Annotated in this window: 106 protein-coding genes and 1 tRNA gene (1 of these 107 only partly in view); 67 read left to right on the top strand and 40 right to left on the bottom strand. The window is 64.0% G+C overall.

Annotated features, from left to right (window positions below; all coding sequences use genetic code 11):
- A protein-coding gene (locus IC234_RS19640) for a hypothetical protein (RefSeq protein ID WP_190928007.1) crosses the window boundary here: on the top strand, positions 1-1,418 show its 3' portion. 76 nt of this gene lie to the left of the window's left edge; 1,418 of the gene's 1,494 nt are visible here — the last part of the coding sequence; the start codon falls outside the window, past its left edge; its stop codon occupies positions 1,416-1,418.
- Positions 1,419-1,548: 130 nt separating this feature from the next.
- On the top strand, positions 1,549-2,208 hold the full coding sequence (locus IC234_RS19635; RefSeq protein WP_190928005.1) for an OmpA family protein: 660 nt from the start codon (positions 1,549-1,551) through the stop codon (positions 2,206-2,208).
- 111 nt (positions 2,209-2,319) lie between these two features.
- Here IC234_RS19635 and mgrA read toward each other — a convergent pair whose 3' ends face one another.
- From mgrA to IC234_RS19575, 12 genes are all read right to left on the bottom strand, one after another.
- Complete coding sequence (mgrA, locus tag IC234_RS19630) at positions 2,320-3,312, bottom strand: L-glyceraldehyde 3-phosphate reductase (protein WP_190928003.1); 993 nt, start codon at positions 3,310-3,312, stop codon at positions 2,320-2,322.
- A gap of 98 nt (positions 3,313-3,410) precedes the next feature.
- Positions 3,411-4,496, bottom strand: coding sequence for a class II fructose-bisphosphate aldolase (gene fbaA / locus IC234_RS19625; RefSeq protein ID WP_190928000.1), 1,086 nt, complete (start codon positions 4,494-4,496; stop codon positions 3,411-3,413).
- A 243-nt stretch (positions 4,497-4,739) separates the two neighbouring features.
- Positions 4,740-5,147: a T9SS type A sorting domain-containing protein gene (locus IC234_RS19620; protein ID WP_190927998.1), complete on the bottom strand. Its 408-nt coding sequence runs from the start codon at positions 5,145-5,147 to the stop codon at positions 4,740-4,742.
- A 214-nt stretch (positions 5,148-5,361) separates the two neighbouring features.
- Positions 5,362-5,970, bottom strand: coding sequence for a tetratricopeptide repeat protein (locus tag IC234_RS19615; protein WP_190927997.1), 609 nt, complete (start codon positions 5,968-5,970; stop codon positions 5,362-5,364).
- Positions 5,958-7,172 carry a bacterial transcriptional activator domain-containing protein gene (locus IC234_RS19610; protein ID WP_190927995.1) on the bottom strand — a complete coding sequence of 405 codons (1,215 nt, stop codon included), beginning with the start codon at positions 7,170-7,172 and terminating at the stop codon, positions 5,958-5,960. Before IC234_RS19610 ends, IC234_RS19615 begins: the two co-directional genes overlap by 13 nt.
- A gap of 29 nt (positions 7,173-7,201) precedes the next feature.
- Positions 7,202-9,547 carry an urea transporter gene (locus IC234_RS19605; RefSeq protein WP_190927993.1) on the bottom strand — a complete coding sequence of 782 codons (2,346 nt, stop codon included), beginning with the start codon at positions 9,545-9,547 and terminating at the stop codon, positions 7,202-7,204.
- Positions 9,544-10,887 (bottom strand): type III PLP-dependent enzyme domain-containing protein, encoded by a 1,344-nt coding sequence (locus tag IC234_RS19600; RefSeq protein WP_190927991.1) that lies wholly within the window; start codon positions 10,885-10,887, stop codon positions 9,544-9,546. Before IC234_RS19600 ends, IC234_RS19605 begins: the two co-directional genes overlap by 4 nt.
- A 161-nt stretch (positions 10,888-11,048) precedes the next feature.
- Entirely contained in the window at positions 11,049-12,107 is a 1,059-nt protein-coding gene (locus tag IC234_RS19595; RefSeq protein ID WP_190927989.1) for an ATP-grasp domain-containing protein, read from the bottom strand.
- Between the two features lie 11 nt (positions 12,108-12,118).
- Positions 12,119-12,358, bottom strand: a complete 240-nt coding sequence (locus tag IC234_RS19590) for a PqqD family protein (RefSeq protein WP_190927987.1) — start codon at positions 12,356-12,358, stop codon at positions 12,119-12,121.
- A 145-nt stretch (positions 12,359-12,503) separates the two neighbouring features.
- Positions 12,504-14,435 carry a T9SS type B sorting domain-containing protein gene (locus tag IC234_RS19585; protein WP_190927985.1) on the bottom strand — a complete coding sequence of 644 codons (1,932 nt, stop codon included), beginning with the start codon at positions 14,433-14,435 and terminating at the stop codon, positions 12,504-12,506.
- A 115-nt stretch (positions 14,436-14,550) separates the two neighbouring features.
- Entirely contained in the window at positions 14,551-14,721 is a 171-nt protein-coding gene (locus IC234_RS19580; RefSeq protein ID WP_190927983.1) for a hypothetical protein, read from the bottom strand.
- 96 nt (positions 14,722-14,817) lie between these two features.
- Positions 14,818-15,996, bottom strand: a complete 1,179-nt coding sequence (locus IC234_RS19575; RefSeq protein WP_190927981.1) for a cytochrome-c peroxidase — start codon at positions 15,994-15,996, stop codon at positions 14,818-14,820.
- 288 nt (positions 15,997-16,284) lie between these two features.
- On the opposite strand from IC234_RS19575, the gene IC234_RS19570 reads away from it, so the two are divergent.
- The 14 genes from IC234_RS19570 (at position 16,285) to rpiA (ending at position 29,377) form a co-directional block, all read left to right on the top strand.
- On the top strand, positions 16,285-17,400 hold the full coding sequence (locus IC234_RS19570; protein WP_190927979.1) for a sensor histidine kinase: 1,116 nt from the start codon (positions 16,285-16,287) through the stop codon (positions 17,398-17,400).
- On the top strand, positions 17,379-18,158 hold the full coding sequence (locus IC234_RS19565; protein ID WP_190927977.1) for a LytR/AlgR family response regulator transcription factor: 780 nt from the start codon (positions 17,379-17,381) through the stop codon (positions 18,156-18,158). Before IC234_RS19570 ends, IC234_RS19565 begins: the two co-directional genes overlap by 22 nt.
- A 73-nt stretch (positions 18,159-18,231) precedes the next feature.
- Positions 18,232-18,444: a hypothetical protein gene (locus tag IC234_RS19560; protein ID WP_190927975.1), complete on the top strand. Its 213-nt coding sequence runs from the start codon at positions 18,232-18,234 to the stop codon at positions 18,442-18,444.
- Between the two features lie 132 nt (positions 18,445-18,576).
- Entirely contained in the window at positions 18,577-20,319 is a 1,743-nt protein-coding gene (gene kaiC, locus IC234_RS19555) for a circadian clock protein KaiC (RefSeq protein ID WP_190927973.1), read from the top strand.
- A 47-nt stretch (positions 20,320-20,366) separates the two neighbouring features.
- Positions 20,367-20,678 (top strand): circadian clock protein KaiB, encoded by a 312-nt coding sequence (kaiB, locus tag IC234_RS19550; RefSeq protein WP_190927971.1) that lies wholly within the window; start codon positions 20,367-20,369, stop codon positions 20,676-20,678.
- A 9-nt stretch (positions 20,679-20,687) separates the two neighbouring features.
- Positions 20,688-21,035 carry a circadian clock KaiB family protein gene (locus tag IC234_RS19545; protein ID WP_190927969.1) on the top strand — a complete coding sequence of 116 codons (348 nt, stop codon included), beginning with the start codon at positions 20,688-20,690 and terminating at the stop codon, positions 21,033-21,035.
- Positions 21,028-22,740 carry a sensor histidine kinase gene (locus IC234_RS19540; protein WP_190927967.1) on the top strand — a complete coding sequence of 571 codons (1,713 nt, stop codon included), beginning with the start codon at positions 21,028-21,030 and terminating at the stop codon, positions 22,738-22,740. Before IC234_RS19545 ends, IC234_RS19540 begins: the two co-directional genes overlap by 8 nt.
- A 50-nt stretch (positions 22,741-22,790) precedes the next feature.
- Entirely contained in the window at positions 22,791-23,210 is a 420-nt protein-coding gene (locus IC234_RS19535) for a response regulator (protein WP_190927965.1), read from the top strand.
- A gap of 30 nt (positions 23,211-23,240) precedes the next feature.
- A complete protein-coding gene (locus IC234_RS19530; protein ID WP_190927963.1) occupies positions 23,241-23,693 on the top strand; it encodes a GNAT family N-acetyltransferase in 453 nt (150 codons plus the stop codon).
- A 76-nt stretch (positions 23,694-23,769) separates the two neighbouring features.
- On the top strand, positions 23,770-24,681 hold the full coding sequence (locus tag IC234_RS19525; RefSeq protein ID WP_190927961.1) for a LysR substrate-binding domain-containing protein: 912 nt from the start codon (positions 23,770-23,772) through the stop codon (positions 24,679-24,681).
- A gap of 84 nt (positions 24,682-24,765) precedes the next feature.
- Positions 24,766-25,785: a YeiH family protein gene (locus IC234_RS19520; protein ID WP_190927959.1), complete on the top strand. Its 1,020-nt coding sequence runs from the start codon at positions 24,766-24,768 to the stop codon at positions 25,783-25,785.
- Positions 25,786-25,923: 138 nt separating this feature from the next.
- Positions 25,924-28,203 carry a heavy metal translocating P-type ATPase gene (locus IC234_RS19515; protein WP_190927957.1) on the top strand — a complete coding sequence of 760 codons (2,280 nt, stop codon included), beginning with the start codon at positions 25,924-25,926 and terminating at the stop codon, positions 28,201-28,203.
- Positions 28,204-28,237: 34 nt separating this feature from the next.
- Entirely contained in the window at positions 28,238-28,615 is a 378-nt protein-coding gene (locus IC234_RS19510) for a cupredoxin domain-containing protein (protein ID WP_190927955.1), read from the top strand.
- Positions 28,616-28,633: 18 nt separating this feature from the next.
- Positions 28,634-29,377, top strand: a complete 744-nt coding sequence (gene rpiA, locus IC234_RS19505; RefSeq protein WP_190927953.1) for a ribose-5-phosphate isomerase RpiA — start codon at positions 28,634-28,636, stop codon at positions 29,375-29,377.
- Between the two features lie 60 nt (positions 29,378-29,437).
- On the opposite strand, the gene pgl is transcribed toward rpiA, so the two are convergent.
- The 5 genes from pgl to IC234_RS19480 form a co-directional block, all read right to left on the bottom strand.
- Positions 29,438-30,163 (bottom strand): 6-phosphogluconolactonase, encoded by a 726-nt coding sequence (gene pgl, locus IC234_RS19500; protein WP_190927951.1) that lies wholly within the window; start codon positions 30,161-30,163, stop codon positions 29,438-29,440.
- Between the two features lie 2 nt (positions 30,164-30,165).
- Positions 30,166-31,686, bottom strand: coding sequence for a glucose-6-phosphate dehydrogenase (zwf, locus tag IC234_RS19495; protein WP_190927949.1), 1,521 nt, complete (start codon positions 31,684-31,686; stop codon positions 30,166-30,168).
- A 64-nt stretch (positions 31,687-31,750) separates the two neighbouring features.
- Positions 31,751-33,250 carry an NADP-dependent phosphogluconate dehydrogenase gene (gndA, locus tag IC234_RS19490; protein ID WP_190927947.1) on the bottom strand — a complete coding sequence of 500 codons (1,500 nt, stop codon included), beginning with the start codon at positions 33,248-33,250 and terminating at the stop codon, positions 31,751-31,753.
- 300 nt (positions 33,251-33,550) lie between these two features.
- Positions 33,551-33,624 (bottom strand) — tRNA-Arg (locus IC234_RS19485).
- A 108-nt stretch (positions 33,625-33,732) separates the two neighbouring features.
- Positions 33,733-34,455 (bottom strand): TVP38/TMEM64 family protein, encoded by a 723-nt coding sequence (locus IC234_RS19480; protein WP_190927945.1) that lies wholly within the window; start codon positions 34,453-34,455, stop codon positions 33,733-33,735.
- A 226-nt stretch (positions 34,456-34,681) separates the two neighbouring features.
- On the opposite strand from IC234_RS19480, the gene IC234_RS19475 reads away from it, so the two are divergent.
- The 13 genes from IC234_RS19475 to IC234_RS19415 all read left to right on the top strand — a co-directional run bounded on the left by IC234_RS19475 (position 34,682) and on the right by IC234_RS19415 (position 48,780).
- The gene (locus IC234_RS19475; RefSeq protein WP_190927943.1) at positions 34,682-35,821 is read left to right on the top strand and encodes a cystathionine gamma-synthase; all 1,140 of its coding nucleotides are present in this window, start codon (positions 34,682-34,684) and stop codon (positions 35,819-35,821) included.
- The gene (locus IC234_RS19470) at positions 35,821-36,309 is read left to right on the top strand and encodes a hypothetical protein (protein ID WP_190927941.1); all 489 of its coding nucleotides are present in this window, start codon (positions 35,821-35,823) and stop codon (positions 36,307-36,309) included. Before IC234_RS19475 ends, IC234_RS19470 begins: the two co-directional genes overlap by 1 nt.
- Before the next feature lie 195 nt (positions 36,310-36,504).
- Positions 36,505-37,449 (top strand): alpha/beta fold hydrolase, encoded by a 945-nt coding sequence (locus IC234_RS19465; protein WP_190927939.1) that lies wholly within the window; start codon positions 36,505-36,507, stop codon positions 37,447-37,449.
- Between the two features lie 39 nt (positions 37,450-37,488).
- Positions 37,489-38,094 (top strand): DUF7010 family protein, encoded by a 606-nt coding sequence (locus tag IC234_RS19460; RefSeq protein ID WP_190927937.1) that lies wholly within the window; start codon positions 37,489-37,491, stop codon positions 38,092-38,094.
- Positions 38,081-39,232, top strand: coding sequence for a sensor histidine kinase (locus tag IC234_RS19455; RefSeq protein ID WP_190927935.1), 1,152 nt, complete (start codon positions 38,081-38,083; stop codon positions 39,230-39,232). Before IC234_RS19460 ends, IC234_RS19455 begins: the two co-directional genes overlap by 14 nt.
- Positions 39,232-39,975: a LytR/AlgR family response regulator transcription factor gene (locus IC234_RS19450; RefSeq protein ID WP_190927932.1), complete on the top strand. Its 744-nt coding sequence runs from the start codon at positions 39,232-39,234 to the stop codon at positions 39,973-39,975. Before IC234_RS19455 ends, IC234_RS19450 begins: the two co-directional genes overlap by 1 nt.
- A gap of 72 nt (positions 39,976-40,047) precedes the next feature.
- Complete coding sequence (locus IC234_RS19445; RefSeq protein ID WP_190927930.1) at positions 40,048-40,905, top strand: maleylpyruvate isomerase N-terminal domain-containing protein; 858 nt, start codon at positions 40,048-40,050, stop codon at positions 40,903-40,905.
- Between the two features lie 214 nt (positions 40,906-41,119).
- Entirely contained in the window at positions 41,120-41,950 is an 831-nt protein-coding gene (locus IC234_RS19440) for a metallophosphoesterase family protein (protein WP_190927928.1), read from the top strand.
- 5 nt (positions 41,951-41,955) lie between these two features.
- The gene (locus IC234_RS19435; RefSeq protein ID WP_190927926.1) at positions 41,956-42,588 is read left to right on the top strand and encodes a hypothetical protein; all 633 of its coding nucleotides are present in this window, start codon (positions 41,956-41,958) and stop codon (positions 42,586-42,588) included.
- Between the two features lie 127 nt (positions 42,589-42,715).
- The gene (locus IC234_RS19430) at positions 42,716-43,441 is read left to right on the top strand and encodes an SGNH/GDSL hydrolase family protein (protein WP_190927924.1); all 726 of its coding nucleotides are present in this window, start codon (positions 42,716-42,718) and stop codon (positions 43,439-43,441) included.
- Positions 43,442-43,560: 119 nt separating this feature from the next.
- Positions 43,561-44,289: a hypothetical protein gene (locus IC234_RS19425; RefSeq protein ID WP_190927922.1), complete on the top strand. Its 729-nt coding sequence runs from the start codon at positions 43,561-43,563 to the stop codon at positions 44,287-44,289.
- Positions 44,290-44,332: 43 nt separating this feature from the next.
- Entirely contained in the window at positions 44,333-45,346 is a 1,014-nt protein-coding gene (locus IC234_RS19420; protein ID WP_190927920.1) for an MBL fold metallo-hydrolase, read from the top strand.
- 662 nt (positions 45,347-46,008) lie between these two features.
- Positions 46,009-48,780 carry a TonB-dependent receptor gene (locus IC234_RS19415; RefSeq protein ID WP_190927918.1) on the top strand — a complete coding sequence of 924 codons (2,772 nt, stop codon included), beginning with the start codon at positions 46,009-46,011 and terminating at the stop codon, positions 48,778-48,780.
- A gap of 78 nt (positions 48,781-48,858) precedes the next feature.
- Here the strand turns inward: IC234_RS19415 and IC234_RS19410 are convergent, their stop codons facing one another.
- A complete protein-coding gene (locus IC234_RS19410) occupies positions 48,859-50,298 on the bottom strand; it encodes a hypothetical protein (RefSeq protein ID WP_190927916.1) in 1,440 nt (479 codons plus the stop codon).
- Positions 50,299-50,394: 96 nt separating this feature from the next.
- Positions 50,395-51,417 (bottom strand): OmpA family protein, encoded by a 1,023-nt coding sequence (locus IC234_RS19405; RefSeq protein WP_317173414.1) that lies wholly within the window; start codon positions 51,415-51,417, stop codon positions 50,395-50,397.
- Between the two features lie 360 nt (positions 51,418-51,777).
- On the opposite strand from IC234_RS19405, the gene accD reads away from it, so the two are divergent.
- The 6 genes from accD (at position 51,778) to IC234_RS19375 (ending at position 56,926) form a co-directional block, all read left to right on the top strand.
- The gene (accD, locus tag IC234_RS19400; RefSeq protein WP_190927914.1) at positions 51,778-52,683 is read left to right on the top strand and encodes an acetyl-CoA carboxylase, carboxyltransferase subunit beta; all 906 of its coding nucleotides are present in this window, start codon (positions 51,778-51,780) and stop codon (positions 52,681-52,683) included.
- A 111-nt stretch (positions 52,684-52,794) separates the two neighbouring features.
- On the top strand, positions 52,795-53,544 hold the full coding sequence (locus IC234_RS19395) for an OmpA family protein (protein ID WP_223827788.1): 750 nt from the start codon (positions 52,795-52,797) through the stop codon (positions 53,542-53,544).
- A gap of 170 nt (positions 53,545-53,714) precedes the next feature.
- Positions 53,715-53,990 carry a YMGG-like glycine zipper-containing protein gene (locus tag IC234_RS19390; protein WP_223827787.1) on the top strand — a complete coding sequence of 92 codons (276 nt, stop codon included), beginning with the start codon at positions 53,715-53,717 and terminating at the stop codon, positions 53,988-53,990.
- A 223-nt stretch (positions 53,991-54,213) separates the two neighbouring features.
- Positions 54,214-54,930 (top strand): OmpA family protein, encoded by a 717-nt coding sequence (locus tag IC234_RS19385; RefSeq protein WP_190927911.1) that lies wholly within the window; start codon positions 54,214-54,216, stop codon positions 54,928-54,930.
- Between the two features lie 132 nt (positions 54,931-55,062).
- Positions 55,063-55,836: an endonuclease III domain-containing protein gene (locus IC234_RS19380; RefSeq protein WP_190927909.1), complete on the top strand. Its 774-nt coding sequence runs from the start codon at positions 55,063-55,065 to the stop codon at positions 55,834-55,836.
- Between the two features lie 106 nt (positions 55,837-55,942).
- The gene (locus tag IC234_RS19375) at positions 55,943-56,926 is read left to right on the top strand and encodes a radical SAM protein (protein ID WP_190927907.1); all 984 of its coding nucleotides are present in this window, start codon (positions 55,943-55,945) and stop codon (positions 56,924-56,926) included.
- On the opposite strand, the gene IC234_RS19370 is transcribed toward IC234_RS19375, so the two are convergent.
- Positions 56,923-57,426 (bottom strand): hypothetical protein, encoded by a 504-nt coding sequence (locus IC234_RS19370; protein ID WP_190927905.1) that lies wholly within the window; start codon positions 57,424-57,426, stop codon positions 56,923-56,925. The genes IC234_RS19375 and IC234_RS19370 overlap by 4 nt on opposite strands.
- A 71-nt stretch (positions 57,427-57,497) precedes the next feature.
- On the opposite strand from IC234_RS19370, the gene IC234_RS19365 reads away from it, so the two are divergent.
- Together IC234_RS19365 and IC234_RS21950 are read left to right on the top strand one after the other, a co-directional pair.
- Positions 57,498-58,010, top strand: coding sequence for a gamma carbonic anhydrase family protein (locus IC234_RS19365; protein WP_190927903.1), 513 nt, complete (start codon positions 57,498-57,500; stop codon positions 58,008-58,010).
- Between the two features lie 476 nt (positions 58,011-58,486).
- Positions 58,487-58,903 carry a TM2 domain-containing protein gene (locus tag IC234_RS21950; protein WP_223827786.1) on the top strand — a complete coding sequence of 139 codons (417 nt, stop codon included), beginning with the start codon at positions 58,487-58,489 and terminating at the stop codon, positions 58,901-58,903.
- A 27-nt stretch (positions 58,904-58,930) separates the two neighbouring features.
- On the opposite strand, the gene IC234_RS19355 is transcribed toward IC234_RS21950, so the two are convergent.
- Positions 58,931-60,262, bottom strand: coding sequence for a hemolysin family protein (locus IC234_RS19355; protein WP_190928170.1), 1,332 nt, complete (start codon positions 60,260-60,262; stop codon positions 58,931-58,933).
- A 268-nt stretch (positions 60,263-60,530) separates the two neighbouring features.
- Between IC234_RS19355 and IC234_RS19350 the strand changes: the two genes are divergently transcribed.
- The 9 genes from IC234_RS19350 to dnaE all read left to right on the top strand — a co-directional run bounded on the left by IC234_RS19350 (position 60,531) and on the right by dnaE (position 76,701).
- Positions 60,531-62,747 (top strand): protein-disulfide reductase DsbD family protein, encoded by a 2,217-nt coding sequence (locus tag IC234_RS19350; RefSeq protein ID WP_190927899.1) that lies wholly within the window; start codon positions 60,531-60,533, stop codon positions 62,745-62,747.
- Positions 62,748-63,163: 416 nt separating this feature from the next.
- Positions 63,164-63,628: an Lrp/AsnC ligand binding domain-containing protein gene (locus IC234_RS19345; RefSeq protein ID WP_046244611.1), complete on the top strand. Its 465-nt coding sequence runs from the start codon at positions 63,164-63,166 to the stop codon at positions 63,626-63,628.
- Between the two features lie 148 nt (positions 63,629-63,776).
- Positions 63,777-64,790, top strand: coding sequence for a glycosyltransferase family 9 protein (locus IC234_RS19340; RefSeq protein WP_190927897.1), 1,014 nt, complete (start codon positions 63,777-63,779; stop codon positions 64,788-64,790).
- 123 nt (positions 64,791-64,913) lie between these two features.
- The gene (locus IC234_RS19335; protein ID WP_190927895.1) at positions 64,914-66,152 is read left to right on the top strand and encodes a M16 family metallopeptidase; all 1,239 of its coding nucleotides are present in this window, start codon (positions 64,914-64,916) and stop codon (positions 66,150-66,152) included.
- Positions 66,149-66,604 (top strand): YDG/SRA domain-containing protein, encoded by a 456-nt coding sequence (locus tag IC234_RS19330; RefSeq protein WP_190927892.1) that lies wholly within the window; start codon positions 66,149-66,151, stop codon positions 66,602-66,604. The genes IC234_RS19335 and IC234_RS19330 overlap by 4 nt, the downstream gene beginning before the upstream one ends.
- Positions 66,605-66,722: 118 nt before the next feature.
- Positions 66,723-67,367 carry an O-methyltransferase gene (locus IC234_RS19325; RefSeq protein ID WP_190927890.1) on the top strand — a complete coding sequence of 215 codons (645 nt, stop codon included), beginning with the start codon at positions 66,723-66,725 and terminating at the stop codon, positions 67,365-67,367.
- A 93-nt stretch (positions 67,368-67,460) separates the two neighbouring features.
- A complete protein-coding gene (locus IC234_RS19320) occupies positions 67,461-70,346 on the top strand; it encodes a TonB-dependent receptor (RefSeq protein ID WP_190927888.1) in 2,886 nt (961 codons plus the stop codon).
- Between the two features lie 114 nt (positions 70,347-70,460).
- Complete coding sequence (locus IC234_RS22085; protein WP_190927886.1) at positions 70,461-72,758, top strand: LysM peptidoglycan-binding domain-containing protein; 2,298 nt, start codon at positions 70,461-70,463, stop codon at positions 72,756-72,758.
- Between the two features lie 229 nt (positions 72,759-72,987).
- Positions 72,988-76,701, top strand: coding sequence for a DNA polymerase III subunit alpha (dnaE, locus tag IC234_RS19310; RefSeq protein WP_190927884.1), 3,714 nt, complete (start codon positions 72,988-72,990; stop codon positions 76,699-76,701).
- A 68-nt stretch (positions 76,702-76,769) separates the two neighbouring features.
- Here the strand turns inward: dnaE and IC234_RS19305 are convergent, their stop codons facing one another.
- Positions 76,770-77,546, bottom strand: a complete 777-nt coding sequence (locus IC234_RS19305) for a T9SS type A sorting domain-containing protein (RefSeq protein WP_190927882.1) — start codon at positions 77,544-77,546, stop codon at positions 76,770-76,772.
- Between the two features lie 274 nt (positions 77,547-77,820).
- On the opposite strand from IC234_RS19305, the gene trxA reads away from it, so the two are divergent.
- Entirely contained in the window at positions 77,821-78,150 is a 330-nt protein-coding gene (gene trxA, locus IC234_RS19300) for a thioredoxin (protein ID WP_046244603.1), read from the top strand.
- Positions 78,151-78,230: 80 nt separating this feature from the next.
- Here the strand turns inward: trxA and IC234_RS19295 are convergent, their stop codons facing one another.
- Positions 78,231-78,611: a hypothetical protein gene (locus tag IC234_RS19295; protein ID WP_190927879.1), complete on the bottom strand. Its 381-nt coding sequence runs from the start codon at positions 78,609-78,611 to the stop codon at positions 78,231-78,233.
- 301 nt (positions 78,612-78,912) lie between these two features.
- Here IC234_RS19295 and IC234_RS19290 point away from each other — a divergent pair, with 301 nt between their 5' ends.
- Both IC234_RS19290 and IC234_RS19285 read left to right on the top strand, forming a co-directional pair.
- Positions 78,913-79,365 carry a hypothetical protein gene (locus tag IC234_RS19290; RefSeq protein ID WP_190927877.1) on the top strand — a complete coding sequence of 151 codons (453 nt, stop codon included), beginning with the start codon at positions 78,913-78,915 and terminating at the stop codon, positions 79,363-79,365.
- A 134-nt stretch (positions 79,366-79,499) separates the two neighbouring features.
- Positions 79,500-80,795 carry an aminopeptidase P N-terminal domain-containing protein gene (locus IC234_RS19285; protein WP_190927875.1) on the top strand — a complete coding sequence of 432 codons (1,296 nt, stop codon included), beginning with the start codon at positions 79,500-79,502 and terminating at the stop codon, positions 80,793-80,795.
- Between the two features lie 75 nt (positions 80,796-80,870).
- Here the strand turns inward: IC234_RS19285 and IC234_RS19280 are convergent, their stop codons facing one another.
- From IC234_RS19280 to IC234_RS19245, 8 genes are all read right to left on the bottom strand, one after another.
- Positions 80,871-81,425: a DUF4252 domain-containing protein gene (locus IC234_RS19280; protein WP_190927873.1), complete on the bottom strand. Its 555-nt coding sequence runs from the start codon at positions 81,423-81,425 to the stop codon at positions 80,871-80,873.
- A gap of 179 nt (positions 81,426-81,604) precedes the next feature.
- A complete protein-coding gene (locus IC234_RS19275; protein ID WP_190927871.1) occupies positions 81,605-83,203 on the bottom strand; it encodes a hypothetical protein in 1,599 nt (532 codons plus the stop codon).
- Positions 83,204-83,306: 103 nt separating this feature from the next.
- On the bottom strand, positions 83,307-83,717 hold the full coding sequence (locus tag IC234_RS19270; RefSeq protein ID WP_190927869.1) for an EVE domain-containing protein: 411 nt from the start codon (positions 83,715-83,717) through the stop codon (positions 83,307-83,309).
- A gap of 115 nt (positions 83,718-83,832) precedes the next feature.
- Positions 83,833-85,197, bottom strand: a complete 1,365-nt coding sequence (locus tag IC234_RS19265) for a DUF3570 domain-containing protein (RefSeq protein WP_190927867.1) — start codon at positions 85,195-85,197, stop codon at positions 83,833-83,835.
- Positions 85,198-85,217: 20 nt separating this feature from the next.
- Positions 85,218-85,415, bottom strand: a complete 198-nt coding sequence (locus IC234_RS19260) for a DUF4266 domain-containing protein (protein ID WP_394354896.1) — start codon at positions 85,413-85,415, stop codon at positions 85,218-85,220.
- A 63-nt stretch (positions 85,416-85,478) separates the two neighbouring features.
- Complete coding sequence (locus tag IC234_RS19255) at positions 85,479-86,513, bottom strand: FAD:protein FMN transferase (protein ID WP_190927865.1); 1,035 nt, start codon at positions 86,511-86,513, stop codon at positions 85,479-85,481.
- 103 nt (positions 86,514-86,616) lie between these two features.
- Entirely contained in the window at positions 86,617-87,267 is a 651-nt protein-coding gene (locus IC234_RS19250) for a thioredoxin family protein (RefSeq protein WP_190927863.1), read from the bottom strand.
- Between the two features lie 234 nt (positions 87,268-87,501).
- Complete coding sequence (locus IC234_RS19245; RefSeq protein WP_190927861.1) at positions 87,502-87,924, bottom strand: hypothetical protein; 423 nt, start codon at positions 87,922-87,924, stop codon at positions 87,502-87,504.
- Between the two features lie 139 nt (positions 87,925-88,063).
- On the opposite strand from IC234_RS19245, the gene IC234_RS19240 reads away from it, so the two are divergent.
- Complete coding sequence (locus IC234_RS19240) at positions 88,064-89,815, top strand: helix-hairpin-helix domain-containing protein (RefSeq protein ID WP_190927859.1); 1,752 nt, start codon at positions 88,064-88,066, stop codon at positions 89,813-89,815.
- Between the two features lies 1 nt (position 89,816).
- Positions 89,817-90,878 carry a glycosyltransferase family 9 protein gene (locus IC234_RS19235; protein ID WP_190927857.1) on the top strand — a complete coding sequence of 354 codons (1,062 nt, stop codon included), beginning with the start codon at positions 89,817-89,819 and terminating at the stop codon, positions 90,876-90,878.
- On the opposite strand, the gene IC234_RS19230 is transcribed toward IC234_RS19235, so the two are convergent.
- The 3 genes from IC234_RS19230 to IC234_RS19220 are packed head-to-tail and all read right to left on the bottom strand — an operon-like array spanning position 90,875 to position 92,857.
- Positions 90,875-91,591 (bottom strand): pirin family protein, encoded by a 717-nt coding sequence (locus IC234_RS19230; protein ID WP_190927854.1) that lies wholly within the window; start codon positions 91,589-91,591, stop codon positions 90,875-90,877. The two genes, IC234_RS19235 and IC234_RS19230, sit on opposite strands and share 4 nt — an antisense overlap.
- A complete protein-coding gene (locus tag IC234_RS19225; protein WP_190927852.1) occupies positions 91,569-92,102 on the bottom strand; it encodes a hypothetical protein in 534 nt (177 codons plus the stop codon). The genes IC234_RS19230 and IC234_RS19225 overlap by 23 nt, the downstream gene beginning before the upstream one ends.
- Positions 92,103-92,122: 20 nt before the next feature.
- On the bottom strand, positions 92,123-92,857 hold the full coding sequence (locus tag IC234_RS19220; RefSeq protein ID WP_190927850.1) for a dioxygenase family protein: 735 nt from the start codon (positions 92,855-92,857) through the stop codon (positions 92,123-92,125).
- Between the two features lie 218 nt (positions 92,858-93,075).
- On the opposite strand from IC234_RS19220, the gene IC234_RS19215 reads away from it, so the two are divergent.
- Both IC234_RS19215 and IC234_RS19210 read left to right on the top strand, forming a co-directional pair.
- Positions 93,076-93,342, top strand: a complete 267-nt coding sequence (locus IC234_RS19215) for a UBP-type zinc finger domain-containing protein (protein ID WP_190927848.1) — start codon at positions 93,076-93,078, stop codon at positions 93,340-93,342.
- 77 nt (positions 93,343-93,419) lie between these two features.
- A complete protein-coding gene (locus IC234_RS19210; protein ID WP_223827784.1) occupies positions 93,420-93,899 on the top strand; it encodes a GNAT family N-acetyltransferase in 480 nt (159 codons plus the stop codon).
- 119 nt (positions 93,900-94,018) lie between these two features.
- On the opposite strand, the gene serS is transcribed toward IC234_RS19210, so the two are convergent.
- The gene (gene serS / locus IC234_RS19205) at positions 94,019-95,293 is read right to left on the bottom strand and encodes a serine--tRNA ligase (protein WP_190927846.1); all 1,275 of its coding nucleotides are present in this window, start codon (positions 95,291-95,293) and stop codon (positions 94,019-94,021) included.
- A 430-nt stretch (positions 95,294-95,723) separates the two neighbouring features.
- On the opposite strand from serS, the gene rho reads away from it, so the two are divergent.
- Together rho and IC234_RS19195 are read left to right on the top strand one after the other, a co-directional pair.
- On the top strand, positions 95,724-97,946 hold the full coding sequence (rho, locus tag IC234_RS19200) for a transcription termination factor Rho (RefSeq protein ID WP_190927843.1): 2,223 nt from the start codon (positions 95,724-95,726) through the stop codon (positions 97,944-97,946).
- Positions 97,947-98,374: 428 nt separating this feature from the next.
- Positions 98,375-99,046: a DsbA family protein gene (locus IC234_RS19195; protein ID WP_190927841.1), complete on the top strand. Its 672-nt coding sequence runs from the start codon at positions 98,375-98,377 to the stop codon at positions 99,044-99,046.
- 61 nt (positions 99,047-99,107) lie between these two features.
- On the opposite strand, the gene IC234_RS19190 is transcribed toward IC234_RS19195, so the two are convergent.
- From IC234_RS19190 to IC234_RS19175, 4 genes are all read right to left on the bottom strand, one after another.
- Positions 99,108-99,746: a hypothetical protein gene (locus tag IC234_RS19190; RefSeq protein ID WP_190927839.1), complete on the bottom strand. Its 639-nt coding sequence runs from the start codon at positions 99,744-99,746 to the stop codon at positions 99,108-99,110.
- Positions 99,747-99,825: 79 nt separating this feature from the next.
- Positions 99,826-100,698: a UbiA family prenyltransferase gene (locus IC234_RS19185; RefSeq protein ID WP_223827783.1), complete on the bottom strand. Its 873-nt coding sequence runs from the start codon at positions 100,696-100,698 to the stop codon at positions 99,826-99,828.
- A 72-nt stretch (positions 100,699-100,770) separates the two neighbouring features.
- On the bottom strand, positions 100,771-101,568 hold the full coding sequence (locus IC234_RS19180) for a class I SAM-dependent methyltransferase (RefSeq protein WP_190927837.1): 798 nt from the start codon (positions 101,566-101,568) through the stop codon (positions 100,771-100,773).
- Between the two features lie 75 nt (positions 101,569-101,643).
- Positions 101,644-102,153 (bottom strand): hypothetical protein, encoded by a 510-nt coding sequence (locus IC234_RS19175; protein ID WP_190927835.1) that lies wholly within the window; start codon positions 102,151-102,153, stop codon positions 101,644-101,646.
- Between the two features lie 457 nt (positions 102,154-102,610).
- On the opposite strand from IC234_RS19175, the gene IC234_RS19170 reads away from it, so the two are divergent.
- From IC234_RS19170 to IC234_RS19115, 12 genes are all read left to right on the top strand, one after another.
- A complete protein-coding gene (locus IC234_RS19170) occupies positions 102,611-103,294 on the top strand; it encodes a hypothetical protein (RefSeq protein ID WP_190927833.1) in 684 nt (227 codons plus the stop codon).
- Positions 103,291-103,584 carry a winged helix-turn-helix domain-containing protein gene (locus IC234_RS19165; RefSeq protein WP_190927830.1) on the top strand — a complete coding sequence of 98 codons (294 nt, stop codon included), beginning with the start codon at positions 103,291-103,293 and terminating at the stop codon, positions 103,582-103,584. The genes IC234_RS19170 and IC234_RS19165 overlap by 4 nt, the downstream gene beginning before the upstream one ends.
- Before the next feature lie 162 nt (positions 103,585-103,746).
- A complete protein-coding gene (locus IC234_RS19160; RefSeq protein WP_190927828.1) occupies positions 103,747-105,219 on the top strand; it encodes a B12-binding domain-containing radical SAM protein in 1,473 nt (490 codons plus the stop codon).
- A gap of 15 nt (positions 105,220-105,234) precedes the next feature.
- Positions 105,235-105,597 (top strand): hypothetical protein, encoded by a 363-nt coding sequence (locus tag IC234_RS19155; RefSeq protein ID WP_190927826.1) that lies wholly within the window; start codon positions 105,235-105,237, stop codon positions 105,595-105,597.
- Between the two features lie 27 nt (positions 105,598-105,624).
- Positions 105,625-106,425 (top strand): ferritin-like domain-containing protein, encoded by an 801-nt coding sequence (locus tag IC234_RS19150; protein ID WP_190927824.1) that lies wholly within the window; start codon positions 105,625-105,627, stop codon positions 106,423-106,425.
- An 87-nt stretch (positions 106,426-106,512) separates the two neighbouring features.
- The gene (locus IC234_RS19145; RefSeq protein ID WP_190927821.1) at positions 106,513-108,141 is read left to right on the top strand and encodes a DUF4153 domain-containing protein; all 1,629 of its coding nucleotides are present in this window, start codon (positions 106,513-106,515) and stop codon (positions 108,139-108,141) included.
- Between the two features lie 54 nt (positions 108,142-108,195).
- On the top strand, positions 108,196-108,417 hold the full coding sequence (locus IC234_RS19140; RefSeq protein WP_190927818.1) for a hypothetical protein: 222 nt from the start codon (positions 108,196-108,198) through the stop codon (positions 108,415-108,417).
- Entirely contained in the window at positions 108,402-108,755 is a 354-nt protein-coding gene (locus IC234_RS19135) for a hypothetical protein (RefSeq protein ID WP_190927816.1), read from the top strand. Before IC234_RS19140 ends, IC234_RS19135 begins: the two co-directional genes overlap by 16 nt.
- Before the next feature lie 18 nt (positions 108,756-108,773).
- Positions 108,774-109,133, top strand: coding sequence for a hypothetical protein (locus IC234_RS19130; protein WP_190927814.1), 360 nt, complete (start codon positions 108,774-108,776; stop codon positions 109,131-109,133).
- A 279-nt stretch (positions 109,134-109,412) separates the two neighbouring features.
- Complete coding sequence (locus IC234_RS19125) at positions 109,413-109,805, top strand: hypothetical protein (RefSeq protein ID WP_190927812.1); 393 nt, start codon at positions 109,413-109,415, stop codon at positions 109,803-109,805.
- A gap of 48 nt (positions 109,806-109,853) precedes the next feature.
- Positions 109,854-110,315, top strand: a complete 462-nt coding sequence (locus tag IC234_RS19120; RefSeq protein ID WP_190927810.1) for a hypothetical protein — start codon at positions 109,854-109,856, stop codon at positions 110,313-110,315.
- A gap of 117 nt (positions 110,316-110,432) precedes the next feature.
- Positions 110,433-112,835: a transglycosylase domain-containing protein gene (locus tag IC234_RS19115; protein WP_190927808.1), complete on the top strand. Its 2,403-nt coding sequence runs from the start codon at positions 110,433-110,435 to the stop codon at positions 112,833-112,835.
- Here IC234_RS19115 and IC234_RS19110 read toward each other — a convergent pair.
- Positions 112,832-113,557, bottom strand: coding sequence for a DUF2625 domain-containing protein (locus IC234_RS19110; protein WP_223827782.1), 726 nt, complete (start codon positions 113,555-113,557; stop codon positions 112,832-112,834). The genes IC234_RS19115 and IC234_RS19110 overlap by 4 nt on opposite strands.
- Positions 113,558-113,747 lie beyond the last annotated feature (190 nt).

Raw genomic sequence — 113,747 nt, 5'->3', positions numbered from 1 at the left:
TCACCGGCCGGGTGGGGGGCATGTACCCGGTGCCGGGCTCGGTGGCGGTGCAGCCCATCCCGTTTACGGCCGCCGACCCGGACCGGAACTTCGACGTGCAATACGACGCGCTGATGACGCGCGACGCCTCGCCGGAATTCGGCCAAATCATCACCGACACCAACGAGTACCTGCTCAATAACCGTGGCGCGGCGGCCGACTTCGGCATCCTCAAGGACATCTCCGAGCGCCACGCCGAAGCGCTGGACGAGGAAATTCAGGCCCAGATTTCGACGCCGCTGTACTTGGGGCTGCTGGGCACCTTCACGGGCGCTATCCTGGGCTTGGTGTCGCTAGTAGGCAATCCCTTTGCGGAAGCCGTGGCCGACCCGGCCAAGGATACTTCCTTCAGCAACGGCGACGTGCAGCACTTCCTGGGCGGTGTGCTCATTGCCATGATTGGCAGCTTGTTTGGCCTGGCCTTCACGCTGGCCGGCAACCAGCTGCTGAAGCAGGCCCGAGCCCGGCGCGACCGCAATAAAAACGCTTACTACACCTTTCTGCAGAAGGCCTTGCTGCCCAAGCTGAACTCCGACATGCAGGCCGGCATGGCCAACCTGAAGTCGGTACTTGACACGTTCAATGCCGAGTTTTTCAGCCAAATTCAGAACGACTTCTTCAGTAAGATTCACGAGTTTACGCCGCTCATTGCCAGCATTACCGAGAACGTGAGCGTGCAGAAGCGGTTTCTGGAGCAGCTGGAGAAAATTGGCTATTCGGAGCTGGCCAATGCCACGATTCGGGTATTCGACCGGGTGGATGAAAGCGCCCAAACGTTCGAGAAATTCTTAGGTTATCAGCAGGCCCTCAACAACACCGTGACGCACGGCGCCGAAGTGGCGCAAGTCATCACGGCGCTGCTCAACCGCCTCACGGCCCTGGAGCAGGGCCTGGCCAGCGTGCCGCAGTACCTGCAGCAGCACGACGACGCCCTGCGCCAGCAGGTGGCTTTTTTCAGCCAGCACGGCAAGCTGCTGGCCGACCTGGGCGCCCAGATTCGGCAAGGTGTGAGCGAAGGCGTGCACCGCATGGACGTGGAACTCGACGGCCGCCTGCAGGAGCTGCAAAAAGAAGCCACCGAGGCTCACGAGCAATGGCAGCGCCATTTCCGCGAGCTAAACCAGAACAACGTCTACCAAAAAATCACGGAGTATCTCAACCCCTTCACCCAGCTCCCGGCCCAGCAGAAGGACCTCAACGTGCTGCAGGAGCGCCAGGCCAACCTGGCCGCGCAAGTTATGCAGCGCATGGAAGCCCGCCTGCTGGCCGACTCGCAGCTGCAGCAACAGCTCCTGCAGCAAGTAGACCGCACGAACAAGGTGCTGGAGGAAATCACCAAGCCGAACTGGTTTCAGCGGAATTTTCTGGGTAAGAAGTAACTACCCCGTCATGCAGAGCGCAGCGAAGCATCTCGCTTGGAGCGAGCATGATTACTACCCCACGCGAGATGCTTCGCTGCGCTCTGCATGACGTTCCATCGCCTCCAGTAATACCAGTAATAAACTTCTTATGAAAGAAAGCAAGGACTTCTTCTGGCCCAGCTACGTGGACCTCATGACGGCCTTGTTCCTCACCATGCTGGTGCTGTTCGTGCTCAGCTACAAGCTGTTCAAAGACAAGCAGCGTGATAACGACAAGCTCATCTACGACCTCAAAGTGCAGGTGCAGGAGAAGCGCAAGCTCGACGAGATAAAGGCGGCCCTGAAGCGGCTGGAAAGCAATTATTTTATCTACAACGAGCGCTACAAGCGCTACGAGCTCAACTTTCCTGTCACCTTCTCGCCGCAGAGCGCCGTGCTGCCGGCGGAGGCGCAGGCGCCGCTGGTGAAAGCCGGCCGCTTCCTGCTCAGCCAGATGCAGGCCATCAAAAACGACGACAACGTGCAATACCTCATTGTGGTGGAGGGCCGCGCCGCCAAAGACCTGCGCTACCCCGCCAACGACCCGCACAACCTCGACGGGCCCGCCGTGCGCCAGCTCAGCTACAGCCGCGCCCTGGCCGTGATTCGGCTCTGGGAGCAGGCCGGCCTGCGCTTCCCCGCCAACCTGGAAGTGGTGGCGGCCGGCAGCGGCTTCCGCGGCGCCGGCCGCTACACGGGCAGCCAGGAAGCGCTCAACAAGCGCTTCATCATCCAGGTGCAGCCCAAGATTGGGTCGATTGGGAAGTAGGTGCTGAACGGTGCGGAGACGCGACACCTCGCGTCTCGGCGACTGTGCCGTTACCGTCCGGTGCCGCGTCGTTCAACGAGGAGGCGCGAAGTGTCGCGTCTCTACATTGCCTTAGCCGCGTAAAATTTCATCAATTGCCGCCAGTTCCTCCGCGCTAAAGACCGGGTTTTCCAAGCAGCGTAGCGAATCATCGAGCTGCTCGGGCTTGCTGGCGCCGATGAGGACAGACGTCACCCGCTCGTCCTTCAGCAGCCAGGCCAGGGCCATTTGGGCGAGGCTTTGCTGACGGGTGCGGGCCAGGTCGTTGAGGCGGCGCACCTGGTCGAGGCGGTCGGGCGTGAGGTTTTTCTCCGTCAGGAAACCCACGCCTTTGGCCACGCGCGAGTCGTCGGGGATGCCGCGCAGATACTTGTCGGTGAGCAGGCCTTGGGCCAGGGGCGAGAAGGGAATGCAGCCCACGCCCTCCTCGCCCAGCAGGTCGAGCAGGCCGTTTTCGACCCAGCGCTCCACCATCGAATACTTGGGCTGGTGAATGAGGCAGGGCGTGCCCAGTTCCCGCAGCAGCCGGAACGCCTCGGCCGCCTGCGCGGGCTGGTAGTTGCTGATGCCCACGTAGAGCGCCTTGCCTTGGCGCACCACCAGGTCGAGCGCGGCCATGGTTTCGGCCAGGGGCGTGTCGGGGTCGGGGCGGTGGTGGTAGAAAATGTCGACGTACGCCAGCCCCATGCGCTTGAGGCTTTGGTCGAGGCTGGACACGAGCTGTTTTTTCGAGCCCCATTCGCCGTAGGGGCCCTCCCACATGTGGTAGCCGGCCTTGGTGGAAATGATGAGCTCGTCGCGGTGGGCGCGGAAATCTTCGCGCAGCACCCGGCCAAAGTTCTCTTCGGCCGAGCCGGGCGGCGGGCCGTAGTTGTTGGCCAGGTCGAAGTGCGTGATGCCGCGGTCGAAGGCCCGGTGCAGGATGGCGCGGGAGTTGGCCAGCACGTCCACGTCGCCGAAGTTGTGCCACAGGCCCAGCGAGAGGGCCGGCAGTTTCAGGCCGCTACGGCCGCAGCGGCGGTAGGTCATGTGTTGGTAGCGGGTGGGGGCGGGTTGGTACGGCATGGGGCTAAGGTGGCGGGGCGGTGGCCGGTAGGTGCAGTAATAATAAGCCCCGGCGCCTTCTGGGCGCCGGGGCTTATCGGCTTTTTAGCAACTGGCCGTTAGTAGCGGCGGTTGATGCAGTTCAGGTCTTCGAAGGCTTCTTTGAGGCGCGCCACGAAGGTTTCTTCGCCTTTGCGCAGCCACACGCGCGGGTCGTAGTACTTCTTGTTGGGCGAGTCGGCGCCGGTGGGGTTGCCGATTTGGCCCTGCAGGAAGCCTTCGTTCTTCACGTAGTTGTCCTTGATGCCCTGCCAGAAGGCCCACTGCAGGTCGGTGTCGAGGTTCATCTTGATGGCGCCGTAGCTGATGGCCTCGCGGATTTCCTCGCGGCTCGAGCCCGAGCCGCCGTGGAACACGAAGCTGATGGGCAGCGCCTCCGCAATGTTGTGCTTCTGGCGCAGAAACTCCTGCGAGTTGTGCAGAATCTTGGGCTGCAGCTTCACGTTGCCGGGCTTGTACACGCCGTGCACGTTGCCAAACGCCGCCGCGATGGTGAAGCGCGGGCTGATGGCGCTCAGCTGCTCGTAGGCGTAGGCCACTTCCTCGGGCTGGGTGTAGAGCTTGCTGGAGTCCACGTCGGAGTTGTCGACGCCGTCTTCCTCGCCGCCGGTCACGCCGAGCTCAATCTCCAGCGTCATGCCGATTTTGGCCATGCGCTCGAGGTAACGCTTGCAGATTTCGATGTTTTCCTCAATCGGCTCCTCCGACAGGTCGAGCATGTGCGAGCTGTAGAGGGGCTGGCCGTGCTGCTGGTAGTACTTCTCGCCGGCGTCGAGCAGGCCGTCAATCCAGGGCAGGAGCTTTTTGGCGGCGTGGTCGGTGTGCAGCACCACGGGCACGTCGTAGAGGCCGGCCATCAGGTGCACGTGGTGGGCGCCCGAAATGGCGCCGGCGATGCTGGCCTGCTGCTTGTCGTTGGGCAAGGACTTGCCGGCGTAGAACTGCGCGCCGCCGTTCGAGAACTGAATCATCACGGGCGAGTTCACCACCTTGGCGGTTTCCAGCACGCCGTTCACGGTGTTGGTGCCGGTCACGTTCACGGCGGGCAGGGCGTAGGCGTGGGCCTTGGCGTGTTCGAAAAGTGCCTGCACTTCGTCGCCGTGCAGCACGCCGGCGCGCAGGCCGGTAAGGGTTTGGTCAGCCATAAAAAGGAGTTGATGCGGCGGGGCCGCGGTGGGAAGAGCAAGTGGAAAGAACGGGGCCGCCCCGGCGGCGGCCCGCGCAGCAAAGTACGCTCGGGGCGGCGGAACCTAAAAGCGGCGCGCCATGCGCCGGGCGGTCATGGCGCGCCCCGGCCGCCGTGGGAGGGCCGGCGGGGCAAAAAAAGAGGCCGGCCGTTGCAGCGGCCGGCCTCAGGGGCATCACTCACACTCCCCCCACACAACGGGTTATTCGGCGGTCATCAGCTTGCGCAGGCGGTACACGCCGTGGCGGTTCGTGACTTCCAGCTGGTATTCGTAGTCGCCAGGGGCCAGGCCCAGGCCTTCCAGGTTCAATTTAATGCTTTGGGTGCCCGCGCTACGGCCCTTGCGCACCACGCCGGCCACCTTGCGGCCCAGCAGGTCGAAGAGGTCGAGGCGCACGTCGGCGGCGGTGGCCAGGGTGAAGGGCACAGTGGTTTCGCCCACGAAGGGGTTGGGGTAATTCTGTTCGAGGATGAACTGGCCGCCGGTTTCGCGCTCGGAGCTGCGCAGGGCCAGCCGCTCGGTTTCGCTGATGGCGGGGTCGGGCGAAACCGCGCAGCCGCTGCTCATCGTGGCCGTGTCAAAGTACGTGTCGTGGGGGAAATCGGTCATGGGCCGAACAACGGAGAAGAAGGTAAGCGGGAGCCAGCAGCAATTTCGCAGCGTAATTTAACCACGTCTTGGCCGACAAACAAATATTCAGCAATTGCAATAGCCAATCAGACCCCAACTCGATGATTGGGTTTAAAACGTCGCCGAGCTGGCCAATAATCGCCGCCAGTGCCAGAGGCCCTGCCATGCCCGCCGCCACGCCCCCAAAACGGCCCTACAGCCGTTTCAGGCCGGCTGTGGCGGCCGCGTCGCCGGGCCGGATGAGCAGGGCCTTGGTGTAGAGGGCGCGGGCTTCGGCTTTCTTGCCGAGGTTGAGGTAGGCCCAAGCCAGCGAGATGTTGGAATCGTAATCGAAGGGGTAGAGGTTCACCACGCGCTCGAAGTAGCGGGCGGCCTGCCCGTAGGCCTTGCGGTTGAGGTAGATGACGCCGGTCCAGTAATTGGCTTGGGTGTTTTGGGGGTCCACTTTCAGGATGTCGGTGTACAGCCCCAGCATCTTCTCGACCTGTCCCAGCGCATTCAGCGGCTTGATGAGGCCGAACTTGGGCTCGATGGCGTAGGGGCGCTGCTCCACGGCTTTCTGGTAGTGAGCAGCTGCGGCGGTGTAGTTTTTGGCCAGAAAATACAGCCAGCCCAGGCGCAGGTTTTGCTCGTAGGTGCCCGTGTAGAGGGCCTTGATGGGCGCAATGGCGTCGGCGTAGTCGGCCTTGGCTTCGGCGGCGTAGCTGCTGGCAAAGGCGGCCGACTGGTCCTGGGCGCGGGCCGCGGCCGGGGCCACGCATGCCAGCGCAGCGGCAGAAAAGGTCAGCTTTACCAGGTCCATGTGATGGCAGTGCTTAGGGAGTTCAGGGAATAGTAGCGGCCGTCAACGCTGTCGCGGCGGTGCTCGGCGCCGTAGCTCAGGCGCAGGGCAAGCGGGCGCGACAGCAAAATAAGCAAGTTGGCGCCGCCGCGCTCCCGCACGGGGTCGAGCAGGTTGTACACGTAGGTGCCGTCGAGTTCGGCCAGCACGGGCGTCAGGCCCAGGCCCGCGTAGGCTTCCAGCCACACGTGGCGGTGCAGCCGGCCGCCCCCGCCCAGCACCCCGTGCGGGTAGCTGCGGCCGTTGGAGCGCAGCACGCTGGCCCGCCCGTAGGCGTAGAGGCGCAGGTTGCCGAACGGGTACACGGCCAGGCGCAGGTCGGTTTGCACGCGGGCCGTATCGGTGAGGGTGCCGGCGTACACGCCCACTTGGGCCGTCCAGTAGGGCCGGGCGTAGGCCACGGAAGCATAGCCCAGGTTGTCGGCGCGGTTCACGAGAAGGCCCAAGTCGCTGTTGAGGTGGTTGTAGCCCAGCAGCACCCGCCAGCGCGGGGCCAGCTGCCCGGCCAGCAGGGCGTGGTACTGCACCTGGCGCAGCGGGTAGAGCATGCCGCCGGGCCGGCGGCGGTCGGGCAGCTCCACGGTCTGGCCGAAGTAGCTCACGTTCTGATTCAAGCTGAGGCAAGAGCCCAGCCGGCTGCTGACGTCGAGCCGAAAAAAACCGGCATCGCCCCGGTGTACGGTGCGGCTGTATTGGCCTCCCGCTTCCGCTTCAACCTGCGTCACGGCCTGAAACGGCATCAGGTGCAGGGGGCGGCGCAGCGAATCGGGCAGGCGCCCGGCCAGCCGCGCCGCCGCGCCGGACTGGTTGAGGTCGAGATAGGCCAGGGCCAGGCCGTAGCGGGCGGTGGTGTCGAGCGGGTTTTCGCGAAGGGCGCGGCCGTAGTGGCGCAGGGCCAGGGCAGGCTTTTCGCGGGCCAGCGCGGCCTGGCCCAGGCGGCGGCGCAGGGCAGGGTAGTCGGCACCGGCCCGCAGGGCGGCAGTGCCCACCGAGTCGAGCGCGGCCCAGCGGTATTGGGCGGCCAGGGCTTGGGTAAGGCTGTCGAGGCGGTTGAAATCGGGCAATTGCTGGGCTTGCGCGCTCAGCAGGCTGCCGCCCCAGTAGCTTAGCAGCAACAGCGCCAAGCGCTGCCATCCGCGCCCATTCCCGTGGCGGCGCGGCATTTTTGCTTGTGGTTGGTTGCGCTCGTTTTTCATGCGCCCGCTTCTGAAATGACCAGGTTGATGACGTGGCCGTCCCGCTCCGCGCGCAGCTCGGCCAGAGCACCGCCGCGCACGAGTAGGGAATATGCCCGGGTGGCGCGCTCGCGGCCAAACCACGCCACCACCACCCGGCTGCGCAGTCGAAGGGCCCGGTCGGCCCAGTCGTTGGCTTCGGTGGGGGCTTCCGCCAGCGAGAACGTGGGTTTCACAAACCGGTAAAAGGGCGCCACAACGTCCTGCACCCACGTCAGGGCGGCATTGCCGACGATGGTTAGCGGAAACTCATCGGAGGTGTGCTGGCCAGACAAGCTCACCAGCGGCACCCGATAGGCGGCCTGGTACAGCAGGTACAGCCACGACGCCTCCGACCCGTAATAAGCCGTGAAATAAAACACCGACTCATCGCCGCCAAAGTAGGCCACCGCGCCCGTGGCCTCGCAGCGCAGGTAGGGCAGGTTGTAGGCGTCGGTGAACACCTCCCAGCGCTGGGCCGGCTGCTCGGGCGCGTCGGCGTTGCGCACCTCAAGGGCGTAGCCCGGCGGGAAACGCAGGGTCTGGCTGAGCAGCTTGTTGAAAGCGGGCGGGCGCACGGTTTCGCCCACCGTCGGCACCGCAAAATGGCGCAGCTGCCTTGGCTGCGTAAGCGCAGCTACCGGCGCAATGCCCTCCGAGGTCATCGTAGGCAGCAATTTTTCCGGGTGCCCTTTCGAAGCGCCGGTTATTTTCTGCAGCGTTTCTGCCAGCCGTGGCGTCGCGGTGTGGGCTGGTGCGAGGCTTTCGGCGGCCGGCTCGGCCACGTAATACGCCAGCGGATAAGCCAGCGTGCGCGAACCCACATACGGCGTGGCCTGCACCTGGAAATGCAGGTGCGGCTCGGGCGAGCGACCCGAGTTGCCGCAGGTGCCCACAATGTCGCCGCGGCGCACGTAGTCGCCCATTTTCACCGGCACGGAGTGGGCGCGCAGGTGCGAGAGCTGGGTATAAAGGCCCGGCGCGTGGCGCAGCACCACGGTGTTGCCCCAGTTCTGGGCGGTGTTCACTTCGCCAATGGCGTTGTCCTCGATGTGCTGAACGACTTCCTCCACCACGCCGTCGGCGGGGGCCAGCACGGGCTTGTTGTAGGCGTAGAAGTCGGAGGGCGAGAGGCCGGCGCCGTGGTAGGTGCGCCCGTCGGCGTCGGCAATGGCGAAGTCCAGGGCCGCGCCCCAGTCGCCGAGGTGGGTGGGGCCGCCGTCGCGGTAGCCCTGCGTGCAGCGCCACGCGCCCAGAAAGGGCAGCGTGAGGGCCACCGCGCCCTGGTGGGCCAGGCGCACGCGGTCGGTGGCGTGGGCGTAGAGGTTGTGCTCGGGCGAGTAGCGCTGCACCGGCGTGAGCACCAGCCCCGCGCCCGGCCGTTCGCGCAGCAGCAGCACGTACAAAAACAGCAGCGCCGTGGCGCAATAGGGCAGCGAGAGCGTGGGCAGCCCCAGCTTATCGAGCGCCGCCGTGAGGCCGGCCAGCAATACCACCGTCACGGGCACGCTGCCCACGGCCCAGCCGTAGCTCGCCGCCGACGGGATGACAAACACGCCGCCCACCGCAATGGCCGCCACCATGTAGTTGGCGCCCAGGTTGTACTCGTTGAGCCCGCCGGCCGCCGGGCCGGCCAGCGCATGCAGCCCGTAAGCCACCAAAAACGCCAGCACCGACAGCGAAAACGCAATGCGCGAGTGCCACAGCAAGCCGCCCGCCACCAGCAGCCCCGCCACCGCGCTGTCCTGAAACAGCACTGCGCCCAGCGCCCGCAGGTAGGTGGCCAGCAGCGGCGGCCAGGGCCAGTCGCCCACCCATTGGGCCAGGCTCACCAGGCGCGGCCCGCCCACGGCATACACGTCATTGAGCCAGTACACGCTGCCCTCGCCCGGGGCCAGGTGCAGCAGGGGGCCGCTGCCCAGCAGCAGCAGCCACACCGTGAGCAGGAAGGGCAGCGACAGAAACGGCAGCCCGCGCCCGCCCAGCCAGCCGCCCAGCGCCACGCTCAGCAGCAGGGCCAGGCCCGCGCCCACCACCACCAGCCCCGCCAGCGCCCAGCCCGGCGCATAAAACGAAGCCAGCGCCAGCCCCGTCAGCAGGGAGTTGAAGCTGTAGGCACCCACGTCGGTCCATTCTTTGTTGAAGCCGGCCAGCCGGGCACCGGCCACCGCCAGCCCTGCGCCCACCAATCCCGCCACGCCCGCCGCCGGGTGGCTAAATGTGACCAGCAGCAACACCGCCGCAAACCCCCGATGCTGCGAAAAGAACAGCATGGAGTAGCTGTGCAGCACGGCGCGGAAGAAAGAAGTAGCGGGGCTGGTCATTGTAAATGCGCCGGAATCTGCTCCAGCTGCTGCAAATATTCCAGCGTTTCGGCGGCTCGTATCAGGTGCACCTGGCCGGCCTGGTCCACCAGCACCACGTTGGGGCGCAGGTTGATGAACTGCTGCCACTGGCTCAGGTTGTAGGCGCCCACTTTGTGCACCAGCACGTGGTCGTTGGGCGCGAGCAGGGGCAGGGCAATGCTTTCGCGCAGCATGTCGATGTTCATGCACAGCGGGCCGTAGAGCACGGTGGGCTCGGTGTGGTTCGAGAATTCGCGGGTGGGGCTGATGTGGTGGTCGTACCAGAAAGACGTGAAAAGCAGGTTCACGCCAAAGTCCAGAATGGTGGCGCGGCGGCCATCGGCCAGCCGCTTGTTGGCCAGCACCGTGCCGATGAGCGAGCCGGCGTCGTCGACCAGGGCGCGGCCGGCTTCCAGCACCAGCGTCGGCAGCTCGCCCGATTTAAAGCCCGCGCCGAGCAAGGCCCCGGTGATGGCCTCGGCATACTCGTCCAGGCTGGGCACGGTGTCGGTGGCGGGCAGGTAGGCGCCTTTCAAGGTGTTGGTGGAGGGAAAGCCGCCGCCCAGGTCGAGGTACTGAATGGTCGTGTTCAATTCCCGCTCACAGCGCAAAGCCAGGGCCGCCAGCTTGGTAGCCGCCGTGCCGTAGGCGGCCGTTTGCAACACGTAGGTGCCGATGTGGCAATGCAGCCCCACCAGCTCCAGCTGCCCCGACGCCACGATGCGGCCCAGCGCCTGCCAGGCCTCGCCGTTTTCCAGGTTGAAGCCGAACCGGTCCCACTGCGGCACAATGCCGGCGTCGAGGTTCACGCGCAGGGCCACGCGGGGACGCTGCGGGCGGCCGGCGGCCACGTCCAGCAGCAGGTGCAGCTCGTCGGCGTGGTCGAGGTGAATCACGGCATCCACCGCGCAGGCCCGCTCCAGGTCGGCCCGCCGCTTGCCGGGGCCGTTGAAGAGGATGTGCGGGCCGGGCACGCCGTTGAGCAGGGCTTTTTCCAGCTCCATGCCGCTCACCACCTCGGCCCAGGCGCCCTCCTGGTGGAAGGTGCGGCACACGGCGTTCAGGTAGTTGGTTTTGTACGACCACGCCAGTTGCACCTGCGGATAGCGCGTGCCAAAGGCGCGCACCGCCGCCTGGTAGCTGCGCCGCAGCTGCCGCTCGCTCAGCACAAACAGCGGCGAGCCGAACCGCGCCACCAGCTCGTCCACCGCCACGCCGTCAATCGCCGTCACGGCCCGGGCCCCGGCGCGCGGGCCGAACTTGTTCAGCGCGCCGGCCGTGAGCTTGCGAAGGGTGGGGCGTTCGTAGGGAAGTTTCATGGGGGTAGGTGGAGGTGGCGTGCTGGTTCAAGAACGTCATGCTGAGCGCAGTCGAAGCATCTCTACCGCAGGAGTAATTCTTTCGATTGAGTTGGCTGCGCGGTAGAGATGCTTCGACTGCGCTCAGCATGACCACCTTTGGGCTTCAACGGCACTCCGCTTCAAAGTTCGCCCAGCGCGGCCACTTGCTGGAATTGGGTATGGTCGGTAATGAGGTCCCAGGCATAGCGCACAAACATTTTGCCCACGGCGTACTCCTCCATCATGGTCACGGGCAGGCCCAGGGCCAGGCGCAGCAGGGCCGCCGGCTGGTTTTGGCCCGCGGCGGCCGTGAGGTAAATCCAGGCCGGAAACCGCGGATTGATTTCCATGATGAACAGCTCGCCGCTGGCCGAACGCATGATTTCCAGTTCGAAGCCGCCGCGCCACTGGGTGGCCTCGGCAAAGCGGCGGGCCAGGGCCAGCAGGGCCTCGTCGGCGAGGGTGATGCCGGCCCAGGCCTTGCCTTTGTCGGTGATGGTGAGCTTGCGCATGGGCACCACGCTCAGGGCCCGGCCGTGGCCGTCGCCCAGCCCGGCGATGTTGATTTCCTGGCCCGCCACAAACTGCTGCGCGATGAGCGGCACGCCCCAAAGCCCGCTCAGCCGCAGAAACGCCTGTTCGGCCTGCGCCAGCGAGTGCACCACGGCGGCGTCGTAGTAGCGGCCTTTCAGCACCAGCGGCCAGCCCAGGGTTTCGGCCGCGGTGGCCAGCTCGGCGGCGTGGTGGAGCGGGCGGCTGGCCGGCACGTGCAGCCCGTGGGCCGCCCCAAAAGCCGGCAGGTTCAGCTTGTCGCGGGCGTCGAGCTGCGCCAGCGTGGGCAGAAAGGTGTGCATGCCCAGTGCCCGCAGCTGGGGCGCCAGCTTGATGAAATTGTACAGCTCGGCGTCGAAGTTGGGAATGAGCACGGCCACGTCTTCCTGCTCGCGGATGTAGCGCAGGCGCTCCAGCAGCGCCGCGGTGCCGGCCGAAGGGTAGGGGAGCTGGTAGGTGCGGTCCACCAGCTCGCGCAGGTAGATGCCCGGCTCCAGCGCCTCGTAGCTGAGCCCGACGATGCGCAGGTCGAAGTCCGGCGTTTCGCGCAGGGCGCGGATGACGGCCACGCCCGGGCCGGGGCTGTCGGTGGCGTTGAGGCCGGTCACGGCCACGGTGAGCCGGGGGCGGGCAGCAGAAAGAGGCACGTGGGGCGGGGTTAGTCTAGCAGGTTGAAGTCGCGCAGCTGGGCCAGCAGGTCGTCCCAGTCTTTTTCGAGCTGGCCGGGGGCCACGTCGTAGCGCGCCAGAATGTCGGCTTTGATGGCCGCCGGGTTCAGGCCTTCCTTGGCGCGGGCCAGGATGTCGGCGGCCAGCGGGTTGGCCGCGAACGAGTCGCCGGTGGCGGGGTTGAAGATGAAGCCGGATTCGCTGGTGGCAATGTTCTTTTTGAGCTTCATGAACTGGGTGTTGAACGGGGTAGAGACGCATACTTGCGTCTCGCCGTTGGCTGATGTTGTATGGCCTGGTGGCGCGTTCTGGGGCTTTGGCACGTCACCGTTCAACGGCGAGACGCAAATATGCGTCTCTACCCCAGGCAAGCCTCTACGGTATCACCTCCACCCAGCCCTTGTATTTCTGGCCGTCGGTGTACGTCACGAGGTAATAATACATGCCGCCGGCCCCGGCGCCGCCCCACCTGAAGCCGCGCTCCGACGAAGAAAACACGGCCTGGCCCCAGCGCGAGAAAATTTTGATGCTGGCAAACTTGCGGTCGCAGAAGTCGACCGGCAGGCTGGGCATCATAAAGAAATCGTTCTGGCCGTCGCCGTTCGGCGTGATGACGTTGGGCGGGCGGAAGGCCAGCGAATCGCCCTTCGGCGCCACCACGAAGCGGATGAGGCGCTCCTGCGGCAGCGGCTCGCAGGGCCCGGCTTCGGCCAGCCGGAAGCGCACCAGCAGGCTGTTGTTCGTTTTGGCCTGGCCCACGGCGGCGCACGTGGGCTCCCAGGTGAAGGTGGCGCTGGCCCGGCCCTGGCCGTTTTGGGCCGTGAATTTCATGTCGGCATCGGCCAGGTTGAAGCCCGCGCCGGCGGCGCTGAGCGTGAGGGCGTTCAGGTCGGCGTCGGTGCCGGTGAGGGTGGCGGTGTAGCGTTCGCCCAGCGTGAGGCGCACCACGGCCGGCGCGTCGTCGGACACGGGCAGCGGCGCGGGCGGAAACGTGGTGCTGAGCACCGGCGCGCGGTTGGGCCGCGAGGCCGCCGTGAAGGCAATGCGAATGGTGTCGTGCTTGGGCAGGCTGCAGCCGTTGTCGGCCACGATGACGTCGACCAGGTACACCTTGCCTTTGGTATCGATGCAATCCGGGAAGCAGAGCGTGGTCACCAGCGTATCGGGCTGGCCGGCCGCGTGCACCATGCCGGTAGTGGACGTGCTGAAAATGGGCCCCGTGGTGGTGAAGTTCACCGCGCGGCTGCTCATGCTCAGCACCGAGCTGGGGTCGGGGTCGGTGTAGCGAATGGTGAGGCAGCGGTTGCCGCCGGGCTGCAGGCGCAGCGTGTCGCGGCCGGGGCGGTAGGCGGCGGTGCTGCCCGGCGCCCGCACTTGCAGCGTGGGCGCCACGTTGGTGGGGCAGTTCAGCACGTAGAGCTGGAAATCGCGGCGCGTCTCGCCAATTTTCACGCCGCGCCGGTACTCCGTGCAGCGCACCCCAAACACGTACAGGCCCAGGTCGCGGGGCCGCACCGTGAGGCGGCCCGTGCGCGCATCAATGCCCAGCGCGGGGCTGCCCGGAATCTGGTTGTTCACGTTCAGGCCCGGGTTCCAGCTGATGGTGGAGTAGGGCGCCGGGCCGGCCTGGGTCAGCAGCGGGTTGGCGAAGGTGGCGTGGCCGTTGAGGGGCGTCACCATGTCGTAGGCCAGCGAGTCGCCGTCGGGGTCCTGGCCGCCAAAGTCGTAGTAAAACAGCTCGTTGCGACAGGCGTAGTCGCCCAGAGGCGGAAAAATGCGCGGCGTCGAGTCGATGAACGCCGCGCCGTTGCGCACCACGGCCGGAAATTCGAGGTAAAAGGTCTGGGCCGCGTTGCCGGGCGCCACAATGTTGGTGATGGTCACGTTGCGGCAGCAGCGCTCCACGGCCACGTAGTAGCCGCCGGGGTTGTTGTACACGCTCGGGCCCAGAAAAATATCCTGCGTGTACACCAGCTTGCGGGTGCTGAGCGAGCCCACGGTGCAGGCCGGGTTGGTGTAGTTCACGAAGGTGTTGCTCACGCGGGGCAGCACCACGTCGACGACGCGCTGGTTGGTGGTTTTGTTGAAGATGCTGGCCGTGAGGTTGTCGTCCAGCGCGCCCGCGCTGCCGTTGATGGCGTCAAAATACAGGTTCAGGGTGAGGGCATACGTGTTGCCGGACTTGTACTGCAAGTCCAGCTCGCCGCCCACAATGTGCGTGGCCGAGGCCGCCAGCGGCGCCAGCAGCACCAGCAAGGCCAGCCACCACCCCCGAAAAGTGCCCAAAGCCGTCCAAGTATATTTCATAACCAATAAGATAGCAAAAAAAAGAGTAACTCGGCCCCGCCAAAGCCTGGCCGGGCGCCGAAGCACCCGGCCAGGCCCGGCCAAAGCCCGGACCCGCGGCCCGGCAACCAGCAAGTTAGTTGGCGCCGCCGGTCTTGGTGGTGTCGGCCGTGGTGGTCGTGCTCGGCTTCTTGCAGTCTTTGCCGCCGGCCGGGCGCACGTTGTCTTTCTCGCAGCCCGAGAAGCTGCTCATGGAGCACAGCAGCGCGGCAGCGCTAAGCAGGCGAAGAGTGGTGGATAAACGCATAAGGGTGAAAATGAAAAAGGGTGAAAAAATGAGAATTCGGAAAGGAAGAGTAGGGGTAATGCAATAGACAATAAGAAGATAACGACGAGGCAAAGGCTATTGAATGTTGCCGCCCACGGCCAAGCCGCTGGGCACGGTGACGGGCACGCTGCGGTCGAAGCTGGTGGCGGTGAGCGACTGCAGAAAGGCGATGATGGCCTGCGGGTCCTGCACGCGGGCCGGGAAGAGCGGGTCGCGCTGGCCGGGGGCTACGCGGGGGTTGGCGGTGGGCGGCGCGCCGGGCGGCGGCGCATAGAAGGCCAGCACCGCGCCCAGGTTGGGCTGCGTGCCGCTGTGCATGTAGGGCGCCGTGAGGGCCACGTTGCGCAGGCTGGGCGTGCGGAAGGCGTAGGAGTTGTTGGCGCCCGCGTCGGAGGCGGCGTTCTTGGGGTTGTCGGCCACGCCCAGCACGTGCAGCTGGTAGTCCGAGAGCATGGGGCCGCTGTGGCATTTGGCGCAGCCGCTGCTGATGAAGGCGTTCAGGCCCTGCACCTGCTGGGCCGAGAGGGCGGTTTTGTCGCCGCGCAGGTACTTGTCAAACGGCGCATCGGTTGCCAGCAGGGTGCGCTCGAAGGCGGCCAGCGCCTTGCCGAGGTTGGTGGCCGTGACGGGCGCGGGCTCGGCAAACGCTGCGCTAAACATCGATGCATACGCCGGGATGCGCCGCAGCCGCGCCACCGCCGTGTCGAGGGCGGCGCTTTCGCTGCAGGCGGGGCCGCGCATTTCTTCCAGCGCCGCAATGGGCTGCACCGACTGCGCTTCGAGCGACTGGGCCCGGCTGTCCCAGAACATCGCGGCCCGGGCGGGGTCGTAGCTGCCGCCGTTGGTCAGGCCGTTGAAGGCCGTGTTGAGGACCGTGGGCGTGTTGCGCTTGGCAAACGGAATGGCGTTGGGCTGGCGGAAACGGCGGGCCGTGCCCAGGCCCTGCCCGTTCACGCCAATGGCCAGGTCGATGGCGTCGGCGTAGCCGTTGGCGGGGTGGTGGCAGCTGGCGCAGCTCACGTCCTTGCCGCCCGAGAGCACCGGGTCCCAGAACAGGGCGCGGCCCAGCGCGATTTTGGCTGGCGTGCCGGGGTTGTCGGCCGGCGCCGGGGCCGAGAGGGGCAGGGCGCCCAGCACGCTCAGGTCGTCGTTGGAGGGCGTGGCGTTTTCCGATTCCTTGTGGCAGGCCACGGCCAGCAGCAGCGTGGCCGCTGCCAGCATGGAGGCTACCCGGGGGAGTAATGATGCGGCCATGAGCAGGAAAGCAGGCAGGTTGGGAAAGAGAATTGCAGCGCGTTTTATCAAAGGTGCTCTTCCTCTTTCCGCAGCGCCCGCTCCAATCGCCGAGTTGGGAGGGGGCGTCGCCCATTTCCCGCATTCGCCAGCCAAATCCCGCCGCCAAACCTCCGGCCCGGCCCGATTTCCGGCCACATGGCTCAGAAATGCCGAATGGCCGGCAAACTTGCCCGGCTGGCCGATGTGCGCCGCGCCGCCACAGGCGCGGGTTGTAGCTTGCGCCATCTTCATTTGATAGTCTAATCAATGCCCCTCCCGCCGCTCCGCTCTGCCTCCACGCTGCTGCTGCACGCCCTGGTATGGGGACTGGTGGCGGTGCTGCTCTGGGCCCAGCAACCCGATTACCCGGGGCCGAAGCCGACGGAGTTCTGGCTCACGCAGGCCGTGGTGTTTGGGCTGCTGGGGGGCGTGTTCTACCTGAACGTGGGCTGGGCGGCGCCCCGACTGCTCTACGCCCGCAAGGCCTGGGCCTACGTGCTGCTCAACGCCGGCCTAGTGCTGGGGGTGCTGGCGGTGCACCGCCAGGTGGAGCAGCGCCTGCGCGTGCCCGAGCTGGTGGCCGCTGCCCGCGAAGCCGTCCTCAACCCGCCCAACCCGTGGTCGAGCCCGCGCCCGCACCCCCTCACCGGGCCCGACGAGGGCAGCCCCGTGTTCAACACCGGCGTGCTGCTCATCACGCTGCTGGTGCTGGGCATTGCCACCAGCCTCGCGGCCATGCAAAAAGGCCAGCGCGACGCCGAAATCCGTCTGGAGCTGGAGCGCCGCCAGGTGGCCACCGAGCTGAGCCTGCTCAAGGCCCAGATAAACCCCCATTTCTTCTTCAACACCCTCAACAATATTTACGCCCTCACGCTGCTCGACGGGGAGCAGGCCCGCGTGGCCCTGCACCGCCTCTCGCGCATGATGCGCTACGTGCTGTACGAGTCGCCGGCCGGCCACACGCGCCTGAGCCAGGAAATTAGCTTTCTGCAGGACTACATCGACCTTATGCACCTGCGTCTTACCAACAAAGTGCGGGTGCAGTTTGAGCGGCCCGACCCGCTGAGCCCCGACCCGTTCATCGCGCCCATGCTGTTTCAGCCCTTCGTCGAGAACGCCTTCAAGCACGGCGTGAGCGCCACCGCCCCCAGCTGCATCAGCATACAGCTGCGCCAGCCCTCGGCCACCACCGTGGAGTTGCGCGTGCGCAACACCCTGTTTCCCGACCGCCCCGATGCTGACGCCGACGACGAGCCCGGCGGCATCGGGCTGGCCAACACCCAGCGCCGCCTCAACCTGCTGTACCCGCACGCCCACACCGTCACCGTCACGCCCCGCAACGCCTCCAACGAGTACGAAGTATGTCTGAATCTGAAGCTGTAGCCCCGTTCATCATCAACTGCGTGGCCGTCGACGACGAGCCGCTGGCCCTAGGCTTGGTGTGTTCCTTCATCGAGCGCACGCCGTTTATGCGCCTGGTGGGCCGCCACGAAAGCGCCGTGGCCGCCCTGCGCTCCCTGCACGAGCGCCCCGACGCCCACCTGCTGTTTCTCGACATCAAGATGCCCGACCTCAGCGGCCTGGAGCTGGCGCGGGTGCTGCAGTACGGCCCGCGCGTCATCTTCACCACGGCCTTCAACCAGTACGCGCTGGAAGGCTTCCGCGTCGATGCGCTCGACTACCTGCTCAAGCCCTTCAACTATGAGGAATTTTTGCGCGCCGCGCTCAAGGCCAAGGCCTACTTTGAGATGAAGCAGGCCAGCGAAGCCGCCCCCGCCGCGGCCCCGGCGCCCGCGGCGCCACCCGTTTCTCAGCCCGAAGAAGACCACATCTACCTGAAGGTGGAGTACCAGCTGGTGCGCGTGGCCCTGGCCGACATAGTGTACGTGGAAGGCCTCAAGGACTACGTGAAGGTGCATTTGGCCAGCCAAACGCGGCCGCTGCTCTCGCTTACCAGCCTGCGCAGCATGGAAGAAAAGCTGCCGGCCGGCAAGTTCATGCGCATTCACCGCAGCTACATCGTGGGGCTGGGCCACATCCAGGCGGTGGGGCGCGGCACGGTCCAGATTCAGGGCGAAACCTTGCCCGTGAGCGACGGTTATCGGGAAAGCTTCGACCAGTTTTTCAGCCGCTGGAAATAAGTAGAACACGCACCGGAAAATGGTGATAAATTCACGCTGACTTAATAAAAGACGGCCTAACTTGCAAGGGTCTATGAGCGAGTCTTTGCCCAACTATTTCGACACCGATGGCCGCCCCGAGTCGGCCGCCGACGCCGAGCGCAAGCTCAAGGTGTGGGCCGCCCTCAACGCCGTGGACCAGGGCCTGCTCAGCCCCGAGGAAGTGCTCGACGCCTACGGCATCAGCGCGCAGGAAATGGAGCAGCACCGCGCGGGCTGGCAGGATTTTGAAACCGGGAGCCGATAGCCGGCGCGGCAGGCCCACCGGCGGTATCGGGCACGGTTGGGACGGCGCACGCCGTGGCCCCACGGCGTGAGCGAGGCCCGCCCCCGAATGTGCGGCCCCGCCGATTAACTTTGCAGGCTAGCCTCCCTATCCATGCAAGAGTATTCTTCTTCCGCCTCTTCTACGCTGCCTCAATTGCCCAAAGCGCCCACCGGCATCGAGGGGCTGGACGAAATCACCGAAGGCGGCCTGCCCAAGGGCCGGCCCACGCTCGTTTGCGGCAGCGCGGGCTGTGGCAAAACCCTGATGGGCATTGAGTTCCTGGTGCGCGGCATCACCGAGTTCGACGAGCCCGGCGTGCTCATGGCCTTCGAGGAAACCGCCGAAGAGCTGACCGCCAACGTGGCCTCGCTGGGCTTCGACCTGAAAGATTTGCAGGCCCGCAGAATGCTGCGCGTCGACCACGTGCACGTCGACCGCTCCGAGATTGAAGAAACCGGCGAGTACGACCTCGAAGGCCTCTTCATTCGCCTGGGCTACGCCATCGATTCCATCGGGGCCAAGCGCGTGGTGTTGGATACCATCGAGTCGTTGTTTTCGGGCTTCCCCAACGAGAGCGTGCTGCGCTCGGAAATTCGCCGGCTGTTTCGCTGGCTAAAGGACAAGGGCGTGACCACCATCATCACCGCCGAGCGCGGCGACGGCACCCTCACGCGCCAAGGGCTGGAAGAGTACGTGTCGGACTGCGTGATTCTGCTCGACAACCGCGTGATTGACCAAATCACGACCCGCCGCCTGCGCGTGGTGAAGTACCGCGGCAGCACCCACGGCACCAACGAGTACCCTTACCTCATCACCGGCGAAGGCATTTCGGTGCTGCCCGTGACGTCGCTGCGCTTGGAGCACCAGGTGTCGAACGACGTGGTATCGTCGGGGGTGCCGGCGCTGGACGAGATGTTTGGCCGGCGCGGCTTCTTCGTGGGCAGCAGCGTGCTCGTGACCGGCACGGCCGGCACGGCCAAAACCACGCTCGCCGCTTCTTTTGCCCAGCAAATATGTCAGGAGGGCAAGCGCTGCCTGTTTTTTGCGTTTGAAGAATCGCCGCAGCAGCTCATGCGCAACATGGCTTCGGTAAGCATTGGCCTGGAAAACCACGTGGCCGAAGGCCGCCTGCGCATCGAGGCTTCGCGCCCCACCCTCAACGGCCTGGAGCAGCACCTCGTGACGCTGCACCGCCTGGTGAAGGAGTTCCGCCCCGACGCCGTGGTCATCGACCCCATCACCAACCTCATCACGGTGGGCAACCTCTCCGAAGTGCGGAGCATGCTCACGCGCCTCATCGACTTCCTGAAGGTGAGCGGTATCACGGCCTACTTCACGGCCCTGGTGAACGGCGGCATGGGCCGCGCCGAGATGACGGAAGAAGGCGTGTCGTCGCTGGTCGACACGTGGATTTCGGTGCGCGACCTGGAGGGCGTGGGCGAGCGCAACCGCGGCCTGAGCATCCTCAAATCGCGCGGCATGGCGCACTCCAACCAGGTGCGCGAGTTCATCGTGACCGACGGCGGCATCGAGCTGCTCGACGTGGTGCTGGGCCCCACGGGCATCGTGACGGGCGCCAGCCGCCTCACCCAGCAGCTGGAGGAGCACGCCCAGGCCCTGGCCGCCCAGCAGGAAGCCGAGCGCCGCGACCGCGAGCTGGCGCGCCGCCGCCGCATGCTGGAAGCCAACATTGCCAACCTGCGCACCGAGTTTGAGTCGGTGGAAGAGGAGCTGCGCCAAATCAGCACGCACGAGCAAACCCGTCAGGAAGCCCTGCAAACCGGCAAGCAGCGCATTGTAGCGGCCAACCCGCCGGCGGTAAAAACGCCGCCAACCGGCCAGCCCGGCAATTAATCCGTATACCCGAGTTGCCTCCGGCCTCCGCATTTAGTACCCTTTCCATGGCTGAAGATTTGAACGACCCCCTCGGCGACGAAACCTGGGAGCTGCGCCTGTACGTGGCCGGCCAAACGCCCAAGTCGGTGACGGCCGTGGCCAACCTGCGCAAGTATTGCGAGCAGCACCTCAAAGGCCGCTACAAGCTGGAGGTCATTGACTTGCTGGTGAACCCGCAGCTGGCCGAGGGCGACCAGATTCTGGCCATCCCCACGCTGGTGCGCAAGGTGCCCGAGCCCATCCGCAAAATCATTGGCGACCTCTCGAACGAGGAAAAGGTGCTGGTGGGGCTCGATGTGCGCCCCATGCTGAAATAACCCTGGCCGATGGAACCTGAACCATTTCCGGATTTTCTGGACCCTTCCGAGCGCCCGGGCCCCGAATACTTGTTGCACCTGTACATCACGGGGGCCACGCCCAATTCGACGCGCGCCGTCCGCAACATCAAAGACATCTGCGAGCAGCACCTGAAAGGGCGCTACGAACTGCTGATAATAGACGTGTACCAACAGCCCGAACTGGCCCAGGAGCACGACCTCATCGGCGTGCCCACGCTCATCAAGCTGCGCCCCGGCTTGGTGCGCCGCATGGTGGGCGACTTTACGGACCGCGCGCGGGTGCTCAAGGCCCTGGGCGTGGTGTCGCCCCTCGACGACCCGGCCGGCCATGAGTAAACCGCCGCCCGTGGACCTGGCCCGTGAAAACGAGGCGCTGCGCGACCAGCTGGAGGAAGCGCAGGAGCTGATTCACGCCATCCGCTCGGGCGCCGTGGACGCGCTGGCCGTGCAGGGCAGCGAGGGGCCGCGCATTTTCACGCTGCAGGGCGCCGACCAGGGCTACCGCACCCTCATCGAGCAGATGAACGAGGGCGCCCTGCTGCTGAGCGAAGACGCCACCGTGCTCTATTGCAACGCCTGCTTGGCCGGGCTGCTGGGCCTAGCCATGGGCGAAATCATGGGCAGCGCTTTCGAGAGCTTCGTGCCGCTGGCGTTTCGCGACTACTGGGCCGAATTGCTGCGACAGGGATGGGAGGGCAAAAGCAAGGGCGAGCTGCCGCTGAAAAACCGCGCCGGCGCGCTGGTGCCGTTTTCGGTGAGCATGAACGTGCTGAGCTTCAACGAGACGCCCACGCTGGCCATGATAGTGACGGACCTGTCGGCGCAGCGCGAAATCACGGCCATTCGGGCGCAGGTGGAGGAGCAGAACGCCCTGCTCGACCGCCAGAGCGAGGAACTGAAGCGCGAGGAAGCCGCCCGCCTGGCCGGCGAGCGCGCCGCCGCCGAAGCCAGCCGCCTGCTCGAAGGCATTTCCCAGATAGCCTGGACGGCCAGCGCGGCCGGCGAAAACACTTACCGCAACCGCCGCTGGTACGACTACATCGGCCACGAGCCCGGCGAAGGACTGGCCGTGGACCGCTCCTGGCGCGCCCGCCTGCACCCCGACGACGCCGTGGCTGCCCAGGAGCGGTGGGAACACAGCCTGCGCACCGGCGAGCCCTTCGAGGTGGAATGCCGCATCCGCAACGGCGCCGGCGAGCACCGCTGGATGCTGGGGCGCGCCCTGCCCTCGCGCAACGAGCAGGGCGAGATTATGCAGTGGGTAGGCACCTACACCGACATTCACGAGCACAAGCTGGCCCTCGAGCGCATCGACCAGGGCCAGCGCCAGCTGCGCGAAAACAACGCCCAGCTCATGCGCGTGAACGTGGACCTGGACAACTTCATCTACACGGCTTCGCACGACCTCAAGGCGCCCATCAGCAACATCGAGGGCCTGCTCGACGCCTTGCTCCTGGAGCTGCCGCGCGAAACCGTGCAGAGCGAGCCCGTGCGGCCCATTCTGGACCTGATGCAGGACTCGGTGAACCGCTTCAAGCGCACCATTGAGCAGCTCACCGACGTGAGCAAGCTGCAAAAGGAGCACGGCCTGCCCACCGAGCCCGTGCACTTGGCCGAGGTGGTGCGCAACGTGCGCCTCGACCTCGACCCGCTCATCCAGAGCACCGGGGCGCAGCTGCTGGTGGACGTGGACGCGGTGCCCACGGTGCTGTTTTCGGAGAAAAACCTGCGCTCGGTGATTTTCAACCTGCTGAGCAACGCCCTCAAATACCGCGCCCCCGACCGGGTGCCGCGGGTGCGCCTGCAGGCCCGGCCCCAGGACGCGGGCGTGCTGCTCGAAGTGGAGGACAACGGCCTGGGCCTGGACGCGGCCAGCGAGCAAAAGCTGTTCGGCATGTTTCAGCGCTTTCACGACCACGTGGAGGGCTCGGGCATCGGGCTCTACATGGTGAAGAAAATGGTGGAAAACGCCGGCGGCCGCATTGCCGTGCGGAGCGAGCTCGGCCGGGGCACCACGTTTTCGGTGTACTTTAGCCGGTAATCCTTGGACCCGCGTGCGGTTCAGGCGCCCGTTTTTCGTCTGTCCCGCTCATGCAAAAGCTTACCTGCGCTCTCCTTGTCGACGACGACCAGACGACGAACTACCTCAATAGCCTGCTGATTAAGCGCCTGAACATCACCGACCGTCTGCTGGTGGCCCTCAACGGCCAGGAAGCGCTGGAGCTGGTGAAAATTCATTGCCAGGCCGCCAGCCCCGACTGCCCGGCCCTGATTCTGCTCGACGTGAAAATGCCCGTCATGGACGGCTTTCAGTTCTTGGCTGCTTACGACCAGCTGCCGCTGCCCGAAAAGCAGGCCATCATCATCGTGATGCTCACCACCTCGCTGCACCCCCAGGACGTGGACCGCGTGCAGCGACTCAACATCGCCGGCTTTCTCAACAAGCCCCTGACCCGGGACAAGCTCAACGACGTACTGAGCAAGCATTTCAACCGCCATTTGCCGGAGTAAGGGCTAGCTCGGTTATACTTGCCGTTCATTATGCCACGCCTCCTCCGCACCACTTCCGACAACGCCGATTTCCGCGCCCTCGTGCAGCTGCTCGACCAGGACCTGGCGCGGCGCGATGGCGACGAACACGCATTTTACGCGCAATTCAACAAGATTGACCTGATAAAGCACGCGGTGGTGGCCTACGCCGATGACGAGCCCGTGGGCTGCGGCGCCATGAAGGAATTTGCGCCCGACCACATGGAAATCAAGCGCATGTTTGTGGCGCCCGCGCACCGGGGCACGGGCGTGGCCCCGGCCGTGCTGGCGGAGCTGGAGCGCTGGGCCCGCGAGCTGGGCTACGCCGGCTGCGTGCTCGAAACCGGCAAGAAGCAGCCGGAAGCCATTCGGCTGTACGAGAAAAGCGGCTATGCCCGCACGCCCAACTACGGGCAGTACGTCGGCGTGGAAAACAGCGTGTGCATGCGCAAGGAACTGCGCTAGGCGGTTTGGCAGGGCCCTTGAACGAAGTAGAGACGCAACATATTGCGTCTCTACCCCGGTCCCGTACCTTGCGGGCATGTCCGATTTCCGTTTGCGCGTGTTTGCGGCCGTGGCCCGGCACCTGAGTTTCACGAAGGCGGCGCAGGAGCTCTTCGTGACCCAGCCCGCCGTGACCAAGCACCTGCACGAGCTGGAAAAGCAGCACGGCCAGCGCCTGCTGGAGCGCCGCGGCAACCGCGTGGCCCTCACCGAAGCCGGCCGCCTGCTGCAGGCCCACGCCGAAGCCGTGGCCGCCTCGGCCCAGCAGTTCGAAGACCAACTCCTGGCCCTGCGCGACCCCGACGAAGCTGCCGGCCGCCTGCGCCTGGGCGCCAGCACCACCCTCAGCCAGTACGTGCTGCCGGGCTTGCTGCCCGCTTTTCAGGCCCGGCACCCCAAGGTGCGCCTCACCCTGCTCAACGCCAACTCCGAGCGCATTGCCGAGGCCCTGCTGCGCAACGAGTTGGACCTGGGCTTTGTGGAAGGCCGCACCAAAAGCCGCGACCTGCACTACGAGCTGCTGCTGCCCGACGAGCTGGTGGCCGTGCGCCGCGCCACCCCCGCCGGCCCGCCGGCCGCACCCGTGCCACTGGCCGAGGCCCTGGCCCACCCGCTGGTGCTGCGCGAGCGGGGCTCGGGCACGCTGGAGGTGCTGGAGTTTGCCCTGCGCGAGCTCAAAATCAAGCTCAGCAGCCTGCAGGTGGCGTTTTATTTCGATAACACCGAGGCCATCAAGGCCTATCTGGAGGCGGCGCCGGAGGCGTTGGGCTTCGTGTCGCGGCGGGCGCTGACGCGGGAGCTGGCCGCCGGGCTGCTCGAAGTAGTGCCCATCGCAGGCTTGCAGCTGGCCCGGCAGTTTGAGGCGGTGTGGGTGCAGGGGCAGCCACTAGCCCGCGCGGCCCAGCGGTTTCTGAGCTTTGCGCAAGCCGAGTGCAAGACTTTGGTATAACCTGAGGTTATTTCAAATAACATTTTGCCATTATCCGACAGGTGAGCACAGGCGTAATTTTGGGGCGCAAACTCCTCCCGCCCAATGCCTCAGCTACTACCCAATCTCACCGAAAACACCGGCGCGGCCCACCAGGGCCCGTTTCGGCGTTTCCATGCACCGCACACGCTGCTGGGCGCAACGTTTACGCTGCAGCAAGTGGTGTTTGGACTGGTGCTGCTGTACTGCCTCTCGCCGTGGGCTTCGCCGCCGGTGGCGCTGGCGCTGGGCTTGGTGCTGGCCCAAACCGTGGGCAACCCGTTCGGGGCCCACACCAAAAAGGCCACGGCCAAGCTGCTGCAGTTTTCGGTTATCGGGCTGGGCTTTGGGATGAACGCGCACGCGGCGGTGCAGGCCGGGCGCGAGGGCCTGCTGTTCACGGTGGCGTCCATTTGCGGCACGCTGGTGCTGGGCTACTTCGCGGGCCGCTGGCTGAAGCTGAACCGCTCGGTGACGCACCTGATTTCGTGCGGCACCGCCATTTGCGGGGGCTCGGCCATTGCGGCGGTGGCGCCGGTGCTGCGGGCCAAGGACGAAGAAATCTCGGTGGCGCTGGGTACGGTGTTCGTGCTCAACGCGCTGGCCTTGTTTGCGTTTCCGCCCATCGGCCACGCCCTGGCCATGACGCAAAACCAGTTTGGGCTGTGGTGCGCCATTGCCATTCACGACACCAGCTCGGTGGTGGGCGCGGCCGCGGCCTACGGCGACCAGGCCCTGCAGGTGGCCACCACCGTGAAGCTGGCCCGCGCGCTCTGGATTATTCCGGTGGCGCTCGGAACCGCTTTTGCCTTCAAGCAAAAAGGCGTGAAGGTGAAGCTGCCGTATTTCATCCTGGGCTTCATTGCGGCCATGCTGCTCAACACCTGGCTGCCGGAAATGAAGCCCGTGGGGGACGTGCTGGTGCGCCTGGCCAAGGTGGGTCTCACTGTGACGCTGTTTTTCATCGGCGCGGGGCTGTCGGCCGGGGTGCTGCGGGCGGTGGGGGCGCGGCCCTACGTGCTGGGCGTGTTGCTGTGGGGCGTGGTGTCGGTGGTGTCGCTCTACGTCATTCTGCACGCGGTGTAGGCAGAAATTTCGCAGGTTTCGCGCCGCATTCCGTACCGGCGGCGGGGTGGTCGCCCCGTTCCTTTGCAACGCGGTTCGGCCCCCGGTTGTTAAGGCAGGGCACCGCCGTATAAGCGGACGTTAGCCGTTGCCTGCGCCATGTCTCCCTCTCCTGAAAATACCGAAACCGCGACCCTCGACATCGAAGGCATGACCTGTGCCTCGTGCGCGGCGGCCGTGGAAAAATCGCTCAGCCGCGCGCCGGGCGTGCAAAGCGCGCTGGTCAACTTTGCCACCGAAAAGGCCACCGTGCAGTACCGGCCCGGCCAAGCCAGCCCCGCCACCCTCAAGGAGGCGGTGGTGAACGCCGGCTACGGCGTGGCGGAGCGCGCCCCCGACACCAGCGCCGCCGACCGCCAGGCCGAAATCGACCGCCAGAAAGCGCTGGCCTATGCCAAGCTCAAGCGCCGCTTCTGGGTGGCCGTGGGCCTGGCTGCCGTCATCATGCCCTTGAGCATGCTCATGCTGTGGCCGGCGGCGATGGCGCGCGTGAACATGCAGTGGCTGAATTACGGCCTGCTGCTGCTCACGCTGCCCGTGCTGCTCTACAGCGGCCGCGAGTTTTACAGCTCGGCCTGGAACGGCTTCCGGCACCGCTCCGCCAACATGGACACGCTCATTGCGGTGGGTACCGGCGCCGCGTTTCTATACAGCCTGGCCGCCACGGTAGCGCCCGGCTTCTTCGTGCGCCACGGCCTGCTGCCGGAGGTATACTACGACACCACGGCCACCATCATTGCCCTCATTTTGCTGGGCAAGGTGCTGGAGCTGCGGGCCAAGACCCAAACCTCGGCCGCCATCCGCAGCCTGATGAGCCTGCAGGCCAAAACCGCCCGCCTGGTGCGCCCCGGCGGCCAGGAAGTGGATGTGCCCATCGAGCAGGTGCAGCTCGGCGACGTGGTGCTGGTGCGCCCCGGCGAGAAAGTGGCCACCGACGGCGTCGTGACCGACGGCCAGTCGGCCGTGGACGAGGCCATGCTCACCGGCGAAAGCCTGCCCGTGGCCAAAAAAGCCGGCGACGCCGTGTTCGGGGCCACGCTCAACAAGACCGGCGCCTTTCGCTTCCGGGTAACCAAGGTGGGCGCCGACACCATGCTGGCCCGCATTGTGAAGCTGGTGGAAGACGCCCAGGGCAGCCGCGCGCCCATTCAGCGCTTGGCCGATAAGGTGAGCGCCATTTTTGTGCCCACGGTGGTGGTCATCGCCATTCTCACCTTTGTGCTGTGGTTCGATTTGGCGCCCGTTTCCACCCGCTTGCCGTTGGCGCTCACCAATTTCGTGGCCGTGCTCATCATTGCCTGCCCCTGCGCACTGGGGCTGGCCACGCCCACGGCCATCATGGTGAGCACCGGCAAAGGGGCCGAATACGGCGTGCTCATCCGCAACGCCGAGGCGCTGGAAAAAGCCCACCAGGTAAACACCGTGCTGCTCGACAAAACCGGCACCATCACGCGCGGCGAGCCCGCCGTGACCGATTTTCTGCCGGCCCCGGGCCACGAGGCCGCGCCGCTGCTGCAGCTGGCGGCTGCTCTGGAACGGCAAAGCGAGCACCCGCTGGCCGAAGCCGTGGTGCGCTACGCCGACGCGCAGGCCGCGCCCGCGCTGCCCGCCGCCGATTTCCGGGCCATCGAAGGCAAGGGCGCGGCGGCTACCGTGGACGGGCGGGCCGTGCTCATCGGCAACCAGCGGTTGCTGCGGGACGAGAGCGTAGCGCTTTCGGCCGACCTGCTCCAACAGGCCGAGCAGCTGCTGGCCCAGGCCAAAACCGTGCTCTACGTGGCCGTGGCCGGGCAGGCCGTGGCCGTCATCGGCGTGGCCGACGTGGTGCGCGAAACCTCCAAAGCGGCCATTCAGCAGCTGCAGGCACTGGGCATTGAAGTGGTGATGATGACTGGCGACAACGCCCGGACGGCTGCCACGGTAGCCGCTCAGGTAGGCATCGGGCGCTACTTTGCCGAAGTGCTGCCCGGCGACAAGGCCGCCAAAGTGAAGGAGTTGCAAGCCGAAGGCCGCACCGTGGCCATGGTGGGCGACGGCATCAACGACGCGCCCGCGCTGGCCCAGGCGGATATCGGCCTGGCCATGGGCGGCGGCACCGACGTGGCCATGGAAGCCGCCGACATCACTCTGATGCGCTCCGACTTGCAGGGTGTGGTGACGGCCATCGCGCTGTCGCGCCAAACCATTCGCACCATCCGGCAAAACCTGTTTTTTGCGTTTGTGTACAACACGCTGGGCATTCCCATTGCGGCGGGGCTGCTGTATCCGTTTTTCGGCTGGCTGCTGTCGCCCATGCTGGCCGCCGGCGCCATGGCACTGAGCTCGGTGTCGGTGCTCACCAACTCGCTACGGCTGCGGAGTTTTTCGGCGAAGCAGTAGCAGAACGCCATGTCGCGCTAAATCAAATCATGCCATGGACTCTTCCGAAATCATCGTCACCATTGCCGGTTTGGCCCTGGCCGCCTTCGTCGTTTGGTATTTCTTTTTTTCGGCCCGCCAAACGGCCAGCGCCGTGTCTTCATCGGGCGGCGTGCAGGAAGTCGACATCACCGTGAAGGGCGGCTATTCGCCCGACGTAATTGAGGTGGAGCGCGGCAAGCCGGTGCAGCTGCACTTCTACCGCGACGAAGAAAACAGCTGCTCCGAAGAGCTGCTGATGCCCGATTTCAGCGTGCGGCGCGACCTGCCTGCCTTCCAGACCACGCTGGTGGAGCTGCTGCCCCAAGAGGCCGGGCGCTTCGACTTCACCTGCGGCATGGGCATGCTGCGCGGCACGCTGGTAGTTAAATAATCATCCTTACTCTTTGCCATGAGCGCACAGCCCGAACAACTTGCCCGCGAAAAACAACTAGCCGCCGACGCGGCCCTGCGCTGGGTGCGCGACGGCATGGTGCTGGGGCTGGGCAGCGGCAGCACGGCGGCCTGCTTCATTGTGGCGCTGGGCAAAGCCGTGCGCGAGCAAGGCCTCCGGGTGCAGGGCACGGCCACTTCGCGGGCCAGCGAGAAGCTGGCCCTCGAAGCCGGCATTCCGTTGCTGGAGCCCCGCCGCGGCCTGCGCTTCGACCTGACCGTGGACGGTGCCGACGAGCTCGACGCGCACCTGCGCCTCGTGAAAGGCGGCGGCGGGGCTTTGCTGCGCGAGAAAGTGCTGGCCACGGCGTCCGATTACCTGCTCATCGTTGCCGATTCCAGCAAAGCTGTGGCACAGCTGGGCCGCTTCCCCCTGCCGCTGGAGGTTGTGCCGTTCGCCCTGCCTTGGGTGCTCGACGCGGTGGCCGCCTTGGGCGGCGCACCCGTGTTGCGCATGAGCAAAGAAGCCCCCGCCGAACCGGTCAAATCCGACCAGGAAAACCTGCTGGTGGATTGCCACTTTGAGGTGATTGCGGAGCCGGAGCAGCTGGTTGCGCAGCTGCAAAACATCCCCGGAATCGTGGAGCAGGGCTTGTTTCTGGGCTTGGCGCGGGCTGCGGTGGTGGCGAAAGGGGAAAGCGTGCAGGTGCTGCGGCCGGGGCGGCCGGCGGCGGCGGCCGGCAGTTTTGGAGAGCTGCCGTAGCGGGGCTGACAGGGTTGTAAAAACGAGTAGAGACGCAAAATGTTGCGTCTCTACACAGTTCTAGTGCTTAGGCAGGAGGGAGGCGGCGGCTTGGTCCAGAAACCAGTGCGTTTCGCCGGTTGGGGCAATGAGCTGGGCCGGGAACTCGTCCACGTCGCGGGCATCGTGCAATACGTGGCGCACGGCCGCGGCCTTGTCTTCGCCATACACCAGGAAAGCCACGGCGCGGGCCTGGTTGAGCAAGGGCGCCGTCAGGGTGATGCGGAAAACGTTTTTATCGGCCAGAAGCACTTCCCGGGCGCCCACGCTGGCATCGTGCAGCACAGGCGTATGCGGGAATAGCGACGCCGTGTGCGAGTTGTCGCCCAGCCCGAGCAGCGCCAAATCGAAACAAGCTTCTTCGGCCCCAAAAAATCCTTGAATGGTGCGGGTGTACGCCGCGGCCGCCGCCGCGGGTGGGAGCGTGGTGTGCACCGCAAAAACCTGCGCGGCGGCGATGCCCAGCGGCTCCAGCAGCGCTTCGTTGGCCATTCGGTAGTTGCTTTCAGCGTCGGTGGCGGGCACGTTGCGCTCATCGCCGAAGAAGAAAAACACCTGCGGCCAAGCCACCTTTTCGCGGTAGGCGGGCGAGGCCAGCAACTTGTACAACTTCCTGGGCGAGTTGCCGCCCGACAGCGCCACCACAAACCGGCCGCGCGCCGCAATGGCCCGGCCGGCCTGCGCCACAAAATAGTCGGCCAAATCAGTCAGCACCTGCTCGGCCGTGGGGGTGATGTGCAGCTCCATGGCTAGTGTTTGGCGCCGTTCAGCGGCAGGGTGTACCAGTGGAAGCCGTCGCGTGCAATGAGCGCCTCGGCCGTTTCGGGGCCCCACGAGTCGGCCGAGTAGTTGGGGAAGCTCTGGCTGGCGCGGCCCTGCCAGGAGTGCAGAATGGGCATGATGAGGTCCCAGGCCGCCTCCACCTGGTCGCCGCGCATAAACAGCGTCTGGTCGCCCATCATGGCGTCGAGCAGCAGGGTTTCGTAGGCCTCGGGGGCCTCGCTGGTGTAGGTGCCTTTGTAGTCGAACACCATGTCGACGGTGTTGAGCATCATGTCGAGGCCCGGGCGCTTGGCCTGCACCTGCAGCCGGATGCTCATCTCGGGCTGAATGCTGATGACGAGGCGGTTCTGCTGCCAGCTTTCGGCCGTTTCGGGCGGGAATATGTTGTGCGGCGCGTCGCGAAACTGAATCATGATGATGGACGCCGAGCGGTGCATGCGCTTGCCGGTGCGCACGTAAAACGGCACGCCCTGCCAGCGCCAGTTGTCCACGAAAAACTTCACCGCCGCAAAGGTTTCGGTGTTCGACGTGGGGTTGGCGTCCTTTTCCTGGCGGTAGCCGGGCACCTGCTCGCCCTGCATCCAGCCCTCGCCGTACTGCCCGCGCACGGCCGACTCGCGCACGTCTTCGGCCCCGAAGCGGCGCATGGCCCGCAGCACGTCCACCTTGCGGTTGCGCACCTCGTCGGCCGTGAAATCGACCGGCGGCTCCATGGCCACCAGGCACAGCAGCTGCAGCAGGTGGTTCTGAATCATGTCGCGCAGGGCGCCGGCGCCGTCGTAGTAGCCGCTGCGGTCGCCCACGCCCAGCTGCTCGCTCACCGAAATCTGCACGTGGTCGATGTAGTTGCGGTTCCAGAGCGGCTCCATCAGGGCGTTGGCGAAGCGAAAGGCCATGATGTTCTGCACCGTTTCCTTGCCCAGGTAGTGGTCGATGCGGTAAATCTGGCGCTCGTCGAAAATTTCGCCCAGCAGCTTGTTCAGCTCGCGGGCCGAGTCGAGGTCGTGCCCGAAGGGCTTCTCAATCACGATGCGCGTGCGGTCAGAATCATCGGCCAGCTTGCTTTTGGCCAGGTTGGAGGCGATGATTGGGAAGAACTCGGGCGCCACCGCCAGGTAATAAATCACGTTGGCCGGGGCTTGCCATTCGTGCTCGTAGGCCTTGATGTGCTTGCCAAACTCCTTGTAAGTGCCGGCGTCTTTCACGTCGGCCATCTGGTACACGATGTGCTGGCTGAAGGCGGTCCACTGCTCTTTGCTGGCCTTGCCGTTGCGCGAAAACTGGTTGATGCCGTCCAGGATTTTCGCCCGAAATTCCTCGTCCGTGAGCTTGGTGCGGCCCGTGCCAATGATGGCAAACTGGGCGGGCAGCCAGCCGTCGAGAAACAGGTTGTAGAGCGCCGGGGCCAGCTTGCGGGCGTTCAAATCGCCGGTGCCGCCGAAGATGACGAAAATCGTGGGCGGAATTTTTTGAGAAGAGGAGCTCATGCGCAGTAAAGCAGGTGCTGTTGATTAATTGGTAAAGGGCCGGCCGTCATGCCGGGCGCCACCGCTACGAATTCGGCGTCACCGGTTTTTCGCCGGTGTTTTCCGGGCCCACGGCCACTTCCTGTTTGTTGGCCGCGTCTTCGTGCGCCGGCGTCCACTGGGTATGAAACACGCCTTCGTGGCCAATCAGCTCGTAGGTGTGCGCGCCGAAGTAATCGCGCTGGGCCTGAATGAGGTTCGAGGGCATGCGCGCGGTGCGGAAGGTGTCGAAGTAGCTCAGGCAGGAAGCGTAAGCCGGCAGCGCCAGCCCAGCCGTGACGGCCGCGGCCACCACCGTGCGGGCGCCCGGCACGCTGCCCTTCACCAGCTCCTGCACGCGCCCGTCGAGCAGCAGGTGCGGCAAGTCCGGCGTCTGCTGAAAGGCGTTGAAAATGTCATTCAAAAACGTGGAGCGGATGATGCAGCCGCCGCGCCAGATTTTGGCGATTTCGGCCAGGTTCAGGTTGTAGGAAAAGTCCTTCGAGGCCTTGGCCAGCAGGTGCATGCCCTGGGCGTAGGTCACCACCATGTTGAAGTAAAACGCTTGCTCCAGGCTGGCCAGAAAGGCTTGCTGGTCGACTGGCAGCGGGGCCGGCTCCGGACCGTAGAGGCCGGCCAGCTGCTCGCGCAGGGCCTTGTATTTGGAGAGGTCGCGCAGGGCCACGGCCGTGTCGATGGTCGGAATGGCCATTTCCAAATCCATGGCCACCTGCGAGGTCCACTTGCCGGTGCCCTTGGAGCGCGCCTCGTCCTTGATGTCGTCGAGCAGCAGGTGGTCGGTGCCGGGCGCGATGAAGCCGAAAATATCCTTCGTGATGTCGAGCAAAAAGGACTGCAGGCGGCCCTCGTTCCACTCTGTGAACACCCGACCGATGGCGGCGTTGTCCAGGCCCAGGCCGCGCTGCATCACGGCATACGTCTCGGCAATGAGCTGCATCAGGCCGTATTCGATGCCGTTGTGCACCATTTTCACGAAGTGGCCGGCCGCGCCGGGCCCGATGTAGGTCACGCAGGGCTGGCCGTCCACCTGCGCCGCAATGGCCTCAAACATCGGCCGCATGGCCTCGTAGGCCTTCTGGTCGCCGCCGGGCATCATGCTGGGGCCGAAGCGGGCGCCTTCTTCGCCGCCCGAGATGCCCATGCCGAAAAAGTGAAAGCCCTCAGCGGCCAGGGCGGCGTCGCGGCGGTTGGTGTCGGTGAAGTGCGAGTTGCCGCCGTCGATGATGACGTCGCCTGGCGCCAGCAGGGGCCGCAATTCGTCAATCACGCTGTCCACGATTTTGCCGGCCGGCACCAGCATCATGATGGCGCGCGGCGTGCTGAGGCTGTTGATGAACTCGGGCAGCTCGGTGAAGCCCTTCACGGGCTTGCCGGCGCCTTCTTCGGCCAGCAGGTCAATTTTGGCGGCGTCCTTGTCGTAGCCGGCGCCGGCAAAGTGGTGGTCGGCCAGGTTCAGCAGCAGGTTGCGGCCCATGGTGCCCAGGCCAATCATGCCAAAGGAAAAAGAGGTTGGCGTGTCGCTCATCAGAAGAAGTTTTCGGGGGTGAGGGGAACGGGTGCGAAGGGTAAGGCAGCTGACGCCGCGTGGGGCAGCACGCGCTAAGCTCCACAGCGCTGAGTAGCCTACTACGTTCAGGGTCGTTTTGTTATCGGGGGCGCGGCCTCTTGCGCTGGCCCGCCGTGGCATTACGGCCCCCGACGCATGGTGCGTCGAGGCTACATGCCTAGCCCTCTTAGGCCAAGTCGCGGCAGCGGGCAACGAAGAGGCAAAAGCACAGCCTGGAAAAACAAAAAGGCCCTCACAGTGCTGTGAGGGCCTTTTCTGTGGTCGCATAAGGAGTCGAACCTTAAACCTTCTGATTCGTAGTCAGATGCTCTATCCAATTGAGCTATGCAACCAGTTCCCGTGTTGGGAGTGCAAAGGTAAGACGAGAAAAAGTGGCCGTACAAGCCCAGCGCGTATTTTTCTGCAAATAAATTTCAAAAAAATACGCAAGCTGCTCACAATCAGGGAGCCGTTGTTGAGCTGGCGGCGCTTTTGCTCAGGGCACGCTTTAGGGCCTGGTTGAAGAGGTGGTAGAGGCCGAAGAACGACGCCGCCACTAGTATTAGCAGCAATATTTTGCCGGTGGTGCCGGTGCCGGGGTCTTTGAGCAGCGCAAACACGTCCTGCGCCTTGGTGCCGAGCCAGTAGAAAAACAGGCTGCGCGGCAGCATGCCGGCCACCGACGCAAACAAGAACGGCCCGCGCCGCACCCGCATGATGGCCAGCACAAACGTCATGAGCGCAAAAGGGGTGACGGGCGAGATGCGCGTGAGGAAAATCAGCTGCCAGCTGTCGGTTTTGAGCTCCTTCATCACGGCGTCGACTTTGGGGAAGTGGCCGAGGAAGGCCAGCATCTTGCCGTGGTCGAGGGTGCTGGCAATCTGGTAGCCCACCAGCGCGGCCAGCGCGTAGGCCACCACCATGCCCGGAAAGCCGCTCCAGCCCAGGTAAAAGCCCGTGATGAGCACCACGGCCGTGGTGTTGACCAGCGAAAAGGCCATGGCCACGCCCACCAGCACGAAGTAGAGCAGGCTTTGGCCGGTGGTGAGGTTTTCGAGCAGCTGCTGGTTGCGGTAGAGCACGAAGCTGAGCGACGAGCTGCCCACCAGCGGCACGGCCACCAGCAGCAGCATCGACAGCAGCGTGGAAAAGTTTTTTCGGAGGAGCTCGCGCAGAAATTTCATGGGGCAACGAAGGTAGCGGCGGCGCCTGCCAAATAAGGCACGGCCGCCGGGTGCTGCTTACGCGCCGCGGGGGCCAATGGCTGCGCGGCCGGGCGCTGGGCAAAGGAGGCCACGGACGCCGCGCCGGTTCGGCGTTGCCTTGGCGGGCTTCCGTAACTTGCCGGCCCAACGCACCGGCGCCTGCCGCGCGCCGGGCCCAATTCTTCAAAATCCCACCTTCTCCCGCATGAAATTCGCCACCAAAGCCATTCACGCCGGCGTGCACCCGGACCCCCACACCGGGGCCATCATGACGCCCATTTACCAAACCTCAACCTACGTGCAGACCTCGCCCGGCAAAAACCAGGGCTTTGAGTACTCGCGCACCCACAACCCCACCCGCTCGCAGCTGCAGGACGCCGTGGCGGCCCTCGACAACGGCAAGCACGGCATTGCTTTCGCTTCGGGCATGGCCGCCATCGACTGCCTGATGAAGCTGCTCAAGCCCGGCGACGAGGTGATTTCGACCAACGACCTCTACGGCGGCAGCTACCGCCTCTTCACGAAAGTGTACGAGCCCTTCGGCATCAAATTCCACTTCGTGCCCATGCACGACATGGAAGCCGTGCGCGCCGTGGCCAGCGACAAAACCAAGCTGATTTGGGTAGAAACGCCCACCAACCCGCTCCTCAACGTCATCGACATTGCGGCGGCTTCGGCCGTGGCCAAGGAATGCGGCGCCTTGCTGGCCGTCGACAACACCTTCAGCACGCCCTACCTGCAAACGCCCATGGACTTGGGCGCCGACATCGTGATGTACTCGCTGACCAAGTACATGGCCGGCCACTCCGACACCGTGATGGGCGCCCTGGTGGTGAACGACGACGAGCTGCACCAGCGCCTGAGCTTCTACCAGAACGCCTGCGGCGGCACGCCCGGGCCCCAGGACTGCTTCCTGGTGCTGCGCGGGCTGAAAACCCTGCACATCCGCATGCAGCGGCACTGCGAAAACGGCCGCGCCGTGGCCGAGTACCTGCGCCAGCACCCCAAAGTGGAAAAAGTGTACTGGCCCGGCTTCGAAAACCACCCCAACCACGCCGTCGCCGCCAAGCAGATGCGCGACTTCGGCGGCATGATTTCCTTCGTGCTGAAGGGCGACCGGCAGGAAGACGCCATTGCCGTGTTGGAGAAGTTCCAGTACTTCACCCTGGCCGAAAGCCTGGGCGGCGTGGAAAGCCTCAGCGGCCACCCCGCCACCATGACGCACGCCAGCATTCCGGCCGAGCAGCGCCGCAAGTCAGGCCTCTCGGACTCGCTCATTCGCCTGAGCGTGGGCATCGAGGACGCTGAGGACCTGATTGAGGACCTGGCCCAAGCCATCGGCTGATGCGCGGCTCCTGGATTGCCATTGCCCTGAGTACGTTGTGGGGGCAGTCGGCCGAGCCCACCAGCCGCGCCAATCTGATACTGGTGAAAACCCCCGCCGACCCGGCCGAGGTGCTGGCCGGGCTGAGCACCTTCCTGAAAAGCAACGGCTTCGTGCTCGACACCGTGGATGCGGCCCGGGGCCTGCTCACCACCCGCGTGCTGGCCGAGGGTGGAACCTTGCCCGAGCAAATGAAAATCCGGGCCGTGCGCGGGGCCGACGGCTGGCGGCTCACGGGCCGCTACCTGATGGGCGGGCCAATGAAAAATAGCTTCACGGCCTTCCCGGCCACGTTTGCCGGCCTCACGGATGCGCCGGCCAAAGTGGCCTTCCGGCAGCTGGACGCCGCGGCCCGCGTCATTCCCGCCGGCACGCTGAGCTACGGCCGGGCCAAGGTACCGTTTGGGGCATTTACCAAATGGGAAGACGCCCTGAAGATGCCGTGGTGACGCGGTAGATTGGCCAGGTAAACGCACAAATGCCCCGGAGTCATGCTCCGGGGCATTTTGGTTATTAAGGCGTGCGGCTCGGCCGGGTTTGCGCCCGTTCGCGGGCCGGAATAACCGTTCGCCCAAATTGCCTTTGGGGTGGGAGCGGGGCGGGGGAAGTTTGAGCCAACAATCACCCAAAAACGCTCCAACGCCATGACCTACGCTGCCTTCCGTCGTCCTTTTGCCGCCCTGTTGCTGGGCCTGGCCCTTGCCCAGCCTGTGGTGGCGGCCACTCCTCCGGCGGCTCATCCGGCCGTGGCCGACAACCCCGCCGCCCACCCCAGCTTCACGGTGCGCGTGGTGGGCAAGGGGCGGCCCGTGCTGCTGATTCCGGGCCTGACCTGCCCCGGTGCCGTGTGGGACGAAACCGTGGCCCGCTACCAAAGCCGCTACCAGTGCCACGTGCTCAGCCTGGCCGGTTTCGGCGGCGCGGCGCCGGCGGCCGGGGCGCCCACGGCCGCGTTTTTGCCCGCCGTGCGCGACCAGTTGCTGGCCTACATCAAAACCCAGAAGCTGGACCGGCCCGCCGTCATCGGGCACAGCTTGGGGGGCTTCATGGGCCTGTGGCTGAGCACCACGCAGCCCGACGCGGTGGGCCCGCTCGTCATTCTCGACTCGCTGCCTTTCATGGCGGCCGTGCAAAACCCGGCCCTGACCGCCGAGGCCGCCCGCACCATGGCCGAAAGCATGCGGAAGCAGATGAGCGCCGGCAAAATGCCCCCGGCCCAGCAGCGCCAGATGGTGGCCGGCCTGGTAACCGACACTGCCCGCCAAACCCTGGTGGCCCGCTGGGGCCAGGCATCGGCCTCCGCCAGCGTGGGCCAGGCCATGTACGAGATGTATACCACCGACCTGCGCGCCGAGCTGGGCGCTGTGCGGCAGCCCGCGCTGGTGCTCGGCAGCTGGGCCGCCTACCAGCCCTACGGCGCCACCATGGCGTCGACGCGGGCCATTTTTGCGGCGCAGTATGCCAAGCTGCCGCAGCACCGCATCGAGATGTCGGAGGCCGGCCGGCACTTCCTGATGTACGACGACGCGGCCTGGGTTTTTGCGCAGACCGATGCTTTTTTGCAGGCCAATTATGCAGCCCGCAAGTAGTGTAACCCGTGCTTTTCTCTCCTTTTTTCTGCTATTGTGATGACTGCCACCTCCGTTGCCCCGCCTCCTGCCGACTTCCTGAACCAGCTTCGGCTTGAACTGTCCGTGAAAGCCAAGAATGGTTTGGACTTCATCGTGGCCGCCACGCTAGTATGGGCGGCCATTGCCGGGGTGTGGCTGCTGCACAACTCGGCCAGCCGCAACGGCTTCATCACCTTCTTCGTGGGGGCCCTCACCTTGCCGCTGGCCCGCTTGCTCTCGAAGCCGCTGCGCACCATTTGGACGCTGCCGCACAACCCGCTGCAGCCGCTGGGACTGTGGCTGAACGTTGCCCAGCTGTTCTACTTTCCGCTGTTGATGTTTATGTTCGGGCGTTATCCGCAGCATTTTCTCATGGCCTACGGCATCATCACGGGCGCCCACTTCTTCCCCTACGCCTGGTTCTACCGGGCCCCCGCCTTCGCCGTCATGGCCGGGATGATAAGCGCGGGCTGCCTGGGGCTCGGCCTGCGCCTGCCCGCAGGCCAGCTTTACCTGATTCCGGTGTTCATAGCGGTGTGCCTGGCGGTGCTGGCCGTGCTGCTGGCGCGCTCGTATCGCCAAAACCAACGCCTTTATCAGGGCCAAGCCTATGCTGAAAACTAGCTTGCCTTCGTCGCGGCCGTTGCCGCCGGGCCGCCGCTACTGGCGCACGCAGGTGCTGGCCTGGGGGGCATACGCAGTGTTCAACCTGGTGCTGTTCAAAGCCTTTGCGGGCAAGGCAGCCGGGACGTGGGCCTGGGTGCTGAGCCTGGTAATTGCGGCCGCGCTGCTGGCCGCCTCGCACCTACTGCGCCAGCTGATGCAGCGCCGGGACTGGCTGGGCCGGCCCCCGCTGGCGCTGCTGGGCCGGCTGCTGCTGGCCAATGCGGCCCTGGCAGTGGGCTGCGAGGTGGTAATTGGCCTGCTAGCCTGGCTGCTGCTGCCGCGACAGTCGGCCGCCCAGGGGCCGCAGGGCTGGCTGCCCTACTTGGGTTACATTCTGAATATGAATGTCATGCTCTGGCTGTGGTCGGCGGCGTACGTGGGCTGGCACTATTTGCAGCGCTCGCAGCGGGTCGAGGTGGAGAAGTGGCGCCTGACGGCCGCCGTGCGCGAGGCCGAGCTGAACACGCTGCGGGCCCAGCTCAACCCGCATTTTCTATTCAACGGCCTCAACAACATTCGCGGGCTGGTGAGCGAAGACCCCGCCCGCGCCCGGGAGGCCCTGGCCCACCTGGCCGAGCTGCTGCGCTACGTGATGCAGCACAGCGCCACGCCGCTGCTGCCGCTGGGCCAGGAAATGGAAATTGTGGCCGACTACTTGGCCCTGGAAGCCCTGCAGCTGGAAGACCGGCTGCAGTACTCGCTCGACGTGGACCCCGCCGCCCGGGCCGTGCCGCTGCCGCCCCTCACGGTGCAGCTGCTGGTCGAAAACGCCATTAAGCACGGCGTGGCGGTGCGGCCGGCGGGCGGGTTTGTGGCCGTCACGGCCCAGCTCGACGCCGAAGGCTGGCTCTGCCTCACGGTGCGCAGCCCCGGGCGCTTCAGCCCCGACGCCGCCACTGGCCGCAGCGGTCTGGGCCTGCGCGGCCTGCGCGAGCGGCTGGCCCAGGCCGTGGGCCCGGCCGCGGAGTTTGAGCTGAGCAACGACCCCGCCGCGCCCGACGCCGTGCGCGCCACGCTGCGCCTGCCCGACCTGCGGGCCCAGGCGCCCGGCCCCGCAACAGTTCTTTCTACCTCCCTTTCCCCCGTTGCTTCCTGATGAAAGTGCTCATCGTTGACGACTCCCGCCTAGCCCGCGCCGAGCTGCGACGCCTACTGGAAGCGCATCCCGACGTGGAAGTGGCCGGCGAGGCCCGCAACGCCGAAGAAGCCCGCGCCCAGCTCGCCGCCCAGCCCGTTGATTTGCTATTGCTCGACATTCACATGCCCGGCGAAACCGGCTTTGAGCTGCTGGCCTCGCTGGAAGCGGCCCCGCCGGTGGTGTTCACCACCGCCTATGACGCCCACGCCCTGCGCGCTTTTGAAGTGAATGCGCTCGATTACCTGCTCAAGCCGGTGCAGGAGGCCCGGCTGGGCGCCGCTCTCGACAAGGTGCGCGCCCAGCAGCCCGCCGATGCCCCCAGTGCCGCCGTGGAGGCCGCCCCGGTTCCCGCGCCCGCTACCCCGCTCACGGCCCAGGACCAGGTGTTTGTGAAGGACGGCGAGCGGTGCTGGTTTGTGCGGCTGGGCGAGGTGCGGCTGTTCGAAATCAACGGCAGCTACACCCAGATTTATTTTGAGCAGCACCGCCCGCTTATTCCGCGCACGCTCTCGCAACTCGAAGCCCGCCTCGACCCCAAGCTGTTTTTCCGGGCCAACCGCCAGCAGATTATCAACCTCAACTTTGTGGAAGGGGTGGAGCCCTGGTTCAGCCACAGCCTGCGCCTGACGCTGCGCGGCGGCGAGGTGGTGGAAGTATCGCGCCAGCAGTCGGTGAGGTTTCGCGAACTGCTGAGCTTGTGAAGGCTGCGCGTTGTGTGCCTTGTTCCCATCAGGTCCAATGGACGGTTGGAGAATAAGCCGCATTTTTAGTTCATGGAAGAATCTTCTCGCCCGGCCGCGCCCATCGAAACGCTCCAGCTCTTTCCGCGGCTGGACGAGCTGCTGCTGGCCTTGCTGCGCTCCCTAGCGCCCGCCGACTGGCAGCGCCCCACGCTGGCCCGGCAGTGGACGGTGAAAGACGTGGTCGCGCACTTGCTCGATGGCAACCTGCGCACGCTCTCCATGCTGCGCGACGGGCACTTTGGGGAGGCCCCCGCCGGGCAGTCGTACGATGACGTGGTGGGGTTTCTCAACCGCCTCAACGGCGAGTGGGTCCGGGCGGCGCGCCGCCTCAGCCCCGCCGTCCTCATCGAGCTGCTGGCGCAGTCGGGCGCGGAGTACTCGGCCTTTCTGCGCACCCTGGACCCGTGGGCGCCGGCCGCTTTTTCGGTGGCCTGGGCCGGCGAAAGCGAATCGTTGAACTGGTTTCACGTGGCCCGCGACTACACGGAGAAATGGCATCACCAGCAGCAGATACGGGAGGCCATGGGCCAAACGGCCCCGCTGATGAGCCCCGAGCTGTTTCATCCTTTCATTGCCACGCTGCTGCGCGGGCTGCCGCACGCCCTGCGCACGGCGGCGGCGCCCACGGGTGCCGTGGTGCAGGTGCGCATTGGCGAGCCGGGCGGCGGAACCTGGCAGGTAGAAAAAGCCCCCACGCACTGGCGGCTGCGCGAAGCTGCCGAGCAGCCCGGTGCGCTGCTGGCCGCCGAGGTGGCGCTCGCGCCAGAAACGGCCTGGAAACTCTTCACCAAAGGCCTGAGCCCAGCCGAAGCCCGCGACCAGGCCCGGCTGCGGGGCGACGAGGCGCTGGGCACGGCGGTGCTGGGGCTGGTGGCCGTGATGGCGTAGCCAGCAACGAATGGGCCCCGCCCCGCGGCGCCCGGTGCAGGGCTGCCTGCCATGCCCCTCGGCAAAGCCCGTCTGTATTGCGCACAGGTGCGGGCCAGTCAATGGGAAACCGATGGACTATTAAAATCCGATTAAATCTCAACGAAGCTGGCGAAAAGTCGTTTTAAGACTTATTTATTTTCAATTGGGCCGGTTCGACACCGGCTTTTCGCCCATGTTTTTCATTACCCTGGCGCGCGGCCTGAGCCGCGTGGCGCCCGTGCTGGCCCTGCTGAGCTTGGCGGGCTGCGACCTTATCGAATTCAGCCCCAACGACCACCGCGTTCCCGAAGAATTCACCAACCTCACCGAGAAGAACCTGGCTAAGCTGGCGGCCCGGCCCCTGGCGGCGGGCGACACCCTGCGCTTTGTATTCACCGGCGACTCGCAGCAGTTCTACGACGAGGCCGAAGCCTTGGTGGCCAGCGTGAACCAGCAGCCCGGTATTTCCTTCCTGGTGGTGGCCGGCGACATTTCCGACTTCGGCCTGGCCCGCGAGATGCGGTGGGTGGACGAGAAGCTGCGCCGCCTCACGGTGCCCTACGTCACGGTCATCGGCAACCACGACCTAGTGGGTAATGGCCGGCCCACCTACCGGCACATTTTTGGGGCGTTCAACTATTCGTTCGTGTACGGCAACACCAAGTTTATCATGGTGGACACCAACGGCCGCGAATACAACTTCGACGGCACCGCGCCCGACATGGCCTGGCTCCGGCCCCAACTCGCCAGCTTCGACGGGGCACGGCGCAAGGTGGTCGTCTCGCACGTGCCGCCCACCAACGATGACTTCGACCCCGCCCTGCGCATGCCCTACGTGCAGGCCCTGCGCGAAACCCCGGGCCTGGTGTTCGAGATGAACGGCCACAACCACTCCTACAGCATCACGCAGCCCTACAACGACGGCGTGACCTACGTCAATTCCGATGCTTTTTCGGAGCGCCACTACATGGTGGTTACCGTGTGGGGCGACAAGCAGTTTCGCATCAAACGCGTGAAGTTTTAAGGAGTATGAAAACGCTATTTTTTGCCTTGCTGCTGACCAGCCTCCGCGCTGCCGCCGCCACCCCGCCCGATACCACCACCGGCAAGCCCGCGCAGGCGGCGCCCCGCACCGAGCGCCCCTGGTACCGCCCCTCCCACCTGGCCCTGCAAACCGGCGGCGGCCTGGGCATGGTGGCCGCCGGTGCCGGCTACGAATTCTCGAAAAACCGCCTCGAAACCGACATCCTCCTCGGCTACGTGCCCAAGTACTACGCGGGCTCCACGCTCAGTCTGGCTTCGCTCAAGTTCATGTACTCGCCGTTCCGGCTGCCGGTGGGCGAGAAGTTTCAGGTGGTGCCGCTCACGGTGGGCGCCTATTTCAGCTACACCCACGGCACCCTCAACGACGAGCTGAAGGGCCAGTATTCGAGCGACTACTATTGGTTCTCGACCGATACGCGCTACGGGCCGCTGCTGGGCAGCCGCCTCACGTTTTTGGCGCCACCCATTTCGGCCACCGGTCAGCCGCGCAAAATATCGGCGTATTATGAGTTGGGTAGCAACGACTTGTACCTGGCCAGCTACCTCAACAACCGCAACGGCGGCCTCGGAATCGGCCAGCTGCTGACGCTGGCACTGGGCCTGAAAGTCGACTTCTAGCGCCCGAAAACAGTTTCTGCACAAAAGCCCTTGCGGCCGGTAATGAAAAGCCGGCTGGCGGGGGCTTTTGCAATCTGCGCGGGCACCATTGGCGTAGGTGCGGCGGTTGTGGCCTGAAATCGTACGCATGAATCGGTTGTTTTCTTTTGCGCTGGCCGTGCTGCTGGCCGGCAGCACGGGCTGCGCCACGCCGGAAGTGGCGCCGGCGGCTGGCTCCGGCGGGGGCACCGCCAGCCCCACGGCGCTCACCTACCTCGCGCTGGGCGACTCCTATACCATTGGCGAAGGTGCGGCCGCCGCCGACCGTTGGCCCACACAGCTGGCGGGCCTGCTCACGGCCCAGGGCCCGGCCGTCGCCGCTCCCGACTACATTGCCCGCACCGGCTGGACCACGGCCGAACTGCAAGACGCCCTTGCCGCGGCTAAGCCGGCTTCTTCGTACGGGCTGGTGTCGCTGCTGATTGGGGTGAATAATCAATACCGAGGCCAATCGGTGCCCCAGTACCGCGTCGAGTTCCGGGCGCTGCTGCAGCAGGCCGTTGGCTTTGCCGGCGGCCGGCCGGGCCGCGTGGTGGTGCTCTCCATCCCCGATTGGGGGCAGTCGCCTTTTGGCCAGCGCCAGGGGCGCGCCCCGGCCACTATTGGGCTCGAAATCGACCAATTCAACGCCGTGGCGCAGGACGAATGCCGCCAGGCCAACGTGGCATTCGTCGACATCACGCCCCTGACCCGGGCAGCGGCCGGAACGAGCAGCCAGTTCACCAGCGACGGCCTTCACTACTCGGGCCCGCAGATGCGGCTATGGGCCGAGCGCGCCCTACCCGTAGCGCAGGCGCTGCTTTCCGTAAAATAGCCGGCTGCTGCTGAAGGGGTTGAAGGCAGGAGGCAAAGCCGTGCAACGGCCTGGGACAGTTGCCGGTCATCGGGGAGCGGGCTGCCGGTCCGGCAACCTCGCACCACCCTTTCCCCGACATGAAAAGCACTCTTCTTCTGTTGCCGCTCCTGGCAGTGGCCCTGCCGGCAGCGGCTCAGGATACCGAAATCAGTGGCCGGGCCGGCGTCGGGCTGTTCTGGTTTGGCGGGCCCAGCGCCGAGGGCACGTCGTTCGTCAACTTCGCCAACAACTTTGGGCAGCCCAACGGCTACACCAACAATCCCTACAGCAGCCGGCTGGGTGCGGGCCTGGCGCTGGGAGCCCGGGTGCAGCACGTGGGCCAACGCAATGGTTTGGTGGCTTTCGACTTGGGCTACGAGTGGCTGCGCAGCCGCACCGCCATCACCCAGCTCTACTATACGCCGCCCGGCATCAGTTCATTCTCGGGAGCTTACCGCGCCGATGGCCGCACCGAGCTCGTGGCCCAGCACGCAACGGCCTTTGTGGGACTGGGGCACCGTTTCAAAGCACAGGCGTTGGCTATTGACGTGCTGGCCGGACCGGAGGCCGCCTACGTGTTCGGCTTTCGGGAAAAAGGCAGCGGCACCTACAACGGCAACCTGAACTGGGCCGTTGACCAACCCAGCCGCGCCGCCAGCCGCTTCGACGCCCGCCTGCGGGCCGATGCCACCGTGTGGTACCAGCGCTTGGGCTTCAATGCCAGCTACTCGCACGGCCTGCTGAACTACCAGCGCGGGCTGCTGGGCGCCAGCCCCGAAGTGTACGCGCGCACGCTGCGCCTGGGGCTGGCCTACAAGCTGCGCTAAGCCGCCGCAAAATATGTGGGCCGGCCGTGCGTCTGCAGCGGCCATGAGTCCCCAAACTGCCTCCGCGCCCCGCCTGCAAGCCGCCTACAACGGCAAAACCTACGAAAACACCCTGCCCACCACCGTCAGCCCACTCTCGGGCTACGGCGCGCTGCTGAAGCGCTGGCTGTTTGAGAAAGCCGAGCGGGAACCCCTCGCCCCGTTGGGCCCTTTTCGGGCCGATGCCGCGGCGCTGGCCGCGCCCGTGCCGGCCACGGCGCTGCGGGCCACCTGGCTGGGCCACAGCACCCTGCTGCTCGAAGTCGACGGTCGCCGTATCCTTACCGACCCGGTGTGGGCCGAGCGGGCCTCGCCCTCGCAGCTGATGGGGCCGAAGCGCTTTTTTGCCCCGCCGCTGCCCTTAGATAAGCTGCCCCGGCTGGATGCCGTGGTGCTCTCACACGACCATTACGACCACCTCGACCCAGCCGCCATTCGCTTTCTGGCCAAAACCACCGTGCCGTTTTTCTGCCCGCTGGGCGTGGGCGCGCACCTGCGCCGCTGGGGCGTCCCCGCCGCCCGCATCACCGAACTGAACTGGTGGGAGTCGGCCGCGCTGGCACCCGACTTCACCCTGGTGGCCACGCCGGCGCGCCATTTTTCGGGCCGCGGCCTCACCCGCAACGACACGCTCTGGGCCTCGTGGTGCCTGCTGGGGCCCACGCACAAGGTCTTTTTCGGCGGCGACTCGGGCCCTTTCGACGAAGCCTTCCGGCAGATAGGGGAGGCCTACGGGCCGTTCGATTTGGTGACGCTGGAAATTGGGGCCTCCGACCCCGAATGGGCCGACATTCATCTGGGCCCCGACAACGCCCTGGCCGCCCACCGCCTGCTGGGCGGCGGCCCGCTGCTGCCGCTGCACTGGGGCACGTTCAACCTGGCGTTTCACGCCTGGCGGCAGCCCGTGCAGCGCCTGCTCGAAGCCGCCGATGCCAGAGTGCCCTTGCTGCTACCCGCCCCCGGCCAGCGCGTCGATGTGGCGGCGGGCCCGCTCAACTCGCGCTGGTGGGAGGGATAGAAGGCCGGCCGGGGCGTCCGTCATCCTGAGCGCAGCGAAGGACCTTATCACGTCAAAACGGCTTGTGGTAATTCTTTTTACCCAAGCGCGATAAGGTTCTTCGCTGCGCTCAGGGGGACAGCATTATCAGTATGCCTGAGCCGCCTCCAAAACAATTTTCGCGCCGGCGGCTTATACCCGCTCGATGCCGGCCCGCAGTCGTGGTCCCGGCATCCGGCTTTATCTTTGCCCCGTGATACAAACCCTCGCAGCCGCTCCTTCCCTGGGAAATCGGCTGGCTTCCACCAGCTTTTCCCCGAACCTTGCCAGCCTGTCCGCGCCCGTGTGCGCGGCCGTGGTGGGGTGCTGTTGCTGTTGTTGTTAGAACAGGGCGTTAGCCGGCGAGTGTGGCCTGATAGGGCTGCCGGCTGAATGCCAGACCAGAAAAAAAGCGGGATGCTGTCCCGGTGCCGCCTGGCGCACCGCCGGGTAGTCGTGCGACAACCTTTTAGGTATTTCTGGTATATATAGTTTTTTGATTTTTAATGGGTGCCAATTGGTGCCGGGGCTGCCGCGTGGGCAGTTCCGGCCAATGGCCGCTGTGGCTTTTCTTTTTTCTGGGTTTGTCCGGCTTCACAATCCGCTGCGGCGGCCGCCGGAATCCCGCTTTTTCCCCTTTTCTTATGATACACGCAACAACTACCCGAATCGGGCTGCTGGCGCTGCTTTTGTGGCTGACCACGGCCGCCGCCTGGGCCCAAAACCTCACCGTGACCGGCCGCGTCCTCGACGCCGCCGGCCAAAGCCAGCCCGGCGTGACCGTGCTGGAGCAAGGCACCAGCAACGGCACCAGCACCGACGGCGACGGCCGTTTCTCGCTCTCCAATGTGCCGGGCACGGCCACGCTGGTGTTTTCCGCCGTGGGCTCGCTCACCCAAACCGTGCCCCTGAACGGCCGCACCACCCTCGAAATCCGCCTCGCCGCCAACCAAACCGAGCTGAACGAAGTGGTGGTGACGGGCTCGCGCGCCACCGAGGGCCGCTCCAACATCCTCACCACCGCGCCGGTGGACGTGATTTCGGCCCGCGAAATCAAGGCCTACGCCCAGACCGACGTGACGCAGATTCTGACCTACATCGCGCCCTCGTTCCAGAGCACGCGCCAGACCGTGACCGACGGCACCGACTTTGTGGACCCGGCCACCCTGCGCGGCCTCGGCCCCGACCAGGTGCTGGTGCTGGTGAACGGCAAGCGCCGCCACACCTCGGCCCTCGTGAACATCAACGGCACGCCCGGGCGCGGCTCGGTGGGAACCGATATGAACGTGATTCCGCCCGCCGCCATCAAGCGGATTGAGGTGCTGCGCGACGGCGCGGCGGCCCAGTACGGCTCCGACGCCATTGCCGGCGTCATCAACATTCAGCTGAAAGACGACACCACCGGCGTGAGCGTGAGCAGCACCGCCGGCCAAACCAGCAAGAGCGACGGCCAGCTCTTCCAGGCCGATGCCAACCTGGGCTTCGGCCTCGGCCGGCGCGGCTTCGTGAACGTGAGCGGGCAGTTTTCGAACCGCAGCTACGTGGACCGTAGCGGCCTCGATACGGCCCCGCTCATTTACCTGGGCACCACCAGCGGCAACTACCCCAGCGGCCTCACCGACGCGCAGAAGCTTGACCTGAAAGCCCGCGACAACGCCTTGGTGGCACAGAACGGCTTTAACCGCCGCGACATCCGGGTGGGTAGCGCCGACACCCGCACCTACGGCAGCTTCGTGAACGCGGCCTACACGCTGGCCCCCAGCATCGGGTTGGAAGTCTACTTCGCGGGTGGCCTCACGCGCCGCACGGGCCGCTCGGGCGCCCTCTACCGGCTGCCCACGCAGGTTACGCAAACCGACGCCAGTATCTACCCGAACGGCTTTTTGCCCTTCATCAACAGCACCGTGAACGACGGCTCGGCCATCGTGGGCCTGCGCGGCCAAGTGCTGGGCTTCGCCGCCGATTTGAGCAATACCTACGGCCGCAACGCGCTGGACTACGACATCACCAACACGATTAACGCTTCGTTGCCGGTGGGCACCAGCCCCACCCGCTTCTACGCCGGCCAACTGGCTTTCCAGCAGAACACCACCAACCTGGGATTCTCGCGCAAATTCACTGAAGTAGGGCCTTTGGCGACGCTGAACGTGGCTTTCGGCGGCGAGTTCCGGGTCGATAATTTCCAGATTAACGCTGGCGAATCGGGCTCCTACATCCTCGGGCCGCGCACGGTGAATGGCACGCCAGCCGCCGCGGGCTCGCAAGGCTTCGCCGGCTATCGGCCGTCCGATGCCCTGAACCAGAGCCGCAACAACGTGTCGGGCTACCTCGACTTGGAAAGCGACCTGACCGACAAGCTGTTGGTAAATGTCGCCGGCCGCGCCGAGCGCTACTCCGATTTCGGCTCCAACGTGAGCGGTAAAGTGGCCGCCCGCTACAGCATCCTCGACGGGCTGGCCCTGCGTGGGGCTATCAGCAATGGTTTCCGGGCGCCTTCGCTGCAGCAGCGCTACTTCACCAATTCCAGCACCCAGTTCACCAGCGGCGAGCTGCGCGAAGTGCTGACCACTAATAACGACGACCCCATCACCAAAGCCTTCGGCATTGGCTCGCTGAAGCAGGAAAAGTCGACCAACTACAGCGTGGGCCTCACGGCGCGCATTCTGAAAACCATTACACTGACCGTGGACGCCTACCAGATTGACATCCGCGACCGGATTGTGCTCTCGTCGCAGTTCAGCCGCAACAACACCGTGGTGGCCGGCATTCTCACCGCCAACCAGCGCCCCGGCCAGAACCCGGTGCAGGGCGTGCAGTTCTTTGCCAATGCCGTGAACACCCGCACCCAGGGCATCGACATCGTGGCCAATGAGCGCCTGACCCTGGGCCCCGACAGCCGCCTGACCCTGACGGCCGCCGCCAACTTCAACGAAACGGTGGTGCGCAGCTTCAACAGCTCGGCCTTCATCGACAACAACGCCAGCCTGCAAAACACGCTCTTTGACCGCGCCCAGCGCGCGCGCCTCGAAAACGGCCAGCCCCGCAGCAAAATCAACCTCTCGGCTGACTACGGCTACAAAATCTTCGGCGTGAACCTGCGCACCGTGCGTTTCGGCGAGGTGCAAACCAAGGACGCTGACCCCACCCGCTCGCAAATCGACCAGACTTTCTCGGCCAAATGGGTAACCGACCTGACCATCAGCGCCCAGGTTATCAAGAACATCGGCCTGAGCGTGGGCGTCAACAACCTGTTCAACGTGTATCCCGACCGCCTCTACCAGGACCCCAACAACAACGAGCAAAGCCTGGCCTACTCTACCCTGGACGCCACCAACCGCGGCCGCTTCCTGTATAATTCCAACCAGTTCGGCTTCAACGGCGCGTTCTATTTCGGCCGCGTAAATTTCACGCTGTAAGCTCTGCGCAGCTTAAAAAAGAAAAGGCCCCTCAGCATCTGAGGGGCCTTTTTTAATGGATGACCAGCGGGGCCAGTCTCACTTGTCGCTGTATTGCAGCCGGGCTACCTGGGTACCGTCCGCATTCCGGGCAAAGTAGAGGCCGGCGGATAGCGCCGTGGCCGGCTGCCATGCCACGCGCCCATCGGCGGCCGTTTCCAAGCGTGCCACCTGGCGGCCCAGGGCGTCCGAAATAGTGACGGGTTGCACGCCTTTTCCGGCAAACTGAAACTGCACCACCTCACGGAATGGAACGGGGAAAGGCGGTTGCGCTAGCTCCTGCCGCGTGCGGGCAGCCAGCACCCGCTGCGTAACCAGCACCGGAACCGTGACCACGGCAAAGGCCGGCGCTGCGCAATAATTGTCGAGGGCCGTAACCGCCAGCAGGTAACGGCCGGGAGCGAGCGTGGCGGGTATCTGCCAATTAAGCTGCGCCTGCCCGCCACCCAAATCCTGGAACGTGGCGCCCTGCACCACTCCGGGGAAGCTGCTCGACAGAGCCAGGGTTTGGCCGGCGTCGGGGTCGGTGGCCGTGAGCCGGAGCGCCAGCGTGGTCCCCGGATTGGCAGGAATGGTCTGGCCCAGGAGCTGGCCGCCGGGGGCACTGTCCAGCGCCACACGGGTGAAAACCGGCGCTTGGTTGGTGCCGGCGAACACGAAATAAGCCATGTCGCGGGTGATGCTCCCGATTTGCTGCCAGTTACCGTTCACGCGCCGGTATTCGTCAACCCGAGCGGCCAGCGCGTAGTAGCCCTGTTGCGTGGGGCCGCCCACGGTCACCAACTCGCCGGTAGCGGCATCAAGCTGGAAGTGCGGCGCAATGGCCCCACTGGTGAGCATGCCACACGGAGCCGCGGGGGTTGGGTTAGCCAGGGGCTGCACCAGCCGGTACACCAGCGAATCGCCTTCGCTGTCGAAAGCACCAATGCTGTAGTGCTGCGGGGCCAGCGAGGTGGTCAGCTGAATGAGGCGGTCGACGAGAAAGCGGGGCGAAGAATTGACCAGACCGCTGCTATTATTTAGCTCCGTTTTAACGAAAACGCTCTGGTTAAGTGAGTTAATGATGTTGGCAATGCCGGAGGCACGGTTTGGCATTTCAACGCTGAGCGTCCAGCTAGCCGGCGCCAGCTGCACGAGGGCGTCGTAGGTGCTAAGCTCGTAATTGATTGGCGTGCTGTTGCAACTCGCCGAAACCCTTGTGCGGCTGCTGCGCGGCACCATCATCGTGAAACCGCCCAGCGTGGTGGCGCTGCACCCGTTGCGGCCGCCATTAAGGGTCACATACGGGTCGTCTACCAGCGAGCCCAAGTCCCGAAACAGCCGCACCGTAACGTGGTACTGGTCGGGGCTGGCCGCGGTGCCCGCGTATTCATAGGTGATGTCGGCGCCCAGGGCGTGCGAAGCCCAGGCCGCAGAACTGCTGCTGAGCCACAAAAAAAGCGCGCCAAGCAGGCTGCGAAAGCGAAAAGCTGTAAGCATAGAAAAAGGGAAAGGAAGTGGAAGCCAACAGCACCCAACCTCGGCTGCCGCGCAGACAAGGCAGCAAAAATTAAGCCCTTTTACTAAGCTAACACCTTATTTTCCAGCCGGGGCCGTTGGCGTGGCCGAGTTGCTGTCCAGAATCTGAAACAGCTCGTTAAGCTTGGGCGTGAGGATGATTTCGGTGCGGCGGTTCAGGGCCTTGTTCTGGGGCGAGTCGTTGGCGGCCACGGGCACGTACTGGCCGCGGCCCGACGCCGTGACGCGCTCCGGCGCCACGCCGCTGGTGGTGAGCAGGCGCGCGATTTCGGTGGCGCGCAGGGCGCTCAGGTCCCAGTTGTCGGTCATGCCGGCGGTACCGCGAAGGATGGGCACGTTGTCGGTGTGGCCTTCCACCACCACGTTCACGTCTTTCTGCTCTTGCAGCACGGTGGCCAACTTTTTCAGCGCCTCCTGGCCTTTAGGGTCCACTTTGGTCGAGCCGGATTTAAACAGCAGCTGCTCCGAGAGCGACACGTACACCTTGCCGTCTTTCAGCTTCACCTGCAAGTCGTTGCCGCTGAAGCTGAGCAGGGCCTTGCTCACGCGGGCTTTCAGGTCGTCCACGGCCTTGTCTTTGTCGGCCAGGGCTTTGGTGAGTTCCGTCAGGCGGGTTTCGCGGGCCTGGAGGTCGGCGGCGAGGCGGTCGTTGTTGGCTTTGGCTTTTTGCAGGGTGGTTTCCAACTCGCCCAGCTCGGCTTCGCGGCGAGCCAGGTCTCTAGCCACTTTGTTGTAGTCAGATGACTTATTAGCCAGCTCCCGGTCGCTGTTTTTGAGCAGCTTGTCGTAGCTGTTGTTCAGCTCGTTGTAGAGGGTGCGGGTTTTGCGGTAGGCGGCGCCGGTTTCGGCCGAGTCGGTCACCAGCCGCTTTTGAGTGAGGCGCAGTTGGGCCAGCTCGTCGCTGGCTTTTTGTAGCTCGGCGGTGGTGGTGCGCAGCTGGCGCTCGGCGGCGTCTTTGCCCTGGGCATCGGCCCGCTGGCGGGCGCTGAGGTCGTCGTATTTTTTGGCCGTCACGCAGCCATTGAGGGCCGGGGCGGCGAGCAGCAGCAGGCCCAGGAGGGCAGGAGAGAAGGTTTTCACGAAAAGAGGGAATGGCAGATACCACGCCAATACCGGCCAGACTGCCCGGCCACGTTGGTGCGGCAAGGTAGCGCTTAGCGGCCGGCCCGGCCGTAGAAACTTGCCGCAGAGCCGTTGTCCGCTTGGCTTTTTTCCGCGCCGCCGGGGCGGGCCGGGCCCGGGCGGGTGGCGCACCAAACCGTAGCGCTTGCGTAAACTACCGCCGTCCGGCGCAGCAATGGCCGGGCACTGTGGCCGAACGCAGCCGGTTTGGCTTATCTTTGACGCCCTGTTTCATCCGTTGCCGCCGGCCCGAAGCCTGCGGTTCTTCCTAAGAAATATCAGCTACTAGCCACCCGCTAACAGCTAAAAGCTAACAATATGGCCTGGTTTAAGCGCGTAGAGAAGGGCATCGTTACCCCCACCGAGCAGAAAAAAGAAACCCCCGACGGCCTCTGGCACAAGTGCCAGGAATGCAAAACCGTGGTGACCATGGCCGAGCACAAGCGCCTGCTGTACGTGTGCGGCAACTGCAACTACCACGACCGCATCGACGCCGCCGACTACTTCGAGTTCCTCTTCGACCACGGCCAGTTCACCGAGCTCGACGCCAACCTGACGTCTGGCGACCCCCTGCATTTCGTCGACACCAAGGAATACCCCAAGCGGGTGGCGGCCACCGAGCGCAACACCGGCCTGAAAGACGCCGTGCGCTCGGCCCACGGCCTGAGCGCCGGCCAGCCGCTGGTGGTGGCCGCCATGGATTTTAAGTTCATTGGCGGCTCGATGGGCTCGGTGGTGGGCGAGAAAATTGCCCGCGCCATCGACTTTGCCCGCCAGAACCGGATTCCGTTTCTGATGATTTCGCGCTCCGGCGGCGCCCGCATGATGGAAGCCGGCTACTCGCTCATGCAAATGGCCAAAACCTCGGCCAAGCTGGCCCTGCTTTCGGAAGCCGGCGTGCCCTACGTGTCGCTGCTGACGGACCCCACCACCGGCGGCGTCACGGCCTCGTTTGCCATGCTGGGCGATTTTAACATTGCCGAGCCGGGCGCCCTCATCGGCTTTGCCGGCCCGCGCGTCATCAAAGAAACCATCGGCAAGGACCTGCCCAAGGGCTTCCAGAGCGCCGAATTTGTGCTGGAGCACGGCTTCCTCGATTTCATTGTGGACCGCCGCGAGCTAAAGCAGCGCCTCGCCGACCTGCTGGGCATGCTGCGGCCGGCGCCGGCCGCGGCCGTGCCGGAGCAGCGCGAAGCCCGGCGCACCGCCCCCAAAGCCCACTAGCAAGCTCCAAAGCACGCTTTTTACTTTCGGCACACTTCTTGAAAAGCCTGTTCCTGTCACCGGAACGGGCTTTTCCCGTATACGGCCAAACACTCACCAACTTTTTCCCTAATGAACACCTCCAAATCCCTCCTTTCGGTTCTGATGGCCTTCGTGCTGCTGTTTAGCTCCTGCGCCACTTCGCAGCAAGCCGGCAGCACCCAGCCCGACCTGTCGACCAACAACGGCACCGGCGCTCGCAAAACGGGCATGAGCAAAACCACCAAAGGCGGCCTTATCGGCGCGGGTGGCGGGGCTGCCGCTGGCGCCATTCTGGGCCGCGTAATTGGCGGCGGGGCCAAAGGCACGGCCATTGGCGCCATCATTGGTGCTGCCGCCGGTGGCACGGCCGGCGCCCTGATTGGCCGCAAAATGGACAAGCAAGCCGCCGACCTGCAGAAAGACATGCAAAACGCCAAAGTGGAGCGCGTGGGCGAAGGCATCAAAATCACCTTCGACTCGGGCATTCTCTTCGACACCAACTCGTCGTACCTGCGTCCGGCTTCGGAAGCCGACATCACCAAGATGGCCGCTGTGCTGCAGAAATACCCCGACACCAACGTGCTGATTGAAGGCCACACCGACAACACCGGCACCGACGCCATCAACCAGCCGCTGAGCGAGCGCCGCGCCCAGGCCGTGGCTAGCTCCACCATCAACAAAGGCGTGTCGTCGAGCCGCATCACGGCCACCGGCTACGGCTCGACCCAGCCCGTGGCCGACAACAGCACGGCCGAAGGCCGCCAGGCCAACCGCCGCGTAGAAATCGCCATCTATGCCAACGAGAAGATGAAGAAAGCCGCCGAAAACGGCACGCTCTAAGCTCGTCTTCACAGGGGTTCAACCCATTGCCATTTAATAAAAAGGCCTCCCAAGCGGGTGGCTTTTTTTTGTGATTATTCCCCAAAAATACGCGGGCCTTTGGGGCAACCTCCGCCAAAGTGGCTGCGTTAAAAGCGGGTTGTTATTTCAATCTTTAATTCATTTTTGCCATGAAGACGTTCAAAATATATTTCCTGATGGTGTTTGCTTTTCTGATGCTGGCCGGCTCGGCCGCGCAGGCCCAAACGCCCAAAAAAGGCTGGAGCAATAAGGCCAAGGGTGCCGCCATCGGCGGTGGCGCTGGTGCCGTGACCGGGGCCGTGCTCGGCGGCACCAAGGGCGCCATCATCGGCGGTGCCGCCGGTGTGGTGGGCGGTGGCCTCATTGGCCGCAACAAGGACAAGAAAAAAGACCCGGCCCGCTACGAAGCCTATCGCAAAAAGTAAGGAGGCAACGGCCCGTGGCCGCACGCTTCCCCGAGCAAAGGACCCGGCCCCTGTGGCCGGGTCCTTTTTTTGTGGCTCAACGAAAGCACAAAGCCGTTCGTCTGGCCATTTATTCGGTTCGGCCGGGGAGTTTGGCAAGGTGGTTGCAAATGGCGTACTTGCCGGCTCAATACCCTGTATTCGGCCTTTTGCCGGCATCTTTTATCCAAACCCTTTTTTAAACATGAAATTTCTTCGTTCGTCACTCACGTTTCTGCTGGCCCTGCTGCTGTTGGTAAACAACTTTGCGCAGGCCCAAACCACCACCGTTTCGACGGATAAGCCGAAAGGCATGAGCAAAACCCTCAAAGGCGGCCTCATTGGCGGCTTGGGTGGTGCTGTGGCCGGTGGCGTGGCCGGCCGCCTCATTGGTGGCAAGTCGGGCACGGCCAAAGGTGCCATCATCGGCGCCGTGGTGGGCGGCACCGCCGGTGCCCTCATTGGCCGCAAAATGGACAAAGCCGCTGCTGAGCTGCGTCGCGACCTTGAAGGCGCCAAAGTGGAGCGCGTGGGCGAAGGCATCAAAATCACCTTCGCTTCGGGCATCCTGTTCGCCACCAACTCGTCGAGCCTGACCCCGGAAGCTGCCGGCAACATCGACCAGCTGGCCGCTACCCTGAAAAAGTACGCCGACACCAACGTGGTGATTGAAGGCCACACCGACAGCTCGGGTTCGGACGCCATCAACCAGCCCCTCTCGGAGCGTCGCGCCCAGGCTGTGTCGAATGAGATTCAGGCCCAAGGCGTGGATGCCGGCCGCATCACGGCTACGGGTTACGGCTCGACCCAGCCGGTGGGCGACAACTCGACCGCCGCTGGCAAAGCCGCCAACCGCCGCGTAGAAGTAGCCATCTTCGCCAACGAGAAAATGCAGAAGGCCGCCAAGAAAGGCCAACTGTAAGACCAAGCCGGCTGTGTAAGAGCAGCCGGTATTCAACTAAAAAAGGCGACCTCACAGGTCGCTTTTTTTATGCTTTTTCGGCTGAGCTGCCCCGGAGGGCAACCTTGGGGCTCGGCCGCAGGTACACCCCCAATGCCTTCCCCCGACGCTACCTACGCTTCCGCGGCCGCCGAAAAAGCCTGGGCCGACCACCAGATTCTCGACCATTTCTACGGGCACCTGCCGCCCGAGCCGCGCCGCACGCCCATGCGCGAGCTGATTTCGACGGTTCTCTCGCACCGCACCACCCACGCCGACGAGGAACTGGCTTACGACCGCATGCTGGAAGCCTTCGGCGACTGGGCCGGGGTGGAGGCGGCGCCCACCACCGAACTGGCCCACGCTATTCGGACCACGCGCTGGCCCGACACGCAGGCGCCGCGCATTCAGGAGATTCTGCGCCGCATTCGAGCCGAGACGGGCGGGCCGTTCGACCTGGATTTTCTGGCCGAGTGGCCGTTGGAAAAAGGCATGGCCTGGCTGACCGACATGCCCGGCATCGGCTTGAAAACGGCTTCGCTGCTGCTGCTCTTCAACTACCACAAGCCGGTGCTGCCCGTCGATACGCATGTGCATCGGGTGGCGCAGCGGGTGGGATTTTTGGGGCCAAAAGTATCGGTAGAGAAGGCCCATGCCGTGCTGCTGGCCCTGCTGCCGGCCGATGGCGAAACGCTGTTTAACTTCCACAAGCACAACTACTGGCACGGGCAGCAGATTTGCTTTTTCCTGAAGCCGAACTGCGCGCGCTGCCCGCTGAAAGGGTTCTGCAGCTACTACGAGGAACATTTCGAGCCAGCCACGGCCGAAGCGCTGGCCGCCACGCCCGATAAGTGGGACGCGGCCGCCTGGGGCAAGCTGCCGCATTAGCTTTGTAGCGCGGGCTTTTAGTCCGCGAGTCGAAAACTATACGGGCGCACCGTGTTATTGCGCCTGGAAGTCACTCACGCGCAGACCACAAGTCTGCGCCACCGCCATGCGCCTCGTCAAGCACCCCGTCCTCTGCAATTATTACGTGACGTATCGCTGCAATGCGAAGTGCGCATTTTGCGATATATGGGAAAAGCCCTCGCCCTACATCACGCTGGAAGACGTGACGCAAAACCTGCGCGACCTGAAGCGGCTGGGCGTGTCGGTGATTGATTTTACCGGTGGCGAGCCGCTGCTGCATCGGCAGCTGCCCGAGTTTCTGGGGCTGGCGCGCGCGATGGGCTTCATCACCACCGTGACGACCAACGGCCTGCTCTACCCCAAAAACGCGGAGAAGCTGCGCGGCAAGGTCGACATGCTGCATTTTTCGCTCGACTCGGCCGACCGCGACACCCACGACCTAGGCCGGGGCGTGGCCTGCTACGATTTCGTGCTCGAAAGCATTCGCGTGGCCAAAGAGCTGGGCGAGCGGCCGGACATTCTCTTCACCGTGTTCCGCAAAAACCTGGCGGACCTGGAGGCCGTGTACCGCGACATTACCCAGCCCAACGGCTTGGTGCTCATCCTGAACCCGGCCTTTGAGTACGGCGACGTGGAAACCGGCGAGCAGCTCACGCCCGCCGAGCTGGACTACCTCTCGGCCTTTGGCAAGCGCAAGGGCGTGTATCTGAACGAGGCCTTCATCCAGCTGCGGCGCGACGGCGGCAACCACGTGGCTGCGCCCGTGTGCCGGGCCGCCAGCACCACGCTGGTCATCTCGCCCAGCAACGAGCTGGTGCTGCCCTGCTACCACCTCGGCGAGCAGAAATTCCCCATCGGCGGCCAGCTGTTCGACCTCTACCACGCCCCCGAAACCCAGCGCCTGGCCGCGCTGGAAGGCCGCCTGCCCGCCTGCGAAGGCTGCACTATTAATTGCTACATGCAGCCCAGCTTCGCGGTCGAAACCAGCAAATACTTCTGGCAGGCCCTGCCCAGCACGCTCAAGTACAACTGGGAAAAAGGCACCTGGAAGCGGTTGGTGGGCGTTTAGCTAGCTGGCGTAGCGCTTTGGCCCGGCACGCCCAGCTGGGTCAGGACCTGTGTGATTTCGGCTGGGCGTTGGGTGCCCAGCAACAGGCGGTTGCCATTGCGCAGCACCAATTGCAGGCCTTGGTCGCCGGAGATGTTGTAAGCGCGGTTGCGACGCGAGCCTTTTAGTCCCCAGCCGCCGTATTCGCCCAGTGGGTCGTAGGAGCGCACGAAGGCTTGCGTTATTTCGGCCCAAGGCCACAGCTGCCAGCGCCAGTGCAAGGGGAAAAGCCGATAGTATACTCCCGTTTTGCTTAGGCGGGTTTCGAGCCGAAGCATGAGCAGCAGGCCGATGCCGAGCAAGCCCATCGTAGCCGCTACCATGCCGGCCACCATATCGGATGTTGCGCTGGGCGCCCCTTTGGCTGGTACTAGCCAGAGCAGCGTGGTTACTACTACTGCGGGTGTTAACAACAACGGCCACCAGCGCCGGACGAATACCTGCCGTTCCTGAAAAAGCATAAGGCAATGCACTAAGCTGCCGAACCACAAACGGCCGCATATTTACGGCCGAACTACTACACTACATCGCCATGCCCGCCCTCGTATTACCCGTTCACGGCATTTTTCCGCAAATTCCTGCCGACTGCTTCGTGGCCGATAACGCCACCATCATCGGCGACGTGGTGCTGGGCTCGAACTGCACGGTCTGGTTCACGGCCGTCATTCGGGGCGACGTGCACCGCATCCGCATCGGCAGCGAAACCAACATTCAGGACGGCGCCGTGCTGCACTGCACCTACCAAAAAGCACCTCTTACCATTGGCAGCCGCGTCAGCATCGGGCACCGGGCGCTGGTGCACGGTTGCACCGTGGAGGACGACGTGCTCATCGGCATGGGCGCCATCGTGATGGACCACGCCGTGGTGGGCACCGGCTGCATCGTGGCGGCCGGAGCCGTGGTGCTCGAAAATTTCGTATGTGAGCCCGGTTTCCTCTACGCCGGTGTGCCGGCCAAAAAAATCAAGCCCGTGACGGAAGAACAGCGCGAAGGCCTGCGCCGCACGGCCGCTAATTACCAGACCTACGCCAGCTGGCTGCAGTAGTTTGCAGCGGTAGAAAGTCCCTGATTTTGGCGCGCGTATTGTATTTTATGGTCTAGTAATGAATGAAGTAGCACTGTTCTTTATAAGCTTCAATCGTATTATTAAAGTCTGATTAGGCAAAACTTCGGTTTGGCCACTCCTTGCGTTGCCGGGGTACTTCGTGGCGCATTTCATAGAACACGTTCCCCATGACCCTTTTTTACTTGGTGCGACTGGCTTGGGTCGGCGCGTTGCTGACGGGCGCCGCCCTCGCAGGCTGCCAACGGGCCGCTTTCTCGTTTCAGCCCACTCATGGTACATCTGCAGCCGTCGGGCCGGAGCCGGATACAGTTGCACTGGCTTCTTCACCGGTCCTTCCCGCTGCTGTAACTGCTGCTCTCCCGCGCCGCGCCGGGTTATCAGGACAGCGCGCGGGGCAGGCCGTGGCTCCTTGGCCTAGGCGATTCCGCCGCCCGCCCAGCGCCACTGCCCGCAAATTGTTGGTTGGCCAGCCGGTGGCGGCTGCGACGATTGCGCCGCGGCGGGCCCGCGTCAGCAGCTGGCATTCTGCCGAACGCGGGGCGCCGGCACGCGTGGCCAACGATACGGTGCCCCAGCGGAGCAAAGGCGTGGCTGTGGTCCTCGCGCTGCTGCTGGGCGTTTTTGGGGCTCACCAGTTTTACCTGGGGTACGTGGGCCGGGGCTTCCTTTACTTGGGCCTGACCGCCGCCGCCGCGATGTTTCTCACCCTTGGACTATTGGCAATTGCGTTCGGCGGGCCTTACGGTGGCTTTATCACAGTGGCGGTTTTAGTAGCTTTTGCGGTGCAGGCCTGGCTGATAAGCGACATCGTGCGCATCCTGACCGGAAGCCTTGCACCCAAAGACGGCGAGTATTTCGACCGTTTCTTCTAACGATTTCCGGCTGTTGCCCGCTGCTACCTACAGCTCATCGAGCTCCCCGCGCGGCGCTTCGCGCTCCAAAGGCGTGGTCACGCGGAGCTGCACAAGTTCCACGGCACGGCGCGAGCGTTGCAGCACGCGGAATTCGTAGGGGTCGAGCACGGCCACGTCGCCCACTTCTGGAATGCTGCCGTAAATGACGTTGAGCAGGCCGCCCACGGTTTCGTAGTCTTCGCCTTCGGGCAGGGGGAAGGGGAGGTACTCGTTGGCGTCGGAGATGGGCGTGGCGGGGTTCACGCGGTACTCGTCATCGGCCACTTTCTCCACCACGGGCACCTCGTTATCGTACTCGTCCTGGATTTCGCCCACCAGCTCTTCCATGATGTCCTCGATGGTGACAATGCCCGACACGCCGCCGAACTCGTCGCTCACGATGGCCATCACGATGTGCTTGCGCTGAAACTGGCGCAGCAAGCGGTTAATCTTCTTCGTTTCGGGCACGAAATAGGGCGCGCGCATGATGCGGGCCAAATCCACGGGCTCGCCGCGCCGGATGATGGGCAGCAGGTCCTTCACGTTGAGCACGCCCACGATGTTGTCGATGTTGCCTTCGTACACCGGCAGGCGCGAGTAGCCTTCGTTAAAAATGGTGTCGAGAATCTGGTCGGCGGGGGCGTTCACGTCGAGGGCCGACAGCTTGGTGCGGGGCACCATAATCTGCTTCACCATCCGGTCGTTGAACTGAAACACGTTCTCAATTAGCTCGTGTTCCGAGTCCTGAATCTCGCCGCTTTCCTTGCTTTGGTCGATGAGCAGGCGCAACTCGTCGGAGGTGTGGGCCTCGGTGCCGTGGGCATTGTGCACACCGAAAGCGCCCAGCAGCAGGTTCGACGCCTTCGACAGGAACCACGTGAGCGGCCGCGTGATGTAGTAAAAGCCGCGCAGCGGCAGCACCAGGGCCAGGCTCACGGCCTCGGGCCGCTGAATGGCCAGCGCCTTGGGGAACAACTCGCCAAACAGCACGTGCAAAAACGTGAGGATGATGAGGCCCAGGCCCACGCCAATGGTGTGCAGCGTGACCGCCGACACGGGCATGCCCAGGCGCGGCAGCAACTCGGCAAATATTTCCGTAAACAGCTCTTCGCCCACGGCACCGAGCAGCAGCGAGGCAATGGTGACGCCCAGCTGGGTGGCCGACAGGTAGTCGTATAGCTTGCGCAATACCCCCAGGGCCTGGCCGGCCAGGCGGCTGCCTTCCTTGGCTTTAACCTCCAGTTGTGAGAGGCGGACGCGAATCAGCGAGAATTCGGCGGCCACGAAAAAGCCGTTTACTAAGACAAGTAAAACGGTGAAAAGTAATTGTAAACCCATGTTGGCGGCCCCCGCGACGCGGTCGGTCTGGGGGCCTTTGTTGCTCAAAAGTACGCAGTTTGACGCAGGTGGTTGGCCGGCTGAACTTTTGGCGCAGCAGTTTGTGGTAAGGACGCCCTTATTTTGTGGCAGCAAGCGCGTGTAAGCAACCGCAACTTTTTACGACTAATTACGGACACCAACGGGCCAGCCGCGTGCAACGGCCCGGCCAACTGGCCTGTTGTTGGCGCATACGCGGCCAACCCGTCCGCGCGAATATTTGTAAGCAATGAAGAATCTTTGGATAGTAAAATGCGTGGCCCTGTGGCTGGTTTTGGCCGGTTCGGCCGCCGCCCAGGTGCTCACGCCCACCCATTTGAGCACGGCGCTGAGCAAGCCCGCCGCCAAAGTGGGCGAGGAGGTGGAACTGGTCATCAACGCCCGCATCGACGACAAATGGCACCTGTACGCTTCCGATTTTAGCGACGAAGTAGGCCCGGTGGTGTTCACGGTGGCCTTCAAGCCCAGCCCGGCCTACGCGCTGGTGGGCAAGCTGCAATCGGTGAAGTCGCACCACGAGCAGGACGAAATTTTTAAAGGCGAAGTGGCTTTCTGGGAAAAAACCGGCCAGCTGCGCCAACGCATCAAGGTGCTGCAGCCCGGCCCGCTCACCATCTCAGCCACCGCCGACTACCAGAGCTGCACCACCGTCGACGGCCGCTGCGTGCCCGGCAACGACCCGCTCACCTTCGGCCCGCTCACCGTGACCGGTCCGGCCGCCCCGGCCAAAGCCACCGGCGCCGTGACGCCCCCGGCCGGCCCCTCCCAACCCGCAACCGCCGTGGCCACCACGGCTTCGAAAGATTCTTCCGGCGCAGTGGCCGCCACGCTGGCCGTGACGCCGCCAGCCGATGCAGCACCGGCCGCCGCCACAGCGCCCGCCACGAGCCCGGAAGCAGCGCCTGCAGCGGCCCCGGCGGCTCCTGCCGCGGTGGCGGCCAGTGCCAACCCCAGCACCGGCGTAGGCCTAAGCTTGTGGCAGTACCTGCTGCTGGCTTTCGGCGGCGGCCTGCTGGCCGTGATTATGCCCTGCGTGTACCCCATGCTCCCCATGACGGTGTCGTACTTCACCAGCATGGGCGGCACGCGGCGGCGCAGCGTGCTCATGGCCTGCGGCTACGGCCTGTCCATCATGGCCATCTACACGGGGGCGGGCGTGCTGCTCAGCCTGTTGTTCGGGGCCGATGCGGCCAACTTCATCAGCTCGCACTGGCTGCCCAACGTGGTGTCGTTCCTGATTTTCATTGTGTTTGGCCTGTCATTTCTGGGCTTGTTTGAAATCAACGCCCCCTCAGCGCTGGTGAATAAGGCCGACGCCCAGGCCGACAAAGGCGGTTGGACGGGCCTGTTCTTTATGGCCGCCACGCTGGTGCTGGTATCGTTCTCGTGCACCGTGCCCATTGTGGGGTCGGTGGCCATTGCGGCGGCCAACGGCGAATTGCTGCGGCCCACGCTGGGCATGCTGGCGTTTTCGCTCGCCTTCGCCCTGCCGTTCATCCTGTTTGCCCTGTTTCCCACCTGGCTGAAGTCGCTGCCCCGTTCGGGTGGCTGGCTGAATGTGCTGAAGGTGGTGCTGGGCTTTGTGGAATTGGGCATGGCGTTTAAGTTTTTGAGCTCAGCCGATTTGTCCTACCACTGGGGCCTGGTGCCGCGCCCGGTGTTCCTCACCATCTGGATAGTGCTGGCGGCCGTGCTGGGCTTCTATCTGCTGGGCAAAATCCGCCTGCCGCACGACAGCGAAACCCCGCACGTGAGCGTGCCGCGGCTGGTGCTGTCGATGGTGGCCTTCATGTTTGCGGTGTATTTGGTGCCGGGCCTGTTTGGCGCGCCGCTGCCCACGCTGTCGGCCCTGGTGCCGCCGCCCACCCGCCACGACTTTAGCCTGGCTGCTTCAAGTGGCGCTGCAGCTCCGGCTGTGGCCACGGCCGGCAGCGCGGCCACTTGCACCACCGCCCGCTACGCCGACATCCTGGAATTGCCGCTGGGCCTGAACGGTTTTTTCACCCTGCAGGAAGCTATTAAGTGCGCCAAGGAGCAGGGCAAACCCATTTTCGTCGACTTCACGGGGCACAACTGTGGCAACTGCCGCCGCATGGAAGCCGACGTGTGGTCGCACGAGGAAGTGCTGCGCCAACTCAGCAACGACTACGTGGTGGTGGCCCTTTACGCCGACGACAAAACCACGCTGCCCAACGCCGAATGGTACACTTCGCCGCGCGACGGCCGCGTGAAAGCCACCATGGGCGAGCAAAATCTGGACTTTCAAATCAGCAGGTTCAACGCCAACGCGCAGCCCTATTACGTGCTGCTCGACCCCAACGACACGGGCAACAAGCCCCTGCTGGCGCCCATTGCCTATGAGCCTAGCGTGGAGAAGTTTAGCAAGTATCTGCAAGCGGGCGTGAAGCAATACCACGCTCAGCGCCGCCCGGTAGCAACGCGTTAGGCAACTGTCTGATTAGCCAGTGCGTACCTGAGCAGTAGCAGCTGCCCGTTACCACAATCGTTTTAAAGCACGAAGAGGCGACCCCCACCCAGAGGTCGCCTCTTACTTGTGTGAGACATGCACCCACCCAGATGCAATGCCTCGTTTTCCCCTCTTCTCCTCCGTATCCAACCACGGCCGTAGAGATTGGAAAGGTCCAATCAGTAAGTAATAAGTGACAAACCGCAAAAAAATCTGCGTTTATTTGTCCACTTTTCACCGCTACGCTGTTGCCGTGGCCTTCTGCCTTGGATTGTAACAAATGTAAGAGGACAAGTTAGATGGTGCAAATAATTTCACCGTTTAACTAAAAATTTACAATACCTTCAATTTGTAGGCCTTAATTTCGCTTTCCTTTTAATCCTCCTCTGCAAAACATGGCTAGAAATTACGAACTTGATGACACCGACCGCAACATCCTGAATCTGCTCATTCAGGATGCCAAGATGCCGTACACGGAAATTGCCCGCAAGGTCAATGTTTCGGGCGGCACCGTGCACGTGCGCATGGCCCGGCTCGAAGAAATCGGCATCGTGCAGGGCGCTACCCTGCGCATCGACTACCAAAAGCTTGGCTACGGCGTGAGTGCATTTCTGGGCATCTACCTGCTGAAAAGCTCGGTGTATACCAGCGTGGTGAACCAGCTGCGCGACATTCCGGAAGTGGTGAGCATTCATTTCACCACCGGCGCTTATGGCGTATTTGCCCGCCTGGTGTGCCGCGACACCCAGCACCTGCGCGATGTGCTGCACGACCGCATTCAGCCCATCGACGGTATTGAGCGCACCGAAACGCTTATTTCGCTCGAAGAAGTGGTGAACCGGCCTACGCAGCTAACGTAGCCGTACAGACTTTATGAAAGCAACGGCCAGTTGTGCGGTTCGGGATTCTCCCGGACCGTGCGGCTGGTCTTTTTTTTGGTTGGCGGCCGTCCGGGGCTTGCGGCCCCGGCCCAACGCGGGCGGCCCGCCGTAATTTTGCGTTCTGCCCATGCCCGAGTCTTCGCCCGCGACCCTGCTCATCCAAACTGCTTTCATCGGTGACGTCATCTTGATGACGGCGCTGCTGGAATACCTGCACCACGCCGAGCCCGGCACGCCGGTGGATGTGCTGGTGCGCCGCGGCAACGAAGGCTTACTGGCCGGCCACCCGCACGTGCGGCGCGTGCTGATATGGGACAAGAAGCACCGCAAGTATGCGGCGCTGTGGCAGCTGCTGGGCCAGATTCGGGCGGCTCGCTACCGCCGCGTGGTCACGCTGCAGCGTTTTGCCAGCACGGGGTTTCTCACGGCTTTTTCGCGGGCGCCGGAGCGGGTGGGCTTTGCCAAAAACCCGCTGAGCCGGTTTTTTACCCGGCGCGTGCCGCACGCCATCGGCGACGGCACCCACGAAGTGACGCGCAACCTGCGCCTGCTCACCGATGCGGTGCCCACGCCGCTGTTGGCCCCCCGGCTGTATCCTTTGGCGGCCGATGAAGCGGCCGTGGCCCCCTACGCCGCGGCGGGGCCGTACATCTGCATTGCGCCCACTTCGGTGTGGTTCACCAAGCAGTATCCCGAAAACAAATGGCTGGAGCTGCTGGCCGAGCTGCCCGCCGGCCTGCGCGTGTACCTGCTGGGCGGCCCGCCCGACGTGGGCGCCTGCGAGCGCCTGGCGGCCGCCAGCGGCCGCGAAAACCTAGTGAACCTGGCCGGAAGAATCGGCCTGCTGGCCTCGGCCGCGCTGATGCGCGGCGCGGTGATGAACTACGTGAACGACTCGGCGCCCATGCATTTGTGCTCGGCGGTGGGGGCACCGGTTACGGCGGTGTTTTGTTCTACGGTGCCGGCCTTTGGGTTTGGGCCGCTGGCGCCGGTTTCGTTCGTGGTGGAAACCCGGGAGCCGCTGCCGTGCAAGCCCTGCGGGCTCCACGGGCACGGGGCTTGCCCGCTGGGGCATTTTCGGTGCGCGCACACTGTTGAGGTGGGGCAACTACTGGCCACATTGCCGGTTATGTCATCTTAAAATCGTTTGTCATCCTGAGTGCAACGAAGGACCTTCTCACGGCTGAGCAGAATTGTTCTGGCGTGAGAAGGTCCTTCGTTGCACTCAGGATGACAAGCGGTGTGCCCTACCTTTGTATTTCTTATGCTTGATTATCACATTCACGAATATCCTAACGGCATCCGCCTCTTACACAAGCAGGTACCGCATACCAAAATAGCGCATTGCGGCTTTTTGCTCGACATCGGCTCGCGCGACGAGGCACCGCACCAGCAGGGCCTGGCCCACTTCTGGGAACACATGGCGTTCAAGGGCACCGAGAAGCGCAAGTCGTTTCACATCCTCAACCGCCTCGAAACCGTGGGCGGCGAGCTGAACGCCTACACCACCAAAGAGAAAATCTGTTTCTATGCCGCGCTGCTCAGCACGCATTTCGAGCGCGCGTTTGAGTTGCTGACCGATTTGACGTTCAACTCCGTGTTTCCGGGCCGCGAGGTGGAAAAGGAGCGGGGCGTGATTCTGGAAGAAATGAGCATGTACCAGGACGCGCCGGAAGACGCCATTGTCGACGATTTCGACACGGTCATTTTCGGCGACCACCCGCTGGGCGTCAACATCCTGGGCACCCGCGAAAGCGTGAGCCGGTTTCAGACCGCCGATTTTCATGCCTTTTTGCACGAGCAGATGCGCACCGACCGGCTGGTGTTCAGCTCGGTGAGCAACCTCTCGTTTGAAGCAGTGAAGCGGCTGGCCGACAAGTTTCTGGCGCCGCTGCCGGCCCGGCGGGGCCCGCGGGTGCGCCGCCCGGTGGGACCGTACGAGCGCAAAACGCAGGTGGAGGCGCGCCCCATTTCGCAGGCGCACTGCCTGGTGGGCGGCCCGGCCTATTCACTGAACGACCCGCGGCGCATTCCGTTCTTCATGCTGAACAACATCCTGGGCGGGCCGGGCATGAACTCGCGCCTCAACCTGGCGGTGCGGGAGAAGTACGGCTTGGTGTACACCATCGACAGCACCTACTCGCCCTATACCGACACGGGCTTGTTCGGCATCTACTTCGGCACCGAGGGCAAGCAGCTTGCGCGCACGCTGGGCCTGGTGCAGAAGGAGCTGAAGCTGCTGCGCACGACGCCCCTCACCACCAACCAACTGCACACGGCCAAGCACCAGCTGATGGGCCAGCTGGCCATGAGCGAGGAAAGCAACAGCGGCCTGATGCAGCTGCTCGGCAAAAGCACCCTCGACCTGGGCCGCGTGGAGCCGCTGAGCGAAATATTTCAGAAAATTGAGGGCGTGACGGCCGCCGAGCTGCGCGACATGGCCAACGAAGTGCTGACCGACGAGCACCTGAGCGTGCTGCAGTACGTGCCCGAGGGGAAATGAGCCAGCCGGTGTTTGGGCACGTGGGCACCTACCGGCCCGGCGATACCTTTCGCAACCGCATCGAGCTGTCGCTGAGCCGGGTGCACCGCCCGCGCCGCACCGGCGTGTGCGGCACGCAGCAGCTGGGGGCCGAAAGCATTGTGCTGGCCGGCCAGTACGAAGAAGACGACTTCGGCGAAGACGAAATCCTGTACTCCGGCAACGGCGGGCGCGACCCCCAAACCGGCCGCCAAATCATGGACCAGGTGGTCACCACCGGCATTTTGGCCTTGCTGAAAAGCATCGAAACCGCCCTGCCGGTGCGGGTGCTGCGCAAAGTGCCGGGCGAGGATGGTGAGCTGGAAGTGTACCGCTACGAAGGCCTGTACCGGGTGGTGGGCTCCACGTATGGGCCGGGCAAGTCCGGCTTTCAGGTGTATATTTTTCGGCTGCGGCCGTTGATAGGGGTGTAAAGGCGCAGTATGTTGCGTCTCGTCGTTGAACGCCCTAGGCCGCGCCGTTCGAATCGTGTAAGCGTCATCGTGCAACGACGAGACGCAAAATATTGCGTCTCTACCTCGTTCAACGTCCATGACTGACGACCCCATTCAAGCATACGCCGAGCAGCACACCGCCCCCGAGCCGCCGCTGCTGGCCCAGCTCACCCGCGAAACGCATTTGCAAACCCTGCTGCCGCGCATGAGCAGCGGGCACCTGCAGGGCCGGTTTCTGAGCATGCTCAGCCACCTCGTGCGGCCGCGGCGCATCCTCGAAATTGGCACGTTTTGCGGGTATGCCACGCTGTGTCTGGCCGAGGGCCTGGCCGATAACGGCTTGCTGCACACCATCGAAGTAGACCCGGAGCGGGAGGCGCGCATTCGGCGCTACGTGGCCGCGGCGGGCCTCACCGAGCGGGTGCGGCTGCACATCGGGGCGGCGTTCGATGTTTTGCCGGGTTTGGTCGATGAAGTGTGGGACTTGGTCTTTATTGACGCCGACAAGCGCAACAACGACGCGTATTTTGAAGCCGTTATTGACCACGTGCGGCCCGGCGGCTTGCTCATCGTCGACAACGTGCTGTGGAGCGGCAAGGTGCTGCCCACGCACGAGGTGCGAACGGGCGACAAGGACACGCCGCTGGTGCGGGCGTTCAACGACAAAGTGGCCCAGGATGCGCGGGTGGAGCCGGTGTTTCTGCCCCTGCGCGATGGGCTGCTGCTGCTACGCAAAAAGTAGCCGTTCACGCAATCGATTGTCTGTCTGCCGGTTCCTAACCTTAGCCGGACGAACTGCGTCTGACCATTTTACAGCGCTTCACCCACGTTCTACATGCGGCACTTTACCCTGTTTGTTTTCCTGCTTCTCGGCTTGGGCGCGGCCCGCGCGCAGGCGCCCACCACGGTGAGCGGCCGCGTAACCGACGGCAAAGACCAGTCGCCGCTCATCGGGGCCAACGTGCTGCTGATTCGGCTACCCGATTCGGTGAAAACCGGTACCGCGGCCGATGCTGAAGGCCGGTTTCAGTTCGATAACGTGGCGCCCGGCCGCTACATTCTCGACGCCTCGTTTGTGGGCTTTGCCAAGCTGAGCCAGCCCGTCACGGTGGCCAGTCAGCCCGTGGCGCTGGGCACGCTGGCCCTGCAAACCGGCGGCGTGCAGCTCAAGGGCGTGGTGGTGACCGGTCAAGCCGCGCAAAGCGTGCAGAAAGGCGACACCACGCAGTACAACGCCCGCGCCTTCAAAACCAACCCCGACGCCACCACCGGCGACCTGCTGGAAAAGATGCCCGGCGTGGCCCGCGGGGCCGACGGCAAGATTCAGGCGCAGGGCGAAAACGTGCAGCAGGTGCTGGTGGACGGCAAGCCCTTCTTCGGCAACGACCCCGACGCCGTGCTGAAAAACCTGCCCGCTGAGATGGTGGACAAGGTGGAGGTATTTGACCAGCGTAGCGAGCAGAGCCGGTTTTCGGGCTTCGACGACGGCAACACCACCAAGACCATCAACATCGTGACCAAGGTGGAATTCCGCAACGGCACCTTTGGGCGGGTGCTGGCCGGCGCGGGTCCCGACCACTACAAGGCCAGCGGCAACGTCAACAACTTCAAGGGCGACCGACGCGTGGCGGTGCTGGCCCAGAGCAACAACGTGAACGAGCAGAACTTCGGCACCGAAGACCTGCTGGGCGTGGTGGGCAACTCCAACACCGGCGGCGGAGGCCGCGGCGGACGTGGCGGCGGTGGCGGCGGCAACGGCGGCAACGCCGGCGACTTCCTGGTGAACCAGAGCGGCGGCATCACCACCACCAACGCGGCGGGCCTAAACTACTCGGACGCGTGGAACAAGAAAACCGAGCTGTCGGCCAGCTACTTCTTCAACCGGGCCAACAACCGCAACCAAAGCCTTACCCAGCGCCAGTACGTGCTGCCGGAGCAGGCCAACACCACCTTCACGCAGAACGCCAACACCAACAGCGTGAACACCAACCAGCGCTTCAACATGCGCCTGGAGCACAAGATTGACTCGGCCAACTCTGTCCTTTTTCGGCCCCGCTTCAGCTACCAGATGAACGACGCCACCAGCGTGGTGGACGGCGTGACGCGCATCGCCGGGGAGGAGCAGAGCCGCATCAACAGCCTCTACAACTCCAACAACAAGGGCCTGAACACGGGCGGCGACGTGCTGTTTCGGCACCGCTTTCCGAAGGCCGGGCGCACGGCCAGCCTCAGCATTGGGGGGAGCTACAACCAGCGCAACGGTGGCGCTACGTTGAAAACCGACGACACGGGCTCGGCCCTCAACAACCTCAACCAGACCAACACGCTGCAGCAGAACGGCGGCAACATCACCGCCAACCTGGCCCTGACCGAGGCCCTGAGCCGGCAAGACCAGCTGCAGGGCAACTACACCATCAACTACGCCCCCAACAACTCGAACAAGTACACCTACAACCTGGTGAACGGCGACACGCCCGAGCTGAACGAGTCGCTGAGCAACGTGTTCGACAACTACTACTTCACGCAGTCGGGCGGTCTGAGCTTCCGCCACAACGCCCAGAAATTTCAGGGCAGCCTGGGCGTGGCGGGGCAGTATTCGGAGCTGTACAGCGACGCGCAGTACCCGCGGCCCAGCATCGGGCGCTACTACTTCGTGAACGTGCTGCCCAATGCCAACCTCAACTACCGCTTCACGCGGCAGAAAAACCTGCGCTTCAACTACCGCACCAACACCAGTGCGCCCAGCGTGAGCCAGCTGCAGGCCGTGGTGAACAACTCCAACCCGCTGCAGCTCACCATCGGCAACCCCACGCTGCGCCAGGAATACCAGCACTCGGTCAACTTCCGCTATTCGGCCTCGAACCCCGAAGTGTCGAGTAACTTTTTTGCGCTGCTGAACGGCTCTTACACCCAGAACCCCATTGCCAACCGCACCACGGTGGCCGCGCGCGAAACCACCGTGACGCCCGACGGCGCCGACGCCATCCGGCTGCCCGCCGGCGGCCAGCTCACCCAGCCCGTGAATCTGAGCCAGGAATACTCGGTGCGCTCGCTGGTGAGCTACGGCCGGCCCATCAAGGCCATCAAAACCAACGTGAACCTGAGCGCCAACGCCAACTACACGCAACGGCCCGGCCTCGTGAACGGCGCGCTGAACTACGCCCGCTCGCCTTCGTTCGGGGCCGGCCTCACGCTGAGCTCCAACATCAGCCCCAACCTGGATTTCACGGCCTCGACCACGTCGAACCAAAACTTTGTGCGCAACACGCTGCAGTCGCGGCTGAACACGAACTATTTCAGCCAGGTCACGCGCCTGCGGCTGGGCTGGATTGTGGGCCCCGGCATCAACTTCCAGACCGATTTGGTGCACCAGTACTACGCGGGCTTGTCGTCGGGCTACAACCAGCCGTATGCGCTGTGGAACGCCAGCCTCGGCAAGAAAATATTTCCCGGCCAGCGCGGCGAAATTAAAGTTTACGCCTTCGACCTGTTGGGCCAGAACCGCGCCATTCAGCGCAACGTGAGCGAGGCCTATTATGAGGACGTGCAAACCACCATTCTGCAGCGCTATTTTATGCTGATGTTCACCTACAACATCCGCAGCGGCAACGTGGTGGCGCCCACCGAGCCGGCCGACGGCCCGCGCGAAGGCCGCGGGTTTGGCCGCCCCGACGGTGGCGGCCGGCCCGACGGGGGCGGCATGCCCGGCGGGCGCCCGTAGGGCTTTGCTAGCGGCCTGGCAATGTCTGGCCAGGTCGAATTGGCCAAAAATCAGGTTCTTTGCAGCTTCCGGGCGGGGAGGGGCCGCGGTGGCCGCTTCCCGCCCGCGTAGCTTATGCGAAATCCCGTTGCCTTGCTGCTCTTGCTGAGCGTGTTTTTAACGGGCCGTCTGGCGGCCCAACCCGCCGTGCCGGCAGCCCGTCCCAGCGTGCCTGCGGCCTTCGACGTGGCCGGCCTGCACTTGGTGCTAAACCCCGAAGCTCAGCGCCTGGTGCAGCAAAAGGCCGACGGCCTGAGCCGGCACCAGCCCTCGTTTCAGGCCCGCGTGAACCAGGCCGACGCCGCCTTTCCCATCATCGACCGGGTGCTGCGGGAAGAAGGCGTGCCGCTTGATTTCCGCTACTTGGTGCTGCAGGAAAGTGCCCTCATCGGCGATGCGCAAAGCGTGCACGAGGCCGTGGGCTACTGGCAGCTCAAGCGCGAAACCGCCACCGGCCTGGGCCTGGTGGTGAATGACGAGGTGGACCAGCGCAAGCACTTGGTGGCCAGCACCCGCGCCGCCGCCCGCTACCTCAGCCAAAACAACAAGGCGCTGCACAACTGGCTCAACGCCCTGCTCAGCTACAACACCGGCCCCAACGGCGTGCAGCCCTACACCCTGCCGTCGGACTTCGACGCCACCGAAATGGCCATCACCGAAGCCACTTCGCCCTACGTGCTGATGTTTCTGGCGCACAAGCTGGCCTTTGAGCCGTTCTGCGGCCTAAACCCCGCGCCGGCCCTGCGCCTGCAGGAGTTTCCCGCCGTGGCCGGCCAAACGCTGGAAGCCCAAGCCCTGGCCCTGCACGCCGACCCCGCCGCGCTGGCCACCCACAACCGCTGGCTGCTGGCCGCCGCCGTGCCCGCCGACCGCGCCTACACCCTGGTGGTGCCCGTGGGCGACGTGACCCAGGCTGCCGGCATTGCGGCCAACCAGCGCCTGCAAACCAACGGCGAGCTATTGGCCATGCCCGCCGTGGGCACCAACACCGCCGAAGTGCGCCTCAACAACCTGCGCGCCCTGGTGGCCCTACCCGGCGAAACCACCGCCGACCTGGCCCGCCGCGGCCACCGCCGCCAGGGCGAATTCCTGCGCGACAACGAGCTGAAAGCCTTCGATGTGGCCGTGACCGGCCGCCCGTATTTCCTGGAGCGCAAGCGCGACGTGGGCCCCGTGGAATACCACGTACTGCAGCCCGGCGAAAGCATGTTCGACGTGGCCCAGAAATACGGCATGCGCCAGAAAGCCGTGCTAAACAAGAACCGCATGGCCCGCAACGAGGAGTTGCGCCCCGGCCGCCTGCTGTGGCTGCAGCACACCCGCCCCCGCGAAACCGCCGTGGAGTACCGCAGCCTGGCCGAGTCGGTGGCCCTGGAGCGGCCCAGCGTCGACGCGGCCACGACCAACACTGACGTACTGCTCGACCAAGCCAATGCCCCCGTGGCCGAGCGCCGCAGCACGGCCACCGAGAGTGGCCAGGTCAAGATTAAAACCAAAGTCAAAACCGAAGATGGGAAAATCAAAACCAAGCGCGTCGTGACCGATGAGGCCGACGGGTGGGGCGAAACGCTGTCGACGGCGTCAGCCGCAGCCGCACCGGCGGCGCCCGCTCCGGTGCCCACCCCTGCGCCTCCAGTAGCGGTGCTGCCTGCGCCTGTCCGGCCCGCGGCCCCGGCCGCGACGCTGCCCCCGCCCGCCCCGGCCCCGGTTTCGGAGCCGCTAGCTGACGAGCCCGCTCCGGAAACCCTCGCTCCGGCTCCGGCCGAGCCAGTGGCCTCGCGCCCAGCGGTGGAATACAAGCCCGCTTCCCGGCCGGTAGAAGCATCCGTAGCCGCGCCTACGGTATCTGCTCCCAAACCAGCCGCCTCTGCCCCTAAGCCTGTATCCGTCCCATTGCCTGCGGCGCCCGCCGCCCCTGCCACGCCCGCGGCCTTGCCTGCCACGCACCGCGTCGAGGCGCACGAGTCGGTGTATTCTGTGGCCCGGCGCTACGGCCTGCCCCCGGCAACGCTCATGGCCCTGAATAACCTGACGCCGGCTTCCGGGCTGGTCATCGGGCAGGTGCTGGTGCTGAAGGCTGAGGCCGCGCCAACGGCTGTGCCAGCCGCTACGGCTCCCGCGCCGCGGCCGGTTCCTGTGGCCCGTCCGGCGGCCGCGGGCACCAATCCGGCGCTGTATGTGCCCAAAGCAGCAGTTACGCCACCTCCAGCCACTGCCGCCACCACCCAACACACCGTGGCCAAAGGCGAGACCTTGTACAGTATTGCCCGCCTCTACAAAGTCACGGTAGCCGACCTCAAAGCCTGGAATGCCAAAACCGACGATACCGCCAAAGTGGGCGAAGTACTGCAGGTGCAAGCCGGTGCTAAGTAGCAAAACCACTGGCCCGAACGGGTAAAAAATTACCATCTGAAGCCACCGGTGCGTTGCGCATCGGTGGCTTTGGCTTTGTAGGGCTACCTAAGGATTTGCCGTTAGGCCATGCCAGGATGCGCTGCAAAAACGCAGCGCTCAGGGAATCAGACGGCAGCAAAATGGGGTTTGGGAATGCCTGCCCGCCGGGGGTATCTTTACGATTAGCCCGTTCTCCACGCCCTGTCCTATGCCCGTTTTCTCGCACCTCCACTCGCACACTCAATATTCCCTGCTCGACGGCCAGGCCAGCATTTCGGCCCTAATGAAGAAGGCGCAGAAGGACGAGATGCCCGCCGTGGCCCTCACCGACCACGGCAACATGTTCGGGGCGTTCAACTTTGTGGCCGAAGCCAACAAGTACAACGTGAAGCCCATCGTGGGCTGCGAGTTCTACCTGGTAGAGGACCGGTTCAAAAAGACGTTCAGCCGGGAAAAAGGGGAGAAGGACAACCGCTACCACCAGCTGCTGCTGGCCAAGGACCAGGCCGGCTACCACAACCTGAGCAAGCTCTGCTCGCTGAGCTTCATCGAAGGCCAGTATTCCAAGTTTCCGCGCATCGACAAGGAGCTGCTGGTGCGCTACCACGAGGGCCTGATTGCCACTTCCTGCTGCATCGGCGCCGAGATTCCGCAGACCATCCTCTTCGGCACCGAGGCCCAGGCCGAGGAAAAGCTGAAGTGGTGGCTCGACCTGTTTGGCGAGGACTATTACATCGAAATCCAGCGCCACGGCCTGATGGATTTCGACGGCACCGGCAAAAGCCAGGAAGACGTGAACCAGATACTGCTGGGCTTTGCGAAGAAGTACAACGTCAAGGTCATCTGCACCAACGACTCGCACTACGTCGACCAGGCCGACTACGCCGCCCACGACCTGCTGCTGTGCGTGAACACCGGCGAGGAGCACAGCATCCCGGTCGGCGACATCCGAACCAACTACTACACCCTGATGACGGGCAAGGGCGAGGTGAAATACGACCTGCTCGACAACCTGCGCCGCGACCACTCGCGCGACGAAAAAGCCCAGCGCCAGCTGCGCCGCATCGACGAGGAACTGCAGAAACCCAAGCCCCACACCCGCTTCGGCTTCGCCAACGACCAGTTCTTCTTCAAGACCCAGGCGCAGATGAACGACTTGTTCGCCGACGTGCCCGAGAGCGTGGACAACACCAACGAGATTGTCGACAAAATCACGCCCCCGAAGCTGGCGCGCGACATTCTGTTGCCCAACTTCCCCATTCCGGCGCCCTTCGCCAACGCCGACGAATTTCTGCGCGAGCTGACCTACGTGGGCGCCTTCGGGCCCAGCGCCGGCACCGGCACCGTGACGATGACCAAGCCGCCGCGCTACTCCGAGCGCACGCCCGAGATTGAGGAACGGCTGGATTATGAGTTGCGCATTATCCAGACGATGGGCTTCGCGGGCTACTTCCTCATTACCCAGGATTTCATCAACCACGGCCGCAACATCGGCGTGGCCGTGGGCCCGGGCCGGGGCTCGGCGGCCGGCTCGGCCGTGGCCTATTGCGTGGGCATCACCAACATCGACCCCATCAAGTACTCACTGCTGTTCGAGCGTTTCCTGAACCCCGAACGCGTGTCGATGCCCGATATCGACATTGACTTTGACGACGTGAACCGTCAGAAAGTCATCGACTACGTGGTGGATAAGTACGGCAAAACGCAGGTGGCCCAGATTATCACCTTCGGCACCATGGCCGCCAAGTCCTCCATCAAGGACGTGGCCCGCGCCATGGAGCTGCCCCTGCCGCAGACCAACGACCTCACCAAGATGGTACCCGATAAGCCCGGCACCACGCTAGCCGGCGCCTTCGCCGAAAACCAGGAGCTGGACATGATTCGGCGCGACGAGTCGGCCGACAACCTCAAGGGCCAGATTCTGCGCCTGGCCACCCAGCTGGAGGGTTCGGTGCGCAACACGGGCATTCACGCGGCCGGCGTCATCATCGCGCCCGACGACATCACGAAGTACATCCCGGTTTCGACCTCGAAGGACTCCGACCTGCTCGTGACGCAGTTCGACGGCAAGGTGATTGAGAGCGCCGGCATGCTGAAGATGGACTTTCTGGGCCTTAAGACCCTGACCATCATCGTGGATGCCCTGAACCTCATTGAGCGCAACCACGGCGTGAAAATCGACATCGACGAAATTCCGCTGGATGATGAGAAGACCTACGCCCTCTACCAGCGCGGCGATACCATCGGCACGTTCCAGTTCGAATCGGAAGGCATGCGCCAGTATCTCAAGGACTTGAAGCCGACCAATATCGAGGACTTGATTGCCATGAACGCCCTCTACCGGCCGGGCCCGATGCAGTTCATCCCGAACTTCATCAACCGCAAGCACGGCCGCGAGGAGGTGGAGTACCCGCACGAGCTGCTGAAACCCATCCTGGAATACAGCCAGGGCATCATGGTGTACCAGGAGCAAATCATGCAGACGGCCCAGATTCTGGCCGGCTACTCGCTCGGCGGCGCCGACTTGCTGCGCCGCGCCATGGGCAAGAAGGACATGAAAAAGATGGCCCTGGAGCGCGAGAAGTTCATTGAAGGCGCCAAGAACCTGCACAATATCCCGGCGAAGAAGGCCAACGAAGTCTTCGACGTGATGGAGAAGTTTGCCGAGTACGGCTTCAACCGTTCGCACTCGGCGGCTTACTCGGTGGTGGCCTACCAGACGGGCTACCTGAAGGCCAACTACCCGGCCGAGTACATGGCCGCCGTGCTCACCAACAACATGGGCGACATCAAGAAGGTGACCTTCTTCATCGAGGAGGCCCGCAAGCAGGGCGTGCCCGTGCTCGGGCCCGACGTGAACGAAAGCTTGCTCAAGTTCAACGTGAACCAGGAAGGCGCCATCCGTTTTGGCATGGGCGCCGTGAAGGGCGCGGGCGAACTCGCGGTGGAAAGCATGGTGCAGGAGCGCGAGAAAAGCGGCGAATACTCCGATATCTTCGACTTTGCCAAGCGCGTGAACCTGCGCACCGTGAACAAGAAAACCTTCGAAAGCCTGGCCCAGGCCGGCGCCTTCGACGGCTTTGGCAAGCACCGCCGCCTCTACCTCGACGCACCGCAAGGCGACCGCAACCTAATTGAGAAGGCCATGCAGCTGGGCCAGCAGCACGCCGCGGCCAAAGAGTCGGCACAGCACAGCCTCTTCGGCGCTGGCGCCTTCGGAGCGGTGGCCGCGCCCATGCCCAAGATGCACGAAATGGAGCCTTGGAGCAAAACCGAGCAGCTGCGCCGCGAGAAGGAAGTAGTGGGCTTTTACCTCTCGGGCCACCCACTCGACAGCTACAAGCTGGAGCTGGATGCCTATTGCACCTGCGGGCTGGACAAGGTCGACGAAATCAAGAACAAGGAGATGGCCGTGGCGGGCCTCATCACCAACGTGTTGTTCAAGACCACCAAAACCGGCCAGCCATTTTGCACCTTCACCCTCGAAGACTACGAGACGAGCATCAACCCGGCCTTGTTCCGCGACGACTACACCAAGTTCGCGCCCCTCATCAACCCGCGCAACTACCCCAACGAGCAGGTGCCGCCCATGTACGTGCGCCTCAAGCAGGAGCTGCGCCGCCACACCCAGGACCAGTGGGACCTGCGCATTCTGACCATGGAGCCGCTGGCCGACGTGGCCGAAAAGCGCAGCAAAGGCGTGCGCGTGAAGCTGGACCTGCGCACCGTGACCGGCCCCATGCTCGACCGCCTGCAGGACGCCATCGACCACGCGCCCGGCTCCAAGCGCCTTGAAATTCAGTTTGTGGAGCCCCACGAGCACCTAGCCGTCGACATGTTCTCGCGCAAGTTTCAGATTGAGCCCAAAACCTTCATCGAGAAGATGCACGAGATGGAAATGGAGGTGTGCACGCTGATTTAGCAGGCATCTCTAGAAAAGAAAAGGGCCACTCTTACTGGGAGCGGCCCTTTTCTTTTCTAGGGGGTAATTCAGTCTTGTTTCTCAAGCCGGCCCTGGTAAGTGGCTTTGGGGGTAACGACGCGGTAAAAGTATTGGCCTGCCGGCAGCGCGGAAAGGTCGGTTTGCAGCGGGGTTAACTCGCCGCGTTGGTAAACCTGGTGCTTTTCGGTGCGCACCACTTTTCCCGCGGCCGTGAGAATGGTGACGTCGGCCGTGGCCGGCAGCGGGGCCGGCAGTGCGAACGTAAGGACGGTTTGCGCCGGCTGCGGGTAGGTGAGCAGGGAAGCATTGCCGGAAGCCATGAGAAACGGCGTGGCCGAGCTGCTGGTGGGCACCGCGGGAATGATGAAGCCCACGCCTTTTACCAGCGTCAGGGGCTGCTGCGCAAATGCCTCGAAACTGGCATGGTCATCGGTTCCAGCGGGCATGTACAGTCTTAGCACACACCAGTCGGGACCAAAAAGCGGTGAGCCGCTGAAAAACAACGTATCGGTTGGCGTCACGCGGCTATACATCTTCGCGGCATAGATGTTGGATACATCAAAGCTGAAACGTGCTTGTAGGGCGTTGATGGCAGCAGGCGTCAGGAAGACGGTGAGCGGGCCTTCGTTGCCCAAGGGGTTGCCCACGGCCGCCAGATTGATAACGGACCGGTCGAAAGTCACTGAAAGCTGGTGGTTGAGCCGCCGGGGGCGCCCCAGCGAATCGTACACCAGGGTGGTGGGGGGCCGCTGAGCCCAAGTGGCAGAGGTGCTGCCAAGTAGCAGCAATAGCAACAAGCGAAACCAAGCGTAGGGGTGTGGCATATGAAAGGGGGAAAGAAAATTGGGAAATTGCTACATAGCAAAAAATAGACCTAAAATGGCGCTGGGTTCGCAATGCCATCCAACTCTCATAATCGTCTGCTTGGTCAAACCCGTACTTGGCCGAGGTATTCAGGCCATTCGCGTCGGCGGGCAGGAAGGGAAATCAACCGGGCTGAACTTTCCCCCGTTAGACATGTTAAGCATCCAATATCTGCTACCTTGCGGCCCCTTTGGCCGTACCGCCAGAGCATCATTAACCCCAACCCAAATTGAAATGGGACACAAAGCAATTGAAATTACCGACGCCAACTTCGACGAAATCATTGGCGGCGACAAGCCGGTTCTGGTAGACTTCTGGGCCGAGTGGTGCGGCCCCTGCCGCATGGTAGGCCCCGTGGTAGAGGAGCTGGCCGGCGAATACGAAGGCAAAGTGGTAGTTGGCAAAGTCGACGTCGACGCCAACCCCCAGACGTCGATGAAGTTCGGCATCCGCAGCATTCCCACGCTGCTGGTGTTTAAGAACGGCCAGATTGTCGACAAGCAAGTAGGTGCCGTGCCCAAGCACGTGCTCGCCCAGAAACTCGAAGCTCAGGTAACGGCCTAATCCCCGTTGCACATTTATAGAAAAAGCCCCTTGCCGCGTTGGCAAGGGGCTTTTTTGTTGGGGTGTTTTGGCGAAAAAGGCTAGTCGTGGGTGTGGCTGCGGCGGGCGCGGGCGCTCAGCTTGGCGCGCATTTTCAGTTGCTTTTGGTGCGAGTGCAGCTGGCGCTTCAGTTGGCGGGGCGAGGTCACGGTTTTGCTCTCCTCCATGCCCAGCACCACCAGCATCAGGTGTTCGAGCTTGTTGCCCAGGCGGTGCGATTTCACCGAAAGCTTCTTCATTTTGGAAACCTGCTTGGCCGCGGCGGCTTGCTCGCGGGCGGCGGCTTTGGCGGCTTTGCGCTCGGCTTTCACTTCGGTTGGGTTTTCGGTGAGCAGCGAATGGGGCAAAGAGGCCGATGCAGCGGCGGGGTTGAGGAACAAAAGCCCGCTGGCGGCCAAGACGGCGTAGAAGTATTTTTTCATCGAGCAGGGAGGGGGGATGTGTGAGAGAAATGACCTTGAAGTGCACTAAAGTAGGTGTCAATAACATATTCGCAAAATATAGTGATAATAAATCCAGATATGTTAAAAAAATGCAAAATATGGCCTTTTTTAGCCTGAATATGTACAAAGCATGGGCTGCCTACGGTGGCGCTTGCCAGACCAAGCAAGCCGCGGAAATGACCTGCACCGGCTGTACAGAAAAAAGCCTACACTGCCAGCGAACTACGCGCCACCTGCTTTCGTACTGGGCTCATCTTCTCACCCTTTCATTCACTCCTTTATGAAGCGCTTTTTTGGATTACTCGTTTCGCTGGGCCTACTGGGCGGCTCGGCTGCTCTGGCCCAAACCACGGCTCCGGCTCCCGCGCCGGCCACTTCCACGATGAGCACCAGCACGTCGCAAACGACCACCCGCGCTACCCAGACGCCCGCCACGCGCACGACTACCAAGTCGAGCACGATGACCAACCCGGCGGGCATGTCGAAGTCGAGCACCACGACCAAGAGCGCGGGCACGATGAGCAAGTCGAGCACCATGACCACGCCCTCGGGCACGACCAAAACCTCGTCCACGTCGAGCAGCACCCGCATGAAGGCCGACGGCACCGCCGACATGCGCTACAAGGAAAACAAGATGACCAAAACCACCGGCCCCATGAAGGCCGACGGCACGCCCGACATGCGCTACAAAGCCAACAAAACGACCGTGAAAACGACCAAGACCAAAATGTAGGCCTTGTCCTCACAACGCCGAAAAGCCCTTGCCATTTCCGGCGAGGGCTTTTTTGTGCGCCGGGCCCGGCACCGAACCGGCTCACTACAGCCGCCGGGCTAACTTGCGCTCCCCAATCCCAACCAACCTTTCTCATGCGCTACGCTCCCCTTGCTCCCGAGCTTTTTGTGGAAAACCGCCGCCGCTTCCGCGAGCTGCTGCCGCCGGCCTCGCTGGCCATTTTCCAGTCCAACGACGTCATGCCGACCAACGCCGACGGCACCATGGCCTTCCGGCAAAACAACGACCTGTTCTACCTCAGCGGCGTTGACCAGGAAGAAAGCATCCTCGTCATTTTTCCCGACGCGCGCCTGCCGCAGCACCGCGAAATCCTGTTCCTGAAGGAAACGTCGGAGCACATCCTCATCTGGGAAGGCTACAAGCTGACCAAAGACGAGGCGCGTCAAAACTCGGGCATCCGCACCATCATGTGGCTCGACAGCTTCAAGTCGGTGCTGCCGGCCCTGATGAACGAGGCCGAAAACGTGTACCTGAACTCCAACGAGCACATTCGGGCCGTGGTGGAGGTAGAAACGCGCGACGCCCGCTTTGTGAAAATGCTGCAAAGCCAGTACCCGCTGCACACCTACCGCCGGGCCTCGCGCCTGCTGCATCAGCTGCGCGCCATCAAGAGCCCCGAGGAAATCCGGGTGATGCGCCAGGCCTGCGACATCACGGGCAAGGCCTTCCGGCGGCTGCTGGGCTTCGTGAAGCCGGGCGTGTGGGAGTTCGAGATTGAAGCCGAAATCGTGCACGAATTCATGCGCAACCGCAGCCGCGGGCCGGCCTATGGCAGCATCGTGGCCAGCGGCAAAAACGCCAACGTGCTGCACTACACCACCAACGACAACCAGTGCCAGGATGGCGACGTGATTCTGCTCGACTTCGGCGCCGAATACGCTAACTACGCGGCCGACCTCTCGCGCAGCATTCCAGTCAACGGCAAGTTCACCACGCGCCAGCGGCAGGTATACGAGTCGGTGCTGGCCGTGATGGCCTTCGCCAAAACGCGCCTCGTGGCCGGCAACGAGATAGAGGAATACCACCGCCAGGTGGGCGAGTGCATGGAGCAAGAACTCATCAAGCTGGACTTGTTGAACGCCTCCGACGTGAAGAATCAGGACCCCGCCGCGCCGCTCTACAAGAAATACTTCATGCACGGCACCAGCCACTACCTAGGCCTCGACGTGCACGACGTGGGTTATAAGTACCGCACCTTCGAGCCCGGCATGGTTTACACCGTCGAGCCCGGCATCTACATCCCCGAAGAGGGCCTGGGCATCCGCCTGGAAAACGACATCCTCATCACCGCTTCCGGCAACGAGGACCTGATGGCCGACATTCCGCTGCAAGCCGATACCATTGAGGATTTGATGGCTGCCGGCCGATAGAGCAGGGCTGCCAAACGCAAAAAAGACCGTCGGGCTGAGCCCGACGGTCTTTTTTATGGCATCGAGAGGCAAATGTTATTTGCCGGTGGCCTGCACAATCTGCGGCAAGTATTTGCCCAGGGCCTCTACCTGCGACTTGGTGAAATTGCCCTGCACCGACACCAGCACGAACGAGTCGGCCACGTCGGGCAAGGTGCCCAGGGCCGCAAACTCCGAGACGCTGTTGCCGGAGCCGCGCGTGGAAATGGCGTAGTTGCTGCCCCCAAAACCGGCCGTCGAAAGCGGGTCGTACTTGTTGTTTTGGAGGATGCCGGCAGCCTCGCCGCGCAAGCCCTCGGCGGCCAGCTCCTTGGCGGAGGTGGTGGTGGGGGCGAAGCTGATGACTTTGGCCGAGCGAATGCCGGTTATAGCGTTGGTGAGGTCGGAGCCGCCGAGCAGCTTGGCGGCCTTCACCAAGGCCAGGCGCTGCAGCAGGTCGGCCGACCATTCAGTGGTTTTGAAGCCTTCGCGGCCTTCGTATTTGGAGAAGAAGGAGGCCACAGTGCGCGCCGGGGTGCCCGGCCCGCCGGCCCGGCAGCCCGCCAGGAGCAAAATGAGAAAAAAAGCGGAGAGACGGAGCTTGGTAATCATACAGGAGTGTTGGGGTAAAAATAGAATGCTTTGGGAATAACGGAAACCACAAAAAAAAGAACGTCATGCTGAGCTTGTCGAAGCATCTCTACCGGGTAAGTAAATAATTACTACTGCGGTAGAGATGCTTCGACAAGCTCAGCATGACGTTCATGGATGGCCGGTGGAAACCTAAAAGCCTAAAACACCACCGAATTCAGAAAAAACACTTCCCGGTCGCGGCCGTGCTCCACGCGCACTTTTTGGTAGCCCACGGCCACAAACCGGCTGCCAAACCACGGCAGCAGGTCGGCCTGCGAGGTGTCGGCGGTGCGTTCCTGGGCGGGCGTGGTGCCGTCGCTGCCGGTCTGAATTTCAACCTGGCTGTCGTTGGGCGCGTCGTCGGCGCGGTTTATCACTTTGTAGCGCAGTTTTTCCTCGTCGAGGTACGCCAGCACGAGGCGACCATCTGGCAGGGTCTGGAGGCGCACGGCTTCTTCCAGCTCGGCCCGGCGCAGGTTTTCTACCACAAAGGTGTTGTCCCAGATGAGGGCGCCGGAGCGGTCGAAGCCGCAGACCACGGCGTGCGTGGTCTGGTAGCCGTCGAAGATGCGCGAGCCGGCAAAAGGCGACGTGCCGAACTGGTTGCCCAGGTTGTTGAAGGGCCCGGAGTAGCTGCCGTAGCTGTTGTAGCGGTAGTGGGGGTAATACACCTCGGCCACCAGCACGTAGCCGCCGTCGGGCTGGGACATGAGCTCGTGCAGCAGCAGGCGGTAGTGCCAGCGCGTGGGCGCGCTGGAGCGGGCCAGACGGCGCGCGGTGCGGGCCCGCAGGCGGGCCTGGCGCGAGGGCTTGAGGTAGTCGAAAAAGTGCTTCAGGTGCAGGAAATCGTAGAAGCGCAGCGGGGCCTTGGCGCCGGGCGCGGCGGGGGCCAGGTCGGTGGCGAAGAGGCCCTGGGCGTAGTCGAGGCCGCGCAGTGAGTAGGTGCCCATGAGCAGGCGCGCGGTGGTGTCCTGCGGGGGCGTCACCTGGGCGGTGAGGAGGCTGCGCTCGCTCTCGGCCTGCACAAACTCGGACTTCACCAGCTGGCCGCGGTCGGTGAGCTGCTTGAGCAGGAGGCGGCTTTTGCGGCCGTTGGTCTGGCTCAGCACGTACTCGGCGCGGCGGGTGGCGGCATCGGCCACGAAGGTGAGTTGGGTGGGCAGCTGCTCGTACACCGAAGGCAGGTACTGCATCTGGCCGGTGGCCACGTCGAGCAGCAGCGCCGTCACGTGCTGCTGGTCGTTGAGCAGCACCGTGGCAAACAGGCGGCCGTCGAGGGCCTTCAGCTCCACCACTTCGCGGCTCAGCTTGGTGTCGAACTGCTGGGTGTGCACCTGGCCCAGGCGCCCGCTGTAGGCCGCGGCCCACAGCCGGCCGGTGTTGCTGTGCGAAGTAAACAGCGCGTACACCGTAGTGCCTTCGGCGCACATGCGCGTGAAATCAAACTCGGTGGGCACGTCCAAAGGGGTTTCCTGGCGCAGGCGCAGGGTGCTGTCGTACTGCTGAAAAGAAAACTTCGTTTTGTTGGACAGCAGCTTTTCGCGGCCCACCAGCAGCACCACCGTGCTGTCGGCGGGCACGGCCTGCACGTGCACCTCGCTGTCGCTGGGTTCCAGCGGCAGCTCGGTGCGGGCCGTTTGGCGCGGGGCATTGGGCGGCGGGGGCGGCGGGGCCTGCCCGCGCTTCTGTGCCAGCGCGGGGGGCGCGGCCGCCAGCGCCCAGCCCCAAATCAGCAGAAAAATATAACGGAGTTTCATGCCCGTGCGCTCGGAAAAAGCAGCTGGAAATACCACTCCAACGAGCAGTTGCTTGACTAAAGTTACGCCCAAAATGGCCGGTTTCGTGCCCACGCGGGGCGTTTTATTTCGCGCCCAGCGCCAAAACCGCGTCGAACTCCTCGGGGCGCACGGGCAGCACCGAGAGGCGCGACTGCCGCAGCAGAGCCAGCTCGCTCAGGCGGGCATCGGCCTTGAGCTGGGCTAGGCTCACGGGCTGGGGGAGGCGCCGCACGGGCCGCAGGTGCACGGCCACCCACGGCGAGCCGGCTTCGGCGGTGGCATCGGGGGCGGCGGGGGCGGCCACTTCGGCCACGCCCACCACGGCCTTTTCGCTCACGCTGTGGTAAAACAGCACCAGGTCGCCGGGCTGCATCAGGTTGAGGTTGTTGCGGGCCTGGTAGTTGCGCACGCCGGTCCAGGCGGTGCCGTCTTCGGCCAGAAAGGTGTCCCAGGAATACGCTTCGGGTTCGGATTTAACCAGCCAGTGTTTCAAGTGGTGGATTGGTGGGTGAGGGAGGTGGTGAATTGATGCTACGGCCGCGCAATTTGCACAAGCCAAACAGCAAACTCACCAACTCACCCCTTCATTACTCCGCCACGCCACTAGCTTACAGCGCAAAGCCCAGGTCAAAGCTCACGATATTGGCTTTGAGGTCGGGCCGGTCGGCGGGGCTGTAGAGGCTGGCGCCGGTTTGCTGGTAGTTGGCGTAGCGCAGGTCAAACGACTTGAGGCGCATGACGTGGGGCCGGCCCTGGGCGTCCTGGCCCGGCACGCGGAAGCGCGTGATGCCGTACACCGGTGAGTAGCGCAGGCCCAGGCCGATTTTATTGGCCGAAAACGCCGCCAAGTCGTAGTCCGACGTGTAAAATTCGTCGCTGACGGAATGCTGCGCGAAGGGCGCAAAGTAAGTGGCCGCCGTCTGGGTGTGGTAGCGGTAGAAGGGGTACAGGGCAAAAAACTGCGTCACCTTCACCGGCAATTCCACTTCAAACGTGTGGGCCCGGATGCCGAAGTTGTCGTTGTAGAAGCGGTAGAAGCCGCGCACCTGCACCAAGTCGGTGGCGTAGTAATTCAGCCGCAAACTCACCGGGTACTTGAAGCGCGAGCGGGGCAGGTTTTCCACCCGCGCCGCCGTGGGAAAGTGCGTAGAGAAGTCGCCGCCCAGCGTGGGCGCCGTGTTTGCCACGGTGTTGTCGCGGAAATACACCCGGTGGAAGGGCGTGCTCAGCAGGCCGTTTTGCGACACCAGCTCGGTGCTGATGGCTGCCTGCAGCCGCTTGGTGAGCACCTGCGAGTAGGTGGCGGTGAGGTTGTAGGTCTGGCGCTGGTCGGAGCCGTAGTCGCCTTTGCCGGTGGTGGAGCCGGGCGAATAGCGCGGGCGCAGCTCCAGTGGCAAAATCAGCGTCACGCGGTCGAAAAACACCTGGCCGGCCAGGCTCAGCTGGCGGTTGCCGTCGCGCGAGGTTTTGGCGAACGAGGCGGCCACGTTGGTGGAAAAATAGTCGTACTCCTTCGACACGCCCGCGCCCACGCCCCAGATGGTGCCGGTGTACTTGTGCTCGCGGGAGTAGCCAAAATCGCCGTGGTAGCGCACGTCGTGGGCCGAGGGCGTGCTCAGCGCAAAGTCAATCCGGTCGGTCGAGGCCGAGGCGTAGAAGTCGGCGCCCACGTTGGCGGTGAGGCGGCTCACGGTATCGAGCGGTACGTTCACGATGATGGCGGGGGGCACGTCGGTGAGCTGCTGGGTGCCGCGGCCGCCTTCCACGGCGCCGTGGCTGCCGTCCTGCTGGTAATAGCCGCCGATGATGTCGATGGTCGTCTCGTCGGCGGCCCGGTTGGTGGGCACCGACGGGCTCACCGGCGCGCCGTACCCGTCGATGCGGTTCGGGTTCTGGGTGGTGCCGGGGTTGGTCTGGGCCAGGGCTGGGGTGGCCAGCGCCGCCAGGGCCAGAAGGGTAAGGATGTTTTTCACAGGAGAAGTAATATCGGCCGCTAGTTGCAGCCGCAGCCGCCGCCCACTTTGCCGCCATTGGCCCCGCCGGCGCCTTCGCGGTAGCTCTCAAAATTGGTTTCAGGGGTTTCCACGGTTTTGCTGGCCAGCTTCATGTCCTCGTCGTTGAGGTACACTTTCTGGTAAGCTGCCACCGACACGCAGCTGGGCAGCGCCGCGCCCAGCGGAAACAGCACCAGCGCCAGGGCCAGACGAGAACGGAAGAGGAGCAGGGAGTTTTTCACGACAGGCAATACGATAAATCAGGGACGCATGGTGGTACTACCGTGGTAGTAATTCAGCTTCATGCCCTTGGACACCAGCGTGCGGTTATCGTCGGTTATCAACGTGCAGTCCACGTTTTTGAGTCCGTTGATAAACGCCAAACCGGCGGTTGGGCCTTTCACGAAGACGACTTCGTCCAATCCGTCGGCCAGCTCCACGTCGGGGCAGATGATGGTGACCGAGCGCAGGCCCACCGACGGGTAGCCCGTGTGCGGGTTGATGATGTGCCCGTATACCTGCCCGCCCACCGTGAAGTACTGCTCGTAGTTGCCGGCCGTCACCACGGCCACGTCGGTCACATCAATCCAGGCGGCCACGCTGCGCGGGTGGTCGGGGTCGCCGATGGCCACGCGCCACAGCGAGCCGTCGGCCTGCCGGCCCCAGCAGTAGATGTCGCCCGAGCCGTTCATCAGCCCGCCCTTGATGCCCATTTTATCGAGCACCTGCTTGGCGCGGCGCAGGCCGTAGCCTTGCAGAATGCCCGCCAGGTTGATGCGCATGCCCTTCTCGGGCAGGAAAACGGTGCGCTGGGCCGCATCGAGCTTGATTTTCTGCCAGCCGATGCGACGCACCGAAGCCCGCACCGCGGCCGAGTCGGGCAGGCTGGCGTGCGCCTGCCGGTCAAACTTGTACAGCTTGTCGGCGCTGGCGAAGGTGATGTCGAAAGCGCCGTCGCTGAGCTGCGACAGGCGCAGGGTGCGGTTGATGAGGTCGAATGTCTCGGCCGATACCGCCACGGGCCGCACGCCCGCCAGGCGGTTGATGCGCACCACCTCCGAAGTCGAGTCCCAGAAGGACATGAGCCGGTCGATGCGCCGCACTTCGAGCAGGCCGGCCCGCAGCGCGCGTTGCCCGGCCGAGTCGTTCTCGGCCACCACCGTGAAGGTGAAATGCGACCCCATGAGGTGGGCGCTGCGCGTGAACGTGTGGCGCGCCCCCCCCGTCTGGGCACGGCCGGGCACGGCGCTCAGCAGCCCTAGCAGCAACAAAATCAGCAGCGGTTTGGCAGGCACGACGGGCAATGTAGAGACGCGACACGTCGCGTCTCGGCGTTAGAACAATGGTTGAACAGGTCTGCACGGTGGCGCGGACGCCGAGATGCGACGTGTCGCGTCTCTACAGCGTGGGCACCACCTTCTTCAGGTAGGCTTCGAAGGCCGTGGGGCCGCCGGCGATGTAGCCGGTTTTGGCCAGCACCTTGCCCTCGGGTGAAATCACCACGGCCAGCGGAAACTCGCCCTCGCGGTTGAGCTGGGCCGCGGCCGCTTCGTTGAGCTTGAGCTGAGCGGCGCTGGGCTGGTTGCGCTTCTGGCGCGGAAAATCGAAGTGGGCCAGCACCAGCTTGTCTTTGGCGTAGGCCGAAAACTCGGGCTTGGCAAACACTTCCTGCTCGTACATGATGCAGGGCTTGCACCAGTCAGAACCCGAAAAAACGGCCAGGATGGGACGGTTGGTGGCTTTGGCCTGGGCCTGGGCGGCGCCCAGGTCGGCGAGCCAGCCGGCGGCTTCCAGACTGGCGGCGGGCGCGGCCGCAGGAGCAGCCTGCACGGCCTGCGGCGCCGAGGCCACCGGCGAGGTGGGCTGCGGGGCGGCCGCCAAACCCGTGGCTTTGGTTTTGCTCACGGTGCCGTCGGCGGCCGTGGTTTTGGCCTTGAGCTTGTCGTCTTTGGCCTTCAGGGTGGTTTTCTGGGCAAAGGCCGGGCTGAGGCTCAGGGCCAGGCCCAGCGTGAGGGCCGGCAGCGTGCGAAGGGAGGTGCGGAATGACATGCGGAAAGGAATTAAGAGAAGAGGCTTGAAGAACAGCCGACTGCCGCCGTAAGGTTCTTACGTGCGGCCCCGGCCCCGGTTGGCCCCTTGGCAACGACTGTGCCGTGCTCCCGCAAAGGAGTTCGGCCCACATGAACGCGCCGTGAATTTTCGGCCCAAACGCCGCTCATTTCCGAAAAGGAATCGGCGAACAAAGGCCTGCGCACCGCCGGGCAGCGCCCGCGGCTCCGTGGCTCAGGGCTTCGAATTGGCCACGCGCCGCACCTTTAGCACTTTGTTTTCGACGGATACTACTTCCAGGGTGTAATCGGGCTCCTGGCCCTCGGTGAGGTGAATGCGGACCCTGTTTTCGCCTTCGAGGACCCAGGTGCCGGGGCGGCCGGCCAGGCCGTCGGTGGGCGCAATGTCGAACTGCTCAAAACGGCCGTACGACTTGAACGCGAAGCCCGTGCGGCCCCGCGAAGGCGGAAAGGCATAGGTGTTGGGACGGTACACCAGCGTGTCGCCCCGGTCTTCCTCGCGCGAGCTGAGCCAGGTGCCTTCGAGCTGTTTCATGGAAGCGGGGGAAGAAATGATGACGGGCTTGCGCTGCTGGCAGGTGGCCGCCAGTAACAGCAGCGACAGCGGCAGCAGCCGCAGGTACGGAGGAAAAAGCATAAGCCGGGCAAGAAGAGTGAGCGCGCCAAGGTAAGGCGTCTCAGGCGCCTACGCAGAAACGGCCCGGCTGGCCGCGGCCTCGCCTTTCCGCGTAAGCAGCCCGGTACGCTACTTTCGTTTTCCCAACAACTACTTCCCCGTGGATAACCGCGCCCTGACCCGCGCTTTTCAGCTGGCTGCCCAGCTGATGGAGCTGCACGACGAAAACCCCTTTAAAATCCGCGCCATCGAAGGCACCGCCAATGCCCTCGACGCGCTGAGCTTCCCGGTGTCGGAAGTGGAGCGCTCGGGCCTGCCCGACCGCACCGGCCTGAGCAAAACCGCCGCCGCCAAAGTGGCCGAGTTGCTCGACACCGGCACGTTTTCGGACCTGCAGCGCCTGCTCGACATCACGCCGCCCGGCGTGGTCGAGATGCTCAAAATCAAAGGCATCGGCCCGAAGAAAATTCGCAGCCTGTGGCGGGAGCTGGGCATCGAAACCATCGACCAGCTGCGCGAAGCCGCCGAAACCGACCAGGTGAGCAAGCTCAAAGGCTTCGGCAAGAAAACCCAGGAGTCCATTCTGGAAGCCCTGGAGTTTGCCGGCCAAAGCCAGGGCAAAGTGCTTTACCCCCAGGCCGAGCAGCTGGCCGCCGACCTCGCCCAACGCCTGCGCGAGGCCCTGCAAACCGAACAAGTGGCCGAAGCCGGTGAGCTGCGCCGCCGCCTCGAAATCGTGGAAACCGTGCGCCTCGTGGCCGCCACCGAGCAGCCACAGAAAGCGCACGAGCTGCTGAACTCGCTCGACGGCCTCACCGCCGACCCGCGCCGTTCCGGCCCCTTCGCCTGGCGCGGCCGGGCCACCGAATCGGGGGTGCTGGTCGAAGTATTGGTGGTGGCGCCCGAAGCCTTTGCCACTGAGGTTTTCCTGAACTCGGCCGCCGACGAGCACCTCGACGAAACCCTGCCCGGCGTGCAGGGCGGGGCGCCCGCTACCCTGCGCCAGTGGGCCCGGCGCGAGAAATTCCAACAGGAAGAAGCGCTCTACGAGAAGGCCGGCTTGCAATTCGTGGTGCCCGAGCTGCGCGAAGGCCTGGGCGAAATCGCCCTGGCCGCCGAGAAAAAGCTGCCTCGCCTGCTCGAAGACGGTGACCTGCGCGGCTCCCTGCACAACCACAGCACCTATTCGGACGGCAACCACAGCATCCGGGAAATGGCCACTTGGCTGCGCGACCACGGCTACGAGTACCTGGGCCTGTGCGACCATAGCCAGGCCGCCCACTACGCCAACGGCCTCGGCCCCGAGCGGGTGCGCCAGCAGCACCAGGAAATCGACAAGCTGAACGCCGAGCTGGCGCCGTTCCGCATTTTCAAGGGCATTGAGAGCGACATTCTCGGCGACGGCTCGCTCGATTATTCCAACGACGTGCTGGCCTCGTTCGACTTCATCGTGGCCTCGGTGCACTCCAACCTGAAAATGGACGAGCGCAAGGCCACCGACCGCCTGCTGCGCGCCATCGAAAACCCCTACACCACCATGCTGGGCCATCCCACGGGCCGCCTGCTGCTGCGCCGCCAGGGCTACCCGATTGATTACAAGGCCGTCATCGACGCCTGCGCCAAGCATCAGGTCATCATCGAAATTAACGCCAACCCCTGGCGCCTCGACCTGGACTGGCGCTGGGTGCGCTACGCCCTGGACCAGGGCGTGCAGCTCAGCATCAACCCCGACGCCCACCACACCAACGGCTACGAAGACATGCGCTACGGCGTGCTCATGGGCCGCAAGGGACTGTTGACCAAAGACATGACGTTCAACGCCAAGTCCGTGGAAGAGGTGGCAACGTATTTCGCCGAGCGCAAAGCCAACATCAAGCCGCCGCTGGAATACAAAAAGTCCTTGTTTGAATAGCGTGAAAATTCTCGTTCTCCGCTTCTCTTCCATTGGCGACATCGTGCTGACCACGCCGGTGGTGCGGGCGCTGGCCCAGCAGGTGCCCCAAGCAGAGGTGCATTTTGCCACCAAGCCCGCCTACCGTGGCCTGCTGGAGCCCAACCCCTACATCAGCAAAGTGCATTGCCTCACCGGCAGCCTGGGCGAGCTGGTGCGCGAGCTGAAAGCCGAGCAGTTCGATTACATCGTCGACCTGCACAACAACCTGCGCACCCGCCTCATCAAGCTGCGCCTGGGCGTGCCCAACCACAGCTTCGACAAGCTCAACTTTCAGAAATGGCTGCTGGTCAACTTCAAAATAGACCGGCTGCCGCGCGTGCACATCGTGCAGCGCTACCTCGAAGCCGCCGCCCCGCTGGGCGTGCAGGACGACCGCAAGGGCCTCGATTATTTTATTCCGGCCGGGCAGGAAGTGGACGTGACCATGCTACCCGCGCCCTTCCGGCGGGGCTACGTGGCCGTGGCCATCGGCGCGCAGCACGCCACCAAGCGCCTGCCCGTCGACAAGCTGATTGAGCTGTGCGCCAAGCTGGCCCGGCCCGTGGTGCTGCTGGGTGGCCCCGAGGACGAAAGCATTGGCCACGTCATCGAGCAGGCCTTTGAAACACAGGCTGTGGCGACCGAGGCGGCTTCGGTGGTGCCCGACAGCCCTTATTATTTCCCGGCCAGGCCTTCGGACGCCGACGTGCCCAAAACATTTATTCACAACGGGTGCGGGCAGTATTCGCTGCACCAGTCGGCCTCGTTGCTGCGGCAGGCGCAGTTTGTGGTGAGCCACGACACCGGCCTGATGCACATCGCGGCGGCTTTTGGCAAGGAAATTTTCAGCGTGTGGGGCAACACCGTGCCCGCCTTCGGCATGTACCCCTACAAAACCGAATTTAAGGTGCTGGAAGTGCTGAACCTGCCGTGCCGGCCCTGCTCCAAAATTGGCTTCGAGAAATGCCCGCAAGGCCATTTCAAGTGCATGCGCGACCAAACCCTGGATTTGGGCCTGCCGCCCGCGCGCGACGGCCGCTAAGCCCCGGCCAGTGCCGGTAGCTCCAGCACCAGTACCAAGGCGTCATTGCTCAAGGCTTCCAGCTCAACTTCGGCCACGTGCCACAGGGCCAGCCCGTCTTTCGCGTGCAACAACCGGCCTTCCACTTCGAAGGCGCCGGCCAACACAAAGGCAAAAAAGCCGGAACCCGGTGCGCGGAGGCGGTAAACGGCTTCGCACCGGCCATCGAAACGGCCCAGATTCACCCCGGCAGGAAAGGTAGCTACCGGCGTTGGCGCCAGCGGCAGCAGGCGGTTGTGCAGCGCCTCGAAGCGGAATTCGGCCCGGTGCGCTGCTGGCGTGGCCACGGGCTCATCCGCCAGCAGCCAGATGTGCAAAAAGCTCACCAGCGCATCGCTGAAAGGGTTTTGCACGTGCAGCACGCTGCCGGCGGGCACCGCCAGCACCACCAGCTCTTCTACGCCCACTGTCGTTTCGGGGGCAGCGGCGCACCGGAGCGTCACGGCCCCGGTGATGGGAACGACGAGGACGTGCGAGGCCTCCGCCACCGTAAAATCCAGCGCATGCTGCCCGGCCAGGGTTTCTTCGTTGAACCCGTACAGCCGCCCGAACGGCCCTTTGTGCGGGTGGGCAAACGGCCCAAAATTGAACGTGCTAAACCGCCGGAATCGGTCCGATTCGGCCAGGCCCCGCTCGTCGGCCAGAAATATTTTACCCGGCGTTTGCGGCAGCATCGGTTTCGGGCGTGAGAATGGAATAAATGCTGAGGAAAGGCTGCAGTGGCACCAGATGAGTGAGCACCTCGCCGCCGGAAGCGGCCGCCGCCACCGGCGACACCAGCAGAAATTGCCCCACGGTGTCGTGCCAACGCAGCGGCTCAGAGACGAAATTGACGGCGACTTGATGCCTGCTTTGGTCCTGCAGGTCGGAATTAATCAGCTCGAATTGAAAGCGCTGGAAGCGCAGGAACTGGCGACCCAGGTTGTCGGAAATGTCGGGCATCCGCTCGCCGAGCTGTTGGAGGTAGCCCGTCACGGCGCCGCTCACCAGGAAGTGCAGCCGGTCGGCGCCCGGCACGTAGTGCAGCATTTCGCCAAAGGTGCGGTAGCGGTTTTCGGGGTTGAAATTCTGTGCCTGCAGCCGGAATTCCGCGTAGCTGTCGTTCCACACCAGCTTGTCCCAGGGCTTGGCAGCGCCGGCATCCATGATTTTGCGATAGCACAGGGTGATGGTGCGGTCGGTCATACGCTTTGGCTACTCAATGACTACGCCGGTACGCTCAGCGCCCAGGTCAGCTCGAAGCCGGCCGAGGTGCTGCCGGTCACGGTGGCCAGCTCCAGGGCCACGCCGTCGCTGAACACGTTGTCCTGGGCGTTGGCGGTGTAGCCGCTCAGGCCTTTGGCGTAGCCGTTCACGGCGGCCACGGCCGTCCCGGTGCCTTCGGGGAAGGCAATCTGCGTCACTTTCAGCGAGGTGCCGGTGGCCGAGTACACGTGCACGTGGATGTGCGTGGCGCGGCCCGAATACCAGCCGGGGAAAATGCTCTTGAACGTGACCTTGCCGTTGGCATCGGTCACTTGCCGGCCGCGCAGGAAGTGCACCGACTGGTAGTTGGTGGCCTGCATGCCCGTGCCGCCGTATTCCGAGTAGTTGCCCTCCGCGTCGCAGTGCCAGATGTCGACCAGGGCCCCGGCCAGCGCCGCGCAGCTGGCGTTGCTGTTGCTCACGGTGATGTTGATGGTGAGCCCGTAGCCGATTTTGCCGTCCGTGATGTCGCTGCGCAGGTACGAGGCCGGCGTCTTGGTGGGGAAGGGGCCCTCGGTTTCGGTGGGGGCCACCGTGCAACTGCCCGAGCCGCTGCTGGTGCCGCCCGTGGTAGTGCCCGAGCCGCTGCTGGTGCCGCTGGTGGGCGAAACCGTCTCTTTGCTGCAGGCCGAAAGCAGCACGGGCGTGGAGGCAGCCCCCAGCAGCAGGCTTTTCAAAAAATGTTTTCTTTCCATGACGTTGAGGGGATGGGTAAGTTGAGGCCGCGGAATGCCGCAGTAAACGGACAATCCAAAATTGCCTTTCAGCATTCCCGTTCCCCTCCCTCAATCGCCGGTTGTCGGTTTCAAGTCGACGGTTTCGCAGTTCAAATCGCAGAATGCGGAGTTGTAAATTTCCAATCCAAAGCGTTTGGCACTACTGCCCATTCGAGCCCGCCGCCTATCTTCATGCCATGCCCGAACCCTGCCAACACCTCACCGCCCTCACCAGCCTCAAAACGGCCCCCTCGCACCTCTGCCCCGAATGCGTGGCCCTCGGCGACACCTGGGTGCACCTGCGCACCTGCCAGGAGTGCGGCCACGTGGGCTGCTGCGACAACTCCAAGAACCAGCACGCCACCCAGCACTTCCACGCCACCCAGCACCCCGTTATTGCCTCGGCCGAGCCCGGCGAGCGGTGGCTCTGGTGCTACGTCGACGAGGAAATGGCCGAGTACTAAGCACGTCGTTTCTAAAGCGTCAATTGCGCTAATCCGCCGGTAAAAGCCCCCACAAAACACTGCACGATTTCAAACCGATGGCACACGGCATGGTCACCTTGACTGAAACAACAAAGGAGGAACTAAGCATCTTCTTCGAATTCCAGCTCGATAAAGAAGCCGCCCATTTAGCCGCTTTCACCCCGAAAGACACGAAGGATAAAACGGCCTATATCGCCAGATATACCACGTACTTAGCCGACCCGGCCATCCACATGCGGACGATAAAAGTCGATGGCATAATTGTCGGCAGCATCGCCAAGTTTGTGCTGGGAGACAAAGCCGGCATTACCTATTGGATTGACCGAAAATGCTGGGGCCAGGGCATTGCCACCGCGGCCCTCGCCGACTTCCTGAAAATGGAACAGACCCGGCCAATTCACGCCGAGGTTGCGTTTGATAATTACGGCTCCCAGAAAGTGCTGGAAAAATGCGGTTTCGTGAGAACCGGCACCGATAAGGGCTTTGCCAATGCCCGCCAGGCGGAAATAGAAGAGGTGCTTTACAAGCTCTCCTGAATCCTAAATTCCAAAGAAAAGCCCCGGCACTGCGCAGTGCCGGGGCTTTCTCACATTATTAAGCTGGTCGCTGAGAACAGGACGGATTACCGCGCTGCGCTCGCAATGACAGACGGGCCTTACGCCCCAATCCGCTCGAAGCCGCAGTAGCCGTGCAGCACCTGCGGCAGCTCGATGCCCGCGCTCGTCTGGTTGTTTTCCAGCAGCGCGGCCACAATGCGCGGCAGGGCCAGCGCCGAACCGTTCAACGTGTGCAGCAGCTGGGTCTTGCCGTCCACTTTGTAGCGACACTTCAGGCGGTTGGCCTGATAGGTTTCGAAGTTCGACACCGAGCTCACTTCCAGCCAGCGGCCCTGGGCGGCGCTCCACACCTCCAGGTCGTAGGTGAGGGCCGAGGTGAAGCCCATGTCGCCGCCGCAGAGGCGCAACACGCGGTAGGGCAGGCCCAGCTGCTGCAATAGCCCCTCGACGTGGCTCAGCATGCCTTCGAGGGCCGCGTAGCTGTGCTCGGGCTCCGTGATTTGCACGATTTCCACCTTGTCGAACTGGTGCAGGCGGTTGAGGCCGCGCACGTCGGCACCCCACGAGCCAGCCTCGCGGCGGAAGCAGGGCGTGTAGCCGGCCATGCGCACGGGCAGCTTTTCCACCGGCACTATCTCGTCGCGGTAGATATTGGTCAGCGGCACCTCGGCCGTCGGGATGAGGTAGAGGTCGTCCTTGGCGTCGTGGTACATCTGGCCCTCCTTATCCGGGAGCTGGCCGGTGCCGTAGCCGCTGGCCTCGTTCACCAGAATGGGCGGTTGCATCTCGGTGTAGCCGGCATCGCGCGCCTGGTCCAGAAAGAAGTTGACGAGGGCCCGCTGCAGCCGCGCGCCCTGGTTTTTGTACACCGGGAAACCCGCGCCGGTGATTTTCACGCCCAGCTCGAAGTCGATGATGTCGTACTTCTTAATCAGGTCCCAGTGCGGCAGCGCGTCCGAGCCGAGGGTGGGCTTGGTGCCGTGCTCGCGCACCACTTCATTATCAGCGGCGCCGCGGCCTTCGGGCACGCTGGCGTGCGGAATGTTGGGCAGCTTGTAGAGCAGCTGTTGCTGGTCTTTTTCTACCTGCGCCAGCTCGGCGGCGGCGGTTTGGGTGTGCTGCTTGAGCTCGGCGGTGCGCGCTTTTAGGGTTTCGGCGCCGGCTTTGTCGCCGGCTTTCATCAGGCCGCCGATTTGGCGGGCCAGCTCGTTGGCCTCGGCCTGGGCCGAGTCGTGGCTGGTTTGAAGCTGGCGGCGGCGCTGGTCGAGGTCGAGAATGGCGGCCACGTCGGCGGGGCCGGTGGGGTAGTGGCGTTTGGCGAGGCCGGCCAGCACCAACTCGGTCTGGTCGCGGAGAACGGAAAGTTGCAGCATAAAACAGGATGGAATGCGGGCAAAGGTCGGAAGAAAATGCAGCCGTGCCGCGCCCTGCGCCCGTCGGCTGACTGGCGCGGCGCAACTTATTTTGCTGCGCGCCGTGTTTAAGCCCAACCGGGCCGCATTCGATTTGGCGGTTTGCCCATAATGCCCTAACATTGCGGGAGCAACCGGCCGCCGTGGTCCGGATTAGCGGGCCGCAGTGCCTGCCTCCGGCCCGTCTTTTGCTGAATTTCCAGCGGCCATCTTTGCCCCTCACTTCTTGCTTATTCGATTGCGCCCCGGGCGCGTATTCGGTGCATTTCGTGCACCCTGCGAGTACTAATTGCGGCCCGACCGCGCCGTTGGCGGGCCGGCCCACGCCTTCAGGCGGTTGGGCCTTGCCGGCCCCCTCGCTTCCCGTCGATGTTCCCCCCTTATTCCCTTTATGTACACCATTAACGAGTTGAAGGACCGGCTGCTGTCCGACCTCAAAGAGATTGCCGAAAAAATGAACGTGGGCAATTTCAAACGGCTGAGCAAGCAGGATTTGATATACAAAATCCTCGACCAGCAGGCCCTCGTGCCCTCGGCCGCCGAACAGCCCGCCGTGGCCGCCGAAGCGCCCGCTGCCCCGCGCCCCAGCAAGCCCGCCGCCCGCCGCCCGGCCCCCAGCACTGTAGAGCAGCCGTTTTCTGACGTGGCCCCGCCCGCCCGCAAGCCCCAGCCCGCCCGCCCGGCCCGCGAGCCGCGCCGCGAAGCACCGGCCGCCGCGCCCGCGCCGGTTTCGCCTGCAGCCGAGCCTTCTGTCGAAATTCTGGACCCCATCGAAGGCCTGGCCCTGGTGCCCGCCAGCGAAGCCACCGGAGCCGTGCTGGCCAACGAGCCGACGCCGGCGCCCACCGAAACTTTTGCCGAAACCACGGACGAAGCTGCTCCTCGGCCCGATGCCCCGCTGAACGGCGCCGACCAGCAGCAGGCCAACGCCAACCAGCAGCCCCGCCGCCGCGAGCGGGTAGACCGCGCCGGCCGCCCCATCACGGAGCAGCGCGCCGCCGAAATGGCTGCCGAACGCGCCGCCGAAGCCGCCGCTGCCGCCGCCAAGCCCGCCGAAAACGGCACCGACACCCGCGAAGGCAACCGCGAAAACCGCCGCGACTTTGGCGGCAACGGCTTTGCCGACCGCCGCGAAAACCGCGCCGACCGGTTTGAGCGCGACAACCGCGAGCTGCCGCTGCGCGACGGCCGCGACCAGCGCCCCGCCCGCCAAGACCAGCCCCGCGAGCAACGCAACGACCAGCCGCGTGAAAACCGCGACGGCCAGCCCCGCGAGCCGCGCCAGGACCAGCCCCGCCAGGACCAGCCCCGCAACGACCAACCCCGCGAGCCGCGCGACGGCCGCGACAACCGCAACCTCACCCGCGAAGAGCGCTACGCCCTGCGCGACCAGCAGCGCCAGCAGCGCCAGCAAAACCCCGACGGCACCCCGCGCACCGACCAGCCGCAGGGCCAGAACCAAAACCAGCAACCGCAGCGCCCCCAGCGCCAGGACCTGGATTTGGTGGTGCCCGGCGGCGGCACGTTTGAGCTGATGCCCGACGGCGGCTACGGCTTCCTGCGCTCGCCCTACTACAACTACCTCAGCTCGCCCGACGACATTTACGTGTCGCCGCAGCAGGTGAAGCAGTTTGCCATGAAGGCCGGCGACACGGTGGTGTGCACCATTCGGCCGCCGCGCGAGGGCGAGAAATACTTCGCCCTGGTGGGCGTGGAAAGCATGAACGGCCGCACCGTGGAGGAAGTCCGCGACCGGGTGCCGTTCAGCCACCTCACGCCGCTGTTTGCCGACTCGAAGCTGAAGCTGACCACCAAGTCGTCGCAAATCAGCACCCGCGTGCTCGATTTGTTTGCGCCCATCGGCAAGGGCCAGCGCGGCCTCATCGTGGCGCAGCCGAAAACCGGCAAAACCGTGCTGCTGCAGGAAGTGGCCAACGCCATCGCCGAAAACCACCCCGAAGTGTATCTCATGGTGCTGCTCATCGACGAGCGCCCCGAGGAAGTGACCGACATGGCCCGCACCGTGAAGGCCGAAGTGCTCAGCTCGACCTTCGACGAAACGGCCGACCGCCACGTGAAAATCGCCGAAATGGCCCTCGACAAGGCCCGGCGCCTGGTGGAGTGCGGCCACGACGTGGTGATTCTGCTCGACTCCATCACCCGCTTGGCGCGGGCCTACAACACGGTGCAGCCCAGCTCCTCGCGCATCCTTTCGGGTGGTATCGACGCGGGCGCGCTGCAAAAGCCCAAGCGCTTCTTCGGCGCGGCCCGCAACGTGGAAGGCGGCGGCTCGCTCACCATCATCGCCACGGCACTGATTGAGACCGGCTCGAAGATGGACGAGGTGATTTTTGAGGAATTCAAGGGCACCGGCAACATGGAACTGCAGTTGGACCGCAAACTGGCCAACAAGCGCGTGTTCCCGGCCATCGACATTCCGGCTTCGGGCACGCGCCGCGAAGACCTGCTGCTGGGCAAAGACGAGCTCAACCGCGTGTGGGTGCTCCGCAAGTTTATGTCGGACATGACGGCCACCGAGGCCATGGAATTCCTCAAGGACCGCATCAAGGGCACCAAGGACAACGAAGAGTTCCTGCTGGCCATGAACGGCTAAGGGTTCAACTTCTCGACAACAAAAAGCCCCGTTGCACTGCTGCAGCGGGACTTTTTGTTATAAATCAGTATGTATCGGGCTAGCACTACCGGGGTAGCATATCGGGGGCGTAACGGTGGGCGCGGCAAATGAATTCAACCCGATACCATTCATGTTGGCTAGGAAGCCGCCCAGTAGCGCACCAAAAGGCGTGCTACTGGGAGTGCCTGAAGGCGTAATCGTGGCGGTGCAGGCCAGGGGCGTGTGGCAACTGGCGTAAAGCGGCGTGTCGGGCGTGGCCGGCACGGGCACCGCCACCGCGGTGGCCAGGGCTGGGGGCAGGGTTTCTATCAGGTAGCGAATGAGTTGCTCGATAAATTCGGGGAAAATTCCGACTAGCGTGCTATCGCGGCCTCTGCTGCCCGCCCTTTGTGCGGTTATTTTGCTGCATGACGCCCGAAACCACGCCCCCGGCCCACCTGCCCGAACTGCTCTACATTCAGGACCCGCTTTGCGGCTGGTGCTACGGCACGAGCCCGGTTATTCAGCGGCTGCAGGCGGACTTTGCGGGGCGCGTCGACGTGTCGGTGCTGTGCGGCGGCATGGTGAAGGGGGAGGACGTGGGCCCGATTGGCGAGGTGTGGCCCGACCTGCGCCGCAGCCTCCACGACGTGGAAGAAGTGACCGGCGTGCAGTTCGGGGCCGCCTTCAAAGCGCTGGGCGAGGCCGGCGACTACGTCTACGACTCGGAGCCGCCCTGCCGGGCCATTGCCGCCTTCCGCCAGCTCACGCAGGACCCTGCCCGCACCGTGGCTTTCGCCCACGCCGTGCAGGTGGCGCTGTTCCGCGACGGCCAGGACCTGAATAATCCGTCCGTCTACAACGACCTGCTCGCGCCGTTTGGGGTCGATGTGGTGGCGTTTCAGCAGCGTTGGGCTTCGCCCGAAACAGCCCGCGCCGCGCAGCAGGAATTTGCCGCCGTGGCCCGTAGCGGCGTCGAGGGCTTTCCCACGGCCGTGGTGCGAGTGGCCGAGCAGGGCTACGTGCTGGCCCGCGGCTACCAGCCTTACGAGCAGCTGCGGGCCGGCCTGGAGCAGCTACTGGCGCAGGAAGGAGCGTAGAGACGCATATTTGCGTCTTGGCGTTGAACGGTGTGTATTACGCCGTTTAAATACCAGCCGTTCAACGACGAGACTGCACGCGTACTACTTGTTTTTTCAGCGCCGACCAGGTAATGCGCTGGCGGTCTTCCTTGCCCTTCAGGTACTCGAAGCCGATGGCGTCGGGGCGCTTGCGCAGGTCGTTCCAGGTGGCCTGGTCCAGGGTTGTGATGCCGGTGGGGAAGGTGGCCTGAGCGGCAATGGCCGGGGTCTTGAACTGGGCTGGCAGAAAAAACCGGTCGATGCGCCGCAGCACGAAGGTTTCGCGCTCGGCGCGGGTGGCGGTGGGCGTCTTCATCTCATACACCAGTGCGGCCTCCAGGTCGGGCTCGGTCAGCATCTCACGAAAAATGACCTGCCCTTCGGGGTTGGTGATGGTGAATTCGGCGGTGCCTTCCAGGATGGACGGGCCGCGGAAGACCAACTGGAACAAATCGGGTGGGCCTTCGGCATGGCTGAAATTGTGCCGCTGGCGAGCCACGCGCAGCGTGTCGCTCGCGGCCGAGACGGCTTTAGCGGCGGCGGTGTCGGGCGGGGGCAGGGCCGTGGTATCGCGGGCTTGCCGGTCGGCGGCGCGAGAACTCGTGCCCTCGTTTACCGCCGAAGGAGTGGAATTGCACGCCGCCAGCAGCGGCAACAGCAGAAGCCAGGAATAGCGCATGGCAAAAGTCATGTTGTTTGATGAAACGCCTTTCATACGTGCCACGGGGCGCGCAAAGTTGCCCGGGCCGTGCCGCCCGTTAGCGCCACAGAAGCATGGCAATGAAGGCCGCGCTCAGGCACAACGACGACACCTGGTTCATGCGCATGGTGTGCTCGAAGTCGGCGGCGCGCTCGTCGTACCACACGGCCCAGGCCCAGCGGCTGAACAGCGCCACCACCGGCCCTGTAGCCACCAAAAAAATCAACAGCGGCCGTACTTCCTGCCGCAGCCAGTAGGCCAGGCCCAGCGCCGCCGCGCCCGCCAGCAGGCCCAGCGCCGCAAACACAAACGTGCCCCGAATGCCCAGCCGCAGGCTTAGGGTGCGGTCGCCGCGCCGGGCGTCTTCCTCGTGCTGGTACACCTGCGTGAGCGGGTAGGAGCCGCACAAAAACAGCGTGCTTACCAACGCCAGCAGCAGATTGGTTTTCTCAAACAGCTGAGCCGGCGCCGCTCCCACGCCCACCTGCGTCATCAACAGCGTGAACGCGCCCTGAAAAACCACCACCACCAGCGTGCTCAGCAGCGGGTATTTTTTTAGGCGAATGCCCTCGTAGCTGTAGGCCTTCGACACCAGCAGATATACCACTACCATGGCGGCAAACGGCCACGACAGCAGCGCCGCGCCCCCTACGGCCAGCGCATCGAATAGCCACACCAGGTGCAGCAGCTCGGGCGTCACTTTTGGGGGGGCTTTCAAGCCGCCGATGCTGCCCTCGTCGCGGTCGTAGTAGGAATTGTAGCCGTTAGAAGCCGGGTAGGCCAGCAGGTGCAGCACCACAAACACGCCCACGGCCCGCCACCCGCTCCAGGGCCCGCGTAAGGCGCTCAGCCCAAACCAGAACACCGGCATGAGGTAAACCGAAAAGGGGATGCGCAGCAGCGGCAGCGCTTTTTTATAAGCAGTGAGCAAGGAAAGGAAGGCTATGAGCGGCGAGTGAACGACGGGCAAAGGTGCGCAAAAGCAACATATGGCTGCCGCGCCTCACTTTTCGGTGGTTGCTGGCCAGCCAACCAAATAAGTTACTTCGGGTCCCCACCAATGCCGCTTCTTGCCGCTTTGCCACACGAAACGGCCCTCCGGGTCGGCGGCGCGGGCCAAGCCCAGTAGCTCCGCCGTCGAATACATGCGCAGCAGCGACACCGACCCGTCCCAGATGGTGCACAGCGGAATGAGCGGAATCAGATAGGTAAACACCAGCCGGCTGAGCCGAAACGGCCGGTAGAACGGCGTGAGCAGCAGCTGGGCCACGGGCAGCACCGTCCAGGCCAGCAGCAGTTCCACCCAGTGCTTGCCCGCGCCCTCAAATACGCCAATGCCGGTGCCCGCCCGCACGGCGTCGCGCAGCAAGGCCTCGGCCGCCGCTGGCGGGAAATGGTGGAAGGCCGAAAAGATGGCGCGGAAGCCCGTGAGCTCCGGCGGTACGGCCAGCGCATTCACGGCAGCCGGCGCAAAACCAATGGCGCCGCGGGTGCGCTCGGCAATGTCGGCCCAGGCGGCGGGCTGGGGATAGAGGTCGGTGAGCAGGATGGTGGCGGCGGGCTGGCCGTGGGCGCGCAGGGCCGTAAGCACGGTTTCGGTGCCTCCGCCGGCGCCGGCGCCCAATTCCAGCACGCGGCTGTGGCCGGTGCGGGCCAGGCCCTCGGCCAGCAGCGGCGCAATGGGCCGGTAGGTGCCCAGCGTCGAAATCATGAAGCGCAGGTAATCCATCATGCCGGCCCGAATGACGCTGGGAAACCACGGCAGGTCTTCAAACTCAAACAGGCGAAGGCGGAGGCGCATGGCCCAACAGTACGCACAAATGGCGGAAGTGGCCGATACGGCGCTGGCACTTCGGGCCGCGCCGCCCTTGCGGGGCTAGTGCGCCAGGTGGGCGTAGGGGGACCGGCCGGGGCGCTGCCGCCACGCATTGAGCAGCGGCGCCGGTTGCGTGCGCGGCATGTGCCCGGCCGCGGGCACATGCCAATACCGCCAGCCCGCGCTGAGAAGCGCCGTTGCCAGGTAAGGCCAGGTCACGGCCAACAGGTTTTCGGGGGGACCCACAGGCAACCCGCGCAGCAGTAAATAATTGGCTGCTCCAAAGGCCAGCAGCACTCCCACCGCCGCCCTAAAACGGCGTGGCCAGGCTGCGCTGGCCCGTTGGGCCAGTGCGAAAAAGGGTAGCGCTACCGGTACTGCGGCGAGCGAAATCAGGCTGGCCAGCAGGCCGATGGCAAGGGGGACCTGCACATCCTGGGGCTCCTCCAGGCCAAAACTGGCAATCAGGTGTGCGGTGCCCCCCAGGTTGCTGCACAGCCAAACGCACAGCGTGCTGCTGAGGGGAGAAGACGGCACCACGGAGCTAGTGGCAGGGTAAGTCAGTTTCATTGCAGTAAAAAAGAGTGGCGGCTGGTGGCTTCGCGTCAAGCAAGCGGCGCCACAACCGGTTTGGTGATGAGATGGCCGACTTACGACTCGCTGTAAATGAGCGGTTTGGGAGTCAAAAATTATATTTTTGGGAATGAATATTCCATTTTTGAATCTGCCGCTGCCTGCTCTGCCGTGCCTGGCAGTTTATTGATAGTCAACAGTTAGCATAAGCGTGATTTGCCTATAAAAGCGCAAGCGGATGCCGGCTTAGCCGAAAGCATTGCCAAGTTTCCTGATTTGGGAGGCGGCGTGGTGCCTTACCGCCTTGCTAACGTCCGGCAATGCGCGCACATTGCCCGTGTTGCTCGTTTTTGGCGCGTGCGGGTGAGGGCCCCAGAATTAAAAAAAATAGGCCGATGTAGCGGACTTACCAATTCTTTTCTGCAGCTTTGCATCACAAAGTACTTCTATGGTTATGAAGCCTGCCAACCCGGACCCGCTAGCCCAACTCACCGAAATCCGCGCCATTATGGAGCGCAGCTCGCGCTTTTTGTCGCTATCCGGCCTGAGCGGGGTGGGGGCGGGCGTGGTGGCGCTGCTGGGCACCGCATTTAGCATGCGGCTGTTGGAAAGTGCTTTCCAGGACTCGTCGGTGGTGGGAGGCTACGCGCGCCTGCTGCACTCCTCGCCTGAAATGCGGCGGGCCGAACTGCCCAGCCTGCTATTTCTGACCGGCGGCATGATTGGGCTGGCCCTGCTGGTGGCGTTTTTCTTCACCCAGCGCCGCACGCACAACGACGGCCAGAAGCTGTGGAGCGCCCCCGGCCGGCGCCTGGCCGTGGCCCTGGCCATTCCGCTGGTGGCGGGCGGCCTGTTTTGCCTGCGCTTGTACCTCGGCAACGACGTGGCCATGGTGATGCCGGGCCTGCTGGTGTTCTACGGCCTGGCGCTGCTCAACGCCAGCAAGTACACGCTGGACGAAATCCGTTGGCTGGGCGTGACGCAAATTGGCCTCGGGCTGGTGTGCCTGCTGTTTCCCGAGTGGGGCCTGCTTTTCTTTGCGCTCGGGTTCGGCCTGGGCCACATCGGTTACGGCCTGGTGATGTACAACCGCTACGAGCGGCCCGGCAAGGCCGCTAAACCCGTTATTTCTTCGTGAAGCACCTCATCCACACCCTCAACAAGGCTTTCGACCACCGCGTGCGGCTGGGCGTGATGGCCGTGCTGATGGCCAACGAATCGGTGAGCTTCAACGACCTCAAAGAAGCCCTCGACCTCACCGACGGCAACCTCGCCAGCCACGTGGCCGCCCTCGAAAAGGCCGAATACGTGGTGGTGAGCAAACAATTCGTGGGCAAAAAACCCAACACCACCTACGCCGCCACCGCCGCCGGCAAAGTGGCCTTTCAGCAGCACCTCGCCACGCTGGAGAAGCTTTTGCGGGGGTAGGCCGTTTGTCATCCTGAGCGGCGCGAAGGACCTTATCCCGCCTGAATCACCAAGCGTAGTTCTTACTTAGTAAGGTCCTTCGCGCCGCCCAGGATGACAAACGGATTCAGAACACAGTTCTCTTTTTTTGTCTACAAACTTTGAAACACAAAGTTCTTTAAGATGAAAGTAAAACTCATTCTCCCGGCCCTCACCGAAGCCACCAATCCCTACTGGCGGCCCATCAAGTACTCGCTGTTTCCGCCGCTGGGGCTGGCCACGCTGGCCGCCTATCTGCCGGAAGGGTGGGAGGCCGACATGCAGGATGAGCACGTGGAAACGCTGAATCTGGACGATGAGCCCGATTTGGTCATCATCCAAGTATACATCACCAACGCCTACCGGGCCTACGCGCTGGCCGACCACTACCGCGCCCGCGGCGCCTACGTGTGCCTGGGCGGCCTGCACGTGACCAGCTTGCCCGAAGAAGCCGCACCTCACGCCGACAGCATCTTTCTCGGGCCAGGGGAGGAGATATTTCCGGAGTTTCTGCGGGACTGGCAGGCGGGGCGGGCCCGGCCGCGCTACGTGTCTGCGGCCGGGCGCACGCTGGTGGGCGTGCCGCCCATCCGGCGCGATTTGATAAAGCGTGAGCGCTACCTCGTGCCCAATTCCATTGTGGTGACGCGCGGCTGCCCGCACCACTGCGACTTCTGCTACAAAGACGCGTTTTTTCAGGGCGGCAAAGGCTTTTACACCCAGACGGTGGACGACGCCCTGGCCGAAATTGACCGCCTGCCCGGCCGTCACCTCTACTTCCTCGATGACCATTTGCTGGGGCACACGCGCTTCGCGGCGGGGCTGTTTGAGGGGATGCGCGGCATGGGGCGGCTGTTTCAGGGCGCCGCCACGGTGGATAGCATTTTGCGCGACAACGGGCTACTGGAAAAGGCAGCGCAGGCGGGTTTGCGCAGCTTGTTTGTGGGGTTTGAGACGCTGAGCCCGGTCAACCTTAAGGCCAGCAACAAGCCCCAGAACCTGGGCCGCGACTACGCGGCGGCCATTCAGCGGCTGCACGATTTGGGCATCATGGTGAACGGCAGCTTCGTGTTCGGGCTCGATGACGACCGGCCCGACGTGTTTCGGCGCACCGTGGACTGGGGCGTCAGCCAGGGCATCACCACGGCCACGTTTCACATTGCCACGCCCTACCCGGGCACGGCTCTGTTTCAGCGGATGGAAGCCCAGGGCCGCCTGCTGCACCGCCGCTGGAACGAATACGACACCCGCACGGTGGTGTGCCAGCCCGGCCCGCACCTGACGGCCCGCCAGCTCAAGGACGGCTACGACCAAGCTTACCGCGACTTCTACTCCTGGACCAACATCGCCAAAGCCAGCCTGGTGCACGACACCCTGCGCCACCAGCTCAAGCACTTTGCCTACGCCGGCGGCTGGAAAAAATTCGAGCCCCTCTGGAATTTCATGATAAAGTCGCGCCACCTTGACACGATGCGCCCGCTGCTGGAAGCCATTCTGAGCAAGGTGCGCGGCAAGGACGGAAAACCCGGCGCGGAGGCGTTGGCGCCGCCAATGGGTGAATCTGGGATGCTGATGCCGCTGCCGGTGCTGCAGTCAGCAACAGTCAACAACGCTTAATCCCCACCCTCTATCGTGCCGCACAATCCCTTTGCCAAACCGCTTACGCCCGAGGAATGGTTGCTGTCCAGCGTCTGCTGGACCTTTCTGTGCATTGCTGGCTGGGCGGTGCTGACTTGGCCATTTCTGCTGGCGTCGCTGCCTTATGAATACAGGACTTACGAGCCCACGCTGCTTTTTCTGGGCTTTATCGGTCCCTATACATTGGCTTGGATAAAAGCGACCCCACCCAAGCTTGCATTCGAGTCACGCTTTGTACTGGTCGAAGTATGCGTGGCTCTCTGGACCGTTACTCTGTTCATCGTGCTGATGGGTTGGTTATTAATCGCCCTTTTCTTAATGGCGCTTTCGGGCCCCTCTACTGGATTTGGATTTTGATTGTCAACCTATAACTGTTTAAATGCCATGACTTTCACCGACGTCAAAGCCTACTTCCAAACCAACCGCGCCAGCGCTGCTGAACTGCCCTGGCACGATGCCACGCCGCTCACGCCCGCCGAGCTGCGCGCCGTGGGCGCTTCGGTGCAAACCTTCCAGCGCGGCGAGGGCACCGGCGGCGACCATCTGCTGGACCTGGCCCACGCCTACGGCGTGCCCGACTACGCGGCCGCCATGCAGCTGTTCATTGCCGAGGAGGAAGGCCACGCCGAAATGCTGGGCCGCTTCATGGACCAGCAGGGCATTCCGCGGCTGCACACGCACTGGCTGCACGAGGTATTCCGGACGCTGGGGCGGCCGCTAGGCCTGGAGCACATGGTGCGCGTGATTCTCACGGCCGAGGTGGTGGCCGCCGTCTATTACCGGGCGCTGGCGGTGGCCACGCCGTCGGGGCTGCTGCGGCAGATTTGCCGGCGCATTCTGCACGACGAGGAAATGCACTTCGCATTTCATTGCTTAGCCATTCGGCAGTGGTCGTTTGGGCGGGGCCGGCTGAGCGGGTGGCTGTGGCGGCAGTTTTATCGGGGGCTGATGGCTGGCACCGCGCTGGTGGTGTATGTGGCCAGCCGGCGCACGTTGGCGGCGGGCGGCTACGGCGTGGGCCGCTTTTGCGCGGCCATTGCGGCCGAGTATGGCCGGCTGGAGGTCATGCAACGGCCCGGGGACCTGCTGGCTTTGCGCAATGCCGACGAATTGATGCCCTCACCGGCCTCTGACCACGCGGGCGCTTGCCCGGTGGCCAGCCCGCTGATTTCGGTGCCGCAATAGGGGAGAAACCCGTTGGCTGCTGCCCAGACCTAGCCGCACGGCTAATTTTTTTGAAAATCTACTTTGAAATACAAAGCGTTTTAATCCATGGAAACTTCCCTGCAACCGGGCGCACAATGGCCCGCCGTATCACCGGCCGCCTTTGCTGCCAGCGCGGCTCACCCGCCGCTCACCAAGGCCCAAAAGCTGCTGCTGCCGCTGGGCGTGCTGCTGTTCGACGGGCTTTTCTGGCAGGAAAAGCGCGGCGTCAATCTGCTGTTGTTTGGCCTGTTTGTGGTGGCGGCGCAGCTGGTGCTGCTGCCCCGCGTGGCGGCCGTGCGGCGTTCGGGCTACTTCTGGCTGGCGGTGGCGGGCAGCCTGTTTGGCGGGGCCATGGTGGCCGTGTACGGCTCGGGGGTGGCCATGCTGGCCTGGGCGGCCTCGCTGCTGATGCTGCTGGGCTATGTGAACCAGCCGCACCTGAAGCTGGTGCTCTACGCCGTGCTCACGGCCCTGAACAGCGCGGCACAGGCCTGGCTGCGGGTGCTGCGCGGCGTGCGGGCGCCGCGCCAGGGCGGCGCGGGCGTGCGCCGGGGCTGGTTCTACGGGCGCCTGCTGGTGGTACCGGTCGTGATTCTGGGCGCCTTTCACCTGCTGTTTGCGGTGGCCAACCCGGTGTATGCCCGGCTGAGCGGGCGGGCGCTGGCGCTGCTGGGCAGCTGGCTGGCGCGGCTCATTCCCGATATTTCGCTGGGGCACCTGCTGTTTATGGCGCTGGGCTTTGTGGTGGTGGCCGGCGCCGTGGTGGTGGTGCCGGTGTTTGCCTTCGCCGACTACGAATCGCGCTTCGGCGAGTTCATTCGGCGGCAGCGCGACGGGGTGGCCTCTTTTGGCGTGCGCCGGCCCGATTTCCGGCTGAAAACCCGGCGGGCGCTCGATTTGCGCAAGGAGTTTTACGCCGCCGCCGCCGTGTTCGGGCTCGTGAACGTGCTGCTGCTGGCCGTGAATGCCATCGACATCAACTGGCTGTGGTTTGGCTTCGAGCCTGCGCCGGGGTTCGATTTGGCGCAGTTCGTGCATGAGGGTACGTATGTGCTCATCTTCAGCATCTTGCTGGCCATGGGCATTGTGCTGTGGTTTTTCCGCCGCAACCTCAACTTCTACCAGCCGGGCCTGCGCTGGCTGCGCGGCGGCGCCACGGTGTGGGTGCTGCAAAACGCGGTGCTGGCCGTGTCGGTGGGCCTGCGCAATTACTACTACATCCTGCACAGTGGCGTGGCCTACAAGCGCATCGGGGTGTGTTTTTTTCTGCTGCTGGTGTTTTTTGGGCTGGGTACGGTGCTGCTCAAAATCTGGCAGCGCCGCTCGGCCTACAGCCTGGTGCGCCTCAACGCCCTGGCCGTGTATGCCGTGCTGCTGCTGCTGGCCGCCGGCAACTGGGAAGTCTGGATTGCGGAGTACAACCTGCAGCCGCGCTTCCGCAGCGTCGACATCGGCTTCCTGCTCAACATGCCCGACCGGGTGCTGCCCACGCTGCAGGCCCGCCGCGCCGTGCTCAACCACGCTACCCAGCTCACCATGGATTCGGAATACGGCACCGGCCAGGTCATCACGGCCGAAGAGGCCCAGCGTCGCCTCGATTTCGCCATCCACAACGCCAAAGCGGAATACGCTGCCTACACCCACTGGCAAGGCTTCAACTACGCCGACTGGCAAGCCTGCCAAGCACTGCGCTAAACCCAGCCAATCAACATCAGCACTCAAACAATCAGCAATTCAGCAAATCCTCCTATGGCTTCCATTCCTCCCTTTCTGCTGACGTTTCTGGGCATCATTTTCTGCCTCGGCGACGTGGCCGTGCTGGGTGCCCTGCTTTCGTGGCAACAGCGCGCGCCCACGCCCGATGCCCGCTTCCGGCGCTGGCTGCGCGGCGTGCTGCCGGCCACGGTGGTGCTGCTCGGCCTGCTGCTGCTGGCCTTCACCCAACTCATGCTGCTATGGTCGTCGAAATAAACTGTGCCGTGCGCATGGGGCGGCTACTGCTGGTGGGGCTGGGCGGGTGGCTCTGGGCGGTGGGCGGCACCAGTTTTGCGCTGGCACTCGAAAGCGCCTACCGCACCCGCGTGCCGTACTCCACGGCGCCCTTCTGGGCCGCATTGCTGGTCACGGCCGTGGGCATTCCGGGCTGGCTGGTGGCCGGCATTCGGGTGGCCTACACCGAGTACGACGGCGGCCAGGCGCGACGCCGCGGCTGGGATGCTGTTGCGCGGGGCTTCTTTATGCTGGGGCTGTTGGTGCTGGAAGCGCTGCCGCTGCTGGCTTTGCGGGGCCAGCCGCCGCGCTTGTACTAACGCGTTTTTTTCGTTCATATGCTTCAACATCATCTGCGGCACCTGCTGCCGCATTGGCCCGAGGTGCCGGCCCGGCTGTGGGGCACGGCGGCGGGCATCGCCGTGGCTGGCTTCAGCCTGTGGTTTGAGCAGGAAATATGGCAGGAGCCCGAACCCGCCCGATTCTGGACCTGGGTGGTCCTCACGCTGCTATTGCTGGCCGGTGGCCTGCAAACCATCGGCGTGCTGCTGCGCTGGCCCGCCACCTACAGCGGGCCGCGCTGGATGCGGTTTGCGCTGGGTTGCGTGTCGCTGGCCCTGGGGCTCGGCGTTGCCGTTCTTACGTTGCTGTTGGGGCTGCTTGGCGGCCTTCGGGCAGCGTTTCTGAGCGCAGGTTAAGTTTTCCCAGCATGAGACAGCATGATTGATAGAGGAATCGACGTCACATGGGCTGGGATTAGCAACGAAAAAATTGCGTCTAAACAAGATATGCTCTTGTAGTAGTCGTGGCGACATTCCGGGCAATGTGCCCATTCACAGCAGCTCAACCAGAAGCAGGCGGCGATTGGACAATATCGTAAATAGTAATTTATCCGAATTTATTCTATAGCTTGGCGGCCCGTTGGGCTTTCCAAGTCTGAGAAAGGCCCGTGACGGCATCACGCTTGCCTTTGCTTCATGGCTCGAACGCTGCTTTTGGTTGTGCTCTTCATTGCCCTGCTCCTGGAGGTGGCGCTCACGGGTGGTTCCTTCTTCGCGCCTGTGTTCACCCTCGCGCAGTTCGGCGTGAAATATGGTCCCGAAACCACCTTTCTCACCTACGTGATGGGCTGGCTGCTGGGCTTTGTGTCGCTGGCCACGCTGGTGGCGTTTATCCAGGTGCAACGGCGGCGGCCGGGCTTTGCCACGTGGTGCTACCTGCTGGGTTTCTGGTGGATTGGCATTGGCGTGGGCATCTACTATGCCTTCGGCAAGCCCGATAACCTGCTGCTCGATTCGGTGAAGGGCCTGCTGATTGTGATACTGACCTGGCGCTGCCAAGCCAGCCGCCTCATGGCGCGGCGCTACTAGCAGCGGCTGCCTATATTGGCGGTCCATTCGCCCCGTATCTGCCACGCTATGCCCACGTCGTCGCACTTGCATCCGCTACCCGTTTTCCCCAAACTCTCGAAGCTGGGCCGGGGCTTGGCGGCCGTGCAGGTGCTGAAGGAAACGCTCAGCATCGTGTTTCTGGGGCTGCCGCTGGTGCAGGAAGAGCCGCTGGTGTTGCTGTCGGCGCTGCCGGGGGTGGTGCTCTACCTGCTGCACTGGCAGCTGGCGTTGGGCCGGGTGGGGCGCGTGTTTGCGGCCGTGGTCTGGGCGCTCACGCTGCTCGATGAGCTGTGGGGCCTGTTGCTCTTTCAAGAGTTGGATGCCCCCACGCGCGGGCAGGTCCGGATGCTGCACTGGAGCTATTTCCTGGGCCTGGGCATCATCCTGGCGGCGTTGGCCGAGCTGGGCTGGCGCTGGCAGCGCAACCGCGCCCGTGCCCGCCGCAACGTGCACCACCAAGCCGTATTGGCCGCCCGGCAGCGCCGGTAGAGCACCCGTTTTCGTGGGCCGCCGCGCGGTGCCGTGCAGACTTTTGGGGGCCCGGGCTGGTATATTTGTCGTTCTTCGCGACGGAGCTATGGCTTCGCATTCCCCTTGTTGCCTCGCATGGCCGATTCCCAACCGACAAGTTCTTCCCATTCTTCGGGCCCCAAACCGAAAGCACCGCGCCGCCGTCGCTGGCCCGTGCGGCTGGCCAGCTGGGCCTGGGTGGGGTTCGGCCTGCTGGTCATCCTGTTTTTGGTGTATCCGTTTCTGGTGAGCACCAATTTCATGTTCCTCTTCGGCAAGTCGCCGAGTTTGGCCGATTTGGAAAACCCCAAAGTGGAGCAGGCTTCGGAGCTCTATACTTCCGACGGCGTGCTCATTGGCAAGTACTTCCGCGAAAACCGTTCACCGGTAGCCCTCAGCCAGATGTCGCCGCTGCTCATCAAGGCCCTGATTGCGACGGAGGACGTGCGCTTCTACGAGCATTCGGGCATCGACCTGCAGGCCGTGATTGGGGGCGCGTTTTCGTCGTTGCGCGGGGAGAAGCGCGGCGGCTCCACTATCACCCAGCAGCTGGCCAAAAACCTCTACAAAATCCGCCGCCAGCAGAGCCGCGGGGCTTTGGGCTACATTCCGGTGGTGAGCACCATCGTGGCCAAAACCAAGGAATGGCTCACGGCCGTGGACCTGGAGCAGCGCTACACCAAGGAAGAAATTCTGCGGATGTACTTGAATACCGTGGAGTACGGCTCCAGCGCCTTCGGCATCAAGGTGGCCGCCAAAACCTTCTTCCACACCTCGCCCGACAGCCTCAAGCCCGAAGAAGCCGCCATGCTGGTGGGCGTGCTCAATAACCCCACGGCCTACAACCCCAAGTTCCACCCGGCCGCCGCCCTGCGCCGCCGCAACGTGGTGCTCGACCGCATGGGCCAGGCCGGCGTGCTGCCCAAGGCCGAAATCGACCGCCTCAAGGCCACGCCCATCGTGCTCAACTACCACGTCGAGCCCCACATCGACGGGCCCGATACCTACTTCCGCAGCGCCATCAGCCAGTTCGTGGACGCCTGGTGCGACAGCACCGGCCACGACATGTACCGCGACGGCCTCAAAATCTACCTCACCATCGACTCGCGCATGCAGGCCCACGCCGAAGAGGCCCTGCACGAGCGCATGAAATCCCTGCAGCGCCAGTTCGACAACTTCTGGCGCAACCGCGGCTCCAACCCCTGGGTGGACGAGAAAGGCCAGGAAATCCCCGATTTCATCCTCACCCAGATGAAGCGCACCGAGAGCTACAAGAGCCTTGCCGCGCGCTATAAGAATCAGCCCCAGCGCCTCGATTCGGCCCTGAACGCCAAGCGGCCGATGAAGGTGTTCACTTGGAAGCACGACGACAACGACACCACACTGGTGATGTCGCCGCTCGATTCGCTGGCCTACTACAAGCACTTCCTGCAATCGGGCATGATGTGCATGGACCCCTTCACCGGCCAGATTAAGGCCTGGGTGGGCGGCCTGGATTTCCGCTTTTTCCAGTACGACCACGTGAAGCAGGGCAAGCGCCAGGCCGGCTCCACGTTCAAGCCCTTCGTGTACCTCACGGCCTTGGATAACGGCTACTCGCCCTGCGACCGCATCCGCGACCAGCGCGTGACCATCAAATACGTCGAAAACGGCCAGCCCATGGAGTGGCAGCCTGACAACGTGACCCGCGAATACACCGGCATCAACATGACGCTGCGCCATGCCATGGCCCGCTCCGTGAACTCCGTGACGGCCCAGCTGACCGAGAAAGTGGGCTGGGAAAACGTGGCCAAGTACGCCCACAAAGTCGGCATCACCTCGCCGCTGCTGCCGGTGCCCAGCATCGGCCTGGGCTCGGCCGGCGACGTGAGCGTGTACGAAATGGTGGACGCCTACAGCACCTTCCTCAACAACGGCTTCCGCTCCGACCCGCGCCTCGTCACCCGCATCGAGGACCGCAACGGCAACGTCATCCAGCAGTTCGACCCTGTGCAGCATCGCGCCATCCCGGCCGAAACCGCCTGGCTGATGACCTACATGCTGCGCGGCGGCATGGAGGAGCCGGGCGGCACCTCCCAGGCCCTCTGGGACTACGACCTCTGGCACAACGACAACCAGATTGGCGGCAAAACCGGCACCACCTCCAACTACTCCGACGGCTGGTACATGGGCATGACCAAGGACCTGATGACCGGCGTGTGGGTGGGCGGCGAAGACCGCAGCATCCACTTCGTGGGCTCGCAGCAGGGCGAAGGCGGCCGCACGGCCCTGCCCATCTTCGGCAAGTTCATGGAGAAGGTGTACAAGGACAAAGAGCTGGGCTACACGCCAGGCCACTTCCCCAAGCCCACCGTCAAAATCACCAAGAAGTACACCTGCGTGTCCGAATCGGAGCCGCGCCGCCGCGCCGTGGCCGTCGATACCATCGCCGCCGACAACCTGCTGGAGCAGATGAACAGCGGGGGAGGGGTGCCGGATAGTCTAAGCGGGCGACGCTAGCGAATCCCAAGTTGCTGGCGCATGTCGTTGCTGAACATCCAAAGCTCTTGGATGGGCACTGGTTTCCTCAGAACCTTACTTAGATTCTTGCCTTCTGTGGTAAATAAAAAAGGGTAACAACTGATGCCTTGATTGCCATTGAGGCTAGCTACTTCCTGCTGCCAGCCTCTCCAACGCATCTTGTCGTAAAACTGGTCCAGATTGCCGGAAAAGCAGAAAACCAAAAAATCAGAGTAGCTTTTGTTTAGCGGCTCCCACTCCAGGTTTTCGGGTGCGAGGTAATAAATTTTGCCGAGCGTGGCTTGTCCAAAAGCCCCGCCGTTGAGCGCAAAAAAACCTCCCAATGCATCATCGGCAATCAACAGAAGCCCTTTTTGCTTGTCCTTGTTCCAACCCATCAAGTCACGGTTGAGGCCCGGCGAGCCAGAACCTAGGATGCGGAGCCAGCCATTATCCACGAGGATGCCACCCGTTTCGTAAACCACCGCGCCCATTGGCGAACGGGTAGTCACCTGTGCCGCTAGCAAAGCGCTGTCGGCGCGGGATGCCGTCTTGGGCATTATTTGCACCTTGTTTTTCGCGGCTGCAATCCAGCCCTGCACCAACGGCCAGCCCGGGTCTTGGGTATTAATAAGTTCGGTTAGGGAGCGTGTTTGCATCGATTGAGCACACGAGCAAGCTGCTTTAAGCAGGAAAAGGGCAAGTAGGAAGGCGGCGCGCATAAGCGAAACTACTCACCATCCCCGCCGCCTCAGCTACTCAACGCCTCAATGGCCGCATACACCGTCCGCACGGTCATGTGGTCCAACTCCTTGGCCGGCTCGCTGAGTTGGGCGTAGGGCTGGATTGCGGGGCCATCGGATGCGTGTTCAGGGCCATTGAATGACTTGCGGAGCCATCGGAACAGTTTCC

This window comes from Hymenobacter armeniacus (genome assembly GCF_014699055.1).
GTDB classification, from domain to species: Bacteria; Bacteroidota; Bacteroidia; order Cytophagales; family Hymenobacteraceae; genus Hymenobacter; species Hymenobacter armeniacus.
This window is presented reverse-complemented; position numbering and strand designations above follow the sequence as displayed.

Bases quoted from the DNA above. Each gene is read 5' to 3' on its own strand.
- IC234_RS19635 (WP_190928005.1), top strand. From the start codon at position 1,549: ATGAAAGAAAGCAAGGACTTCTTCTGGCCCAGCTACGTGGACCTCATG.
- mgrA (WP_190928003.1), bottom strand. From the start codon at position 3,312: ATGCCGTACCAACCCGCCCCCACCCGCTACCAACACATGACCTACCGC.
- fbaA (WP_190928000.1), bottom strand. From the start codon at position 4,496: ATGGCTGACCAAACCCTTACCGGCCTGCGCGCCGGCGTGCTGCACGGC.
- IC234_RS19620 (WP_190927998.1), bottom strand. From the start codon at position 5,147: ATGACCGATTTCCCCCACGACACGTACTTTGACACGGCCACGATGAGC.
- IC234_RS19615 (WP_190927997.1), bottom strand. From the start codon at position 5,970: ATGGACCTGGTAAAGCTGACCTTTTCTGCCGCTGCGCTGGCATGCGTG.
- IC234_RS19610 (WP_190927995.1), bottom strand. From the start codon at position 7,172: ATGCCGCGCCGCCACGGGAATGGGCGCGGATGGCAGCGCTTGGCGCTG.
- IC234_RS19605 (WP_190927993.1), bottom strand. From the start codon at position 9,547: ATGACCAGCCCCGCTACTTCTTTCTTCCGCGCCGTGCTGCACAGCTAC.
- IC234_RS19600 (WP_190927991.1), bottom strand. From the start codon at position 10,887: ATGAAACTTCCCTACGAACGCCCCACCCTTCGCAAGCTCACGGCCGGC.
- IC234_RS19590 (WP_190927987.1), bottom strand. From the start codon at position 12,358: ATGAAGCTCAAAAAGAACATTGCCACCAGCGAATCCGGCTTCATCTTC.
- IC234_RS19585 (WP_190927985.1), bottom strand. From the start codon at position 14,435: ATGAAATATACTTGGACGGCTTTGGGCACTTTTCGGGGGTGGTGGCTG.
- IC234_RS19580 (WP_190927983.1), bottom strand. From the start codon at position 14,721: ATGCGTTTATCCACCACTCTTCGCCTGCTTAGCGCTGCCGCGCTGCTG.
- IC234_RS19575 (WP_190927981.1), bottom strand. From the start codon at position 15,996: ATGGCCGCATCATTACTCCCCCGGGTAGCCTCCATGCTGGCAGCGGCC.
- IC234_RS19570 (WP_190927979.1), top strand. From the start codon at position 16,285: ATGCCCCTCCCGCCGCTCCGCTCTGCCTCCACGCTGCTGCTGCACGCC.
- IC234_RS19565 (WP_190927977.1), top strand. From the start codon at position 17,379: ATGTCTGAATCTGAAGCTGTAGCCCCGTTCATCATCAACTGCGTGGCC.
- IC234_RS19560 (WP_190927975.1), top strand. From the start codon at position 18,232: ATGAGCGAGTCTTTGCCCAACTATTTCGACACCGATGGCCGCCCCGAG.
- kaiC (WP_190927973.1), top strand. From the start codon at position 18,577: ATGCAAGAGTATTCTTCTTCCGCCTCTTCTACGCTGCCTCAATTGCCC.
- kaiB (WP_190927971.1), top strand. From the start codon at position 20,367: ATGGCTGAAGATTTGAACGACCCCCTCGGCGACGAAACCTGGGAGCTG.
- IC234_RS19545 (WP_190927969.1), top strand. From the start codon at position 20,688: ATGGAACCTGAACCATTTCCGGATTTTCTGGACCCTTCCGAGCGCCCG.
- IC234_RS19540 (WP_190927967.1), top strand. From the start codon at position 21,028: ATGAGTAAACCGCCGCCCGTGGACCTGGCCCGTGAAAACGAGGCGCTG.
- IC234_RS19535 (WP_190927965.1), top strand. From the start codon at position 22,791: ATGCAAAAGCTTACCTGCGCTCTCCTTGTCGACGACGACCAGACGACG.
- IC234_RS19530 (WP_190927963.1), top strand. From the start codon at position 23,241: ATGCCACGCCTCCTCCGCACCACTTCCGACAACGCCGATTTCCGCGCC.
- IC234_RS19525 (WP_190927961.1), top strand. From the start codon at position 23,770: ATGTCCGATTTCCGTTTGCGCGTGTTTGCGGCCGTGGCCCGGCACCTG.
- IC234_RS19520 (WP_190927959.1), top strand. From the start codon at position 24,766: ATGCCTCAGCTACTACCCAATCTCACCGAAAACACCGGCGCGGCCCAC.
- IC234_RS19515 (WP_190927957.1), top strand. From the start codon at position 25,924: ATGTCTCCCTCTCCTGAAAATACCGAAACCGCGACCCTCGACATCGAA.
- IC234_RS19510 (WP_190927955.1), top strand. From the start codon at position 28,238: ATGGACTCTTCCGAAATCATCGTCACCATTGCCGGTTTGGCCCTGGCC.
- rpiA (WP_190927953.1), top strand. From the start codon at position 28,634: ATGAGCGCACAGCCCGAACAACTTGCCCGCGAAAAACAACTAGCCGCC.
- pgl (WP_190927951.1), bottom strand. From the start codon at position 30,163: ATGGAGCTGCACATCACCCCCACGGCCGAGCAGGTGCTGACTGATTTG.
- zwf (WP_190927949.1), bottom strand. From the start codon at position 31,686: ATGAGCTCCTCTTCTCAAAAAATTCCGCCCACGATTTTCGTCATCTTC.
- gndA (WP_190927947.1), bottom strand. From the start codon at position 33,250: ATGAGCGACACGCCAACCTCTTTTTCCTTTGGCATGATTGGCCTGGGC.
- IC234_RS19480 (WP_190927945.1), bottom strand. From the start codon at position 34,455: ATGAAATTTCTGCGCGAGCTCCTCCGAAAAAACTTTTCCACGCTGCTG.
- IC234_RS19475 (WP_190927943.1), top strand. From the start codon at position 34,682: ATGAAATTCGCCACCAAAGCCATTCACGCCGGCGTGCACCCGGACCCC.
- IC234_RS19470 (WP_190927941.1), top strand. From the start codon at position 35,821: ATGCGCGGCTCCTGGATTGCCATTGCCCTGAGTACGTTGTGGGGGCAG.
- IC234_RS19465 (WP_190927939.1), top strand. From the start codon at position 36,505: ATGACCTACGCTGCCTTCCGTCGTCCTTTTGCCGCCCTGTTGCTGGGC.
- IC234_RS19460 (WP_190927937.1), top strand. From the start codon at position 37,489: ATGACTGCCACCTCCGTTGCCCCGCCTCCTGCCGACTTCCTGAACCAG.
- IC234_RS19455 (WP_190927935.1), top strand. From the start codon at position 38,081: ATGCTGAAAACTAGCTTGCCTTCGTCGCGGCCGTTGCCGCCGGGCCGC.
- IC234_RS19450 (WP_190927932.1), top strand. From the start codon at position 39,232: ATGAAAGTGCTCATCGTTGACGACTCCCGCCTAGCCCGCGCCGAGCTG.
- IC234_RS19445 (WP_190927930.1), top strand. From the start codon at position 40,048: ATGGAAGAATCTTCTCGCCCGGCCGCGCCCATCGAAACGCTCCAGCTC.
- IC234_RS19440 (WP_190927928.1), top strand. From the start codon at position 41,120: ATGTTTTTCATTACCCTGGCGCGCGGCCTGAGCCGCGTGGCGCCCGTG.
- IC234_RS19435 (WP_190927926.1), top strand. From the start codon at position 41,956: ATGAAAACGCTATTTTTTGCCTTGCTGCTGACCAGCCTCCGCGCTGCC.
- IC234_RS19430 (WP_190927924.1), top strand. From the start codon at position 42,716: ATGAATCGGTTGTTTTCTTTTGCGCTGGCCGTGCTGCTGGCCGGCAGC.
- IC234_RS19425 (WP_190927922.1), top strand. From the start codon at position 43,561: ATGAAAAGCACTCTTCTTCTGTTGCCGCTCCTGGCAGTGGCCCTGCCG.
- IC234_RS19420 (WP_190927920.1), top strand. From the start codon at position 44,333: ATGAGTCCCCAAACTGCCTCCGCGCCCCGCCTGCAAGCCGCCTACAAC.
- IC234_RS19415 (WP_190927918.1), top strand. From the start codon at position 46,009: ATGATACACGCAACAACTACCCGAATCGGGCTGCTGGCGCTGCTTTTG.
- IC234_RS19410 (WP_190927916.1), bottom strand. From the start codon at position 50,298: ATGCTTACAGCTTTTCGCTTTCGCAGCCTGCTTGGCGCGCTTTTTTTG.
- accD (WP_190927914.1), top strand. From the start codon at position 51,778: ATGGCCTGGTTTAAGCGCGTAGAGAAGGGCATCGTTACCCCCACCGAG.
- IC234_RS19395 (WP_223827788.1), top strand. From the start codon at position 52,795: ATGAACACCTCCAAATCCCTCCTTTCGGTTCTGATGGCCTTCGTGCTG.
- IC234_RS19390 (WP_223827787.1), top strand. From the start codon at position 53,715: ATGAAGACGTTCAAAATATATTTCCTGATGGTGTTTGCTTTTCTGATG.
- IC234_RS19385 (WP_190927911.1), top strand. From the start codon at position 54,214: ATGAAATTTCTTCGTTCGTCACTCACGTTTCTGCTGGCCCTGCTGCTG.
- IC234_RS19380 (WP_190927909.1), top strand. From the start codon at position 55,063: ATGCCTTCCCCCGACGCTACCTACGCTTCCGCGGCCGCCGAAAAAGCC.
- IC234_RS19375 (WP_190927907.1), top strand. From the start codon at position 55,943: ATGCGCCTCGTCAAGCACCCCGTCCTCTGCAATTATTACGTGACGTAT.
- IC234_RS19370 (WP_190927905.1), bottom strand. From the start codon at position 57,426: ATGCTTTTTCAGGAACGGCAGGTATTCGTCCGGCGCTGGTGGCCGTTG.
- IC234_RS19365 (WP_190927903.1), top strand. From the start codon at position 57,498: ATGCCCGCCCTCGTATTACCCGTTCACGGCATTTTTCCGCAAATTCCT.
- IC234_RS19355 (WP_190928170.1), bottom strand. From the start codon at position 60,262: ATGGGTTTACAATTACTTTTCACCGTTTTACTTGTCTTAGTAAACGGC.
- IC234_RS19350 (WP_190927899.1), top strand. From the start codon at position 60,531: ATGAAGAATCTTTGGATAGTAAAATGCGTGGCCCTGTGGCTGGTTTTG.
- IC234_RS19345 (WP_046244611.1), top strand. From the start codon at position 63,164: ATGGCTAGAAATTACGAACTTGATGACACCGACCGCAACATCCTGAAT.
- IC234_RS19340 (WP_190927897.1), top strand. From the start codon at position 63,777: ATGCCCGAGTCTTCGCCCGCGACCCTGCTCATCCAAACTGCTTTCATC.
- IC234_RS19335 (WP_190927895.1), top strand. From the start codon at position 64,914: ATGCTTGATTATCACATTCACGAATATCCTAACGGCATCCGCCTCTTA.
- IC234_RS19330 (WP_190927892.1), top strand. From the start codon at position 66,149: ATGAGCCAGCCGGTGTTTGGGCACGTGGGCACCTACCGGCCCGGCGAT.
- IC234_RS19325 (WP_190927890.1), top strand. From the start codon at position 66,723: ATGACTGACGACCCCATTCAAGCATACGCCGAGCAGCACACCGCCCCC.
- IC234_RS19320 (WP_190927888.1), top strand. From the start codon at position 67,461: ATGCGGCACTTTACCCTGTTTGTTTTCCTGCTTCTCGGCTTGGGCGCG.
- IC234_RS22085 (WP_190927886.1), top strand. From the start codon at position 70,461: ATGCGAAATCCCGTTGCCTTGCTGCTCTTGCTGAGCGTGTTTTTAACG.
- dnaE (WP_190927884.1), top strand. From the start codon at position 72,988: ATGCCCGTTTTCTCGCACCTCCACTCGCACACTCAATATTCCCTGCTC.
- IC234_RS19305 (WP_190927882.1), bottom strand. From the start codon at position 77,546: ATGCCACACCCCTACGCTTGGTTTCGCTTGTTGCTATTGCTGCTACTT.
- trxA (WP_046244603.1), top strand. From the start codon at position 77,821: ATGGGACACAAAGCAATTGAAATTACCGACGCCAACTTCGACGAAATC.
- IC234_RS19295 (WP_190927879.1), bottom strand. From the start codon at position 78,611: ATGAAAAAATACTTCTACGCCGTCTTGGCCGCCAGCGGGCTTTTGTTC.
- IC234_RS19290 (WP_190927877.1), top strand. From the start codon at position 78,913: ATGAAGCGCTTTTTTGGATTACTCGTTTCGCTGGGCCTACTGGGCGGC.
- IC234_RS19285 (WP_190927875.1), top strand. From the start codon at position 79,500: ATGCGCTACGCTCCCCTTGCTCCCGAGCTTTTTGTGGAAAACCGCCGC.
- IC234_RS19280 (WP_190927873.1), bottom strand. From the start codon at position 81,425: ATGATTACCAAGCTCCGTCTCTCCGCTTTTTTTCTCATTTTGCTCCTG.
- IC234_RS19275 (WP_190927871.1), bottom strand. From the start codon at position 83,203: ATGAAACTCCGTTATATTTTTCTGCTGATTTGGGGCTGGGCGCTGGCG.
- IC234_RS19250 (WP_190927863.1), bottom strand. From the start codon at position 87,267: ATGTCATTCCGCACCTCCCTTCGCACGCTGCCGGCCCTCACGCTGGGC.
- IC234_RS19245 (WP_190927861.1), bottom strand. From the start codon at position 87,924: ATGCTTTTTCCTCCGTACCTGCGGCTGCTGCCGCTGTCGCTGCTGTTA.
- IC234_RS19230 (WP_190927854.1), bottom strand. From the start codon at position 91,591: ATGCTGCCGCAAACGCCGGGTAAAATATTTCTGGCCGACGAGCGGGGC.
- IC234_RS19225 (WP_190927852.1), bottom strand. From the start codon at position 92,102: ATGACCGACCGCACCATCACCCTGTGCTATCGCAAAATCATGGATGCC.
- IC234_RS19220 (WP_190927850.1), bottom strand. From the start codon at position 92,857: ATGGAAAGAAAACATTTTTTGAAAAGCCTGCTGCTGGGGGCTGCCTCC.
- IC234_RS19215 (WP_190927848.1), top strand. From the start codon at position 93,076: ATGCCCGAACCCTGCCAACACCTCACCGCCCTCACCAGCCTCAAAACG.
- IC234_RS19210 (WP_223827784.1), top strand. From the start codon at position 93,420: ATGGCACACGGCATGGTCACCTTGACTGAAACAACAAAGGAGGAACTA.
- serS (WP_190927846.1), bottom strand. From the start codon at position 95,293: ATGCTGCAACTTTCCGTTCTCCGCGACCAGACCGAGTTGGTGCTGGCC.
- rho (WP_190927843.1), top strand. From the start codon at position 95,724: ATGTACACCATTAACGAGTTGAAGGACCGGCTGCTGTCCGACCTCAAA.
- IC234_RS19195 (WP_190927841.1), top strand. From the start codon at position 98,375: ATGACGCCCGAAACCACGCCCCCGGCCCACCTGCCCGAACTGCTCTAC.
- IC234_RS19190 (WP_190927839.1), bottom strand. From the start codon at position 99,746: ATGCGCTATTCCTGGCTTCTGCTGTTGCCGCTGCTGGCGGCGTGCAAT.
- IC234_RS19180 (WP_190927837.1), bottom strand. From the start codon at position 101,568: ATGCGCCTCCGCCTTCGCCTGTTTGAGTTTGAAGACCTGCCGTGGTTT.
- IC234_RS19175 (WP_190927835.1), bottom strand. From the start codon at position 102,153: ATGAAACTGACTTACCCTGCCACTAGCTCCGTGGTGCCGTCTTCTCCC.
- IC234_RS19170 (WP_190927833.1), top strand. From the start codon at position 102,611: ATGAAGCCTGCCAACCCGGACCCGCTAGCCCAACTCACCGAAATCCGC.
- IC234_RS19160 (WP_190927828.1), top strand. From the start codon at position 103,747: ATGAAAGTAAAACTCATTCTCCCGGCCCTCACCGAAGCCACCAATCCC.
- IC234_RS19150 (WP_190927824.1), top strand. From the start codon at position 105,625: ATGACTTTCACCGACGTCAAAGCCTACTTCCAAACCAACCGCGCCAGC.
- IC234_RS19145 (WP_190927821.1), top strand. From the start codon at position 106,513: ATGGAAACTTCCCTGCAACCGGGCGCACAATGGCCCGCCGTATCACCG.
- IC234_RS19140 (WP_190927818.1), top strand. From the start codon at position 108,196: ATGGCTTCCATTCCTCCCTTTCTGCTGACGTTTCTGGGCATCATTTTC.
- IC234_RS19135 (WP_190927816.1), top strand. From the start codon at position 108,402: ATGGTCGTCGAAATAAACTGTGCCGTGCGCATGGGGCGGCTACTGCTG.
- IC234_RS19130 (WP_190927814.1), top strand. From the start codon at position 108,774: ATGCTTCAACATCATCTGCGGCACCTGCTGCCGCATTGGCCCGAGGTG.
- IC234_RS19125 (WP_190927812.1), top strand. From the start codon at position 109,413: ATGGCTCGAACGCTGCTTTTGGTTGTGCTCTTCATTGCCCTGCTCCTG.
- IC234_RS19120 (WP_190927810.1), top strand. From the start codon at position 109,854: ATGCCCACGTCGTCGCACTTGCATCCGCTACCCGTTTTCCCCAAACTC.
- IC234_RS19115 (WP_190927808.1), top strand. From the start codon at position 110,433: ATGGCCGATTCCCAACCGACAAGTTCTTCCCATTCTTCGGGCCCCAAA.
- IC234_RS19110 (WP_223827782.1), bottom strand. From the start codon at position 113,557: ATGCGCGCCGCCTTCCTACTTGCCCTTTTCCTGCTTAAAGCAGCTTGC.